Below are 115,343 nucleotides of genomic sequence, written 5' to 3'. Positions count from 1 at the left end.
ATCCATTGCGATGATTGATGCAATTCGAAAATCATCAGAAGAAAATAGAGTGATAAAAATGGAGGTATGAACGAATGAAAAAAGGAAAAATTGGCGTTCAAATGATGATGCTAAAAGGCAAGGTTGAGGAGTTAGGCGTTTATGAAACGATGAGAAAAATTAAGGAACTTGGCTACCAGGCAGTCGAAGTTTCACAAATACCGATGACTGAGGAAAATGTTGCAGAATTAAGAAGAGCTAGTCAAGATTTTGATATTAAAATTGCTGCCCTATCTGCTCCATTAGAACCAATGTTACCTGATGCACCAGGGGAAACGTTAACAAAGGATTTTGAAAAAATTGCAAGCGATTGCAAAGTGTTAGATTGTAACTTTTTGCGTATGGGCATGATGCCATTACACATCATGGGTGATAAAGATCAAATTATGGAGTTTATTAGTAAAGCTGAAGTTATGGCGGAGAGATTAGCTGACCTTGGAATTGAATTATATTACCATACCCACCATCTTGAATTCCAAAAATTTGATGGTGAATACTTATTAGATTTGATGAAAAATAATACTTCTAAACTAGGTTTTGAATTAGATGTTCACTGGATTCAAAGAGCGGGTGTGAACCCAGTAGAGTTTATTAAAAAATATGCAGGTCGTATTTCTTTATTGCATTTAAAAGATTATCGTATCGGACCAATGGATTTAAGTGAAGTAGATTTTAAGGATATGGGTAAATTCATGCGTATTTTTACAAATACAATTGAGTTTGCAGAAGTTGGTGATGGAAATTTGGATATGAAAGCCATTATTGAAGCTGGCCTTGAGAGTGGGGCACAGTATTTCTTAGTAGAGCAAGATGATGTGTACGGGCGGGACCCATTTGACTGTCTCGAAACATCTGCTGAAAATTTAAGGAAGCTTGGATATGCAGAATGGTTTTAAAAGGCTGATAACTTAGCACAAAAAAAACCTACAGAAGCTTAAGCATACAAAACATTGAAAAGACCGGGCAAATGCTGCCCGGCCTTTACTTTCACTTTAAGAAATTTTAACTTTTTTAGAGGAATAAAGTATAAGAAAAGACATCGATTTTCGCCATCACTGGTGATAAGTCGTGTTTTTCTAATCTGCGTTGTTTTAAAAAGGTTTAAAACTATAAGCTATGAATTCACCAATGTATAGGTTGCGTTACTAAAAATAGAACTTATCTTAAAAAGATTTCTCAGGTAGCGTTAATAATAGTTCTGGAACTTCAAGAAAACGTTGAATGGCAAGAGCACAAGCCCCCATTACACAGGCTTTATTCCCGAGTTCCGATAAAACGATTTCACAATATTGACTTACTGAAGATTTCAAATGACGCTCTATTTTTTTTACGGCATTTGGATAAATTTTTAAGACATCAGAATTTAGAACGAGTGTTTCAGGGTTATAAAAATTGATGACATTATTTAATCCGATGGATATATTTTTAATGAACTCTTCCATTAAGTTGATCGTTTTTTCATCCTCTTCTGTAATTAAACTTTTTAAATCTGCAATTGTTACAGCTGGCTTGTCCAGTGATTCCGCTAATTGTTTAAAGAGAACTGGCTCAGAGGCATAGAGCTCCCAGCAACCATGGTTTCCACATTTACACGGTTTTCCGTCCTGGGAAACGATCATATGGCCCATTTCACCGGCATACCCATGGAAGCCTTTTTGAATTTGACCATCAATCATAATTCCAGCACCAATACCTGATGTTAAAATAATACTCAATAAGTTCTCACTCGTATGGTATTCGTATACTTTTTCAGCATAAGACGATAAATTAGCATTATTTTCAATTGAAATTTCCAAGTCTAATTTTTTCATGAGATCAGCTTTTAACTCTTTGTTATGCCATTGGTATTTAGGAACGAAATAAATATTTTCATTTTTATTAACCGTTCCGTGGATTCCGATCGTACAGCTGACTAATCCATAACGGCTGTCTGCAAATTTCTTTTGGAATTTTTTTATATCTTTAATTAGTAAAGCCACTATTTCGTCATATTGATCTGTCTTAAGTGATACTATTTGGTTATAAACAGGAATACCTTGAAGATTAGAAACCGTATAATGGATGTTTTTATAATCAAGGTCTACCCCAAGAACATAGCCGACTTCACTATTAATAGAGATCATAATTGGACGTCTGCCAACTGCATTATGCTCTTGTTGAGTTTCACGGATTAATTCTTCTTCTAATAAATCAGCAACCTGAACAGATATGGTTGCTTTATTTAATCCTGTAATTTTTGATAGATCAGCTCTTGAAATGAATCTATGCTCAATTATTTTCTCTAAAATAATACTACGATTTATTTTTTTAATGTAAGAACCATCCCCTGTAACCACAGCAAATCCTCCCAAATCTTTTTAATTGTAATAGGTATCTATAGTTGTATTATAACAAATTTTGGCGAAAGAACTTTAATAAGTTTAGTAATATTCCATGATGAAGGAATAATTTCCCTTGTAAGTAGGTGCTACAGGTTAAATGTTACGAATTCGAGACCCACTTAATTAATAGTATTTTTTTCATAAAGTTTGGCTATTTTCGTAAACTTTGTTGCTTTTGGACCGTTTTTTGAAAACCTTCACGCTATGCGTGAAGAGCCAAGCATCCGCTTGGCTTACGGTCCAAAAGCTAAAAGCAACAATCTTTGAGAAAAGAGCCTAAAGTTTAAAAAAAACCTTGTTATTTAAAGCGTTTTCACTTATCATTTAAGTCGTACATTTAGTTTGTTTAACAAACAAATAATTAGAGGTGTTTGGAGAATAGTTACAGCGATGAAAGCGGTTTATTATGTTATTATAATGTTGAGGGGGAATACTGATGGCAACAGTTACAGTAGACAAAGGAGAGAAGTACCACATAGCGAAATTATGGCAAATTGGTTGTTTTGCCTTAAACAATACAGCAACAAATATTTATATGTTTGTTATGTTTTTTGTGTCTTATTATGCGACAGGGGTTGCTGGATTAACAGTTGTAGTCGTTAGTACGATCTTAACATTAATGCGTTTTTTTGATGGGATTACCGACCCTATAATTGGGTTTATCATCGATAAAACGGAATCAAAATTCGGTAAATTTGCTCCTTTAATGCTTTTAGGTAATATAATTTTAGCTGTAACTACTTTTGTTACGTTTACATTTACACACTTGATGCCCGATTCACTCCAATTTCTCTTTTTTATAGTTATTCATGCTATTTATATTATTGGATATACATTCCAAGCAGCTTGTACGAGAGCTGCACAAACGGTTTTAACTAACGATCCGAAACAGCGTCCACTTTTTTCCATTTTTGATGCAACGTATAATGCGATTTTGTTTACCGGTGGGCAAATGTTTATTGCTATGTATCTTGTTTCAAAGCATGGTGGCTTTTCTTTAGGACTATTTACAGAATTAAAATATTATGCAATCGCTCTTAGTGCTATTGGTACAGTTTTAGCTGTAATCGCTATCAAAGGAAAAGACCGAAAAGAGTTTTACGGGTTGGCAGAGCAAAATGTTAAAACGAGTTTCCGTGATTACTGGCCAGTTTTAAAAGGAAACTGTGCTTTGCAAATGTTAATAGTGGCTGCTTCTACAGATAAATTAGCGATGTTACTACCCAGACAAGCTGCTGTTGGTGTTATGTTCTTCGGAATTCTACTAGGGGATTATGCATTAAGTGGTACCGTTGGATTAATTACGTTAGCTCCAATACTTCTAATTACATTATTAGGGATCGGTAAAGCACGAAAAGTCGGTATGAAGCGTGCCTTTGTTATGGGTACTTGGATCGCTTTTATCTTATTTGCTGTAACTGCGGTTTTCTTACTAATGATTGACTCTACAACTATTTCCTTAAACAATATGGGATTAGTGACGATTGTATTTTTAGTATTGTTCAGTTTAGCACAGGGGTTTCAAAGTTTAACTGGAAACATGGTTATTCCGATGATTGCCGATGTATCTGACTATGAAACGTATAGAACGAGTCGTTATGTTCCAGGGATGATTTCTACCATTTTCTCGTTTGTTGATAAGTTTATATCATCACTAGCACCAGCAGTTGTTGGTTTCGCCGTAGCTCTTATCGGATACCAGGATGCATTCCCAGAAGTAGGTGAAGCATTAACGCCTGCATTACTCCTTATGACTTTGTTTTTAATGTTCGGTATTCCAATGTTCGGTTATATTTGTTCACTAATTGCCATGAAATTCTATCCGCTTGATGATCGGAAAATGGAAGAAATTCAAACTGCCATTGCAGAAGTAAAAGAAGCTTCAAAAAAAGAAGCTGTGTAATGAATTAGATAAGTAGAAGGAAGGCTTACAGTGTTATCTAAATTATGGTATAATTCCACATTATATGTATATGTGAAATTATACCTTTTTTCTAATTATAAAAATGTTAGCATCTCGAGAGAAAGTTTTTAAATAAAAGTAGGGATTGATAATTTTAAGTTAAAGGGAGTTAAGTATGAAAGCTAATCCTACAACTACTAAGGAAAGAATAGTAACGGTTGATATTATCCGTGGTATTGCATTAATGGCTATTTTACTTGCCAATATGGTTGCGTTTAAGACACCGGTTTTCCAAGAATCTTCTTTTGTTTTGCAAGGGAATTTATTATTTGAAGGAACACTCAATCAAATAGCAGAAGTTCTATTAAATTTTTTTATTAATGGAAAGTTTTATCCAATGTTTTCGTTATTGTTCGGATTAGGCTTTTATATCTTTTATGAACGGTTGTCTGAAAAAGGATTAAACGGGAAGCGATATTTTATAAGGCGATCTATATTTCTTCTAGTTGTTGGACTTCTTCACTTAACATTTATATGGTCTGGTGATATTTTACATACTTATGCTATAGCAGGATTATTTCTTATTTTATTTATCCAACGAAGCCCAAAAGTCATTTTAATTTGGGCTATAGTCTTATTAATTAGTTCCGCGGTAATGATGTCGATTTTACTAATCAGTTACGGAGCTATTAGTCTATTAGATCCGGAATTTCAAGGTACACAACAACAACTATTTGAACAGGCAATGGTTGTTTTTTCAACAGGAACGTATACTGAGGTATTAGAATTTCGTATATTTAATGAAGTCCTTTATATGATATTCAATCTAGTATTTGCGATACCAAACGTACTTGGCTTGTTTCTCATCGGTCTTTATCTTGGTAAAAAAGGAATGTTTCATAATATTAGCGGCTCAATAGCAAGCTGGAAAAAAGTCCGAATCCATACCTTTTGGAGTGGTGGCTTATTAACATTTCTCTTTGGTTTTTTACTTTATGGAGGTCTTAATACACCATATTGGTTGTCCTATGCTCTGGCTCATACTGTTAATACGGTCGCAGGGCCGTTACTAATGTTATTTTATGTCTCTTCGATTGTCGTAGCTTTACAAAAGAATGACCGTGTCGAGAGGTTTCTTCCAATTGCTTCTTTTGGAAGAATGGCATTAACGAATTATATTGCACAGTCTTTGATTTGTGCCTGTTTATTTTATGGATTTGGTTTTGGGTTGTTTGGAAAGGTAGGGGCTGGAACTGGAATCGGGATTGCGTTTATTATCATTATTTTTCAAATTATAATAAGTCACTATTGGTTAAAAAAATATACACAAGGACCACTAGAAGCGTTATGGAGAAGATGGACTTATTCTAAGTAGTGCTAGTATATCCAATAACTTGTTAACATAAAAAGATGTTTTTTAGAACAAAACAAAGCCGGACTTATTAGTATAGTCCTGGCTTCTTTTCATTTGAAAAGGCCGAGCTAAAAGTCGATCCGCCTCTAAATAAATGTATACCCCAGATGCTAATGCTACTAGCGAAAATAGGTAGTCCATGCTGCGAATTATGAAAAATTTGATTTTTATCCTTAACGAAATACAATAAATGTTATTAGTGGTGGAACAGGTAGTTGTAAAACGAGTTTACTTAATATCATATTTTGAATTATTTTTTATTTTGTAGAAAAAAAGGGCGATAACCTATCTAATATCATCTGCATATACTACATTGAAATATTTACAATAGCATTTTCTGAAAGGGCGTTTTTGTATGTATAGACAGATGAACTATCCTGGTCCATTATCTGTAAATCCACCTTCGTGGATTGAGCAAAAGGCTATAGGGCTAATTGGTCAACCAGTAGGTATTTCATTAAAGAATGGCCAAGGTGTATCTGGTGTTCTTTGTAGTGTACAATCAGGTGAGGTATTTGTAATGCAATATTTATACGCGACTCAATTTGCGACGTTCCATTATAGCTTTAATAATATAAAGGATATTCATGCTTTTCCTTCATGTAATATAGGTTCACTTTATTAACTGAGTTAGGCTTATAGTAACGATTGAAAGCTAAATTTACGAAAACAGTCATTGTTAAAAAAAGGAGCTTCCATATTGTAAAGCTCCTTTTCATCTATAGGCATAAAATATGGTTGGGGAAGCGAGAAGGACAAGATAAGTTTATAATTCTAACTTTTACCTGACGGCTCTTCCAGCAGCGAGCTCAATTTGTCTTTGCATCGACTCCTGAATTTTTCCATCACTATGTCTTTGACTGTTAAGGAAGTGGATACAGAAGTGTCCATTATAATTGTTATCGTGAATGACTTGATCTCCATGAGGCATTGAATGCATAGCAGCTGCCAATTTTCTTCCATCTACCTCTACTATAATAGCACGCGGTGTCCACGAATAGCCCCCTCCCCAAATTTCCTTCATAATTTGGGCATCTCTTGCCATTAGTGGTTCACTATCTGCATGATTTCCTCCCATTGTATGTTTAACTTGAAACTGCTTTCCTGTTTGAAAGTCGGTAATCGTTGCCACTTTTCCTGTAGAAAAAACGTATCTCGCTTCGGTCCACCAATCTAATACTTCTCCATGCTTTGCAGAGACAACAGGCCTAACGGGGACATTATATTGAGGGATTTGTATCACTTGCCCAATTCGTAGTGTACTTTGTGTTGTCATATTATTATGTCTGAGCAGATCATTGTAAGGAACACCGTATTGATTACTTAAGTTCCATATATTATCTCCTGAACGAATCGTGTGTTCAATATAGCTAACGGTAACAGGCTCTGTTGATCCGTCCTGAGCAGGAGCTGTCTGTTTCGGAGTCGTTAAATTTGTATTTACGGTAGGAATGACTAACCTTTGTCCAATTTGCAGGACATCAGTATTTAAATTATTTGCTGTACGAAGAGCATCTACTGTTGTTCCGAATTTTTTAGCGATCACAGATAAACTGTCACCAGAGACCACTGTGTAGACCGAATCGATGATTTGTATTTTAGGTGCAGAAGTTTCATTGTTGGATGGTATCGTTAACGTTTGACCAACACGAATAACATCTGAAGTTAAATTGTTTGTATTTCGTATAGCATCAACCGTTGTTGAAAACCTTTTTGCAATCACAGATAAACTGTCTCCAGATACTACTGTATATTGACTGTTCTGTGCTGTTGGTTGCATATCAGGAGCTAGTTGTGGTGTAGGTTGTACAGTGTCAGTCGATGGTTTCCCACTGATGATTACTGGTATTATTAGGGTTTGCCCTAAGCGGACGTTATCACTTGTTAAGTTGTTTGCTTCTCGTATAGCTGAAACCGCCGTCATGTAATCTTTAGCAAGGACGGATAAATAATCTCCAGTTTTTACAGTATGAATAGCTTTTGGAATAATTAACCTTTGGTTAGGTTGTAACGTATCTGACTTTAAATTATTCCCTCTTTTAATGTTATCTACAGTTGTATTAAATGTTCTAGAAATCATCCAAAGTGTATCACCTTGTGAGACGTGATAATAAATTAATGAATTTTGAGCGGACTGTGTTGTTGGTGTTTGAGCTGACGCCGTTTGTGTGTTTGTTAAAAGAGGAAGCGAGCTAACGAGCATTCCGCCTACCATCACTTTTACCACAGTAACTTTAATTCCAAGATATTTGCCTTTAATTAACTGTAGGGCAGTTCTCCTTAAATTTTCTTTCGAGCGAGGTATTGTTCCTAATTCATTAGCAAATTCGGTCAAGTGATCATCCAGATGTATAACTAACGCGTACTCATCTTGGTCCTTATTAAGTTTGTGCAATTCGTAGCGTTGAATGTTCATGCTGTTCACCCCTAAAAAAGTACATACTTTCTTTAATCTTTAGTTAATACATTTCTTTATATTGTAGGCAAACTAAACCAAAATCATTAATGGAGTGATCATAAAAGGAGTATTTTTAATATTATTAAATTTTTTATTGAATGAGGTGATTCTAAAATGAGCAACATAAAAAAATCTAAGGAGAATAATTTATTTTGGTATTTTATTTTACTTGTATCTTTCTTTCAAAATTAACAATTATTCTTACATAAGCATGAAAGGTTCTAAAAAGTAATGAAAAAAAAGATATACAAGAAGCATACTATCGCTCTACGTATTACAACTTTATATGTTTTAGTAAGTTTTTTGTGGATTCTTGTCACGGATTTGGTGAATGAAGTTTGGTTGGGATCATGGGATTTTTTTGGAATTAATTGGATGCCTGTTGTAAAAGGATGGGCTTTTGTTCTAGTAACAAGTGCTTTTTTTTATCAAATTTTAAAGCAAAATATTAAGTCGATTGAGGAAAGTGAAGAGCGTTATCGCAGGTTGGTGGAAAGATCTCCGGAAACCATCCTCGTACATATTATGGGGAAAATTGTTTATATAAATAATGCTGGAGTTCGTCTTCTTGGAGCAAGGGATTTAAATGGAATTATTGGAAAGCACATTCTAGATTTTATTCCTCAAAAAGATCGTGAAGAAACGAAAAAAAGAATTATTAATGTACAAGAAAGAGTAGAGAGAGAGTTAGTAGAGCAAAAAATTTTATTACCTAATGGACAAACAGTTTTTGTAGAGATCATCGCTTTTAAAACGAATTATCATGGAAAAGAAGCTGTACAAGTTATTGTCAGAGATATTTCCGAGCGAAAGAAAGCTGAAGCGAGTGCACATTATTTAGCTTATTATGATACCATAACGGGGTTAGCGAACCGAAATCTGTTAAATAAACACATAAATAAAATGTTGGCTCAAGCAAAACGAAATAACCAAAAAATGGCTGTTATGTTTTTAGATTTAGATCGATTTAAAATCATTAACGATACACTTGGACACGCGATTGGAGATTCTTTGTTAAAAGAGGTATCCAAAAGGCTAAAAAGGTGTTTACCTGATGATGATATTATTGCTCGCTATGGTGGTGATGAGTTTATCATTTTACGGCAAAATACTACTTATAAAGATGTATCAAATATAGCACAAGGGATTGTGAGAGAACTATCTAGTCCGCTCATGTTAAATGGGAACCAACTTTTTATTTCGCCGAGTATTGGTATTAGCATTTATCCGAATCATGGTGACAGTGTAGATGCACTAATAAAAAATGCGGATATGGCAATGTATATGGCTAAAGAGAACGGTGGGAATAATTACTGCTTTTATGATTCTGCACTTTCTGATAAAAATAAGCAACTAATGAAGATCGAAACGGGCTTGAGAAAAGCATTGGAGAACGATGAATTTCAACTTCTGTATCAGCCTCAAGTAGATTTAGAAACTGGGAAATTAGTAGGGGCAGAAGCTTTAATACGGTGGGAAAGTTCAGAGTATGAAATGATTCCACCAATGGAATTTATACCTGTTGCAGAAAAAATAGGGCTTATAATTCCAATTGGTGAATGGGTGCTTGAAACTGCTTGTAAACAGAATAAAAGATGGCAAGAAGAAGGGTGTCTACCTATACGAATAGCAGTAAATGTTTCCGTACGCCAGCTTCAGCAAAGCAGCTTCATTGAAACTGTGAAATATGTTTTAGAAAAAACTGAACTAGACCCAGCATATCTAGAATTAGAAATCACGGAAAGTGTTGTACAAAATATAGAGGAAGCAGCTTCAATTTTGGATAAATTAAAATCACTGGGAATTCATATATCGTTGGATGACTTTGGAACAGGGTACTCTTCGTTAAGTTATATAAGACATTTACCAATTGATAAGCTAAAAATTGATAAGTCATTTGTTGATGATATCACGGATTATTCGAGTGGTAGAGCGATAGTAAAGACGATCATCGATATGGGGAATAATTTGAACTTCAAAGTAATTGCTGAAGGAATAGAAACCGAACAGCAATTTTCATTTTTAAAACAAAATAACTGTCATTATGGTCAAGGCTATTTTTTTAGTAAACCAGTTTCTGCAGAAGAAATGACAAACGTTATCGTGAATCTAAAAGAAGGTAGTATTAAGAATGAACATACAAAAAATTATGATCTTTCTTAACGACAAAAAGCAGATGAATTGGTTATGAATTCATCTGCTTTTTTTGCTAATGCAATCTGTTGTAGTTAGGAGATTACGCTGTAAAGTTCCCGTCGTAACTTAACATAATTGCTGACTTTACACCCTCTAAGTTTGAAATATGATTAATAAAGCTCATGTCTGTTTCTTTAACGCGTATTTCATAGGTAACTTCATATTCATTCCCTGGCATAACCGACTTTGATTTAAGGGAATGCTTTTTTACATTTCTTGAAATGATATGTTCTAGTGGATTTTCTATTGTATTTTCATTATATTTAACAACTAATAAATAAGGGTTTTCAACCGTATTGAATTATTAACAGCCGTAACCCCACCAGCTGGTAGACCACCAAATATTAGAGGAGAGGTTAAAAAAGTAAATGAAGGGACGGTAGAATTGTTGCTGAGTGGTGGCCCGAATCGTATAGGAATTTACTGATAGAAATAGATAATATTTCCCTGCTACTTTTCTCTTTATAAACAAACACACATTCGCTACAATAAGGATAGAGGTGAATGAGATGTTCGGGAAAAAATCTTTAGGAGACGTTTTAGATCTTTTAAGAACGGATGAAGAACTATCGAAAAATATTACATATTGGCATGAAATTGCTCCAGAGGAGGGATCGTACGTTCCATTTCCCAACCAATTAGATGATCGCATTAAAAGTGCCTTATCTAATCGTGGAATCAAATCGTTATATAGTCATCAAGGCCAAGCGTTTTCAGCGGCTGTTGCTAAGAAAAGTTTTGTTGCCGTTACGCCGACAGCTTCTGGAAAAAGTCTTTGTTATCACTTACCCGTTTTACAGCAAATTCTAGAAAATGAGGAAAGTAGGGCATTGTATCTTTTTCCTACAAAGGCGCTTGCTCAAGATCAAAAAAGTGAAGTGAATGAACTCATTGAAGATATTGGCGTGAATGTGAAATGTTATACGTATGACGGTGATACAGCTCCAAATATTCGCCAAGCGGTGCGGAAAGCGGGGCATATCGTTATTACGAATCCAGATATGTTACACTCTGCTATTTTACCTCATCATACGAAATGGGTTGCATTCTTTGAGAATTTAAAATATATCATTATCGATGAACTACATACTTATCGAGGGGTCTTCGGTAGTCATGTGGCCAATGTCATTCGGCGTTTAAAGCGGATCGCTAATTTTTACGGCAGTGATCCAATGTTTATATGTACGTCTGCGACGATCGCGAATCCGAAAGAATTAGCAGAGAAATTAACAGGAAAGAAGATGGAGTTAATAGATAAAAATGGTGCTCCGCGAGGAAGAAAGCATTTTCTTTTTTACAATCCTCCCATAGTCAATGAGCCATTAAACATTCGCAGGAGTGCCACAGTTGATGTGAATAAACTAGCGAAGACATTTTTAAAAGAAAAAATTCAAACAATCGTATTTGCAAGAAGTCGGGTTCGTGTGGAAGTCATTTTAAGTCATCTCCAAGAGCTTGTAAAAAAGGAGCTCGGTCCCGCTTCAATCCGAGGGTATCGTGGGGGCTATTTACCGAAACAGCGACGTGAAATTGAACAAGGCTTAAGAAAAGGAGATATTATTGGCGTCGTTAGTACGAATGCGCTAGAGTTAGGAGTTGATATTGGTCAGCTTCAAGTATGCATTATGACAGGGTATCCTGGTTCGGTGGCAAGTTCATGGCAGCAAGCGGGGAGGGCGGGACGCAGGCAGGAGGAGTCGCTCATTATTATGGTGGCTAGTTCAACGCCGATGGATCAGTACGTGATTCAACACCCGGAGTACTTTTTCGAACGTAACCCTGAATCAGCTCGGATCAATCCGAACAATTTAATTATTTTAGTGGATCATTTAAAGTGTGCAGCCTATGAACTTCCTTTTAAACAAGGGGAAACCTTTGACGGTGAAGAGATTGAAGAAGTGTTAGAATTTTTAGCTGAAGAGCAAGTTCTTCACCATAAAGGCTCAAAGTGGTACTGGATGAACGATGGTTTCCCTGCACATGGGATTAGCTTACGTTCGGCTTCGCAAGAAAATGTTGTTATCATTGACCAAACGAATATGGGAAATGTAAAAGTAATTGGCGAAATGGATACATTTAGTGCGATGACCTTACTTCATGACGAAGCGATCTACCTTCATCAAGGTGTACAATATCAAGTGGAACTACTGGATTGGGATGAGAAAAAAGCATGGGTTCGGGAAGTTGAGGTCGAGTATTTTACGGATGCTAATCTAGCTGTTGAATTAAAAGTACTCGAAGAAGATCTACAAAAACCAATGAAAAAAGCGAAATTATCATATGGTGACGTGATGGTTAATGCAAAAGCAACCATTTTTAAAAAGATTAAACTATCAACCTTTGAAAACATCGGTTCAGGGCCAATTCATTTACCTGAAGCAGAACTTCATACGAGTGCGATGTGGATGAGTTTTTCAAAAGAAGTGCTTGATGAATTTGGAAAAGAACCACTCGAACAAGCATTGACTGGAATTGCTCATTTATTCCAACATGTTGCGCCAGTGTTTGTCATGTGTGATCGGAATGATTTACATGTCATCCCACAAATCAAAGCTGTTCACTCAGAAGAACCGACGATTTATTTTTATGACCGCTATCCAGGTGGGGTAGGTCTAAGTGAACAAATATACAAGAACTTTCAAGACGTCTTAAAGGAAGTTATGAAAATGGTCAGCAACTGCCCTTGTGAAAGTGGCTGTCCATCCTGTGTAGGAACTGCAAATGAAACAGGTGAAAAAGGTAAAAGTTTAGTAAGTCGACTAATCACTAAATTAGTAAAGGATGATCGACATGTCCATTAAAGGTAAGCTATCACGAATGAAACAACATTTGTCAATTGAAACAAAGCAAGAGGAACAGGTAATAGCACCTGCTAGCAAAGTGATATCAAGTGAAATACCCTTTTATGATAAATGGAAAAACCTTAATGCAAAGGCTCTTCACTTCGAGGAACAATATACGATTCTGCGTGAACAATATTATGATCTAAGCACCTGGCACGGAAAGTATTCCTTTGCAGAAGTGGTCGATATTATTGAGCGGTGGCAAGAAACGAGCCTTAAACACCCGTTGTCAGCCGCTGGTCGCTCACCTGAAGACTTACTGTTTTTTGATACAGAAACAACCGGTTTATCGAGTGGCGCAGGAAGTACGATTTTCTTACTTGGATATAGTCAAGTAAGTCGAGATGGGGTAAAAGTAAGGCAATACTTTCTGCCTGGTCCTGAACATGAGGTTGCCCTTTATTACCACTTTTTAAACGATGTGAAAAACTTAAGTAATCTCGTGACTTATAATGGCAAGGCGTTTGACTGGCCGCAAGTAAAAACGAGGCATACGTTTGTAAGAAATGAAGTTCCGAAACTACCAGCCTTTGGCCATTTTGATTTGCTACACGGGGCTAGGAGGCTGTGGAAGGAAGCGTTACCTTCTTGTAAATTATCAGTTATTGAAGGTGAAATATTAAAGTTTGAACGTGGTGAAGATACACCAGGTTATATGGCCCCAATGTTATACTTTGATTTTTTACATGAACCTGATCCAGGGTATATCAAAGGTATATTAACGCATAATGAGTGGGATGTTTTGTCACTTATCTCGCTATATGTACATATATCTAGATGTTTATTAGAGTATGAAAACAAAGCACTGACGACTAATGAGAAGTTCCAAATTGGAAAATGGCTTGAACTTGTAGGAGAAAAAGAACGGGCGCTTGTTTGCCTCGAGCAATTAGTAAAGGAAGACGCCGCTAACGTGTCGGAAGATGGCTTTTTACTGCTGACGAAATTATATAAACAAGCCGACCGATCAGCTGAGGCGATTTCGCTTTTAGAAAAGGCTTTAAGTTTTCGCTCATTACCTTCAAGTGAAATGGCTACGGAGCTTTCCAAGTTATATGAACATCATGTCAAAGATTATGAAAAAGCTTTGGACTATGCAGTGAATGGGTTGACCTGGATAAAGGAAACGGCGAAGTTAACTGGGAAATCAAAAACAAAACAAACAGCAGAGCTTGTTAAACGAATAGAGCGACTAGAACAGAAAATAATAAAAGCGTCTGACTCTTAAGTATCCCTTTGCACCATATTTTATAAAGATGCTTGGCACCTCCATGGAGTCAGACGCTCCCCCTTTAATCTTCGTCTGGTCTTGGCCCAGCGTCTAGTCCTGAATCACTTACAGTCATCATCGGCTTTACTGTAGTGTCACCTTTAACAAATACTTGACAGGATAAACGGTAATTATCTTTGATGCCTTTAGCTGAAAAGGCGGTTTTTTCAATGTCTGTTAACTCTCCAAACTCTCCATCGACCACTTCGACACGACAGGTCGTGCACTTTGCTTTTCCACCACAACGATGCAGAATATCAATCCCATTGTCCTCTAAAGCTAATACTAGCTTTGTTCCTTCGGTTACATCAAATGTACCATGTCCAGGTACTGTTAATTTTGCCATGATAATTCCTCCTTTTCCATTTATTATATTACCCATATTTCCAAGATACAAAACATTCGTATTTCCCGAGGAAGCGCATAATTAGAGGTGTTTCGTCAATTTTGGCGTCGGGATTGTATGATTTTGACGAAATTTTCTGAATTGTTATAGTGCCTGAAATAGTACTGTTATTACAAAAGTTTGGACAAGCAAATGTAGTAAAACCTAGGCAAACTCGTAATTTATATAGGAAAATAGGTCAAACAACTAGTACATCTCTCATGGTTTTTACATAGGTTAATATTGAATAACAATAAAGGAGGAAAATTAACATGTGGAATAGACCTTGCACAAAAGTAATGCCTGCTGTTGTTCACCCGACAAAATGCAATGTTACTCATCAATGTTGCGAATATATTGTACCTGAAATTCATCCGAGTCACACAACGAATGTTACTCATCATAACTACAAGTATATTCACAGCTTCCCTCATACAGCTTCACAGCAACAACAAATTACGCATCAGCACTTTGTTGCGCCAGCTGGAATGGGACCTGGAATGATGCCAAGCCAAATGGCGCCAGGAATGGCACCAGGAATGCCACCAAACAATCAAATGGCGCCTACGGGAATGGGTCCAAACAACCAAGTATCTCCAGCAGGAATGGGACCGGGAATGGGACCAAACCAAACGTCACCGTATGGAATGGGGCCAATGGGTAACCCTCATCACAAAAAATCTTGTGGTAGATAATAGGGACTAATAAAGGAGAGTAACTATACTCTCCTTTTCAAATAACATAACTTGTATTAGGATATGTTATGAAGCAAAGGGTCATGGTGAAATGAAACTGGAAATGTTAGGAGAATATATGTGGTAAAAGTTTGTGTCGTTTCTGGTTACAAAGCGCAGGAGTTAGGAATTTTTGATCAGAAACATAAAGGGATACATTACATAAAAAAGACGATTGAAAAAAAGCTGCGAAATCTTATTGATGAAGGATTAGAATGGGTTCTTATTAGTGGACAACTAGGTGTTGAACTTTGGACAGGTGAAGTCGTTGCTGAATTAAAGCAAGAATATCCTCAATTGAAGCTGGCAGTAATGACACCTTTTTTACAGCAAGAAAAAAATTGGAGTGATACAAATCAAGAGTACTATCGTCATGTTTTAGGACTTGCTGATTTTGTTGATAGTATTTCCAAACGAGAGTACGAGAGTCCAGCTCAGTTACGAGTGAAAAATCAATATTTGATTGAAAAAAGTGATGGACTCGTCATTTTATATGATGAGTGGAAGGAAGGTTCACCAAATTATTACTTAGAACCTGCATTGAAACGGTTTGACCGAGAGGGATATCCTATTTTTTACATAACCCCCGATGACATCAATTCGACGGTTCAAGAAGAACTGGAAGAGTATTGAAAAAGAAGAAAGTCGAAAAGAACAAATTGACAATTGTTCTTAATTCTGAAAAAATAGTAAAAGTAGTAGTCTACAGTTTAGAACTGGGGTGGATTTTAATATGAGTCAAATTCGTTTTACAGCAAAAGATATTTTAGAGAAAGAATTTAAAACAAGTCTTAAAGGATATAATCAAGATGACGTCGATAAATTTCTAGATGCGATTATCCAAGATTATGAAAAGTTTCATGAAACCGTTGAACGATTAGAGCAAGAAAATCAACAACTACGTCGTGAAGTAAAAAGAGCATCTGAACAAAAACAGAAAGTTCCTACAACGACATCACCTGTTGGTAGTACTAACTATGATATTCTACAACGTCTATCAAACTTGGAAAAAGAAGTATTTGGTAGAAAACTATACGAATAATTGATTGTAGAATGTACGAAAATATAGATAAAATTAAATAACTACGATGAAATAAAGGAGAGACTTTATTGATCGAAGTATATATTGATGGTGCAAGTGCTGGAAATCCGGGTCCTTCTGGTGCGGGAGTTTATATTAACTATAAAGATGGCAATGAAGATCGCTATGCTATTCCACTTGGTGAATTAACAAATCATGAAGCAGAATATATGGCTCTTATAAAAGCACTAGAACTCTGTAAAAGTAAAGGGCTGACGGCCGTTTCATTTCGAACGGATTCGCAACTGATTGATCAAGCAGTCGAAAAGCGTTATGTCAAAAAAGAAAAATATCAAAAGTTGTTAGATGAAGCATTATCGTACATTGATGAATTCGATTTATTCTTTATGAAATGGATTCCGAGTAACAAAAATAAAAATGCCGATGAACTGTCTAGACAAGCAGTAAGGAAAAATTAGCATCATTTTCAAAGTAGTACCAGTTGACCTTAGAGTGTGTCTCGTACTATAATAATACTTGTCGTTAAGACAGAACAGCTTTTAGCGTTCAGGTAATTGCTATATCACTTGATGATATAGAGGAAAGTCCATGCTCGCACGACCTGAGATGGTCGTAGTGTTCGTGCCTAGCGAAGTCATAAGCTAGGGTAGTCTGGTCTTGACTGGGCTAACGGCGAGGTAAGCACCTACGTCCTTATGGATATGGTGTGATGCTTCTGAAAGTGCCACAGTGACGTAGTCCGCTTGGAAACAAGTGGAGTGGAACGGGTAAACCCCTCGAGCGAGAAACCCAAACAATGGTAGGGGCACCCTCTTGAAGGAATTCAACGGAGAGAGGGACAGGTGAGACTTCACCTGTAGATAGATGATTACCCCCTGAGTACGAGGTTCATCACCGTCTGCAGTACAACGGGACAAAACATGGCTTATCGAACGCTAAATAGATGACTGTTAAGCCCACAGTATAAGGGCTTTTTTATTTGCTCTTTTTTATTGGAAAATATTAGAGAAATATCCTTATTTGTGATTTAGAGTGAACATGTCTATAATGGGGAAAGAATAGAATGTAGGTGATTTGAATGGATAAAGTAACATTAATCGCAACGGCTACAATGGGCCTTGAAGCACTTGTTGCTAAAGAAGTAAAAGATTTAGGATATAAGGATGTAACTGTTGAAAATGGACGAATTATATATACAGCCGATCCGATGGCGATTTGCCGCTCGAATCTATGGCTAAGAACTGCTGATCGGATCAAGGTAAAAGTAGGAGAATTTAAAGCACTTAGCTTTGAAGAGTTATTTGAAAAAACAAAAGCACTTCCATGGGCGAATTTTATACCTATCAATGCAGAATTTCCTGTCATTGGGAAATCTGTGAAGTCAAAGCTTTTTAGTGTTTCTGACTGTCAAGGAATCGTAAAAAAAGCCGTCGTAGAAAGCTTAAAGAAAAAGTATCGTACTGATTGGTTTAAGGAAGATGGACCGCTTTACCGCATTGAAGTTGCCCTACATAAGGATGTCGCAACGTTAACAATCGATGCAAGTGGAGACGGCTTACATAAAAGGGGTTATCGATACCGTTCAAATCAAGCTCCATTAAAAGAAACGTTAGCATCAGCTCTTATTATGTTGACCAATTGGAGACCAGACAAACCTTTGATGGATCCGTTTTGTGGTTCAGGTACTTTACCGATTGAAGCAGCGATGATCGGACAAAATATTGCTCCTGGGTTTATGAGGGAATTTGCTTCAGAACAATGGGGGTGGATCGGGAAAGAAAAGTGGGATCAAGCGAGAATGGAAGTTGAGGATTTAGCAAAATATGATCAGGAGTTAGATATTCTTGGTACCGATATTGACCATCGTATGATTGAGTTATCCGAACATAATGCAGTTGAGGCTGGGTTTACGGATATTATTCGCTTTAAGCAAATGCAAGTGACTGACTTAAGAGCAAAACGAGAATATGGCTGCTTAATTGCGAATCCACCATACGGCGAGCGCCTTGGCGAGAAAGAACAAGTTGCTCAGTTGTATAAAGAAATGGGTAAAATCTTTCAAGAGCATATTCCAACGTGGTCGATTTACGTACTTACATCCAATGAACAATTTGAAGAGCTGTATGGTAAAAAGGCGACCAAAAAACGGAAGCTTTACAATGGTAAAATTCGAACCGATCTCTATCAATATTGGGGACCTAGGCCTCCAAAACCAGTAGACGTACAAAAAAAATGATGGTTATAAAAACAAAGCCACAACGCTTAGTAACGGAGAGATTGTGGCTTTTTTGTTTGAACTCTATTCTAACAGTTAGTTGCTATTCGTTTTTTGATCTATACAGATGAGTTTAATTAACCATAATGATATTATGTTAACTTATTGTGAATATTTTCTTTTTTAAAGGCATATAATAGCACTATATGAACGAAAGGTGGAATATTGTATGTCAGAGCCGTATAACGATTTAAAGCAAGTAGAGATGGCAATCAAAGCAGCAGAACGTATGGTAGGACAAGCAACGATGAGTATGGACCCAGACCAACTGCAAGCGGCAACAGATGCAGTACAACAAGCAAAAAAGAAATACTATTCTGCGGCTTCACATCAAACAGGAGTGGACGAGCGTTTTTTTGAAATTTCATCTGAGTTGATTGAACGTATTGACCATCAATTAGAAGAAGCAAAGAAATAAGGAGCAATTTATCGAGTCCTTTATATAGTAGAAATCGAAGAAGAGGCTGACTCTCAGTTTCTGTACTCCTCATAATTTCTTGTGAACTGAGGTGTGTAGAATAGAGTCAGCCGCTTTCTATTGTTCAGGGTGGTAAATATCCTCAAATTGTGGATTAGTAAATACCATCATATTTAAATCTTCATTGTAGTCGATGGTCATACCGTTAAAATACCAAGCGTCATCTTCGTAAATAAAAAACACAACGCCTTCTTTTTTTAAATGATAACAATTACGTGTAGGTTCTTCTGCGCTGACACCAACGGAAAAACCACCTGAACCTACTCCTCCAACGCGAACAAAGAGTCGTAAGGACTGATTTTTTCCTGAAAGAACTTCTTGCTTGTAAAAGCGAGCGGCTTCAGAACTGATCATTACATTCATTGACGTTCCCCCTTTATTCATATTAAGCCATCATACCAAATTTCTTTCTCAAGTAAAAATAGTTAACTTTTGCTAAAAGAATATTTATAATGAAATTGTATTTCATTATTCGAAATATTGGTAATTAAAGAGAGGGTGCATAAGAGATGTCAAAAGAGACGAAAAAAATGGAAAATGATTTTTTAGAGTATGTTAAGAAAATGGAAAACTTTAGCGAAGCTCGTTCCTTAATGGTCTGGGATTTACGAACAGGGGCACCTAAAAAAGGGATAGAGCAACGTTCTGAAGTCATTGGTACGCTTTCTACTGAAATCTTTAATATGTCGACGTCTGATCAGATGAAAGATTACATAGATGCATTAAGTCAGAGCTCAGACATTTCTGAAATTACAAGGAAAACGGTGGAGGAATGTCAAAAAAATTATGATCGAAATAAAAAGATTCCAGAAAGAGAATATAAAGAATATGTCATTCTTGAATCAAAATCTGAAGCTGTTTGGGAGCAAGCAAAGGATAAATCAGATTTTACGATGTTCCAGCCATATTTAGAAAAAATCGTCGAAACGAAAAAACGCTTTTTAGAGTATTGGGGCTATGAAGGTCATAAATACAATACGTTACTCGATGATTATGAGCCAGGAATAACTGTCGAAACTCTTGATGATGTATTTGGAAATCTTCGCAATGAATTAGTACCATTAGTACAAGCGGTGAAAGAATCAAGTCATCAACCGAAAACAGGCTTTTTATTTGAAACGTTCTCAAAGGAGAAGCAACGTCAATTAAGCTTAGAAATATTAAAAAATCTAGGGTATGACTTTGAATCTGGTCGTTTAGATGAAACGGTCCATCCATTTGCAATCAGTTTAAATCCGAATGACGTTCGTGTTACTACGAAGTACGATGAAAAAGATTTTCGTACGGCGATATTTGGTACAATTCATGAATGTGGTCATGCGGTTTACGAGCAAAACATTTCAAAGGATTTAGTTGGGACACCGCTTTGTGATGGAACTTCAATGGGGATTCACGAGTCACAATCATTGTTTTTCGAGAATATGATTGGTCGTCACCCTTCTTTCTGGGAAGTGAATTATCCTTTACTTCAAAAGTATTCTAGTGGCCAATTTGACAATGTGTCATTAGAAGATTTCTATCGTGCAATTAACGTAGCAGGTCCATCACTCATTCGGATTGAGGCCGATGAAATGACGTATGTACTCCATGTGATTGTTCGTTATGAAATTGAAAAAGGGTTATTCAGTGATGACATCGAAGTTAAAGATCTCCCGCAAATTTGGAATGATAAGATGGATGAGTATCTCGGTGTACGGCCTTCGAATGATGCTGAGGGTGTTCTTCAAGATGTTCACTGGTCTGGGGGAGCTTTTGGCTATTTCCCTTCCTATGCGCTTGGATATATTTATTCGGCACAAATGAAAGCGGCGATGGATAGGGAAATGCCTAACTACAGTGAACTTTTAGCTGGCAATAACATTCAACCGATCAAAGAATGGTTAACGAAGAATGTTCATCAATACGGAAAGATGAAAAAGCCAGTAGAAATTTTAAAGGATATTACTGGGGAAGGCATCAATTCGAAATATCTTGTTAATTACTTACGTAAAAAATACGGTGAGATTTATCAATTTTAAAGAAAAGAATATAAGAACTACTTCCCAAAATATTGGGGAGGTGTATTCCTTTTTATCCGATATCGATTACTAATTAGGAGTTGAAATAAATGAATCCAACAATTGGAACGATTTTAAGTCATAAATCCATCCGAAAGTTTGAAGATCGGTCTTTAACAAATGAACAGATTGAAACGATTGTCAAAAGTGCTCAGGCAGCATCAACGTCAAGCTTTATTCAAGCGTATTCCATAATCGGTATAAAAGATCAACAGAAAAAAGAAAAATTAGCAGAACTAGCTGGAAACCAAACGTATGTTGAAAAAAATGGACATTTTTTTGTGTTTTGTGCAGACCTACACCGTCATGAGCTAATTAGTGATATGGAAGAAATGGATTTATCAGAGGGGTTGGAAAGTACAGAGAAGTTTATGGTTGCACTGATTGACACAGCATTAGCCGCTCAAAATGCAACGATAGCTGCAGAAGCCTTAGGACTTGGGGTTTGTTATATAGGAGGGATCCGCAATAATTTAGAGGAAGTTTGCCAATTATTAAATATACCTGAAAAAGTAATTCCACTATTTGGACTTGCGGTAGGTTATCCTGCTCAATCACCAGATGTTAAACCACGGCTACCATTTAATCACATTTATCATGAAGATGGCTATACCGAGAATAAGGAAGTATTAAAGAAACAGCTAGAAGAATATAATGAAATAATTTCCGCATACTATGAAAAGCGAACAAATGGTAAAAGAAAAGATACATGGACAGAACAAATGGCACAAATGCTATCAAATCCTAGACGAAAATATATGAAATCTTTTATCGAGAGTAAAGGTTTTTCAATTCGATAGGATTTAGTTAATTTTAGCTTCTGATTAGGGGCTTTACTACTTGATCGGAAGCTTTATTTTTTGTTATTAATAAAGCATTTGTTCCACACTTTTTAAAATTTCGACAAAAAATTTAAAAAAGATGTTAACAAATTAAAAACTTTCTGTTACAATTTATGTACAGAAGAAAAAAGTATGTATACGTATTCACAAAAAGAATTAAGGGAAATAGAGGGATACAATGATTTCATCGAAAGAAGTTGCCAAATTAGCAGGGGTGTCCCAAGCAACAGTATCACGCGTGTTAAATGGCTCTACGAATGTTCGGAAAGAAACGAAAGAAAAAGTAGAGAAAGCCATTGCTGAACTACATTACCGTCCGAATATGATTGCGAGAAGTCTTGTAATGAAAAAAACGAAGACGATTGCACTAATCTCAGGTGATTTAGAAAACCCATTCTATTCCGAGATTACTACGGCAATTATCAATTTAGCAACTAAAAAAGGATATAATACAATGGTCTATTTTGATAATCAACCGAATCGTGAAGAAATTTATGAACATATTGTAAGTAATAATGTTGCTGGTATCATCCAGTCATCGATTAATTTAGATGAACCAATGTATGATTTCTTTTCTGATAACAGTACACCTTACATTCAAATTAACCGTAAGCATAAAAAAGCAGGGAATTATGTCATTTTAAATAATGTAAAAGCAGGAAAGCTGGCCATGGGGCATCTTCTCCAACTGGGTCATGAACATATTGGAATGATTATGGGTCCAACGAATGTTTCGACATTCCTTGAAAGACAAGAAGGATGTTACGAAGCTCTTCGCGAAAAAGGAATAGAGATGGATAGACAGCTCTTAAAAGTTGTAGATACAACTTCAAAGGAAACTGAAATGGCCATGTACGATCTGATTAGTACACAGCCACAACTTACCGCAGTATTATGTGCAACCGACCAAATTGCTTTAACTGCAATGGATGTTATATTAAAAATGGGAAGAAAGATACCTGAAGATATTAGTCTAATTGGTTTTGATGATATTGCACTTGCGAGTCATCAGGTAATCCAATTAACAAGTGTTGCTCATAATATTCAACAAATGGGTGAAATTGCGGTTAACAGTCTTATTCATATTATTGAAGGGAATATAGAGCAAGGGAACTATCAACAAATAAAACTAGAGCCACATTTAGCGGTGCGAAAAACAACAAGCAAACCAAATTAAAATTTTTTAATTTAATATGAATACGTATACACACTATGAACAATATATAATCGACATTATTCTATGTTTTTTAGTAGTTTATGAATACGTATTCAAAAAAAGGGAAATTTTATATTTCTTTTAGGAGGTGATTCAAACTCATAACTTCTTTCACTTTTAGAGATAATAATTTATGAAAACGCAATCAAGGTAATCTAAAAATATTATTAATGGGGGAAAAGATCATGAAAAAACAACTTTTATTACTCGTTACAGCAGCACTTATATTAGTAGCACTAGCTGGATGTGGAACTGCAGGAGGAGGCGCTGGCGGAAATGATAATGTAGAAATCGTCCTTTCACATACAGCGGCACCAGGAACTCCGATTTATTTAACATATGAAAAATTTAAAGAAGAAGTTGAAGAGCGTTCTGAAGGAGCAGTAACAGTTCGTATTCACCACAGTGCAACATTAGCTGGTGATACTCAAGGAATCGAAATGTTGAAAAACAATACACTAGATATTGCTTCAGCAGCTACAAACAACATGGCACCATTTACAGACTTATTCTTACCATTTGACTTACCATACCTTTTTGAAGATGTATATGCCACACATAAAGTTTTATCTGGTGAGATTGGACAAGAATATAAAGACATGACAAGAGAAGATTTAGACTTAGAGTTACTATTTTACTTAGACCCTGGTACACAGCGTCACGTCATGAACACTGAGCGTCAAGTAAAAGTTCCTGAAGATTTAAATGGTTTACGCTTCCGTTCAGCAGAGAGCCCAATTGAAATGGCTTACGTTGAGTCTTTAGGAGCAACTGCAACACCAATTACATGGGTTGAAGTATATTCTGCGCTAGAGCAAGGTGTTGTTGATGGATTAGTGCAGCAACCTCACTGGGCAGTTACTGCTAACTTACATGAAGTTATTCGTTACGTAACAGAAACAGGTGGAATTCATGCCCTTCATATTGCATTTATGAACAAGGAAACATTTGATGGTTTAACTGAAGAACAACAACAAATCGTATTAGATGCAGCAAGTGCAGCACAAGAATATAACTTTGAGCAAGCACCAGAGTTTGCAGATGAATTAAAACAAGAAATGATTGACGAAGGTGTTGAATTCTACACACCTACAGAAGAAGAGCAGCAATTATGGGTTGAAACTTCTGTTAAGATCTGGGATCAATTTGCAGAAGAAGTAGATCAAGATTTAATTGAGCGTATTCAAGCAGCTCAACAATAAAGCAAGTAGAGGCTTAAAGCATTAAAACGACCGTTTTAAGCCTCTTTCTTTTTAAAAGGAGTTGAATGTCTTGCTAGAGCAACTAGATAAAAACTTAGAGAAAATAAGTAATACTCTTAATTATTATTCTAAGATTGCCCTTGGTATTATTGTTGGTTCGATGTTTTCAGCAGTTATTCTTCAAGTAGTATTAAGATATCTTTTTAATACTGGCTTGAATTGGCCAGAAGAAGTTACGACGTTCTTAATGGGATGGATGACGTTTTTAGGCTCAGCAATTGCTGTAAAACAGTTAGAGCATATTAATATCGATATATTTGTGGAAAAACTTTCGATTAGAGGGCAGGAAATACTTCGTTTTATTACAAAACTAATTCTGCTTGGATTTATCATTTTACTTACGTATATAGGATTAAATTTTGCAATAAATAGCATGGGTTTCACATCGAATGCACTTGATATCCCGCTTTTTTGGCCAAGATTAAGTATTGCTTTTGCTGGATTAGTTATGATCACCCATATGCTACACTTCATCGTTCGAGACATTAAGGAGGTGATCGTAAAATGATTTTTTGGCTTATTGTTCCATTTTTACTTGCATTAATTGTTGGAATACCGATTTCCTTCAGTTTAGGGGTAGCCATTGTCATTTTTATGATTGCTACTGCTCAGTTACCGTTTGATGTCTTTGTTCAAACACTTTATAACCCGACGATATCATTTCCAATGATGGCGATTCCATTTTTTATTTTAGCGGGTGAGTTGATGAGTCGTTCTGGTATAACAGACCGGTTGATCAATTTTGCTAAGTTTTTCATGGGACGCTTCCGTGGTGGGTTAGCACATGTTGCGGTTGTTTCAGGAGCTGGCTTTGCAGGACTATCAGGTTCAGCTGTTGCTGAAACAGCAGCTCTAGGTAAAACACTCGGACCTTCGATGGAAAAAGAAGGCTATAAAAAGAGCTTTACAGCTGCATTAATTGCAAGTGCAGGGGTTATGGCACCAGTAATACCTCCGAGTGTTATTATGATCCTATACGGAGCGCAGATGAACGTTTCCATTGGTGCGATGTTTATGGCAGGTATCGTTCCGGGGATTGTTATTGCGGCATTATTAATGATTGTATCTTATGTTGTTGCAGTAAAAAATAACTATCCGACATCAAAGATGCCATTTACTTGGAAAGGTTTATTTGATGTAACATTAGCTGCTTCATTAGCATTTGTGATGCCGATCATTATCATCATCGGTATTCGCGGTGGAATCTTCACCCCGACAGAAGGTGGTGCAGTTGCCGCAGCCTATGCATTTTTAGTCGGTGCATTGGTATATCGTAGTTTAACTTGGAATGACATTTTTGACAGTTTAATTCGTACAGGAACAATCTCTGCCGTTATTCTTTTAGTTGTTGCGATGTCCGCCCCTTTCGGCTGGGTTATGGCTTACTTTGGAATTCCACAAGCATTTGCCGATTCGATCTTGTCGATTACTGAAAATCCAGTCATAGTTTTATTATTAATTCTCTTATTATTGATGTTTATCGGTATGTTCTTAGAAGGTGCTGCGATCGTAATGCTACTTGGACCAGTTCTTGCTCCAGTTGCAGCTGCGATTGGTATGGATCCAGTCCACTTTGCGATTGTCATGGTAGTAGCGATTGCAATTGGTATGGCGACACCGCCAGTTGGGGTTAACTTATTCGTTACCGTCCCAATACTCGGTACTTCGATGGAAAAAGCGAGTAAAGCGGTTTTGCCGTTTATCATTACATTATTTATTGCGTTACTGATTATCGCCTTTGTGCCAGAGATCGTTTTATGGCTTCCGAACATGTTTAGATGATGACTGTTATATTGTTTGAACGTATACAGCTTTAATTGAAAAACAAAGTTCACATCAAGGGGGATTCTTCCCCTTTTGATAGAAGCTTTACTTTTTTAGGAGGAGATTCAATATGGTAAGTACACCGTTACATTTTGGTTCATTAATTAATGGTGAAGAATTGAAGGGTTCAGGAAGAAAAAGCTTAGAAGTGAAAAGTCCTTTTGATGGAAATGTTGTCGGCTCGATCGACTTAGCTACAGATAAAGATATCGAGCTAGCGTTAGCGACAGCCCACAGCGTTTTTCGTAATACGATGAAAAAGCTTCCTGCTCATCAGCGTGCTGATATTTTAAGAAAAACAGGAGATCTTCTTATTGAAAGAACAGAAGAGTTCGCTCAAGTTCTTGCACTAGAAGCAGGTAAACCAATCCGTGACGCACGCGGTGAAGTAGGGCGTGCCGTTCAAGTTCTAAAATTTGCTGCTGACGAAGCGAAGAAAATCGAAGGTGAACTTGTTCAAATGGATGGTGCCGTTGGTGGAGAAAACCGTATCGGTATGGTTCGTCGCAATCCAATTGGCGTTGTTGTAGCAATTACACCATTCAACTTCCCGTTAAACTTGGCGTTACACAAACTAGGGCCGGCTTTTGCTGCGGGGAATACTGTTGTATTAAAACCTGCAGAAAAAACACCTTTTACATCATTTATGTTAGCACAATTATTTGAAGAAGCTGGACTTCCGAAAGGTGCATTAAACTTAGTAATGGGAATTGGATCTGAAATGGGTGAAAAGCTAGTAACGGATGATCGTGTAAGTAAAATTACGTTTACTGGTAGCCCGACAGTTGGAAAAATCATTAAACAGCAAGCTGGGCTTAAAAAAGTAACGTTAGAGTTAGGTTCTAACTCTCCTAATATTATTTTTAATGATGGTGATATTCAAACAGCTGCTACAAGTTTAGTTAAAGGTGCGTTTGCTTTTGCAGGTCAAGTTTGTATTTCAGCACAACGTATTTACGTTCAAAAGGATGTATATCAACTATTTGTAGACACATTTGTACCACAAGTCAAAGCGTTGAAAATTGGAAATCCTACAGACGAAACAACAGATATCGGTCCAATGATTACAGAAGAAGCGGCTAAACGTGCTGAAGAGTGGGTAGATGAAGCACAAGTTCAAGGTGCTACGCTTTTAACAGGTGGAAAGCGGACAGGTAATTTGTTTGAGCCAACAGTTCTAGTTAACGTTGAGCCACAAATGAAAGTTGTTTGCCAGGAAGTTTTTGCGCCAATCGTTTCTATCATTCCTTTTGAAACGGAAGAAGAAGTGATCGGCTATGCGAATGACTCTGACTTCGGTCTTCAAGCAGGTGTATTTACTAAAGATATTAATCGTGCGATGCGTTTAGCAGATGAGCTCGAAACAGGCGGCGTCTGGATTAACGAAATGTCTACGTACCGTCAAGACAACTATCCATACGGCGGCGTGAAGCTAAGTGGCGTTGGTAAAGAGGGCGTAAAATATGCTGTTGAAGATATGACCGAAATTAAGTTTGTTGGTATTAAATTAGGCTAGATAAGCAGATAATCTAATTGTAAGTAGAGAAATAAAAATAGGCTAGGATAGGAGATGTAGGAGAGATGAACGTTTCAATTTTTCAAACAGCAGGTCAATTGATCACAGGAAGTGGTTCAGTAGCAAAAGTTGGCGAAGAAGTTGCTAAACTAGGCGGAAAAAAAGTACTTATTATTACCGATAAGATCATTAGAGAAACAGGACTTGTAAATAAAGTGGTCGCCCCACTTCAAGGACAAGCTCTTGAAGTAGATATTATTGATGATGTTATTCCTGAACCTCCTTTTGAAATTTTAGAAGAAATGGCTGCGAAAATTAGTAATAAAGGCTACGATGTTTTTGTTGGTGTCGGTGGGGGAAGTGCACTTGATGTCACAAAGCTATTAGCGGTAATGATGACAAATACAGATAACGTTCGTGATATGGTTGGAATCGACAATATTAAAAATCCAGGCTTACCATTTATCTTAATTCCAACGACTTCAGGAACAGGGTCTGAAGTAACATATAATGCGATTTTCACAGATAATCGCGATAAAGTGAAAAAAGGGATCGTTAGTACTTACTTATTACCAAACATCGCTATTGTTGATGCAGAGTTAACGTTAACTGTACCACCGGCTGTAACTGCAGCAACTGGTATGGACGCTCTTGTCCATGCAGTTGAGTCGTATACGGCTATTCGTTCAAATGAACTAACAGACGGTATCGCACTTCAAGCGATCAAATTAATATCACGTTCATTGCGCACTGCTGTTCATAATGGTAAAGACTTAAAAGCACGTGAAGATATGGCGATGGGAAGCTTACTTGCTGGAATTTCTTTAGGAAATGCTGGAGTTGGTGCCGTTCATGCTTTAGCTTATCCATTAGGTGGAAAGTTTAAAGTACCACACGGTGTAGCAAACTCATTATTATTACCTTACGTGATGAAATACAATGTAGTGGCAAACTTAGAGAAATTTGCAGAAGTAGCGAAAGCAATGGGGGAAAACGTAGAAGGATTATCTACAAGAGATGCTGCCGAACAAGCTGTTCACGCGATGGCAACTTTATCTAAAGATGTTGGTATTCCTGCATCAATTAAAGATGTCGGCGTATCAGTCGAAGATATTCCAGCACTAGCTGAAGAAGCAAGTAAAATTGACCGTCTATTGAACAATAATCCTCGTACCTTAAATGTAAAAGATATCGAAAAAATTTACATGGAAGCATATGGCGATACAAAAGTCGCCTTAGAGGTTTAATACTCAAGGAAAACCGCAATGAGCCCGTAAAAAGGATTCAATTGCGGTTTTTTCTTATTTGTAGGAAATTATAAAAGCCATATAAGGGTGAGACTATGAAATGACATCTTTAATTCAAAAAGAGCTTTGAAAAATCGTCAAGCTCTTTTTGTTCATGTATGATTTGAGTTTGATTGCAATTGTAATCATGCTTTGAAGAGGGATTTTTATATCACCATTTGATGGTGTATAATACGCAATCTAGTCATATACATTAGAGGAGTGTCTTCACCTTTTTAAACTTAACTCCACAATTGCATAATGTACTATGTTTTAACTGTTTGACTTCGGATTGACATTTTGGACAAACTGTTTTTTTATGCATAATAGACCCCACCTTTTCTTAGATATCATGTATTGATTACTCGTGTAATTGCTAGGTGAAAATGGTAAGATTAGCATTGCAAATATGATAATCTTTTTAAATGGCTCTTCACGCATAGCGTGAAGGTTTTGAAAATAAAATAGCCGTTCTTTTAAATAATACTGATTATATATATAATATCAGCTTTTAAAAAATAATCAATACTTATTTATAGTAATTATAAATAGAAGGAGAGGTAGATGTTGGAATATTATAAGCACGGTTTTTCTTCAATTTATTGGGGTTATTAATAATCTTTTTATGATCTTATTGTTGTTAGGTGTTATCGCATTTATTAGAATATTAATGACAGCCTATTGGATCAAAAAATTATCCTGAGAACAATGAATTTATGATTTGAATAACGGAAGCTTCAATAGATTTAATGAATGTAACCGTCGCTTTGGTCATCTTCATTATTTGTATCGCCAACCCCTTCTTGGGCAACTTTTAAACGGAATCTTTCATATACATACAAACCAAACATTTCAAAACGTTCTTCGTCAGATAATTCTTTGATTAATTTTTCAATATCACCAATATTAAATTCCTGGAGGATACCGCTTATAATAATGAAGGCATCTTCCTCATCTCCTGTTAAATGATTTTTATACATGGCAAATAGATCGTCAATGAATTTCATAAAAGGGACCTCCATGGTTCAAAAGTTCATAGCATCTTTTTAGTTTTACATCCGTTCCGGAAAATATACGTAGGATCAATGTAGTAGGGCATAATATAAGGTAAGTTGTATAATTTCTTAAATGATAAAAACATTAGCTATTGGTATTTGTAGAGTTTGATGTGACAGTGATGTTCGATATAGCAGCAACCATAGCGGCTTGCTGAGCTTGAATTAGAGCTTCGAATGTCGTGAAAATACCAGTTTCTAATACCATTGATTCCTCCATTTTATCTGTCATTAAAAAATTGACAACCATCATGAAATTCATATCTTTATACCATTTAAAGACCTTTTCTTTATTTAGGTCTTTTTCTAGCTGCAAGACTATCTCGATTTCATTTACTCCATCATCAAAAAACGTAAGTAAGCCAATTTCTGGGTAATGTATTGGTTTTAATCTTTTACGTCTCCGTTTTAATGTTTCGAAAATGGTTACAGATCGTGTGATAAGAATGTTAGGATCAATACCGTGCTGAAGAGATAAAATGTGACTAAGAAACTGAAGTTCATTTCCTTTACTAAAACCATTTTTCGAAAGACGATCATAATACAGCTTTGTGAGCTCAAGTAGCTTTTCAAAGTTTGCGTCCACTCTTGCTAATAAGACAGCTAACGGGTAGTCGGTCGTTGAAGTAAGAAAATAATGCTGAGCCTTCATGACTTTGTAGATGGATAATGCTCGTTCAATACTCACTTTATGATCGCTTTTATCAGGATCATTTGTTAATAAAACCATTGCTGCAAGATATGTAAATGCTCCTCGACTAAAGCCCCTCTGAATAAGCTCATCATATAAGTTAATGAATTCATGAAACTTTTCTTCAGCGTTATCGAAGTGAACATCAAGCAAAGCTGCAATTGTAAAGCGTTGATAGGATTTTAAAGTAGATAGCATGTTTACTTGATTTTTGATATAGTCGCTCAGTTTGATGAAGTGTGAAATGTTCAATCGTTTATTATGAACAACATAAATGGAGGAAACCATCATAAGATTTCGATCAGACACTCTCCATTTTAGTTCTTTCTTTAATTGTTTATAACCATCTATATATTGTTCCATTTTTGGTTGGAAAGGATCGAGTAACATCGTATCACTTCTTTCATTAGACTAAACTTATGTACGATAATTAGAGTACTGAGGTTACACCCTTTTTAGTTTATCCTAATTTGCTTTGAAACATAGGCAGATTTTTGGGGGCAATAAAAAGTATGCTGAAAATCAGAATCATTACTGTTTTCGTTACTGTGAGTGTTTAGAAAAGTGTTGTTCATGAGGAATTTTTTGGATAGTATTTTTATTAAAAAAGGCTCTTTTCTAAAAGATTGTTGCTTTTAGCTATTGGACCGTTAACCAAGCGAAAGCTTGGTTCTTCACGCTTTGGCGTGAAGCCTTTGAAAATAAAATAAAGTTTACGAAAACAGCTATTAAAAAAGAAGAAGCTAACCTTCTTGATATGATCAGCCTCTTGTCACGATAAGTTTTTTAAACGGAACAATATTCGTAAATTGCTGAAAATCTCGTAACTCATTTTCAATTTTGATTAATTTCAAGATGTCCGAGTAGGTTTCTACACTTTGGATCACTTCAAAAAACTGTTCTGTGAAAGAATGATTGTCAAGAGATGCCCGCAGATGAGCATTCAGTATTAACCAATCAAAGCTTTGCGTCTGATATTCCTTTGAACGATTCCATAAAATATACTGATACCCGATCGGAGTGAGTGTATAGTCATCTTGAGACTTGAAAAATTCATTACACCAATTAACAGCAAGAGCTTTTTCTTCAATCATACACAACAGTCCTTATCTACTAATTGTCTCCTACTATTATAGTAAATCGATGAATGAGAAACTACTTGATAAGTTTGGAAGAATAGGGAACACTAAAACAAAACTTGATGGAGAGTGAATGTAAAAATGTCTTATGTAAATGGTCATATCATTTCAGGAGACGCTGTTACTATTTAAACCAGTTGTTGACAATAAAAAGCGTGGCATTCCTCCTTTGTAATCCAACCATTAGAAAGTATTAAACAGTCCTTTTTACTTATTTCTTTTTGAAATTTCTTCAGTAACGATATATGCAAGATCATCATTTCCAAAAAGTGATAAAACTCCGAGTACTGTTTGATCGGAAATTGGACCTGCCTCCTCTTTTGAAACTGTTAAACTTAATGCGTGTTGTAAAGCGGAATTACTTTTTTGTTTAGGGTAGGCGCGTGTATATAGTTCCTCTGGGTTTAGGTCGTGATTAACACACCATTGGGCAAAGATGAGAATCATCATTTGTTCGTCTTGTTGAAAGTTTTGGATAATTTGTTCTTCTAATTGCTTCTTACTCATTGAAAAATCTCCTTTTTAACAGTATGGTTAATATATTATAACAAAACAACTTCTCGATGTATTTTACAAACAACATAAACAAATAAAAAAGGTGAAAACTAAACAGAGAAAGATTAAATTAGAAATGAAATATATAGTGTTCTCTTTAAAATAGGAAGGGGTGCTTATCATGAGCAAGTTATCCGCTCTTTACCCTCAAGCGATAGAACATACGAAAATAAAAATTTACGAGGATCTTGATCGTTATTTGGAAACAAAAGAGATCATGCCTACGTATGAACAATATATCATTGACCGTCGGCATTATATTGAACAAATTTGGATCAATGTTTGGCTAACTAAAGTTACGAATGATGTACCAAAGCGGGAGAAAAAAGCTTATTTAAGTGACAGTGATTATGAAGTCGAAGGAGTCGACAGAAAGCTGATCAACCGTTTATTTCGTAATGAAATGCGAACATACCAACCGTTTGATACTCTTTCATGGGTTGAAGAAACGTTTTCTCAAAATGAGACAGAGTGGGAAGAGCGTTATCAAAGAGTTCGAAATGAATTCCTTAAAAGAAAGGAGGAGGAGCTACAGGCTGAGAAAAGAAGCAACATCCGTGAAAGTATTGAAGCTTTTGCGCAACATTTGATTGAAGAAGAGTATGACAATTTTTACCTTTATGTTAGATATCATGTTGCCAAACAATTAGCAAACGACTTTGAAAATAATCAAAAGTACCCAGCTATTCCACCATATAAAATTGAAGAAAAATTAGTCGAAGAAGGACCGTTTGACCCAGTCAATTATTCGACGTTAGCTTCCTTTTTTGACGAGTTGACAGGAGCGGTTCACCGAAAATTTCATTGGGAGTATGAAACATACTTTTATGCGTATGAGAAACTAATAAATGATTATATTCCAAATCTTGTTGCGAGAACGCTTATAAAGCAGTTGTCTCCATCACTCATTGACCAGTATACGATTGAGTTTAATAAAGAATTGTCACAACGAGCGTTAAGAAAAATGCTTACCATTTATGTGAATACACTAGAAAGTGACTATTTTAAAAGAATCCAAGAAGAATATATCTCTGACCTGCTCGAACTCGCAAGCGTACCTTTTGACTTAGACCGTCATGAAAAAATTTATGAGGAAGATCTTGAAGATCGTGAACGAAAGAAAGCTGAAGAGTTAGCTGAAATTGAACGAAAAAAAGCATTCGAAGAACGAATGCTCGAAGATATCTTTGGAAGAGAGTATCGACCATCAATTGGTCGAAATATTCAATATGTATTACATATCGGTGAGACAAATACTGGAAAAACACACCAAGCCCTTGAGCGGATGAAGGAAGCAAATAGTGGCTTATATTTAGCACCTCTTCGATTATTAGCACTTGAAGTGTTCGATAAATTAAACCATGAAGGCATACCATGCGGACTTAAAACTGGTGAAGAAGAAAAAGATGTGGAAGGTGCCAACCATATTTCTTGCACGGTTGAAATGTTCCATGAAAAAGAGTATTACGATATTGTCGTTATTGATGAAGCGCAAATGATTGCTGATAATGATCGTGGCTTTTCATGGTTCAAGGCTATTACGAAAGCGAATGCAAAAGAAGTCCATATCATCGCTAGCCATAATGCAGAAACAATGATTGTTGAGTTATTGGGCGATTCTAATATTGAAATTTATAAATATTATCGAGATATTCCACTTGAAGTTGAAGGAAAAGAGTTCAGTATGAAACATACGAGAAAAGGGGATGCTCTTGTTTGTTTTTCGAGAAGGCGTGTATTAGAAACCGCTTCAAGACTTCAAAATAATGGTCATTCAGTAAGTATGATTTACGGGAGTATGCCGCCTGAAACAAGAAAGAAACAAATGCAGCGGTTTATTGATGGGGAGACTACTGTGATTGTTGCTACTGATGCGATTGGAATGGGCTTAAACCTTCCTATTCGTCGGATTGTCTTTTTAGAAAATGAAAAATTTGATGGAACGAGAAGGCGTCGGTTGACGTCTCAAGAAGTGAAGCAAATTGCTGGACGTGCAGGCCGTAAAGGAATTTATGATGTAGGAAAGGTTGCTTTTACGAAAGACATCAAAAGGATGAAACGTTTATTATACCAAGATGATGAACTTGTATCGACATTTGCGATCGCTCCTACAAATTCTGTTTTTGAACGTTTTCAAAAGTATCATCGCGACCTTGGAACATTTTTTGAACTATGGAATAAGTTTGAAAGTCCTAAAGGAACGAAAAAGGCAACATTATCTGAGGAAAGAGAATTATATACGATGGTTCGAGGCACCCAAATTGAAGCACGTTTATCGATGATGGATCTATATGGTTTTTTACATTTGCCTTTTTCAACAAATGAACCGTTACTGACGAAACAGTGGCGTCGTGCAATGGCTGCGATTATTAAAGGAAATGAATTACCTGAACCGATTATTAAAAAAGGTAGTCTTGAAGAAGTTGAGTTGTCTTATAAAGCGGTAGGCTTACATCTGTTATTTTTGTATCGGTTAGATCGTCGTACCGAAGCACTTTACTGGGAGAGAGTTCGTGAAGAAATTAGTGATGATGTGCATGAACGTTTAAAGACGGACGTTCGTAATATGAGTAAAAAATGCCGCACATGTGGCACGAAGCTTGAATTGGATTTTACGTTTGCAATTTGTAATGATTGCTATGCTTCTAAATACAAAAGAAATGACCACTATTACGAGTGTTAAAATAGTAAATATTTGGAAGGTAAACGTCGATGGGGAAAAAGAAAAAAACAAATAGAAAGTCAATGAGAGGACGGTTAATATTTGTATTTGCCGTTCTCCTTCTTGTGATGGTGTTACATTATCAAAAGGAACTAAAAAGAGGTTTGATCGAGTTTTCGTTTAGGGACAACTCAATCCCGAGTTGTTATATCCCGATTTATCAAGAAGCTGCTGAAACATACTCTATTCCATGGAAATTATTAGCAGCCATTCATCGGGTTGAAACGAGATTTTCAACGATAGATCCCATGGTAAGTTCGGTCGGTGCTGTCGGCCACTTTCAGTTTATGCCGAGAACATGGGTAGGTTGGGGATATCCAGGAACAGAACTAGGAGATATTATAGATAATGTTGATATTACTGATGTCGCTCTTATATCTGAGTATGGTGGATATGGATTGGATGCCTCTGGCAATGGGAAAGCCGATCCATTTAATGTCGTCGATGCAACCAACTCAGCAGCAAAATATTTAGCCGATCATGGTGCGGCCAATGCAGATATTGCAAAAGCAGTATTTGCCTATAATCATAGTCAAAAATACGTAGATAAAGTGATCCATTATTATGATCTTTACAACGAAGGGTATAAAGCGGAAAAGCCGTCTGGGTATTGTTATAAGTAGAAATAGTGAGATTTGGTGAAACTTCTCTAATGTTTTGGTATTCTAATCGAGGATCCTATAATATACTGGTTATATAAAGTTCTAATCATTAGTAGAAATAAAGCAATTGCTAATATGTAAAGGTAGACTTCCTTTAATTTCAGGTTTAGAGACTTTATGGAGGAATACATATGAAGTATTTAATTGTTTTTAGTTCTTTACATGGAACAACTGAAAAAGCAGCACATCATATTTGTGAATATTTCAAAAATGATGTTGAGCTAGTTGATTTGTATAATGAAGCCCCACTAAGAGAATTAGAAATCTACGATGTAATTATCATCGGAGTCTCTATTCATCTAAGTTCGATTCAAAGGCAAGTGAAACAATTTTTAAAAACCAACCTTGATATATTACTTACAAAAAAAGTAGGGTTATTTCTTTGCTGTATGAACGAAGGAGAATTGGCAAAAGAACAGTTTAATAAGGCATTTCCTTCTGAATTAAGAGAACATTCGATAGCAAATGGTTTATTTGGTGGGGAACTATTGTTTTCACAAATGAACTTTTTAGAACAGCAAATTATCCAAAAAGTAAAGGGAATTAGTAGTGATATCACGAACCTTAATGAAAATTCGATAAAAGCCTTTGCGACAAAATTTCTATGAAATTAGAAAATATAATGATAGTATTATTTAAGAAAGATAAAAAGATATACATTTTTTAAAAAAGGTGTACCACTTTTGGTATACCTTTTTTGTCATAATAGAAGTAGTGAATGAATTGAAGTTTCATATTAGAAAAGGATGGTGCTCTTAAATGAAATTTATCCATACCGCTGACTGGCATCTCGGAAAATTAGTACAAGGTGTTTATATGACAGAAGATCAAAAACATGTACTAGAGCAATTTATTAAGGAAGTAAAAACAGAACAACCAGATGCAGTCATTATTGCCGGAGATTTATATGACCGTTCAATTCCACCGACTGAGGCTGTTGATCTACTAGATGAAGTGTTAGAAACGATTGTTCTTAAACTAAAAATTCCAGTACTTGCAATTGGTGGAAATCATGATGGCCCAGAACGCCTCGACTTTGGTAGAAAAATTATGAAAACGAATGGATTTCATATTGTAGGCCAATTTACGGATGCCTTTGAACCTGTCGTTCTTCACGATGAATATGGTGAGGTTCATTTTCACTTAGTCCCTTATGCAGAGCCGAGTAAAGTTCGCTATGAAATGCAAATCGATGATGTACGATCACACGATCAAGCGATGCGAGCTATTGTTAATAAAATCAGTGAAACGATGGATGAAAATGCTCGGCACGTTTTGGTTGGACATGCTTTTGTTACACCGTACGGGGAAGAAAAACCGAATACAAGCGATTCGGAACGGCCATTAGCGATCGGAGGAGCTGAACACGTAAATGCGAGCCATTTTGATTGTTTTCATTACACGGCGCTTGGTCATTTACACCAAGCTCATCATGTCGGGAATGAAAAAATTCGTTATTCTGGATCGCCATTAAAATACTCCATATCTGAAGAGCATCATAAAAAAGGGTTTTATGTGGTTGATTTGGGTGATGATGGTGAAATTACTGTTGAAAAGCGGTTGCTTGAACCGAGGAGAAACATTCGTACAGTCGAGGGAAAAATGGACGATATTGAAAAGCACGAACGAAATGAAGACTATGTATTTGTTAAGCTATTAGATGAAAGTCCTATTTTGTCACCAATGGAGCGGATTCGCTCCGTTTATCCAAATGCGTTGCATGTGGAAAGAGTGATCTCTTTATTAATTACAAATGAGCATCATCCAGAAGCTATTTCGCGATCGAAAATGGACAAACTGTCTCTTTTTAAAGCGTTTTATAAAGAAGTAAAAGGTACTGACATTACTGAAGAAACCGAACAATTATTCTCGGAAGTTTTACAAGAAACGATCAGTTTGGATGGTGAACGAAAATGAGACCGATAAAAATTACATTATCCGCTTTTGGGCCTTATAAACAAAAGGAAGTCATTGATTTTACAGAGCTAGACGATCACCGACTGTTCGTAATCTCAGGAAATACTGGATCTGGCAAAACGAGTATCTTTGATGCAATTTGCTTTGCTCTATATGGAGAAGCAAGTGGAGAAGACCGTAGTGATCCAAGAATGTTGCGTAGTCACTTTGCCGCTGATGAGGATCATACATCCGTCGATTTTGAATTCGAGCTCCGCAGTAGAACGTACCGAGTGTTCCGCCAGCTTGCTCATGTGAAAGGTACAAATAAAACGGCGACCGGTGATAAATATGAACTGTATGAAATAACAGAAGGGGAAGAAGTATTATTAGTTGACCGCTTAACTGTAAGCCAAGTCAACGAGAAGCTTCAGCAAATTATCGGCCTAACGAAAGAGCAGTTCAGTCAAATCGTTATGCTTCCACAAGGAGAATTTCGAAAGTTACTAACCTCTGAAACAGAAGACAAAGAAGAAATCCTACGAAAGATTTTTAAAACTGGGCTGTTTAAGCACGTAACGGAGCGTTTAAATGAAAAAAGAATTTCATCACAACAAGTATATGAAGAGCAAAGACAAGAGCGTGATCTTCATATTAAAAACATTAACAAAAGTCTTCCGAACCGCCAAGAGTCGATGCTAACGAAAGTATTTGAACAAGAAAATTATAATGCTCATCAAGCACTTGAAGCTTTAGCTGATGAGATGACATATTACCAACAAGAAACAGGAAAACAGAAACAACATTTTAATGCACTAAAAAAACACTTTCAAGAAAAAACAACTTATTATCATGACGCAAAAACACTGAATGAACGGTTTGATCACCTGGAAATGAAACAAAAGCAAAATGAGCTACTTCATAAGAAGCTTCCTGAAATCGAAGGAAAAGAAATTCAGCTCAAACTAGCTGAAAAAGCAAGCCAGTTAGACGTTTATGAAGAGCAATATAAAGAACTTGTTCAAGAGCTCAATGGAGGAAAAAATGAACTTGAACATGCTAAACATGAACTTGGCTTAGCAGAAACACAAATGAATGTTGTCATGAATGCTTATAAAGTAGAAGAAGAAAAACATGAGCAGCGTGAACAAGCTGCCATTCATGTCAATAAACTTAGTGAATTTATCCCAAAAGTTGCTCATCTTGATGAAAAGCGGAAATTGTTAATTGGTTTGAAGGCTGAAGTGGAAAGGTTAAAACAACAAACTAATAAACTGACTGTACAAATGACAGAACAAAAACGAAAAAAAGCAGAACTGGTCTTAGAAATCAAACGACTTGAAACGAATAGTCAAGAGTACACGACGAAGGTGGAGCAACTTCAGGCTACAAAGACACAAATAAAAACTGGATATGAATATTTACAGTTGATAGAGACACAAACAAAGCTTTCTACTGAATTGCTTCATCAAGAAACAAAGTTTGTAACAGTGAAAAATGACTATGATAAGTTAGAAGTTCGTTGGATTGAAGGACAAGCTAGCTTATTAGCCGAGCACCTTCATGACGACGAGCCATGTCCGGTGTGTGGTAGTCGAGAACATCCAGGTCGACCTAGTCGTAAAGAAGAAATTCCAACAAAAGAATTACTCGAGCAAAAAAGGCAAGAAAAAGAAACAGCAGAAGCTAACTACAGGAAACTACAGGCGGATTTAAGTTCTATCAATTCTCAACTAGATACGAAACAACAAGAAATTACTGAGTTTAACCTACCAATCGATGGACTGAGTGATAAAGTTTACAAATTAACAGAAAGAGAAAATCGTCTTCAAGATGAAATCGGTCAGCTGAAATTAGAGCAAAAAGTAATGGAGCAACAAAAAAGTGAATATGACAAATTAGAAAAATGGATTGAACAAACAGAGCAACAAAAAATTCAAGCTGAAAACCAATATAACGAAATCGTTTTATCGTTTGAAAAAGAAACGACCTCTTACGACCAGCTTGTAACAGATATTCCGTCGCATTTACAATCTTTAGATCAGCTTCAAAACGAACTCAAACAACAACAAGAAGAAAAACAAAGGTTAGAGCGACAGTGGAAGGTTGTACAAGAACAGCTTAATAAGGCAAATGAACGATATTTTACTGCAAAAACAAATATTGAAAATATAAAAAAACAATTAGAGCTGATTAGCGATAAAAAAGAAAAAGCCTATCAGAAGTTTCACCATGAGCTCGTTTCCTCAGGTTTTACAACAGAAGAAGAGTATCATCAAGCAAAACGTTCAAAAATAGAACGTGAGACGATGAAAAAAGAGATTGTGACATTCAGGGCAGATGTAGCCTCTATTCAACAGCAAATTATAGACCTTAAAAACGAGCTCGAAGGAAAAGAAAGATATGATCTTGTTGCTTTAGATAATGAACTTCAACAGTTAGGAGAAGCGCTTGAAACCGTGAGATTATCCTTTATCCAAATGGAAAACTATACGAATCTTATTGATAAAGCAATAAAGGATATTGAGGCGGCGAATGAAAAAGTGAAAGAATCCGAACAACTTTACTATATCCATAAAGATCTATATGATATTGTTCGTGGTGATAATGCGAAAAAGATTTCGTTTGAAAGGTATTTACTTATAGAATTTTTAGAGCAAATTGTCCAAGTAGCAAATCAACGGCTTAATCGCCTCTCAAATGGCCAGTTTTACCTCGTTCGTAGCGATCGCCTTGAAAAAAGAGGGAAGCAGAGTGGACTAAGCTTAGATGTGTATGATAATTATACCGGTCAAAAACGTGATGTAAAAACGTTATCGGGTGGAGAAAAGTTCAATGCGTCGCTTAGTTTAGCACTTGGTATGGCGGATATTATTCAGTCTCATCAAGGAGGAATATCGATTGAGACAATGTTCATTGATGAAGGTTTTGGATCATTGGATGAAGAGTCACTAAGTAAAGCAATCGATACGCTTATTGAACTCCAACAATCAGGGCGATTGATCGGCGTCATTTCCCACGTTCAAGAGCTCAAGCAATCAATACCTGCTATTTTGGACGTGAGAAAAACGAAAGAAGGCCATAGCCAAACCTCGTTCGTCATTAAATAACCTACTACATTTCAACAAATGGCTTTCTATGTTAGAGTTGATGAGTAATATTAAGAGTAAAAAATCGAAGAAATGATGCATTTTTCAAAATAAAAGATAATTGAGATGTTAGCCCTGTAGGTAATGGCATGGACCTATAGGGCTATTTTTTTCAGTCAATTCCTTGATAAATTAGAACAAAACTTTGAATTATCTAATATTCTGAAAATAAACTATCGACAACATACTGACCGGTAGGTATAATTGGATTATGTGGATTAATTAATATTAAAATTAGACTGGGGGAAATTTTAATGCATTTACGTTTGACGGAAGAACAACGAATGGTTCAAAAAACGATTCGTAAATTTGTGGAAAATGAATTAAAACCTTTGGAGAATGAAGTATTAAGAAATGAAAGAGAAGGTAGACCGAGTCTTTCAAACGAACAAATGAAAGCGCTTCAGTTAAAGGCGAAGGAATTTGGCTTTTGGGGTATTAACACTCCGGCTGAATATGGTGGTGCTGATCTAGGGCAAATGATGATGGCTATTGTCATGATGGAAGTTTCAAAGACGTTTGTACCTTTTAGTTTCGGTGGATCAGCTGATAACATTCTTTACTATGCTAACGAAGAACAAAAGGAGAAGTACTTAATACCAACGATTAATGGTGAGAAGAAATCATGCTTTGCGATGACAGAACCAGATGCAGGCTCAGATACAAGAAATATAAAAATGACTGCTGTCAAAGACGGAAATGACTGGGTGTTAAATGGTGAAAAAACATTTATTACCGGTGGAAATGAAGCAGATTTTGTTATGGTTATTGCTATTACAGATAAAGAAAAACATAAAGCAACCGGTAGAGAAGGTGTAACTTGTTTTATCGTCGACCGTGAGATGGGGTGGAAATCGGAATATATTGATACGATGGGAGAATGGGGACCGGCAGCTCTTGTGTTTGACAATGTTCGTGTTCCAGAAGAAAACATTTTAGGTGAAGTACACGGAGGCTATAAATTAGGTCTAGAGTGGATCGGTTTTGCACGTTGGGTAGTTGGAGCACGAGCTGTTGGAGCAGCAGAACGATTGTTGCAAATGGCGATCGACTACTCAAAAGAACGAGAAACATTTGGAAAGCCTATCGCTGAAAGGCAGGCTATTCAGTGGCAAATTGCTGATTCAGCAGTTGAAATTGAAGCAGCAAGATGGCTTGTCCTTAATGCAGCATTTACACTTGATCAAGGAGAGGACAACCGTCATTTAGCGTCAATGGCAAAACTATACGGTGCTATCATGGGCAATAATGTTGTTGATCGTGTCCTCCAAATTCATGGTGGAATGGGCTATACAAGAGAATTACCGATTGAACGGTGGTACCGAGAAGCAAGACTTTGGAGAATTTACGATGGAACAGATGAAATCCAGCGCTTAATTATTTCTCGTAATCTATTAAAAGGACATGTCAAGGTAGGACAGAATATATAATATAAGGAAAAGTGCTTTTCAAGGAGGTTGAATGATGAGTAAACGTTTTGCAGGAAGAGTAGCATTTATTACAGGAGGAAGTCGTGGAATAGGAAAAGGGGTTGCTCTTCAGCTCGCTGAAGAAGGCGCAAAAACTGCCATCGTAGATGTCAACGAAGAAGCGTTAAGCGAAACGACAAGTGAGTTTAAAGAAAAAGGGTTTGATGTTATTTCAAAAGTTGTTAATGTTGTTGATGCTAGGCAAGTTGAAGATGCAGTTGATGAAGTAGTTCAAGCATTTGGCTCCATTGATATTCTCGTTAATAACGCTGGGGTAATCCGTGATAATTTATTATTTAAAATGACAGATTCAGATTGGCAAACGGTCATGGATGTTCATTTAAAAGGATCGTTTAATGCTGCTCGAGCAGTACAAAAATACATGGTTGAAAAAAATTATGGGAGAATTATTAACATTTCATCTACTTCAGCACTAGGTAACCGTGGCCAAGCTAATTACGCAGCAGCAAAAGCAGGATTACAAGGCTTCACGAAAACGCTTGCGATTGAACTAGGAAAATACGGGATTACGTCTAATGCTGTTGCGCCAGGGTTTATTGAAACAGAGATGACGAAAGAAACAGCGGGAAGAATTGGCATTTCTTTTGAAGATTTCATCAACCATGCTGTTAAGGAAATTCCTGTTGGAAGAAGCGGAAAACCTAGTGATATTGCGAATGCGGTTGCTTTTTTCGCGGATGAGCGGTCTTTATTTGTAAACGGGCAAGTGATTTATGTAGCTGGTGGACCAAAAGATTAATGAGGTGAGATAATGCTAAAAAATTGTATTGGGAAGCGTTCTAATAAAGTTAAAAATACCGTTGAAAGAGGTGCTGTGAAAAAGTTTGCTGAAGCAATAGCTGATCAACACGCAATATATCTAGATGAAGAAGTCGGAAGGCAATCTAGGTATGGGACAAATATTGCGCCTCCAACTTTTCCGAGAGTGTTTGAATATGGCGATATTGACGGCTTAAATCTTCCTAACGTTGGACTGATTCACGGAGAACAAAAATATCATTATGAAAGACCTCTTTTAGTAGGTGAAGATATTTATTGTTTTGCAGAAGTTACAAATTATGTTGAAAAATCAGGCAGAACTGGAACTATGGGCTTTATAACGTTTAAGCGATATGGTGAAGATTTAGAAGGTAATACGATTTTTACAGAAGAAATGGTCGTAATTATCACAGAAACTGTAAGAAAGGGGTTAGGAGTGTGAAAAGTTTAGCTGAATTAAAAATTGGAGAAGCGCTGGAAGAAGTTCAACTTCCTCCAGTTTCCAGAATGGATTTAATCAAATACTCTGGTGCCTCAGGAGATTTTAACCCGATTCATACGATAGATGAGGAGGCAACAAAAGCAGGTCTTCCTGGTATTATCGCTCATGGGATGTGGACGATGGGTAATTTAGCAAAGCTATTTACTGCACATTTTGAAGAAGGGTTTATTCAAGATTACCAAATCCGTTTCAAAGGAATGGTTTTTTTAAATGATGTCGTTACCCTTAAAGCAAAGTTAAAAGAAACAAGAGATAGTACGCTTGATTTTGATGTAAGTGCAGTTAATCAAAATGGTGCTGAAGTGATAAAAGGAAATATCGCATTCTCTCGGTATTAATAAAAAAGATAGCTTTGGTTTTGTAATATAGTTATTTTATTGTTCAAAAACAATCAATATTTAAAAGAGGTTGGCACTCACGTGTCAGCCTTTTTTGACGAATAAGAAATTCGAGGATGTCTAGCTACAGCGCCCAGCGACTAGTGAGACTTCCCTCACCGCCGTACTATAAGTCAACATCAATTCACTAACGTTCATTGTGTTTCCTTTATCTCCTGCGGCTCAGTCCAGTCCATATGCCGCTGAACGGGTGCTTGCGCTTTTATGTACCTGGTAGGAAGGTTTTACTCTATTAGTACGAGATCTTACTGTCAAAAAATGCAGTAAATTAAAAGCTGATTTTCAGGTTTTCAGATGTTTAATACTGGAATCTATAATCAAATTACTAGATTAATACTGGAAATACGAATGATTATCAAAGTGAAATACATAAGTGAATAAATTTTAACTTGATAATATTTTAATATAATAGTATAGTAATAAACGTGAAAGCACCGTAAGTATGTTAGTAAAACAAATAAATGTTATTATTGCGCTTGCATATTAATTGATTAACTGAAATGCTGTAAGCGTTATCATAATCAAGGGGGAGATATTATGTTTAACGATTTAATCGATTGGGGTAATACCCTTCTCTGGTCTTATGTATTGATTGCTTTATTGATCGGGTTAGGTATTTACTTCACTTTTACAACAAATTTTGTACAGATTAAAAACGTAATAGAAATGTTCCGTTTAATTAAAGAAAGCCCTTCGAGTACAAAAGGTAACAAACGTGTTTCATCATTCGGAGCTTTTTGTATTAGTGCGGCGACAAGAATTGGTACAGGTAACCTTGCAGGTGTTGCTATTGCGATCACTTTAGGTGGTCCTGGAGCTATCTTTTGGATGTGGATTGTTGCTATTTTTGGAGCGGCATTAAGTTTCATTGAAAGTACGTTAGCGCAAGTATATAAAATTAAAGATGGTAAAGGTGGATTTAAAGGTGGTCCAGCCTACTATATGGAAAAGGCGATTGGAAAACGTTGGATGGGGGTTTTGTTTGCTGTTCTCATTACATTCTGTTTTGGACTAGCTTTTACATCAGTACAAGCAAATACGATTACTGCTGCATTTGAAGAAGCTTTCGGAATTAATCGCTTATTATTAGGTATTGTGTTAGCAGTGATCGTGGCATTTGTTGTCTTTGGCGGAGTTAGACGGATTGCTAAAGTTTCTCAGATTGTTGTACCGGTGATGGCAATATTTTATATTTTATTAGCAACTTATGTAGCAGTCATTAACATTGGGGAACTTCCCGGGGTAATTGGATTGATTGTTTCTAGTGCCTTTGGTTTAGAACAAGCCATCGGTGGTGGTATTGGTGCTGCGATTATGAATGGTGTAAAACGTGGTTTATTCTCAAATGAAGCAGGTATGGGTAGTGCACCTGTTGCAGCAGCTACAGCTGATGTTAGCCACCCTGCTAAACAAGGCTTTATCCAAACTTTAGGTGTTTTTGTCGATACACTCGTTATTTGTACTGCAACTGCATTTATTATTTTATTAGCTGGAGTTCCTGGTGATGGAATGGGAGGAATTCAGTTAACTCAAGCGGCTCTAAGTAGTCATGTCGGTCCTTGGGCAAGTATTTTTATCGCAGTAGCGATTCTATTGTTCTGTTTTAGTTCTATTATTGGGAACTACTATTATGGTGAATCAAATATCGAGTTTATTAAGGAGAATAAATTAGCAATCTTTGTGTTCCGATTAGCTGTACTTGGCATGATTGTCTTTGGTTCAGTTGCTTCATTAGATATGGTTTGGAACTTAGCTGATTTATTTATGGGTCTTATGGCAGTTACGAACTTAATCGCATTAGCATTGATCGGTAAAATCGCAATTGCTGTATTAAAAGACTACTTGAAACAGAAAAACGCAGGAAAAGACCCAGTGTTCTATGCAAGCAACATTGAAGGTCTTCAAAATACAGAGTGTTGGGAAGATGAACAAAAAGAGTTACGAAAAGATGCATAGAATATCATAATGGTAGGTGCCTCAAAAACGCTACTTTTGAGGCACCTATTTTGATTTGCATAATAAGATAAGAGAGGAAATCGTAAGTGTAGGCACTTCGTTTTTTCACCGATTTGGGTTTAAAGTTGAATGTTTCTATTTGATAATGGAGTTTCCTGAAACTAATTTAAAATGCTCTCTTCATTTATTTCAACTATTACTTGCACACACCTTTATGACCCCAAGATGTACCAATTATGATTAATAGGATGAACAAAACCACAATTAATGTAAATCCACCACCATAACCAGGTTTATATCCTGTCGGTGAAATATAAGAAGGACCGTAACCAAAATTAGGAGCAGTCCCACCACACCCCGGAAGAACAGGGCTTACTGGATAGGCTTCACATCCGTAACCAAACATAAAAACACCACCTTTCACATCAGGTAGTACATTGTATGAATATTTGTTACAAATAGTTAATAATAATGGTAATTGAAGAGAAATTGTTGAAACGTTAAGACCTTGAATAACGTCAAATGAATGAGGTGAATAAAATGGCTGAATATGCTAGAAATTTTTTTATTGCAATATTTTTAGGTTGTTTGTTGTTGGGCTTATTTATTGTTGGAACAAGTTCAACAAACGCCAAAGAAACGATTTTATTATCGGAGAAGTTTTTTATTCCCGCATCTATTAAAGAGGCTGACCCTATATCCAAATAGAGTCGGCTACTTTTTTTATATGGAGAAATTTTATAAACCTCAATTGTGAGGGAGAGATTTTTTGTGTTTTTCCATAATATAGTTAAAATGAAAATACATCTTGTTTAAGTTACTGTTCAAGCTCATCAAGAGGCTCTTCGGTATCAAACACTCGAAACTTTGAATATTGATATGTAGTAGTATTATTATACTTCATATGGTACACTATCTAGCATTGATATTATTGTCGAAAAGGTGTAGTACGTGAAAATATATAAAATCTTAAATAATAATGCTGTTGTAGTAAAAGAAAATGATGAAGAGAAAATTGTCATGGGATCTGGCATTGCTTTTCAGAAAAAGAAAAATGACGTGATTAATCGTCAAAAAATCGAAAAGATTTTTATTATGAATGAAGGAAATGAAAAATTTCAAGAATTATTAAAAACGCTGCCTGAAGCTCATATACAAATCGCTGAGGATATTATTAGTTATGCCGAAGGATATTTGAAAGTACCACTTAGTAATCATATTCATATTTCATTAACAGACCATCTTTCATTTGCAATTGAACGACATCAACAAGGTTTCCAAATTCAAAATAAATTATTAAATGAAATTAAAAATTTATATAAGAAGGAATTTGAAGTCGGAAAATGGTCTCTTGATTATATTTTAGAAAAACTAAACCTTCAACTTCCTCTTGATGAAGCAGGTCATATTGCACTTCATATCCATACGGCCAAATTAGGTACAGGAGACATGGCTAGTACCCTTCAGCAAACAACGATCATAAGTGAGGTGATTGAGGTTATTCATTCTGAATTAGGAATGACACTTGACGAGGACTCAATCTCGTACCAACGATTGTTAACACATCTACGTTTTGCCTTAACACGAATTGAAAATAAAGAACCATTTCAAGCGATGGACCGAGATATGTTAAATATTATCCAAACGAAATATAAAAAGGCTTATGACATTGCGTTAAAAGCAGCAGCTTTTATTAAAAAAGAGTATAAAATAAACTTACCGGAATCTGAAATTGGTTATATCTCGCTTCATATTCAACGATTAATTCCATAATTTTTTAGTGACGATACTCGGTAAAAATGAAAGTCGAAAAATGATGGAAAACCTTATTTATTTATATTTTAGTGTTGACGAATTAAAAATATCCGATTACAATGAAAGCGTATAAATTTAATATCGTAGGATTGTTACTGGTTAAGCAGGCAAGACCTAAAATGCTAAAAGGATTTCTCCTTTACTATGAGGTGGATTCTATGCATTTTAGGTCTTTTTTCTTTTGTCTAAAGCCTTGATAACCTTTTTAACCAGAAATCTATATTAATTATAGGAGTGATAATAAAATGAACCACAAAGAAGTAGCTTTACAGCTCATTCCTCTATTAGGTGGGCGAGATAACATTGTAAGTGCAACTCATTGTGCGACTCGTCTGCGCATTGTGTTGCAAGACGACTCAAAAGCACAAAAAGCTGAAATTGAAGAATTAGAAGGTGTAAAGGGAGCGTTTTTAAGCTCAGGCCAATTCCAAATCATTTTTGGTACAGGTGTTGTTAACAAGGTGTATGCACCTTTTGCAGAAGAAGTGGGGTTAAAAGAAAAGGAAACGGTTAATCATCAAGAAGCCATTAAAAAGAAAATGAACCCGATTGCAAGGTTTGCTCGGACTTTATCTAACATCTTTGTACCGATTATTCCAGCGATCGTTGCAGCTGGTCTTTTAATGGGGTTACTTGGAATGCTTCGTACATTCGAATGGGTAGCTCCAGATAGTGCACTAATTGTTTTACTTGATATGTTCTCTAGTGCTGCTTTTATTATCCTTCCTATTCTTATCGGTGTTAGTGCAGCGAAGGAATTTGGCGGAAATCCTTATTTAGGAGCAGTTATCGGCGGAATTATGACCCATCCTGCTCTTTTAAATCCATGGATCTTAGGAAACGCAGAGCCGGAGATGTTACCATTTCTAGGTTTTGAGATCGCACTAATCGGATATCAAGGGACAGTTATACCTGTTTTACTAGCTGTTTATTTTATGAGTAAAATTGAAAAGGGACTTAGAAAAGTTGTTCCGAACTCTGTAGATTTACTTGTCATTCCGTTTGTTACAATCATGGCAACTGGTTTTATTTCTATAATGCTCATTGGTCCGCTTGGAACATTTGTCGGTGATGGGATTACAACGATCCTTAATTTTGTTTATAATAATGTTGGGTTTGTTGCTGGGTTATTGTTCGGTGGGACTTACTCTCTCATTGTTCTTACAGGTGTTCATCATAGTTTCCATGCGATTGAGGCTGGTTTAATTGCTAGTATCGGAATTAACTATTTACTTCCAATCTGGTCGATGGCGAATATTGCACAAGGTGGCGCTGGACTAGCTGTATTTTTTAAGTCAAAACGAGCAAAGACAAAAGAAGTTGCACTTCCATCAGCTTTTTCAGCATTCTTAGGAATTACAGAACCTGTCATCTTTGGGGTAAACTTAAGATATAGAAGGCCGTTTATCGGTGCGATGATTGGTGGAGCTTTAGCAGGGGCATATGTCGTCTTTACTAACGTAGCAGCAACAGCGTATGGCTTAACAGGGATCCCGATGATAGCGATCGTCTGGCCACTTGGAACAATTAACCTGATGAATTATCTAATTGGCTTTGCAATTGCGCTAGTTAGTTCGTTTGTGGCAACATGGATTCTTGGCTTTAAAGAAGAAGAAAAGTAACAGTTGAATAACCTGAACAGGCATGGCATAGATTGCCTGTTCTTTTCTCATTTTAGAATGGAGGAATATAGTATGAGACATGGCGTCATTTCTTTAGGAGAAGCACTAATCGATTTTATCCCTTTAGATAAAGAGAATATTTCGTATCAAAAAAGTCCTGGAGGTGCCCCAGCAAATGTTGCTGTAGGCTTAGCGCGCTTAGGTGCAAAATCAATGTTTTTAGGTAAAGTCGGCGACGATGTGTTAGGTCACTTTTTGAAAAATACATTAAAGGAATACGGAGTACATACGGACTATATGTATTTGGATGAGAAGACGCGAACGGGTGTCGTATTTGTTACTCTCGCCTCTAATGGTGAGCGAAGCTTTGATTTTTATATTAATCCGAGTGCAGATCAGATGCTTATGGTAAATGAAATTCCAATGGAGCAATTTGAACAAAATAAAATTCTTCACTTTGGATCCATTAGTTTAATTAATGATCCAGTGAGAACCGCAACAAAAAAAGCAGTGGCTCTTGCGAAAGAAAAAGGGATGCTTATTTCATATGATCCTAATTTACGTTTGAATTTATGGCCAAGCGAAATGGCGGCTAGAACTGGAATTATGTCTATGCTCGACCAAGCGGATGTGTTAAAAATTTCTGAAGAAGAGCTAGAATTTATTACAGGGAAAAAAGATCTATCCAAAGGCTTAGAAGCATTAGGTATCTATCAAATTCCACTTATTATTATTACGTTAGGAGCAGATGGCTGTATCGTTTATTTAAAAGGTGAACGACAATCTGTTCCTGCAATGAAAGTTAATGCAATTGATACTACTGGCGCGGGCGATGCTTTCGTTTCAGGAATTTTATACCAACTTAACGAGACAGAACAGGAAATAGATTCACTAACGATTGATGAAGTTGTGAGTATGGCACAATTTGCTAGTGTATCAGGTGGTTTAGCGGCTTCTACAAAAGGTGCGATGACGGCTTTGCCAACATTAGAAAAGGTTCAAGAAAAGCTTCATGGTAAGTAATAAGGAAGGCGGGATTACCATAGATCGTAATAGTGAACTAATTTTTCAAGCAGAACAATCCGTTTCAAAATATAAAGAGGTTGTAAACCAAGATCCGTATCGATTACACTTTCATCTCATGCCGCCTGTCGGATTACTAAATGATCCGAATGGATTTATTCAATGGCAGGGGAGATACCACTTATTTTATCAATGGAACCCTTTTAAAACAGCACATGGAGCTAAGTTTTGGGGACATTATAGTTCTAGTAATTTAGTCGATTGGCAGGAAGAGAAAATTGCACTTGCCCCGAGTGAATGGTTTGAGAAAAATGGTTGCTATTCAGGTAGTGCGATAGATGATAAAGGTATATTAAAACTGTTTTACACCGGTAATGTAAAAGTCGAAAAAGGAAATCGGGAGACGTATCAATGCTTAGCTGAATCGATGAATGGGATTGATTTTCTTAAAAAAGGAGTCGTTTTGAATTTACCTGAAGGCTATACTGCACATTTTCGTGATCCAAAAGTATGGAAGCATAAAGATAAGTGGTATATGGTAATCGGGGCACAATCGAAACAACTAGAAGGTAGAGCGGTATTATTTTCATCTGAAACGCTTGAGGATTGGTTGTTGATTGGTGATGTAGCTGGAACGAACATAAACGGTTTAGAAAATTTCGGCTATATGTGGGAGTGTCCTGATCTTTTTCATTTAAAGGGGAAAGAAGTATTACTCGTTTCACCGCAAGGCCTACAACCTGAAGGTATGTTATATCATAACGTTTATAACACGGGTTATTTTATTGGAACATTGAACTATGAGACGGGAGGACTAGAACATGGGGATTTCGAAGAGCTCGATCGTGGATTTGAGTTTTACGCTCCACAAACAACTGAAGATGATCAAGGCCGGCGGTTGTTATTTGGTTGGATGGGTGTTCCTGAACAAGATGAAGATAAACATCCGACTATTCCTTACCACTGGGTTCACTGTATGACCATTCCACGAGAATTAAAGCTTGTTAACGGACGTTTATATCAACAACCTGTTGAAGAATTACAAGCGCTTCGAAAAAATCAGGTGAGCCTAGAAAATGTGCTAATACAAGATGATCAGCCGTTTACTAATCTTGATGGAATAGCTTATGAACTTCAAATGGATACCCATGAAATCAAAGCGGATATACTAGAGATTACAATTAAAGATTGTGTTCACCTTGCGTATAATAAAAAAGAACAAATTTTTACACTTGAACGTAAAAGTTTAGCTACTGGTGAACCTGAAATTCGCCAATGTAAACTTAATCACTTGGATAAAGTTCGATTCTTTGTCGACACATCATCGATAGAAATTTTTCTTAATGATGGTCAAGAGGTATTTACGGCCCGAATGTTTCCAATCGTAGAGAACAACGCCATTTCCTTCAAAGTGCGGAATGGTAAAGTAACAAGCTCCATTCAAAAGTGGGATCTCGATCAGCAATAATCGAAGGTTTCTATACTTATAATCATATTTCACATTACATTATGATGTAGTTGTATTCAGTTTCGTACAACTACATCTCATCGTAAAGTTTCACCTTATTGAGGAAGTAATGTTTTTACAAATAGGGCCATTCTTAATCGAAGCGTCTCGTCTGAGTTTTTAATATCTCTTCCAAGGATTTCCTCACACTTCTTCAGTCGGTAAATTACTGTATTTCGGTGAATATACATACTTTTAGCTGTTTCTGATATTTGACAATTATGGTTTAGGAAAAATTCTAACGTTTGGACTAGATCTATTTTTTCCTTTTCTGATGAAAAGGCAAGGTCTTTTAATGTGGATTTATAAAATTCTTTTAGTTTTTGGGTTGGAATCGACTTTAACAGTTCAGTAAGATCTTTGGTACGGTACGTCTTAATAAACCTTTCTTTATTTTCTCGATATCCAAGACGAAGGGCGTCGACAGCTTCTTGAAAAGTGGTGGGAATATCCTTTACATTTTCAACATAATTACTAATGCCAAATGATAATGAGATATCAGAGGCTATGTGAACATCTAATTGAGTTTGTAAAATTGAATCATATACTTCTTTTTCAACGCTATCATTATAAAAGTCAAAGCCAATGAGGATCGCAAAAACATCACCTTTCGTAAAAACGACACTTTGCTCAAACTTTTTCGCCAAAACAACTTCTAGTACATCATAGATATGATCTCTTTTATTGTTCATATCTTTTTCAGCTTGTAATGGATGATGGTCTAAATAATAGTCGGAAGCACCATCAATTTTGCAGGTCAGACAGATGTATTGTCGAGATTTATCAAGTGAATAAATTTTACCTCTATTAATTATTTCTTGCTCAGAAGCAATGGTCCCCTCAACTAAATCGGTAAAAAACTCATTTTTTACCCTTCTTGCTTGTTGTTCAACAGCGTGCATTTTCATAAATTCAAAGGATAAAACATTTGCAGCCTGTTCAACGGCAAGTTGAAAAGAGGTTTGTTCGTTTAAAGCGCTACCTAAAATAACGACATAGCCTTTTTGTTGATTTGTTGTGTAGATTGGATAAATTGAGAATTGCTCGTAGTCTATTGTTGTTCCTTCAAGAGGTATGGTTAGTACTTTGTAATTATCGAATTGTTCATTACTAATCAGCTCGTATATATTCCAATAGACATCAAAAAACTCCTCTTTATCGATCGGGTGAGAAGAAGACATAATTTCAAGTCGATAGTTTAATAGAAGTATGGATGTATTTAATATGGAGCCCAGGCTTTTGATCACTTGGGAAAAACCACCACCTGACATAATGATATTAGTAAATTCTCGATGAATATTTAACGCATAGTTCAGTTCCTCGGTTCGTTCCTTTAAGATATAACTTAATCCTTCATTTAACATTTCACCTAGTGAGTGATGTAATGGTAATTCAATGATTGGAAAGTTAAACTTATTTGCTACCTCAATTAAGTTCTCAGGGATTTCATCAATATAACGCTTCGTTTTTAACCCAAGTCCAGCACAGTCTTGTTTTGCCATTTGCTTAACTAATTCATTAAGAGCATTTGGGTTATTTCTTACTGAATAAGCAGTTGTCAGAAGTAATTGATCTCGCTTTAAATAGTGAATAATGTCTGGAGCATCCATGAGATTAATGGATTGAACACTCTTATTTAATCCTTCATGACCCGCAACGACTTTTGCCTCTTTAAATGTAGGAAGTGCTAATATTTCTTTTAATTGCAATCATTTCCACTCCTTCCACCTCACATTTCATTGTATTAAATGTACAAAAAAATATATGAAACTGAAACTTTTATGTCATGTTTATTGACAATTTTTATCGCACATTTAGTTAATTCATCCAAAATAGAGATATCATCCCAATATAATTCCATAACTGAGGAGGGAGACGGATTGAAGCAATTAATAATTAAAAACGGCTTAGTTTATAGAAACAGGACGTTTCAACAAGTTGACCTTATTGTGCAAAATAACAAAATTGAATCCATTGTGCAATCTAATGTAAATTCAAATGATCAAATAGCTTTGCAAGTCATCAATGCAACGGGTTGCTATGTTCTTCCTGGCTTTATCGATGCTCACGTTCATTTTAATGATCCAGGAAGAGAGACGTGGGAGGGATTTCTAACTGGAAGTAAAGCAGCAGCTGCAGGTGGAATTACGACTGTATTTGATATGCCGTTAAATAGTAGTCCGTCTGTCATTAGCTCTTTGATCCTAAAAAATAAAAAGGAGCATGTTTGCTCCCGTACATTTATTGATTTCGGGTTATGGGGAGGAATCACGGCTGAAAATATTAGTAACGAATTTGAATTAATGCGAATGAAAGAAGCAGGAATAGTTGGGTTTAAAGCTTTTTTATCTGAAAGTGGTATTAGTGATTTTCTCTTTTTATCGAAGGATCAATTAAAGGAAGCGATGATCGTCTGTAAAAAACTAAACAGCCTATTAGCCTTGCATGCTGAAGATCAAAGTTTAATTGAGCATTATACATCTCAATTGCAAAAAGATCAAAGACGGGATCACCAAGCATTTCTCAATAGTCGGCCTTTAAGTGCAGAATTGTCAGCAATCCATCATGCGTTGTCTCTCGTAGAAGAAACCGGTGCCTCAGTTCATTTTGTCCATGTTAGCTCACCAGAAGCTATTGAGTTAATATCTTATTACAAAGAAAAAGGGTGCAACGTAACGGTAGAAGTGTGTCCCCATTATTTACTTTTTAGTGATCATGATTTCCTCCGGACTGGACCAATATTAAAATGCGCACCACCGTTACGTGATTTGGATACGATCGAAAAATTGTGGAAATGCATTGAAAATGGATGGGTAGATACGATAGGAACCGATCACTCTCCTTGTCCGATATCGATGAGAGAAGTAGGCAATGATAATATTTGGCTGTCTTGGGGTGGTATACAAGGTGTACAGTTTGGTTTTCCTTTCTTCATTGGAGAAGCGGTTCGAAGAGGTATACCTTTAGAAAAGGTTGTTCCACTTATGACCTCAAATGTAGCAAACCGCTTTGACCTTCGCCAGACGAAGGGAAGTATTGAAATAGACAACGATGCAGATTTTACAATTTTTGATCCAAACCATTCTTATGTTGTTAAATCATCGGATATCTTATTTAAAAATCAATATTCACCATATATAGATAAAGAAACAAGAGGAAGAGTCGTTTTGACTATCGTACGAGGTTCAATTGTTTATGATCAGAGACGTCAACTGAAAGATACGCTTTTGGGTAAAGCGGTTTGTTTTGATTAATCTTGCCTACTGTTTTTCGTAAATTTTTAGATGTTATTAAATTGAATGGTTATTTAGATTTTCTGATTAGCGTACCTATACAATATATTCATCTATTTTTAGTCAGGATAAACAATGACTCACAATGCGCGAAATCATATGATGTGTGTAGTAAATCATTAACACCAAATATTACAAACCTCAGGAAAATGAAAGGATGATCCTGATGATCTCAATGAAAACGATTAATAAAATGCAAGCGAAGGAGTACATTAAAACATTTGGATCTATATTTGAAAACTCTCCGTGGATTGCTGAAAAAGCTTGGGGATATCGTCCATTCGCTAACTTAAGTGAAATGTATAATATCATGGTAACCATTGTGTTTGATGCACGGCTTTCCTCAAAATTAGCTTTGTTAAAAGCACACCCAGATTTAGGGACGAGACTTGAAATCTCCTCAACTTCGCAGCAAGAACAATTACAAGCAGGTTTGAATCAATTATCAGAAGATGAATATACTGAATTTTCTAAACTGAATAAACAGTACACGGAGAAATTTGGGTTTCCTTTTATTTTGGCAGTTCGTGGGAAAACAAAAGAAGTGATAAAAGAAAATATGAAAAAAAGAGTGCATTATCGTTATGAGCAAGAAATCGAAACAGCTCTTAATGAAGTATGTAAGATTGCTAAGTTTCGATTACTAGATATAGTTTCAGATCGAATTGAAGTGAAGTAAATGGTTTAGCAGATTTTATTAGTCACGATAATCAAAAGAATGGTGCGGTGAAGTGTTCCTAAATAAACATGAAATTTTAAATTTGTAACTTGAAAGCTAGGAAAAAGTAAATAAGGGAGATATAAAATGAGTGGAAAAATAACTACACATGTACTCGATATTAGTTTAGGTGTTCCAGCTGGTGGGGTTTATCTTGAGTTATATAAGATCTATTCTTCTGGAAAAAAGGAACTAATGATTAGTAATAGGACGAATGAGGATGGAAGGCTGAACGAACCTTTACTAAGAGGTAATCAAATGACTAAAGGGTCCTATGAATTACTATTTTTTGTGGGTGACTATTTTTCTAAACGACTTAAAAACGGGCAAGAAATTCAATTCTTAGATCAAATCCCGATTCGCTTCGGTATAGCAAATGTAGAGGAGCATTACCATGTACCTCTTCTCCTTGCTCCAGGAGGATATAGTACGTATCGCGGAAGTTAAATGAATTTCGAAACAGAAAGGAGTCGTAGATGGTTGGCCATTTTATTTGGTTGGTCTTCCTTTTTCTTTTTCTGTAGTACTCTAATTTTATTTGAGAGAGAGGAGTGGATGGTTTGATCATCACATGTCCTATAAATAAACAACGATTATGGAATACACTCATGGAACTTGGGAATATTGGGTTAACAAGTTCAAATAAAGCGGAAGGGTTAACAAGGTTATCACTTAGTAAAGAGGATCTTGCTGCTAGAAGTTATCTAATCAAGCTAATGGAAGAAGCAGGGCTAGAAGTTCGCGTTGATCCTATTGGAAACATATTTGGAAAACTAAACGGGTCAAAAAAAACAGCACCCGTTGTATTATCAGGTTCACATATAGATACCGTCCATCAAGGTGGGATGTTTGATGGGGCACTAGGCGTCCTTGGGGCGATAGAAGCAGTCCGGACGATAAAAGAAGCAGGAATTAACTTAACCCACACAATCGAAGTGGTTTCATTTACCGATGAAGAGGGGACGCGATTCGGAACAGGTTATATCGGAAGTAAGGCGATGGCTGGTGTGTTAGAAGAGAAAATATTTACTTTAGAAGATGATGACGGAATAACGTATCGAGAAGCCATTCTAAATGCAGGTCTAGACCCATTAAGTTATAAAGAAGCTACAAGAAAAAAAGAAGAAGTGAAAGCATATATTGAAATGCATATTGAACAAGGAAAGGTCCTTGAAGAACATAATATGTCCGTCGGAATTGTCACGGATATTCAAGGTCCTATATGGCTAGAGGTTACATTAATAGGTAACCCAGATCATGCCGGTGCGACACCAATGCATATGAGAAAGGACGCGGCTTTAGCGATGGCAGAAGTTTTATTGGAAATTGAAACCATAGCTACAACATATAAAGGAGTCGGTACAGTAGGTAAGATAAAAGTCGAACCAGGAGGAGTCAATATTATTCCAGGTAAAGTATCATTTTCAGTAGATCTTCGCCATGTCAACAAGGAATTAAGAACTGAAATGGTGAATAAAGTATTCGAATCTTTAGATCGTGTGAGTAATAGGAGAAGGATTCATGCTCATATTGATGTAAAAAAGGATGTGGATCCGGCTTCTTGTTCTAAAGAAATTGTTCAGCTTCTTGAAGAAGTATGTTCTGAGTTGAGTATTCCTACGAAGAAAATTCAATGTGGAGCAGGCCATGATTCGTTAATCATGGCGAATTATACAAAAATGGGGATGATTTTCGTTCGTTCCAAAGATGGAATAAGTCATAATCCAAAAGAATGGACAGACTTAGAAGATTGCGCAGTAGGTACTCAAGTTCTCTTTGAAACATTAGTAAAACTAGCTAAATAAAATAGATGGTGGTGAAAAGAAGTGTACGATACAAGACCATTTCAAGTACCAAAACGAACCATAATGACTCCAGGACCAGTTGAAGTAGATCCTCGTGTTCTACAAGCGATGTCTTCTTCAATTTTAGGACAGTTTGATCCGAAGTTTACTTCTTTAATGAACGATACGATGGAATTATTACGACACCTCCTACAAACAAATAATCAGTGGGCTTTTCCGATCGACGGCACGTCAAGGGCTGGAATTGAAGCGATGATATGCAGTGTGATTGAAGAAGGAGATACTGTACTCGTACCATCATTTGGTCGTTTTGGTTCCTTGCTTATTGAAATTTGTGAACGGTGTGGTGCTAACGTTTATTCGATCGAATGTGAATGGGGACAAGTATTTGATCCAGAAATCATCATCAATAAAATAAAAAAATTACGACCAAAAGTGGTAGCGATGGTTCATGGGGATACATCGACAGGCAGAATGCAGCCGTTGAAGGAGATTGGTTATGCCTGTAGAGAAAACGATTCTCTACTGATTGTAGACGCTGTTGCAACCGTTGCTGGAACAGATGTAAAAACTGATGAATGGTATATTGATGGATTGATTACAGGAACGCAAAAATGTTTATCGGTACCTTCAGGAATGGCACCCATTACGTATAACGAGCGGATTGAAGCCATTTTAAGTAAACGGAAGTCAATTGAAAAAGGACTCGTTACCGATATTAACAGTACAAGAGATGTTAGTAGACGGATTCGCAGTAATTATTTTGATTTAAGTCAGCTTCAGGATTATTGGAGCCCGGCACGGCTAAATCATCATACAGAAGCAACGTCGATGCTTTATGGCCTTTATGAAGGTGTGCGTCTTATTTTAGAGGAAGGACTGGAGAAACGGTTTGAAAGACACCGATTGAACGAGCGGGCCTTAGTTGCTGGGATTGAAGCGATGGGACTTTCGTTATTTGGAGACAACAGTTGTAAATTACCTACTGTAACTTGTATAAACATTCCTGAAGGGATTGATGGCGATTCAGTCCGAAGTATGCTTTTAGATGATTTTAGTATTGAAATTGCGAGCTCGTTTGGACCTCTTCATGGTAAAATTTGGCGCATTGGAACGATGGGTTATAGTTGTCAAAAATCGAATGTCCTTCATACACTCGCATGTCTTGAAGCCGTATTACTTCGACATGGTGCAAAGCTAAATGTCGGTGAAGGATGTCAGGCAGCATTAGATGTCTATAAAAATTTGGAAAAAACACAAATTTCTACTTAAAAATCACTTGAAAAATTTTCTAACAATTTTATAGTTTAGTTGGATAATTTTCTATATTATTAATAAAAACAAGCTGTAAATGAATATTATAATTTCGTATAACCTCAAAAATATGGTTTGAGGGTTTCTACTTGGTACCGTAAAAGACCTGGCTACGAAAAATACCGTAATGAACGGCTATTTTTTATGGTCAGGTCTTATTTCTTATTGCAAGGTGGGGATGAGTGTTGACAAATCTATTAATCAAAAATGCTGAAATTGTAACGATGAATGCAAATGATGAAATATTTAATGGAGATATTTACATTGAAAATGATCGGATAAAAGCAATAGGAAAAAATCTAGTTGTTACTTGTGCCGATAAAATTATTGATGCTAGTGGTCGTACCGTTATTCCAGGTTTTGTACAAACGCATATTCATTTGTGCCAAACTTTATTCAGAGGAAGAGCTGACGATCTAGAATTGATGGACTGGTTAAAGCAAAAAATATGGCCGTTAGAAGCTGCACATGATGAGGAGTCTATTTATTATTCAGCATTACTCGGAATTGGCGAATTAATTCAAAGTGGAACAACAACGATTGTGGATATGGAAACGGTGCATCATACAGAGTTCGCTTTTCAAGCAATTGCTGCTAGTGGAATACGAGCATTATCAGGGAAAGTCATGATGGATAAAGGGAATGAAGTACCTAAACGATTACAAGAGAAAACGAGTGAGTCAATCCAAAAGAGTGTTGATCTATTGGAACAGTGGAATGAGTTTGATGGGGGAAGAATTAAATATGCGTTTTCACCTCGTTTTGTTGTTTCTTGTACAGAAGAATTATTAAAAGAAGTGAGTAGTCTTTCGAAACATTACAACGTTTATGTTCATACACATGCTTCCGAAAATCGCGGTGAAATTGAAATTGTAGAAAGAGAAACAGGAATGCGTAACATTACGTATTTAGATCATCTCGGTCTTGCCAATGAACGGTTAATTTTAGCCCATTGTATATGGTTAGATGAAACTGAAAAGATCATTATTAAAGAAAAAGGCGTAAAAGTAAGCCACTGTCCGGGCTCAAATTTAAAGCTCGCTTCTGGTATCGCTGAAATCCCTCATCTATTACAGCAAAACATTTCGGTGAGTTTAGGTGCAGATGGTGCTCCTTGTAATAATAATTTAGATATGTTGAATGAAATGAGGCTTGCTGCACTTATTCAAAAACCAACCTTTGGTCCTACTGTGATGGATGCGAAAACGGTTTTTAAAATGGCAACGATTGGAGGAGCAAAGGCGATTGGGATGGAGAATGAAATTGGTAGTTTAGAAGTCGGAAAAAAAGCAGATCTCGCCATTTTAAATTTAAACGACTTTCATACGTACCCATCATTTGGTGTAGATCCAATATCAAGGATCGTATATTCAGCTACTCATGCAGATGTTGAAACAACTATTATAAATGGAAAAATAGTGATGGAAAATCGTTGGCTAAAAACAATCGATAAAAACATTGTCTTACAGGAAGCAAACCAATCGATACGTAGACTAATGAAAAAAGTCCCTAATCTATTAAATAGCTTATAAAATTTTCAAATATCTTTAAGCTGCAAAATATCCTTTGAAAAATGATCTTACATTATATGGTTTCGATAGGTATGAACATGTTTAATGTGAAAGTTAAGATACATTAATGAGAACGAATAAAGTTATAGGTGCATTTAATAAATAAAACATAATCGCTTATGGTTTTTATATACAATCTTTCATTCGATTTTTAGTTATTTTAACCAATGACTCTAAGATTATTGCCCATTACGATTGACTTAAAATTAATGTATAGAAATGGAGGGGATAAAGAATGGCAACAAAGCGGAAAGTTTGGAAACCGAGAACTTTAAAAGAAGTGAGGGAAGTACAAACTCTCATCGGTACTTCAAATTATTGCTTTGTTTCTGGGGGAACATGGCTTCGTACCCAATGGGAAGCGAAGTTAAAAGAAATGCCTCTTCATCTAATTAGCTTAGAAGACATTCTTGAAATGAAAAAAATTCGAGAAGTGCCAAGTTCTAACGGCATTATGATAAAGATTGGTGCACTGTCAACCTTATCTGATTGTATAGAAAACCAATTCATAAAAAAATACGTTCAAACTTTATTTCATGCTTGTAAACGAATTGCAGCTCCTTCGATCCGTCACCAAGGAACGATAGGTGGAAATATTATGACAGCCGTTGGCGATACGATCCCTGCACTTTTAATCTATCAAACAAAATTAAACTGGTTTGATGGTGAAAAAGTTGAAGCCGAGCCTTTGGAAAAATGGCTGACTGACTTTCAGATAAACCCACATTCAAAAAATCGAATTCTAATTGATATAGAAATACTAGTTGAAAAGGAATTTGAGAAAGAGAACTTTTCGTTTTTTACAAAGATTGGAAGGAGAGAGACGTTTACTCCAGCTATTATATCAGTAGCAGGTAAAGGAAAAATTCAGCCTACAGGGCAACTCCAAAATGTAGCGCTAGCAGTTGGCGGCGGTACGGTTTTACCGAGGCGATTGTACCGAACTGAACTAGAATTAGAAACGAAAAAGTTTTCTGTAGCTCTCATTCAAAAAGTTCATAAGATTATTAAAGAAGAGTACGAGACAAATGGTGATACGTTTCATTCGATTTCTTATAAAAAAACTGTAGCAGCAAATTTAATTACATGTGAACTCATTGAGTTGATTGAACGCTTTGAAGAGGGAGGTGAAATCTATGCGTCTGAAATGTAATCAAAATGGGAAAGGATGGAAGTTGCGACCTGATGGTGAAGAGAAAGTAACTGGAAAGCTTCGCTATTTAACAGATATTACATTTCCTAACATGCTTTACGGAAAAGTATTGCGTAGTGCTCATCCACATGCCCGAATTAAATCCATTAATATTACACAAGCAAAATCATTGGATGGTGTTTCGACGGTTATCACCCATCGAGATATACCTGGTCTGAACGGCTTTGGGATTGCTAACCCTGATCAACCCGTTTTTTGCAATACCGTCGTTCGTTATGAAGGTGATGCGATTGCAGCGGTTGCGGCAATCAGTGACGAAGTCGTTGAAAAAGCACTTCAACTTATTCAAGTTGAGTATGAAGAATTACCTGTACTCGACAGTCCTGAGGCAGCGTTAGCGCCTACAGCACCTCAACTTCATGAGGATGGTAATATTCTTCATACTACTCATTATTCGCGAGGACAAGTAGAAGAAGCTTTTCAAAAATGTGCTTACGTTGTAGAAGAAACGTATTTTACACCTAGGCAGATGCACACGTATATGGAAACGGAAGGCGGCATTTTTGTACCGGAAAACGGAAAGCTAAACGTTTACGCACCGACTCAACATGGTTACAAAGATAGGATGCAGCTTGCTCGAATATTGGCAATTCCTGAGGAGCAAATTCGTGTCATCTCAAGTCCAATTGGTGGTTCATTCGGTGGTAAAGATGAATTAAATATTCAGCCTTATGGTGCATTATTAGCTATATATAGTGGCCAGACAGTCAAAATGCATAATTCCAGGTGGGAATCGGTAACAGCAGGATTAAAAAGACACCCAATGAAAGTAACGATGAAAACGGGTATGGATGCTAATGGCAAGCTCATTGCACATCAAGTGGATATACTTTCTGATACAGGAGCGTATTCAACACTCGGTGCTCCCGTTTTAAATTTTGCGACCGAACATGCCATTGGTCCATACAAAATTCCACATGTTGAAGTAAATGGGAAAGCAGTTTTCACCAATAACGGAGTTTCTGGTGAGTTTCGGGGGTTTGGCGGTAATCAAGTTATTTTTGCTCTTGAAGGACAAATCGATCGATTAGCTGAAAAAATAAAGCTCGATCCGTGGGAGCTTAGAAAAATTAACTTACGAAGTCAAGATGATCTCGGACCAATGGGGCAAAGAATTGTACCGACAAATGGAGTAGCAGACGTTTGGAAAAGTGTACAGGAATCATCTCTTTGGAATAAACGAAAGGAAACAAAACCGTACAGTAAGCCGTGGATTAGCCGAGGAATTGGAGCTGCATTAGCGATGCACGGATCTGGACTAGGGTATGGATTACCAGATCATGCAGGAGGAACAATTCGTTTAAATGATGCTGGAAAAATTGAAGTTGCCTTTGGACACGAAGAAATGGGGCAAGGACTACTAGCAACGCTGGAAATTTTACTATTAGATCATTTTCATTGTGATAAAGAAGACATTGAAATCGTCATCGGCGATACTGATCGTGTTCCGGTTTGTGGATCATCTACGGCTTCAAGGACAACGAGTATGGTATGGCATTCATTAAATCGCTTAAAGCCAGCTTTTTTAAAAGCTATATTTCTAGCAACTTCAAAATGTACGGGTATTTCAACTGATAATCTAAGGACTGGACCTGGTGGAATTTGGTCTACGATCGCTGGTGAGAAAAAATGTGTGGTAACCTATGCAGAGTTAGTGACTGAAAGTGAAACTAACTTCGAATGGACAACTGAGTTTGATTTTCCAGTTACACCAGACCCAATTATAGGGGCTCACTTTCTTTATACGTGTACTTCTGTGATTTGTGAAGTGGAAGTAAATCGATTAACGGGAATGGTGACCGTTAAGCAAATAGATCATTTCGTCGCTGCTGGTCCTGTCATCAATCCAATGGGATATGTAGGACAAATTGAAGGTGGGGGCGTGATGGCACTCGGTTTTACGTTAACAGAAGATGCTGTAATGCAAGCAGGTAGATATGTGACAAAAAACTTAGATACGTATATGATTCCTACAATTTTGGATGTCCCTGTAAATCACAACGTTGATGCAATTGAAACGCTGCCCCAGGATGACCCATTTGGTCCTCGAGGTGTAGGTGAAGTTGGTTCAGTCGCTCTTGCCCCGGCCATAGTATCAGCGATTCACGATGCAACAGGTATTGAAATAACGAAACTACCAATTTCACCAGAGCTGCTCCTGAAATCCTCGCCATTTTTAGAAGAGATATAAAGTAATCTATTTACTACAGACCTAATGAGTTGTGATTAGACCGATATATCAGAAATTAGACCGATAAATTTGAAATTAGACTGGTATATCTGGAGTTAAACCGGTGTTCCCATTATTAGTGAAAAAAGGTGGTGCACATATGAGTTTATCTAAAGATTCCTTAGAAAATATAGAGGAAGTCGATTCAACCGTTTCCTTTGTTTTAAACGGTGAAGTAATGACTCTTAACGTCGACCCTTCAAAGCGGTTAATCGAAATAATAAGAGATGATCTTAACTTAACAGGGACGAAGATTTCATGTGAAATTGGGAGATGTGGTGCATGTATGGTTCTCATCAACGGGAAGCCGCAAAACTCCTGTCTAACGATGGCTTATCAATGTGAAGGGAAAAGCGTAGTGACAATTGAGGGACTTAGCAAAGAAAAGCTCGATCCTGTCCAACAAATCCTCCTTGAAGAAGGCGGATTACAATGTGGATACTGCACTTCCGGCATGGTAGTATCTGTAAAAGGAATATTAAAACAATGTCCAAATGCCTCCTTTGAAGATTTGAGAGAAGGATTGTCTGGGAACTTATGTCGCTGTACAGGTTATGGTGGAATTCTTCGCTCGTTAGAACGAATAAGTAAGGAATGTACAGTAAAAAAACAAGAATAATACTAGGATTGGAAAAGCGACTTCTTATAATTTACATTAAATTTTTACGTAAATTGTTAAAAAGTAGCCCGCTTCATAGTATATATAATGTTGAATTTTATAACTTTGAATTGAAAGAAGAATCGAGTGAGGGGATGTTTATGAAGGAATGGTTGAAGTACTTAGAAATCATGAAAAAAAATCCAATTACTCGGTTTGCCATGGCGACTGTTATCCGTGTAGAAGGATCATCCTATCGTCATGAAGGAGCAAAAATGTTGTTAGGGAAAGATGGAAAGCAGTACGGTACAATCAGTGCGGGCTGTCTTGAAGAAGATTTAGGCTATTATGCAAAAGAAGTTATCGATTTAAATGAGCCGATCACAAAAACGTATGATCTTCGTTCGGAAGACGATTTAGATTGGGGATTAAGTGCAGGGTGTAACGGAAAGGTTGTCGTTTTTCTTGAACCTATACAGTTCGACGAGGACACTTATAACATATATAAAAGATTAGATGAAGGCCAATCGATTGCCATCGCTCGTGGTGCAAGTGCGGATGTGTATGGTCTCAAGCTATGTCTAGCGAATTCAGGTCAACTTTTTGGGAATATAGACGATCCAACCTTAAAGGAAATATTACATTTCCAATTGACTGAATTTTTGGAAACCAGCCATCACTTTGACTATCGCACACTCGTCTCGATGCAAACGAAATTCATTTTTGAAATCATTGAACCAAAAGATGTCCTATATATTTTTGGCGCAGGTCCTGATGTTGAACCTTTAGTAAAAAGCGCATATGACCTTGACTTTCACACCATTATTATTGATCCAAGAAGTAGTCGTTGTAACCAGTATCATTTCCCTCAAGCAGGAGAACTAGTCGTTAAACATCCTGAAGCTTTTTTCATCGACACAAACATAGACCTCAATAGTTTTGTGCTTATCATGACACATAGTTTTACGAGAGATAAAAAAATACTAGAATTCTTTTTAGAAATTCAACCGAAATATCTTGGAGTATTAGGCCCAAAGCGAAGAACGGAAAGGCTTTTATATCCTAAATGCGTCCCTGATTGGGTTTATTCTCCAATTGGTTTAAATATTAATGCAGAAGCGCCAGAAGAAATAAGTATTAGCATTCTTTCGGAATTAATCAAAGTTCGAAATGAACAACGAGCAAAACTTAAAAAACAAAAAAAGCAAAATCGAGCTTTACATTTAGTTAATGGGATGTGATGAAATGAAGATGACATATCCTATTTGTGCTGTTATTTTAGCGGCAGGATGTTCTACTCGAATGGGTTCTCCAAAGCAACTAGTATCTATCGATGATAAGTATATGTTGGAACATGTCATTGAAAGGGTCGCTTGGCATCCGTTCGAGAAAATCCGAGTTGTCATCGGTCATCATGCAAAGACAATACAGCAGTCAATACAATTAACAGATCCGAGAATAGAATGGACTGTTAATCAGGAGTACAAAAAGGGGCAAAGTACTTCGTTTCAATTGGCATTTGTTAATCTTCCATCATCTATTTCATCCGTGATGATATTTCTTGGAGATCAACCTTTTATTAAAAATAATACGATCTCCTATATTATGAAAGTTGGGTCTAACCATAGGCAAAGAAAGTCATCTCCAGTAGTTATAAGACCAACGTATAAAAATCAGGTTGGTCACCCTGTGTTTTTTAAACATTATGAGAAGTTAGATCTTTCAAGTGTTATCGGTGACTCAGGGGGACAAAAGCTAATGAAATCGATTAAAGAAAAAATATATCTTCCTGTTTCAGATGCATTTATTACTTTCGATGTCGATACACCAGCAGACTACGGAAGAGCATTATCCATTGTAGCAAGTGGATCTAAAAAACGTCATGTTAAAGACAGTAATTACTAGGAAGGTAAGGAGAAGATTAAGTACAATGGTAAATCGACTTCCCATCCATGTATTATTATCATTCTTCTTTCATATGCATTACTTAGGCCTGTTTCTTTGCAAAAAGCAGAAAATTAGTGAAGAAAAGCGAAAAAAGGTCAAACGAAAGGAGGAGACATCTTTTTGTCTTTATCGTACTGGAAAAATAGTTTTCAAAATGATATGGTCGCTGGTGTCATCGTAGCGATCTTAATTATACCACAAGCCATTGCCTACGCAATTTTAGCAGGTGTTCCTCCAGTTGTAGGGTTGTATTCTGCGACAGTGCCGGTATTAATTTATCTAATATTTGGAACTTCACCACATTTATCGGTCGGGCCAGTTGCCATCGTTTCACTACTTATTTTTTCAGGTGTTTCATCAATTGCGGTGCCTGGCACCGCAGAATATTTTAGCATCGTTATCACGGTAACTTTACTCGTAGGGCTTTTGCAAATGTTCTTTGCTTTCATTCATCTTGGAACAATGATTGAATGGGTACCTTTTAGTGTTATTAAAGGCTTTACATCGGCATGTGCGATCTTAATTGCAATTAGTCAATTAGAAAATTTAATTGGTTTTTCATTAGGACATACTACTTCGATCATTCATACAGTCTTTGTACTATTTACGAATCTGCATAACATACATATGGCAACTTTTTTCATAGGACTGATCAGTATTCTACTAATTTTAACATTAAATTCAATTAGTAGAAAATTGCCGACACCTTTGTTTGTTGTTATCATTTGTACGACTAGTGTATCATTTTTCCAATTAGATCACTTAGGTGTGCCGATTATTGGTCAATTACCACAAGGGTTTCCCATGTTTACGTTACCTATGTTTAATGGGGTAGTAATGACTACCATATTATCTACTGCTGTCATTATTGCATTTATTGGTTATATCGAATCAATTGCGGTTGCTAAAGTGATTGCTGAAAAAGAAAATTACAATGTTGGGGTTAATAAAGAGCTTACAAGCTTAGGGCTAGCAAATGTAGTAGGATCATTTTTTAGCAGTATGCCTGTAGCTGGTGGAATATCACGTTCAGCTGTTAATTATGATTCAGGTGCGAAAACAAAAGTAGCCAGTTTGATCACCACAATATGTATTTTCTTAACGCTTCTCTTTTTCACGCCCTTATTCTACTATTTACCGAAACCAACATTAGCTGCTATCATAATCGTTGCAATAATTAAATTGATAAACATAAAAGGATTATGGTCAACTTGTAAGTCGAATAAGAAAGATGGAGTTTTATTAGTTGTTACATTACTAGTGACGTTATTATATGGACCTGAGTGGGGAATTTTAACGGGCTGTATTATCGGAATTATTTTACAGTTGGTTCATACTAGGTTGATCTATATTCGATAACATGAAGGGAAATTCGAACATATGGCGGTGAAATCATGTGGAGGTATACTATGCTAGATAAATTTAATACGTTTATAAACAAAGATTTAGTTATTGAGCCAAAACATTTTGGTACATTAAATGGACTCTTATTTGCAGTTAAAGATGTATTTGATATTGAAGGAAATACATCGAGTGCAGGAAATCCTGATTGGTTACGCACACATCAGCGAGCTGAAACAAATGCTTCTGTCATTGATCAGTTGTTACATGAAGGAGCGAAGTTAACTGGGACGACCATTACGGATGAACTGATGTATAGTTTACATGGAGAAAACGTACATTACGGTACACCCATCAATCCAAATGCTCCACAGTCTATTCCAGGAGGATCCTCTAGTGGATCTGCAGTTGCGGTAGCTGCAGGTTTAGTAGATTTTGCTATTGGTACAGATACGGGTGGTTCGGTTCGTGTTCCTTCTGCCTACTGTGGAAACTTTGGTATTCGACCAACGCATAATACTGTATCCATTGATGGGGTAATTCCTTTAGCATCAAGCTTTGATACCGTTGGGTGGATGACGCGTGACACTGAGACATTACTTCGAGTAGGTCAAGTCCTATTAAAAAAATTGAAATCACATACATCTAAACGGTTTAAAGGTTTTTTATTTGCTGAAGATGCTTGGAGTTTAGCGGATAAAGATTCAAAAAAAATACTTCATAATTTCATTTTCAAATTAGAAAATCAAGTAGATGCAAGTCATTGGCTTCATATTTCAGAAGAAGGGTTAAGCAAATGGGTCAATACATTTCGAGTGTTGCAAGGCTATGAGATTTGGAAGGCTCATGGGGAATGGGTACAAAATGAAAAACCAGCATTTGGCCCTGGTATTGCTGAACGTTTTCAAATGGCGAGTATGATAACAGAAGAGGAAAATACACAACAGTTACTTGTAAGAAATAAAATACGCCAATACATGGAAGAGCTCCTTGGTGAAGACAAATTATTGATTATTCCTACAGTTCCTGGAAGGGCTCCTTACCTTCAACTACCGAGTGATATAGTCAATCAGATTCGAGCGGACACATTAAAGCTCTCATGTATTGCTGGATTAGCAGGATTACCACAAGTTACTATTCCTTTAAAAGATGAAAAAGAAAAACCGATTGGATTATCATTTATCGCTGGACGCAATCAAGATTTAAGACTTCTGAAATGGGTAAGTGAATTAAATACTCTCTAAATCTAAAGTATTTATCATAATTAACAGATGTAAATGGACATGCTGTAGCAATTATGGTTAATGAACATACAACGTTAAATTAAGTGGAACGGTTCTAGAGAAAGACGACTGCGCTTGGTTATTAAAAAAATAAGAAAAGAGACTAACTCTTAATTATGAGTTAATCTCTTTTCTTTATTTTAGAAAAATTTTCTTCTTAAGATATTATAGCTTCATTTAGATAATAAATGTTTTTTTTCATATAACTTCAGTAATGCCAAATAGAATGGCGTTTTCCATTTGTTTAAGTAGGATTATGCTCGCTTTCTTCATAAGCTATGAGAATGACCTCTTTATTTGTTTGAGATTGAAGGTCTTTTTCTAATGCAATCACGCGGTCTAATAAGTCCTGGCTAAGCTGTGCAGCTGTGTATCGATCAAATTCGGTAGGTTGACTTTGTTCTGTTGTCATATGAATCCTCCTTAATGAATCATTAGAATAGTGGTATTATGTATATAACTTTCTCAGCAGCACCTGTTATTATTCAATAATATAGGTATTTGATTCTCTTTAAAATAATCAAGTTTCACTTTATGGTAAAATGTCATAGTGGTCAATGATTGTACATGTGGAAAAAAACGTTACCTTAATGCTTAAGCTAGTACATATTTAGTTTAAAAATAAAGGAGTATCTCAATTGAATGATAATTTAACAAATAAAAAGCACATACCGTCAAATCAAAATAATAATAAGGGAAAAATCCTTATTATTACTTCAGTTGAAGCTGAAAAAGAAGCTATCTTACGAGGACTGCAACGTGTGAACCCTTTTGATGTTGTGGTTTCAGGAGTTGGCATAGCAGCTGCAGCAGCAAAGACAGCAATACAATTAGCAAATCAAAAGTACGAGTTAGTCATAAATGCTGGGATAGCTGGTGGTTTTGTTGGGCTCGCTGAGGTTGGTTCTATCGTCGTTGCAACTGAAGTGATTGCAGCTGACTTTGGGACAGAAACGTTAGACGGATTTTCTAGTATCGATGAACTCGGGTTTGGCACTAATCGTTATAATGTTGATAATAATTTAGTATTAAATGTAGCAAAAGCACTTTCGAATGCAGGACAAGAGGTAACAACAGGTCCAATCTTATCAGTTTCAACAGTAACAGGTACAGCAGAAACGACGTTAGAACTTATAAGAAGAGTACCTGGAGCTACAGCTGAAGCAATGGAAGGGTTTGGGGTAGCTACTGCCGCAAAACAATTCGTCGTACCAATGCTTGAAATTCGTACGATTTCAAACGTTGTCGGACCACGAGATCGTAATTCTTGGCGAATGAAGGAAGCCTTACAAAAGTTACAAGAAGTTAGCTCGATTTTACAGGAGGTTTTATCATGAAAATCGCTTTTTCTCCTTGCCCTAATGATACTTTTGTTTTTCATGCATGGGTACACGGTCTTATTCAAAGTGCACCAAAACTTGATGTCACCTATGCAGATATTGATATTACGAATAAGCTAGCAACACAACCAAATAATTTAGACGTACTTAAAATTTCATATGCAGCTATACCTTGGGTTTTATCTGAATATACACTCCTTCCATGTGGTGGGGCGTTAGGTAGAGGCTGTGGTCCGTTAGTTCTGACAAAAGATCATTCAGCAGATCCTACAATATTATCAGGCCGTCGAGTCGCTGTTCCGAGTGAGCGTTCAACAGCGTATTTACTATTCCGACTTTGGGCTGCACAAAATGTCCCTGGAGGAGTAGGAGAAATCGTAGTTATGCCGTTTCATGAAATCATGCCAGCTGTTCGCGACGGTAAATTGGATGCAGGACTTGTCATTCATGAGGCGCGTTTTACATATGAAAACTATCAATTAAACTTATTACAAGATTTGGGTAATTGGTGGGAAAAAGACACGAACTTACCGATCCCGTTAGGAGCAATTATTGCCCATCGATCACTTGACATTGCCAAAATTACAAACTGGATCCGCTCTTCGGTAGAGTACGCATGGTCTAACCCGAAAGCCTCCCAAGAGTATATTTTAAAACACGCCCAGGAGATGTCGATTGATGTGGCTCAAGCTCATATCAATCTATATGTAAATGAATTCACAAGAAACTTAGGCGACGAAGGGTATGAAGCCGTTTTCTCACTTCTCGGTCGAGCGGCAAATGAAGGTTTAGTACCAGCATTTGATTTAAATACATTACGAATTTAGGATAGTCATAATAAATGTTTTAATCTATGGTTTTATAAATGTTTCTGAAGAGAAAACTCGAATGATAACTGAACCACCATACGTTCTTGCTTGGATGAGAATAGGTTGATTAAAATTATTTTTAAATTTGAAATCAGGACCATACCAGCTTACAGTGGCATCACGGCCAGGTGGGACGTAACGAACACGTCGACTATGGGAGTAGCGTTGAACGATTTCTAATCCTACTTGATCGACAGCATTAAAAAGAGTTGAAGAAACTTGACAAATCCCACCTCCAATCCCATCTGTTAATTCACCTCTGACGATAATAGGTGCAGGTAAATAACCTTTTTCAATTGTCCGGTTTCCAACGACATTATTGAAAGAAAATGTCTCGCCAGGAAAGACGACATGATTATTAATGGCATCAACCGCTAGAGAAATATTATGTGATCGTTGTTTATTGAATTTGTTAAAATAGGTAATGTATTGTCCGACTTGTTTGGTACGTATATTTAATAGCAATTCACTATCAACTTTAGGGTATGTAATTATTCTTGGCACTTCGATTTCAGCAGGAGCATCGTCAAAAAAATATGAATAGAAAGCTTCTATAAAGCTTTTTCGGTTTAACGTATAACCGAATTGCTCAGGAACCAACCTTCCATGAAGGTCTATTGTCGCATTTATTGGCTCTTTATTTACTTGCTGTTCGATCTTATCAACAAATGCATTAAATTTTTCTTCGTCCACAACTAATCCTTCAAATACGGTCGCTGTAAAATCAGAGCGCTTTACAGTTGCAATGGTTTGTCCATCTAGCGTTATGGATAAGTTATTATGTATATTAATCATTTGCATAAATACGAAAAAAAGTGTTAAAAAATGGTATCTCATAGCTAGACTCCCTCCTACATCTAGTATGAGTTAGATAATATTTTTTCATGTTCGTCAAAAAATGGGAGGTATATTGTTGATATTACTAAAAAAACACCAATGACTTGTTGATAAAAACAAATCATTGGTGTTTTTTTGAAAGGTTCTCATTATTAATAAAAATCTTATTCATCTTCAGCTGGGTTGGCCTCAACGGCAACTTCGTACGCACTTAATATCGCATCTCGTTCTTCAGGGTCTGAAATACCTACTAAATGCTGTTCTCCTTCATGATCCTCGACACGCATAAGGATCGTATCATCATCTGATGATAATAAAGCATAGGAATGATCTGCCATATCAAACAATGATTCAACAGAAAAATCCATTTCATTACCATGCTTGTCTTCTACAGTAATATGGTCTCTTAATTCATTTGGTTCCACATCATCACCTCATTTTTGTTTTCAGACGTAATATACCCATTAGCCTTTGTATTTATATTTAACTTTTTACATGAATTAATGGATATATGAAAAAATACAAATAATTGTCATTTTCCAGGAGGTAGATAGATGAAATATTATAATCAATTTTTGGTTATTTTGATTAGTATACTTATAATAACTGCTCAATTTTTCTTACATATAGACGATCAAGTCTTGGCTGCCACCCGTAGTTATTCAACATTAGCTTCCGAATTAGATCAGCTCTTATCTCATCATCCAAGCTTAGACGGAGCAACGGCAAGTATAAGTATCCGTTTAGCAACAACAGGAGAAATCATTTATGATTTCAATGGTAATCACCGTTTGAAGCCAGCATCTAATTTGAAAATACTTACTTCAGTTGCAGCGCTTACAACCTTAGGCAAAGCTTATCGCTTTGAGACTGAACTTTTAGCTGACGGTAATATAAAATGGGGCTTTCTAAACGGAAATTTATATGTTAAAGGAAAAGGGGATCCAACACTTTTAAAAACAAATATCGATGATATGGTTAGAAAATTAAAAAATCAAGGAGTAAAAGTCATTCGGGGAGACTTAATTGGTGACGATACGTGGTATGACGATGTTCGGTATTCGATCGATTTGCCATGGAGTGATGAAACGATGGGTTATGGTACGCCAATATCTGCATTGTCGGTGTCATCAAATGAAGAATACGACATGAGTACCGTTACACTTGAAATTGTCCCTGGGACTAAATTAGATAGCCGAGCACATATAACATTACACCCTCAAAATAATTACGTTGAGATCAGAAACGAGACAATTACAATACCAGAAGATGAAAAAGGTGATATCAAGGTTGAGCGTACTCACGGGACGAATCGAATAGTAATACAAGGGACGGTGCCGATCAATGGAAAAAAAATAATAGATACTGTCTCTATATGGGAGCCGACCAATTTTGCACTACATTTATTTAAACGATCGTTAAATGAGAACGGAATAAAATTATTAGGAAATATTTATAGAGGTGTAACCCCTAAGGACGCAAAGGTTCTGGTGTCACATTTTTCCAGACCATTATCTGATTTACTTCATCCTTTTATGAAGTTAAGTAAAAATGGGTACGGTGAAATATTTGTTAAAGAAATGGGAATGGTCAAAAAAGGGGAAGGATCTTGGGAAAAAGGTCTTGATGTAATGGAAACAGTACTCAGCCATTATGGACTGAATATCGAGACTATTCTTTTAAGAGATGGGTCTGGTATTTCACATGTAAATTTAATTCCCGCACATGAACTAACGAAGCTTTTATATTCAATTCAAAAAGAGAAATGGTATTCTACATTTTTTCAATCTCTTCCTGTAGCTGGTGTTGCTGATAAAATGATTGGTGGTACGCTTCAAAAACGGATGACAAACTCATCAGAACATATAAGAGCAAAGACTGGTACGTTAACGACCGTAAGCTCCATATCTGGTTATGTTGAAACCAAGAGTGGAGAGACAATCATCTTTTCGATACTACTTAATAATATGATTGATAACCGAAAAGGAAAGGAGCTTGAAGATCAAATCGTGATGATTTTAGCGAACTCTTAAATATACTGAGCATATCTTACCATCTAATAAAATAATGTGTGATATTCTTAAAGTAAAGGAAAAAAAGAGGTGTAATGATGAAAATCGAAATATGGTCAGATTATGTTTGTCCATTTTGTTATATTGGGAAAAGACGTCTAGAGAGTGCTCTAGAAAAATTTGCTCACAGTGATGATGTAGAAGTGAAATTCAAAAGTTTTGAGTTAGATCCTAATGCTAGTAGGGATACAAATGAATCTGTGTATGAAATTTTAGCAAAGAAGTATAGTATGTCGATAGAAGAAGCAAAAAAGATGACTGAAGAAGTTGTGGCTCAAGCAAGGACGGTTGGATTGAATTTTGATTTTAATACAATGCTCAGAACGAATACACTAGATGCACATCGCCTTGCAAAGTTAGCTGAAACTAAAGGAAAAGACAAGGAAGTTGCCGAGCGGTTATTAAGTGCGTATTTTATTGAAGCTAAGCATATTGGTGATCATGCAACATTAACAAGTCTTGCAGTAGCTACGGGTTTAGATCTTCAAGAAGTAAAAGATGTTTTAAATGGGAATGACTTTGAAGAAGAGGTTAGATTTGATCAAAATAAAGCAAAGGACATTGGAGTACAAGGGGTACCGTTTTTCGTAATAAACGATAAATATGCCATTTCTGGTGCACAGGCAACTGAGACTTTCTTGAATGCATTAGAAAAAGTTTGGGACGAAGAAAATAAACAGAAGCCATTACAGACACTTTCAACGAGTAACAAAGGTTCCATTTGTAATGACGAAAGTTGTCAATAATATTTATTTAAAACCTAATTCATAATGAGTTGGGTTTTATTTTATTTTAAGTTTATTTTATGTAATGGATAAAAAATTAAGAAAAAGACATATAAAAGCAAGAAAAATCGACAAAGTTATTTATATTTCAACACTTTTTGCTATAATAAATATCGGGATGTTAAGGATACATCTCCCATATTGTAAAAGTGATTAATATAGTGTGTCATCAACGATATCTAACAATCGGGAGGGTACGGATAGTTAGAAATAATAAATATTTGTATCTAATTGGAGTGATTTTTTGAATAAAGTAAGTAAGCCCTTAAAAATATATATTCTTCTTTATATGGTTACATTTCTTATTATCCATTCCTTTTTTTCTATACCGTTTGATATCTTCCTGTCTGTTTTGTTGCTCATCCCAATCCTTTGGTTTTGTAGGCAAATCGATTTCATTCAAAACGAAAAGGACAAGCTCAAAGTCGAAAGTGAAAAGTTACAAATAGATAGTCATACCCTCGAAAAACAGAATGTACGATTATACGAGCTATTAAATGGTTTTGATGAAAATTTTTTTTCGTATGATGTAAAGGATAATCACTTTTTTATTACTAAAGGTATTGAAAAAATTTTTCCTTTTGCCCATGAAGATTATTGTAAAAATGTTAAATTATTAGAAAATGTTTTAAGGTCATCGGAAGAACAAAATTCACAAAATTCGTTATTCAGAAATCAATTATTTGCTAATAGGAAAGTAAAAAATCAACTACTTGTAATGGACAAAAATAACTGTAAACGATGGATCGAAGTAACAACAAATCCACAATTTAACAGTTCAAACAATATAACTAGAGTTGACGGTATGATCATTGATATTACAGAACGGAAACAGTTAGAAGAACATTTAAAACAAATGGCATATTACGATGAGTTAACTGATTTACCAAATCGTAAATTAATTTTTAAGCATTTAAGAAAAGCTTTAGCGAGGTCTAAACGTCATAACCATAGTCTAATCATTATGTTTATAGATTTGGATGGTTTTAAAAGCGTGAATGATACGTTAGGACATGATGGTGGAGATATTTTACTTAAAGAAGTAGCGAGTAGACTTAATAGCTGTGTCAGAGAAGAAGATTTAACAGGGCGCCTTGGCGGAGATGAATTCATTATTGTTTTTGAAGAGACAACCGAAGAAGAGATTATCGGTATTTCTGAAAGAATATTAGAGGTCGTTTCCAAGCCTTATTCTATTCAAGCGAATGATGCTAAAGTTACTCCAAGTATCGGTATAAGTATTTTTCCAAGAGATGGTGATGAAATTGAAACACTTGTTCAAAATGCGGACAAGGCAATGTACTTTGCGAAAGAAAAAGGAAAAGGTAACTATCAATTTTATACTTCAGAGCTTAAAACCTATCAATCTAAAAAAACAGGAATTTTCGAGAAAATCATTGAGTCCGTATCAAAAATTAAAGAAACGTATAATAAACGATAAATAATTGAAAAAAGTACCCGCGTGGATGCATTTTTAATATACATCTTAGGTTATTTAATTATATTTGTAACTTAAAGAAAGTAAAGACAGAGAATATTCTCTCTGTCTTAATTTAAAGAATAAGGAAGTTTAAATTTCGAGGATGTCTAGCTGCAGGTGTCATCGGCTCGAGGTCGCTTCGGTCTATCAAACGTGTCTAAAAGTCAAGACACTAATTGCTAGCCCTCCAGCGCTTGTCGCCGATAAGCAGACACCTTCCGCATTTCTTGTCTAGCTTCAGCGCCCAGCGTCTAGTGGACTTCGCTTCTCCTCCTTACGATAAGTCAACATCGCCTCGTTAGCACTCGCCGTGTTTCCTTTATCTCATACGGTGGGGCTCCAGTCCATACACCGCTAAGCGGGCGCTTGCGCTTTTCTTGATACACTTAGCGATAAAAAACTTCATTTTCTTCCCAAGATTCAACAATCTGATGAGCAGTCCTTGGGTCATATCCTCTTCCCATTAAGTAACTTATGGCTGCAACTTCCCTCATAGCGTGTAGGTGAGAGGTGAATTGGGCTTCATTAAGACCGTATTGAACAATAGGTTCTACTGTTGACAAGGTGTGATGTTTTAATTGTTGGGTTTGAGGGTCAGAATATTTCAATTGATTGTGATAAGGATTATGAACTTGATTTGAATAGTGAGGGTTAGGTGGCCAGTGAGAAAAATTATTATTCATAATTCAGCTCCTTCTTATTAATAACCAATTCACAATAGCCTATGTTCTTTTTAACTAAGGAGTGTGCCTAATTTAATTCAATTTGGAAGTAAGCGGTATGATTTTACTGGAAAATAAAAAGCCCACTCAAAGAGAGGACAAAAAAATAGTTGAAATTATTTGACTTTTGAAATATATTTTTATAAAGGAGTGAGAAATTTGTCAACTAAACAGGAATTGTATAAATTAGTCGCTTATTTTGAAAGTAAATTAAATAGAACTTTATTAGAAAAAGAAATAGAATTTTTAAAGTGGCTTCAAGAAAAAATAGCTGGTTCTAAATAATCACTTTGTTTCCCTTGGTTTTTTTGTTTCCCTTCTTTCTAACTCTAGTTTTAATAGTTGAATAAAATCTTTAGGTAAATTGTATTTAATCGCCTCTTTATATGCTTCCAACAAACCTTCATCGCTTAACTTAACTAACATGATATCCTCCCTTGAATACGTATCCAAGAAATAATAATAAACGGTCAGAAGATTTAATGCAATACTTATCTGAACATTCGCTCGATTGTAATTGATTTGTAATATTATAATACACTTATATCAGTTCAGTGGAAATTTTCTCCATGAATATAACTTTGGAAAAGTTTAAAAATAATTAGTGTTTGAAGGGACATTTAACTCTTTAAACATATAAAAGGGGGGACTCCATCACATCATGGGAAATTGGTTAACCTATATGTTTCGTAGTGGCAGAAGGACACAACAAGTAATGGACATGTTCGGTATTAGACGAGACAATAATCGAAATGGGTTAATGTTGTCATTGGTAGGACTAGGACTAGGTGCTGTAGCATACGGCTTCCTTAGAGGACGTAACGGTGATAATATGAACCTTAATGGTTTGCAGGTAGTACCTAGGTTATTTGGTCAAGTACGGAATCCCGTTAGCTAATGAGAATATAAATAAAAAAAAATGATGATTGAGGAGCTCATTGAACAACTTATCGATGGTAAGTTGTTCCCTTTTCTAAAAATTGGGTTAAAACGGTTGGTGCAAAAAGCCAACCGCTTTACATATTCGGATGACAAGGTGGATAGATTAGTGAAGTTTATATTTAAGGAGAGTGAAAAAATAAAAGTGTGTATTTGTATTTTTACTTGAAAAGAAGAGGTAAGGTATAACGGATTATCTGTTTTTTAATTTATAAATTTCCCTTTCATTTATTGCTGTTTTTTGATAAGTGAAATCTAGATCATTTCTAATATTTTGCAGCTCTTTGACTATCTCGTTGCGAGTTAAATCGATTTTTTCATCAAGGTGAGTTAACTCCCCATGAATTTGATGAACGTCTGAAGCTAGATTTTCAAGGTTAGCATCAGTTTCTTCTTGACGGTCTCGAATCGCTTTTACAATTGCTGAATTCTCATCCAGTTGTGACTTCATACTTTGCATGTCTGATTTCATGGTACCGATATCCGCTTTCATTTCGTGCTGATCATTTTTGAGAAGTTGGATATCCGCTTTCATTTCTTGCTGATCATTTTTGAGAAGTTGGATATCTGTTTTCATTTCTTGTTGTCCCGAATTAAGTCCCTTAAGTTCCTGTAAGATCTGTTGAAGAATTTGATCATTCATTAGTTTCACCTCCTTAAGTATTTTATTTATGATCCCTTTTTCTCATTGCTTGTCCTCGTTAATATTATAGCAAAATTTGTAGATCTTAAAGTAAAAATTAAATGAAAGAAATGTAATATTAGAGTTAATTGCTTTTACAATTAAATTATATAAAGGAGTATGGGATTATTAAATCTAGTTTTTGGAAATCAAAAAGCGGCAGGATGTTTCATTTTTTATCCTACCGCCTTATAATTTTTTTGAAATGTTGTTTATTAATCAGTTATGCAACTTTAGAATTTTCCTTTACTGTTCGGATAGTGTTTTTTCTAATTTGTAAAACAAACCAGATCGCGACAACTACCATTAGTACAACTCCTATTCCGACAGAATGTGGATAAGGGAGACTAAATCCTTCTGGCGCATAGAAGATGTAAGTTCCTACTACTCCGGTCATAAATAACGCAGGGATTGAACATATCCAGTGAAACTTTTTAGTTTGTAATAGATAGATGGCAGCAGTCCAAAGCATAACTGTCGCAACGACTTGATTTGTCCAGCCTACATATCTCCATAAGAAAGAATAATCCATTTGTGTTAAAGCAAATGTTGAAATGATTACGGGTATCGCCAGTAACGACTGTTTCCATTTTTCTTCTAATTTCCAGAAGGTACTCAATAAATCGACAAGCATCATTCTAGAAGAACGCAGCGCAGTGTCTCCGGTTGTAACAGGAAGTATAATAACACCTATAATTGCAAGGATACCACCTAGAGTACCGAGCATCGATTTAGATATGAAGTCTACCACTCCAGCAGGACCACCATTAGCTAGTGCATCTTGTAATCCGTCTGTTCCACCAAAAAAAGTCATAGCTGCAGCTGCCCAAATCATTGCAATAATTGCTTCTGCAATCATCGCACCGTAAAATACTTTTCGACCATCACTTTCTTTTTTCATCGTTCGCGCAATGATTGGACTTTGAGTTGAGTGGAAGCCTGAGATTGCTCCACACGAAATCGTAATCATAATGAGAGGCCAAATAGGTAATTCTTGTGGATGTAAATTTTCAATTGTTAAGTTAGGAATAGGTTGGTCTTGAAATAATAAACCAATACCAATCGCTAATGCCATAAAAATTAAAATCGCTCCAAATATAGGGTAAATTCGTCCAATTATTTTATTAATAGGTAACAATGCCGCGATTAAGAAATAACTAAAAATTATGAAAATAGACACCGTAAAGCTAAGGGGAGTTACTGATGCAAGTAATTGTGCTGGTCCGGCAGTAAATGCAGCAGCAACTAAAATCATTAATATTATTGAAACAATATTAATGATTGTTTTTGTTGTTCCTCCTAAATAACGACCTACGATTGAAGGATATTGTTCTCCTCCATGGCGTACCGACATCATTCCCGCAAAGTAATCGTGAACAGCACCTGCAAAAATGGCTCCAACAACAATCCAGATAAATGCAACAGGTCCATAAAGGGCTCCCATAATTGCTCCAAAAATGGGACCAAGTCCAGCAATGTTTAATAGTTGAATTAAACTTCCTTTCGCCCAACTCATTGGCATAAAATCAAGTCCATCTTGTTTTACATAAGCTGGGGTAGTACGTTGATCGTCGATACTAAATACCCTTTCAACGATTTTGGAATAAAAGAAATAACCTAAAATGAGTAATGTGATAGCGGCTATAAACGTGATCATAAGTGTAATCTCCTTTAATTACTTACTATTCAAGTATAATTTATTCCGTTATTTTACTAAAGTATTTGAGAAGTGTAAATAATTTTTTGAAAAATTTTATTGTTATGTAAATACAAAATATGAATGAAATAGTACATCATTACCGGAAGAAGGAGAAGACACGTCAAACCCAGAGGAAGGAGAAGAGCCTACTGCACCGGTTGACGGAGAAGACCAAGAAGCTCCGGAAGATGGAGAATACCCAGCAACTTCAGAAGAGGAAGAAGCCCCAATTAACTCTGAAGAAAAGAATGAGTCTAGAACTACAAATGAGGATCAAACATTACCAAACACCTTTAGTGGAGTTTATAATTTTATCACTATTGGGTTATTATTTATGATGCTTGGTATTGTCTTGTCTGTAATGGCGTAAGAAGAAGCAAAATGTTTAATTAATCGTAAAGGAAAAGCTTTGAAGTAAAAAACCTATCAAATAAAAGTAAACGGTTAAGTTTCGAAGTTAAATTCAATGGAAATCCAAAGGGTATTAAAGTTATAACAAGTAATAACCTGAATGTACAAGCTGGAAAATCACAACAAGTTAACTATAATGTTCAAGTCGATACTTCTAGTTTAGAGCCAGGTTACTAGAAACAATTAATTAAGGAAAAGTAAGTAGGGGGAAGTGAAAAGCGCTAAGTGCCTGGCGCTTCAACATCATAATATTAGGCTGTTTTCGTAAACTTTGTTGCTTTGGACCGTTTTTTTGAAAATGAAATAGCCTTTTCAAGACAAATTCATTTGTCTGAACGGCTATTTCATTTTCAAAACCTTCACGCTATGCGTGAAGAGCCAAGCATTCGCTTGGCTTACGGTTCAAAAGCAAAAAGCAACAATCTATGAGAAAAGAGCCTAATATTAAATAATAAAACGCTTTAGTTAATAACAATTAAGCCATACGAAAGCAACCGCTCCTTTAGAATTAAAGGTACGGTTGCTTTCAGTTAATGAAAACTTTTTGATTTTTCAAGTGTGTTTAACAGTTTATCTAGTTCTTGGCTACTTTTAATCGTTTTTTCAGAGGAGAGTCCGTATTTTATTGCGAAGCTCACCAATTCTGACCTTTTTTGTTCTATTGTTTGCATTAAACTTGTAGGCATTTCTATGTAGTCCCACTCAGTCATTTTAATCCATCCTTCTTTCCTTAAATAATTAAATACTTCGACATATAGGTACTTAAATCCTATATAATGAAGAAAAAATAATTCACCAAAATTCTCCATCATATGACCTAGTTCATCTGTTTATCTAAAGGTAAAGCTTCTTTGTACGACAAATTGACACCGAAGATTTAAAAACTTGAAACCATACCGAAAGTGTTTCGTAAATAAAAGTGGTGGTAAGTGTAGAGAATGAGAACAACAATACTTCCAAATGCCTGACCAAATGATAGATACGTGTAAACGAGGGATATGTTCCTCTCGTTTGTTCTTTTAAAAAGGAAGGAGGGACAACATTGCATTTCTTTCTAAAAATTAGTCTTAATTTAATCAAAATGAAAAATGTAACGTTGTTATTAACAACACTAATCTTTATTTTAATGTGCACGATCATCATGTACCTTTTAGAACCTAATACATTTGAAAGTGTACTTAACACGTTTTATTTCGTTATGACAACATTTTCTACAGTTGGATATGGTGATTATTCTCCTGTCACATTGGCTGGAAAATTGTTTGCTATTTTTATGTATTTATTTGGGATTGGATTACTTGGGGTTGTGATAGGAAAAATCGTTGATGCATTTACGATTTTTAGAAGAAAAAGGGAGGAAGGTAAGTTGAGTTATACAAATGAAAATCACGTAATCATCATTGGTTGGGGAAAGAAAACAGATTTTGCGGTAAAAGAAATTCTCGATTCTGATCCAGCAATAGAAGTGATTATTATTGATACATTACAGCAAGCACCGATGGATGTTTCAAATAACCGAATTCACTATATACAAGGGGATCCTACGGAAGAAGAGACGTTTGAAAAAGCTAATATTGAAAAAGCTCGGGCTGTGATCGTTTTTTCAGATGACACAATTCAAAATGGATCTCTAAAAGATGCGAAGACGTTATTAGTGGCAATCACAGTTGAGCGATTAGCTCCTAGTGTACATACAACAGTAGAAGTAATGACCGAAAAGCACATTTTAAATTTTTCACATGTAAAAGTCGATGAGTTTATTTTATCTCAAGAAACAATCTCTAGCTTAGCCGTTCGTTCGGCGATGTATCAAGGCGTAAGTAAAGTTTATTCTCAGCTCATCAGCAGACAGCACGGTGAAGATTTATACAAAGTTACTAAAAAGGCAAACTGGGTTACTTATAACGATGCATTCCAGGAGTTGCTATCAAATGGGGCAACTCTGATTGCTGATCGTGATCAATTAAATATCAATCGAAGGTTACATGAGTCGATTCCAGACGATGCGGTATTATATATCATTTGTAATAAAGAAACATATCAGTCATTGCAGGAAAGATAATGAGTTAAGGAAAAATTATTTAAGATGATTGGATGAAAGTAAATAAATTGAAGTAAAAAACGAAAAGCTCCCTAGCTTTTCAATTATAATTGTTTGGCTAGGAAGCTTTTATATTCGCTCTATCTTATCTTTTGTTAAAAGTGTATTATAATCGTTTACTATTGATTAACCTTCGATGTCTTCTTCAACTTGGTCATTTTCTTCAGATTCAAATTCTAAAGATTCTTCTCCTTCATCACCCATATCTAAATCCGAATTAATGTCATCAGATTCCTCTTCAGTTGCAGGAAGCTCACCTTCTGTACCTTCCTCGATCGCAGGTTCTTCTTCAAAATTACCCGTATTGCCTTCTGTTTCTGTTCCAAAGTCGGGTTCTTTATTTAATGTAGGATCTTCTATATTTTGGTCCCCACATGCTGCTAGAACTCCTATGGCAAGAATAGTTGATGCTGCTGTTAATAATAGCTTTTTCATTTTGAAAAAACCTCCTTGTGAAATTTGTAATGCTGATACAGTTGCCATCTTACGCAGTTTGATCTCATTTGTATAGTCAATCCATAACTTTAACACTTTCATTGGATACTTTTACAACTTTTGCGATGTTACTTGATTAGTTTTTATAAGTCTTTGTTATTTTTGAAGTTTCTCTTGGTTTGCGGTTTTTTTACATAGATTGACGTCAAATTGAAATAAAATTGAAACCTTTGTAAAATGAACATTTGTTACTATTTATGGAAGGTACTTATTGAATATTGTTGAAGTAGAGAAGAGAGTGACGAGCTCTTTCTACTAAAAACTCATTCTTAGGGGGTAAGATATGACATTAGAAATGCAGCTTATTCAAAAGAAATATTTTGAAAGTTTAATTATAGATAGAGCGAACCAAGCTCCTGTACAATTTCTTGGTCACTTATACATGGATGAACAAAGAAGTAAAGAAACAGATCTTTCTTATATCCGTTTTTCGCAAGGAGAAGTTTATTTCCATAATAAAGATTATGAAGCGGCTATTTTTAAATGGGAGAAAATACATAACGAGCTAGAGCTTTGGGCAAAGAAAAATATGGCCGATGCATATTATGAGCTTGGTCTATTATCAACAGCAGTGGATTTATACAAATCGATAAGTAGTGAAAGCTTAACATTGGATACTGAAGTTGCACTGCAATTATTTTCGATATATAACGAACAAGCAGATCTTGATTTTGCAGCTGAAGTTATTAAGAGAGCTGTTTACTTAAACCCTGATTATCCTAATGTAACAAAAATAGCAAGAGCATTTTTTGAAAACTACCGTGATTGGAGTAGTGCAATTGAACTCGCAGTTAATGAGGCGATTCGTACTGAATATCTAGAATGGTTTGACATTCTTATAAACTATGTGGACGAAGGGTTTACCCAACAAATTCCACCTGATTATTTTTCTGAGCTTTTAGAAGTATTATATCGTGTCAATCCAGTTCGTTTTGAACAACTTGTTGTATCTTTTTGGAATAGCTATGAAGGAACTGAATTCTATTTTTCATGGATTAGTGAAATTGATCGTTTATTCTTAAGTCTTGAGTTGGATCCTTCGGCAACATGGCCAAATGTATCAGCCAAATATCAGGAAACATATTTTGAATTAGTTAGTGGAAAGTATTATATAAATGAAATATCTGATATCATACCGAACTTACTTACCAACTGGTTAATTTTATCCGATCCTGTGCATTCATTATTTGCAGCTACATCTGTACTAGCATGGAATGATATTTTTGAAGAATCATTTAATGCTACGATTACAGAAAAAGCTGAACAGGTCCTATACGATTCAAAAAAGGATATCGCGAATATTGAGCGAAGCTTGGCACTGTTTGAGGAAATTGTAAAATGGGCAAGAGACAATGAGATAGAGGTTGATGAACGCCTTAAGTGGGTCGTAGAAAAGCTTTCAAATCCACAAAAAATCCGACTTTTAGTTGCCGGAATGACAGGGAATGGAAAGTCTACTTTTATCAATTCGTTACTAGGTGGCAATATTGTAGCTGCACCATCTTCAACAGTTGTCTTATATAGTAATGGTGAAGAAATTCAAATTGATGAAATAACTGAGACTACTACTCGAGAAGTACCGAGTTTGATTGATTTTGCCGAATGGAAGGAAGAAGAAACGAATAACCAACAAACATCACTCATTCACTTTAAATTACCAAGTAAATTTTTAATAGAAAACCAGTTGACACTTATGGATATTCCTGATTTTGATCGAAGTTCGTATGAAGCAATCAAAAATAATAAAAATGAGGAGCTTAAATTTGTTCATTTAGTAGATGGTTTGTTATTTGTATTAACAGCTACAACCCTATTCACTGACAGAGAACGTGATCTATTATTAAAAATTCAAGAGCTTGTTCCGAACTTACCGATCCATTTCCTATTAAAAACAGATGCGATCTACCATGAACAAGAAGTAACGCAAATGGTCGAAGAAATACGTGTAAGGATTTCTGATCAATTCCCTAAAGCAAAGATTTTTCCGTACTCAAAGCACAATAAAAGTAGTAAGCAAGTTAAGGATTTATCGGAGTTTATTCGCGTGGCTCTTAACCAAAATGTGCGACCTGAGAAAAGAAATCAGAAATTGTTATTTTATATTAGAGAGGCCCTCACGTATCTATTGAAAAGACGAGTTGAAGTAGAAAACGAAATAGTAGAAGAGATAATCTGGAAAGAAGACATCGTCTCTAAATTAAATGGGGCTAACCTACAGTTAAGTGATTTAGAAAAAGAAAAAATAAAAGTAATTCAAAATACTTACCATACAATAAAAGAGGATATTAAGCATGATCTTAAAACGACGATCCCTAAATTATTAAGGGATTGTTCGGCACTCATCAAAGAAAATAGTGATTTTCGGAAAATTCATATTGAGCTCAATCATGAGATGAACGAAAGAGTTCAGAACTATATCCAGCACACGATATTACCAAGATTTTCAAAAGCCATTCAAGGCTGGATTGATATGGCAAATGAAGAATTTTACCAAAGTCAAGATTATTTAGAGGAAATGAGTGAGAGCTTTAATAAGATGTATGGGGAGCAGCGGTTGAAGTTGAATTGTGACTTTAAAGTTCTTGAAGATTGGGGCCGTGATGCCAGTCGTTTAGCTAATGGAGTACAATTAGAGAATATGAATATTTTAAACCGCCAAACCCCATCACAATTAGTTCTTAAAAGTGCTGGAAAACTGTTTGGAACACTTCGTCCAAATAAGACGATGTTATGTAATATGTACAAAAAGTTTATCGAAAACGGGGAGTATGAAAAGATAGCGGCAACGATCTCGAAACAATTTATTCTCCAATTTGAATTGTTTGAAAAAGGTTTAGAACGTGATATCACAATGTTCTATAGCGAGCCTTTCAATGTTCTACAAGAAGTTGTAGAAGAAGAACAACAAGATATTCAAGATAAAAAAGATGCGTTACAACAGCTTAAAGCTAACCCTGAAAAATATCTTGATCCGATTACATTATTCAATGTGAGGTTACGACAATACGAATGGATACAAAAGGAAACAACTCATAATCCTTCATTTGCTTAAGAAGTGGGTATCAATGAATAATGTTTATGTAAATTTTATGAGCGATGACCTAGTACAAATTCCTTTCATCCTTAAATGCAATAATTAGTTATAGAGTATATAATATTAGTAATAAATAATTGTCAAAGAAATTGGCGATAACTAAAAATGGCCCGCTTATTTTAACTGCACAGAATGACACTGTGTATTGACAATTTCTTTTATTACGTCTACTATTAACAACAAGTACATATTGTTAATAGTTTATAAACTTCATAATGTAGAGAATAGGTGCTAGATAAAAGCTTGCTTTGCTTTTATCAGCTTAAAAGGGAAGTTCGGTTCAAAGCCGACACGGACCCGCCACTGTATAGGGTTTCAGTACATCCACTGAAACTTTCAGAAAATCCACTGGGAAATACCGGGAAGGACTGAAAGCTAAGCCCTAAGTCAGGAGACCTGCCTATTTTAACATCACTGTTTGACCTACGGGATTGATAGGGAAGTGGTTAGTATGCGGATAACTATGATTTACCTGAGCATTTCTGACCTCTTTATTGAAGTCAGGAATGCTTTTTTAATTTTTGCTGTGTTAAAGTACATCGTTGAAATTCGGTTGCTATTGTGCTGATCGATGGTGCATTTTTGAGTCTCGTCTGCCATTCAGTATAACGGATTGGTTGAAAATCGACTGTACTTTTTAACAGCGCATGATTATTAAAAAATGGGGGAATGGGAATGGCGACATGGGATTTATCGGAAACAAAACATCATCTATTAATTTGTAATGGAAGCAGTTGTAATAAAGCTGGAGCTGAGGAACTTACACAAGCAGTAAGGAAGGAAATATCTGACCGAGAACTTGATGACATTATCCATACGACAAGAACAAAATGTAATGGCCGGTGTCAAGATAAATGTGTGCTAATAGCCTACCCAAAGGGTGTATGGTATAAAGATTTAAATCCAGAAGATGCCCCTCAACTCATTGAATCTTTAATGATGAATGCAGAATTTAATAACAAAATAAGTCATTGTTTTGATGGGGATGGCTTTAAAAGACAGGCAGATGTACCAGTTGGTGACTTTAAAGATCGTGAACGAGTAAAGAAAGTTTCAAAATTATTATGATGATAAATAGGTACTAAACTAATTACGGAGTAGGGATACTTAAATTTCGCATCAAAGGCTATGATGATTAGGATGACTATAATTCAAATAATGCGCTTTAAAAAATACTACTTTCAATAGAAGTAGTCTTTTTTAATGTCGAAGCAATTAATAAAGTTTCTCGTGTTCAAATCATTAATAGCAAACGAGTACGAAGCTGTTTTATATAGAAAAGATTGGGTATGATAAGACTAATCAGTTTAACATCATCTTGATACGGGGAAAGAGTAAATAGAAATCATGAGATAAATATTTAAGTATAATTATCGAGAAGGGGGAAGGCTTAATGACACTAACTCCAGAGCAACGTATACAACTACATGGATTTAATAATTTAACAAAATCATTAAGTTTTAATATGTACGATATTTGTTATACAAAAACGAAGGAAGAACGAAAGGCCTATATCGATTACATTGATGAACAATATAATGCAGATCGTTTAACAAATATATTAAAAAATGTTGCGGATATTATTGGTGCCCATGTATTAAATGTTGCTAAACAAGACTATGTACCTCAAGGTGCTAGTGTAACTATTTTAGTATCTGAAGGTCCAGTAGTCGAAGTTCCGACTGAGTCTTCTTTTGATGAATCACCTGGACCACTACCGGAGGCAGTTGTTATGGGCTTGGATAAAAGTCATATCACAGTTCATACGTACCCAGAATTTCATCCAACGGAAGGTATCAGTACTTTTAGAGCCGATATTGATGTTTCAACTTGCGGTGAAATTTCACCTCTTAAAGCACTAAACTATCTAATTCATTCGTTAGAAACGGATATTATGACGATGGATTACCGGGTTCGTGGATTTACACGAGACATAGATGGAAATAAGTTATTTATTGATCACGATATTAACTCTATACAAAATTACATACCCGATGAAGTGAAAAGCTTGTATGACATGATTGACGTTAATGTATACCAAGAAAATATTTTCCATACAAAATGTCGTTTAAAAGAATTTGATATAAACAATTATTTATTTGGTTACAAAAAGGAAAAGTTAGAAGCAAGAGAAGTTGTTGAGATAACAGAAAAATTAAAACAAGAAATGGATGAAATTTTTTACGGAAAAAATATTCAGGTGGGATATAATACCGCGACCAATGAAAACTATTGAGAGACAATAAAAATAATGATTTGATTTTCATCAAATAAAGTTTTTGGAAAATTTTATGTATAGTAATTGAAATTTACGGAATGCTAACAGGGAGAATTTAAAAAAGGAGATCTCCCGGATGAATATTGAATTAGGAACTGAATATGAAATTTCTGAAGATAGAAAAGGTCATTTTAATTCAGCAGATACACTAACTGTTATTCGTCAAAATCGAAACATTGTTCAATTTATATTAGGAAATAACAAAGGCCATGGTTCGATGCCAGTCGAGCACCTGTTATATCTCTTGAAAAAGCAAGATGTTATTCCAGTGGAAAATAAACGAATTATTTTAGATACCGGTGATAACGAAGAAAAAATCGGCTAATTTAGAAATAAGAGACTTACATTTCAATTAAACTCAAATAACATTTAGCTTACAAAACGCTTGGAAATGAACTGCACCCCAATTGTTGGACACTATCTAACAATTGGAGGTGCAGTTTTTCTATGGCTAAATATACCCTTGAGGAAAAAATAATTACTATTGAATAGATAATAAGGTGATAAAAGAAAGTAGAAACCTTTAAAAATCTTACGTCAAAATTCGATGTAAATTTTAATGATTTATGTATCAGTTTTTTAAGATGAGCATGGGGTATATAAGGCATTAATACTACTAATAATAAATCTTCAATCGACAAGATACTACAAAATAAAGAAGCTTTTGTCGAAAATCTATTATTTACAAAACGGCTAATAGAATTAATAATCTAAATTATAGAACTATTTTGATAAATATTAGTTGGTATTTTGTGAATATTACTAACTGAACGGTTAGTATGTAGACAAGTACCTCACCTAAGGAGGAGTAATAGACAATGTACAGTGAAAAACCGTGGTTAAAACATTATGATGAAAAAATTGGTGAAAGCACAAAAATTGGCGAGATCTCACTTACTGATTTGCTGTTAAATTCAGTAAAAGAATATGGGCCGAAAACTGCCATTACTTTTTATAATAAAACTTTTAGTTTTAATGAAGTATATGGCATTTCAGAAAAGTATGCGGCTTCATTACATAGTATTGGTTTTAAACAAGGAGATCGTTTAGCAATTATGCTGCCAAATACACCTCATTATATTTTTTCACTTTTTAGTGCTTCTCGTCTTGGTGGAATAGGTGTTCAAGTCAATCCTATGTATGTTGAAAGAGAGATTGAACATGTGTTAAAAGATTCTGGAGCTGAATATATGGTGGTATTAGACCTCATATACCCGCGAGTAAAACAAATACAAGCCAAAACAAACCTTAAACATATTATTGTTGTAGGTCTCCAACAACAAAAGATACCACTAACAGAAGGTGATTTTTACTTTGATGACTTTATACAAATTCAAGCGGAAGCACCTCCGCGAGTTGAATTAAACCCAGCTGAAGATATTGCAATGCTTCAATATACTGGTGGTACTACTGGGGTATCTAAAGGGGTAATGCTTACACATCGGAACCTAATAGCTAACATTGAACAAATTTATGATTTTATGTTCAGAGCAATAGAATTTCCAGATAATCCAAAAATAATGAGTGTACTCCCTATGTTTCATATTTATGGATTAACATGTAACGTATTTCTAGGTTTTAAGGCAGGATGCAATCAAATTGTATTACCACGTTTTGATGTACAGGAAGTTGTTGAAAAGGTGAAACGAGAACAACCATTCCAATTCTCTGGAGTTCCTACGATGTATGTTGCATTAAATAGTCATCCGAATTTAGAAGATTACGGATTTGATAAAGTTTCATATTTTAATAGTGGCGGAGCAGCAATGCCAATCGAGCAGCTTCACTTATTTGAAAAACGGACAGGTTGTAACTTATGCGAAGGATATGGATTGTCAGAGGCTTCACCAACGACACATTTTAACCCACCCTTCCGTGAAAGAAATGTTGGAAGTATCGGAATTCCTCTTCCTAGTTTAGAAGCTAAGATCATTAAGGAAACAGAAAACGGGGTTGTAGAAGTTCCAGTGGGAGATGTTGGTGAATTAGTAGTTAAAGGACCGCAAGTGATGAAAGGGTATTGGAACCGACCTGAAGCAACAGAAGAAGTACTTAAAGATGGATGGTTACACACAGGAGATATGGCCCGTATGGATGAAGATGGCTATTTTTACATTGTAGATCGCAAAAAAGATATGATTATTGCAAGCGGTTACAATGTATACCCACGTGAAATTGAAGAAGTTTTATACCAACATGAAGCTATTCAAGAAGTAATCGTTGTTGGGGTACCAGATACGTACCGTGGTGAAACGGTAAAAGCATTTGTAACTTTAAAAGCTGGAAAAACAGCAACAGAAGAAGAGATTATCCTATTTACAAAACCATTGTTAGCTCCTTATAAAGTGCCAAAGTTTGTAGAAATTCGAGATGAGCTACCAAAAACAGCAGTTGGTAAATTATTAAGACGCGCATTGCGTGATGAGGAAGTAGCTAGGTCTCATTAAAAGATAAGATGGCAGGAAGTAAGCCCCAAAAATCTTTCAGTATTATCAACCCTATGGGGGCTTCCTCAAAGCCTAGAAAAAGTTGTGAAATATCAGATACCTGTACTAATGGGAGGAATAAATAATGGACATTAAAGAATTATTTAATCTAGCAAATAAAACAGCAATTATTACTGGTGGTGGGAGAGGCTTAGGAGAACAAATTGCCAATGCCTTAGCTGAAGCAGGTGCCAATATTGTTGTTTGTTCTCGTAAGCTTGAAGCGTGTCAGCAAGTAAGTGAACGCTTAAAAGAAAAAGGAGTTAAAGCTCTTGCTTTACATTGTGATGTAACGAAACCAAATGAAATTGATGCTGTTATTCAAACAACTCTTAAAGAATTTGGTTCAATTGATATATTAGTTAATAATAGTGGTGCCTCTTGGGGATCACCTGCACTTGAAATGCCAGAGGAAGCTTGGGATAAAGTAATGGATGTAAATGTAAAAGCTATCTTTTTATTCTCACAAAAAGTTGGAAAAGTGATGGCTGATCAAGGCTATGGAAAAATAATTAACATCGCTTCTATTGCAGGTTACGGTGGGCAAGATCCAGAAGTTATGGATGCGATTGGTTATGCAACAAGTAAGGGTGCTGTCATTACTTTTACTAAAGACCTCGCAGTCAAACTAGCTCGTCATAATATTCATGTAAATGCTATTGCACCAGGCTTTTTTCCAACTAAAATGGCAAAAGGTGTCCTTGATTATGCTGGCGAAAAGTTATTAGCTCATACTCCTGCAGGCCGTTTTGGTTCAGATTATGATATGAAAGGCGCAGCGCTATTCTTGGCGTCAAGAGCATCTGATTATGTTTACGGTCATGTACTAGTTGTAGATGGTGGAGCAAGTGCTGCTGTGATCTAAAAATAATTAAAAGTGCCTAAGAAATGTTCTTGGCACTTTTTGGCAACTTTTGTAAGTAGGACATGCGTTAAATGAAGGAATCTGAGACTATTTTTGGGCAGATAAAAAATTGAGCACCTTACGATTGACAAGGTCAGTAGCTTCTGAAACATAAAGATGTCCTGCTCCTGGAACCGTTAAAAACTGGGCGTTTTTTATTTTATTTGCTAGATTTACACCGTTTTCATAGGGTACTAGAACATCAGCATTACCATGAATTACAAGTGTTGGCACGTTAATGTTACTTAGTTCTTCGTCTGTATTGTGAGCGAGGCAAGCTTGGAGCTGTAACATGTATCCATTTGGTGGAGTAGGGATTTCAATTCGTTTTTTGATGTCTTCTGCAATCACTACCCGGTTCGCTTCGATAAAAGACGAACTATAAAGAATAGGAGCACTATCCCAAGCAAGTTCTTCTGGAGATGCTGGTGAATTAGCTCGTGCCATCATTTGCATTGATACTTCCATAGATGGTTGAACATGATTCGGTCCACCAGCAGTAGTACATCCTAAGATGAGTGATTTTACACGATCAGGATATTGCAATGTTAACCGTTGAGCGATCATACCGCCCATTGATATTCCGTAAACGTGTGCAGCTTCCACTTCAGCAGCATCTAGGACAGAGCGAGCATCATCAGCCATAAGTTCGATCGAATAGGGAGTATTAGGCTTATCGCTTTTACCACAGCCACGGTTATCAAAAATGATCACCTTATAATGTTTGGCTAACTCTGGTAATGTCCGGAACCAAGATAATGAGTTATGGGAGAGTCCCATAATCAGTAATAATGGTTCACCTTGTCCGTGTACTTCGTAGTAAATTTCACAACCGTTTGAATGAGTAGTTGGCATTTTAATAACCTCCTTATTTTGGAAAATCAGGAACTTGTCCTAAATATTATATGATTAGAGAATAAATGCAAGAACTTTTCGACTTGAAAAGCTTTACTAAAATTATAATTTTTGTATTAAGGTTTATTTTTTAGAAAATTAAGAATTGATATTTTTATAAATTAAGTATATGATATTAGTAAAATACTAACCGGTTAGTATAGATTTAAATGAGGCACAAGAGATGAAAGATATGATAGTAGAAGCATTTGAACAATTTAAACAACTAGAACAAGAGTGGAACGAACATCTCATTTTAACCTTTAACTGTCCGAAAAATATCATTAAGTGTGGGAAATCTTTAGACCTGCATCTTGATCAAGTATTAGAAACAAGAAAACTAGCAGAAAGTTGGCTTAAGGCAATAGACGCTCCAACCAAAAATGATGTTGCGATGATAGCAAATCAATTTAAAAGGATGGAGCAAAAAACAGATTCTTTAGATGAGGAACTGTTCAGTCTGTTACAAATAGAGAAACATTATAAGAAAGTTTTAAAGCAATTCAATCATGTATTAAAAGATCATACAACTACACTTGATAGGGGAGCGAAATTCCTAAGGCCAAAATCAGAACTAGAGCAATTAAACGAAGAATTGAAAGATTTAACGGCAAGCACATGATGATTGAATGTAATTTCTAAAAAAATGGGAAGTAACGACTGAAGGAGGATTAAAAAATGAGTCAAGAAAAAGACTTAGAAGTAATCGAAGAAAGTGTGACAAGTTTAGATTTATTTTGGAAACAGTCATTGCAAGAATTGGATGCATGGAGTGAACGTGCAAGTTTACGTGAAGCAGCTTTACTTCGATCAGTTAAGGATTTAGTAGAGAACATCAAGAGAAATCAAAATAATGCAAAGGAACTTCTTGAACAGTTTGTTAAAGAACAGCGCGAATGGGAAAGAGTCGCTCGTGAAGAATTGTTAGTCTCTACTACAAGCTTGCAATATTTGTTTCCGGTAAAGTCTTATGAAGAAATCAATCGAATGGTTGATAATTTCCAGTTAAGAGCAGTAGAACTTTCAAAGGTTCCACTTAGAGCATACAGCAGCGGAGAATATTTTGAAAGATATATTCAGTCTGTTGAACATTACGTTGAATTCAGGAAGCAAAGTCGAATTCAATTCCTTGAAAATGTAAAAGCAACAATAAACATCATTCATGAAAATCAAAGAGGTATGATTAATATATTTACGAAGCAAGTGAAAAATGTCTTATTTCCTTTTAATAAGTACATTGAACGTTCTAGTGAATTAAAAGCATAAAAACTATAAAAAAAACGAAGGGTATGAGAGAAAAAATGGCAGAGAATAGATCGTATGACCCATATGATACGTTTAAAAAGTTTAGTGAAAGATGGGAAAAACAAGTTAACGATATGATTCACCTATGGACGAATAACACAGAGTTTGTTCGATTTTCAAAAGTTAACTCTGATGCACAGTCTAGATATTTAGAAATTTTACGAAAAAATCAAGACTTCTTTGCAACTCAACTAAATATTCCTACTAAAACAGATTTATCAAATGTATCTAAACTAGCACTTCAAACAGAGGAAAAAATAGATTTATTAGAGGAGCAAATTTGGGATTTATCTGATTCAATTAATGACACAAATAAAGAAATTGATGGAATTATAAAAATTTCTGAAGATATTGTTAAAATTACCAAGCAATTTAAAACGGAGCTTACAAAAACAAAAAAAGAGCTATCGGAAAATAATTCATTGAAAGCTGAATTGCAAGAAGTAAAAGAGGAGCTCACACAGTTAAATGAGATTAAGGAAGAATTAGCTGCTCTAAAAGAAATGTTGGCCACACCGCACTTAAATAATGAAGAACAAAACGAAGAACAGTTAAAGCCAGTACTTGTAGGTGAAAATGAGAAGTAACTATTGAAATGGAGGAGCTTTAGTGACTACAAAGACAATGGAAACGAACGTAACACCCTTTTCAGTTTTGGACTATACAAAAGAATGGAAACGCTGGAATCGATTTTTTAATATTATGAACGAATTAGAAGCTGAACCTTCTGTTGGGCATACACTAAGACAACTCGTATGGAAGAAAAATAAATCTACTTTATGGTATTACCCTGCGGTTGAAAAGAAATATGATGTACCACTATTTTTTGTTTATTCTTTATTTAATAAGCCGTTTATTTTGGACTTGAATCCTGGCTCTAGCATTATCGAGGGCCTGACTAAACGAGGATATGACGTTTATTTACTCGATTGGGGTACACCAGGCTATGAAGATAAAGGGACGAGTCTTGATGATTATATCGTGGATTATCTTCAAAAAAGTGTAAGAAGAGCACTCCGTCATTCGGGGGCAGAGGAAATTTCTGTTATCGGATATTGCCTTGGTGGTACGATTGCATCGATCTATGCTGCGATTGATGATGAGCCAATTAAAAATTTAATAGTAGCAACTGTTCCAATCGACTTTAGTGTCCAATCTGCACCTGACAAATGGGTTGAAGCAATAAAGAATGGAGATTACAATATTGACCGACTAGTTGAGGTATATGGCAATATGCCACCAGCGTTTGTTAATGCAATGTTTCGTTCCATATCAGCACCTGTATATTTAACCCCTTATGTTCAACTATTAACAAAAGCTTACGATGATAAGTTTGTTGAAAGGTGGCGTCGTTTCAATAAATGGACGAAGGAGCATGTTCCATTTACAGGTGAAGCCTTTAAACAACTTTCCAATGATTTAGGCAGAGATAATAAACTCGTTAAAGGCGAACTAACCATTCGTGGAAAGAAAGTGGATTTAGCGAAAATTAAAGCTGATTTACTTGTCGTTTCTTCCAAGTATGACCATTTAATTCCAGAAGAACAAAGCTTACCGATTATGGATCTAGTTGCAAGTAAAGATAAGACTTATCAGCTAGTTGAAGCTGGCCACGTTTCATTAGCATTATCAGGAAAGTTTCCTGTTTTACTTGATGAATGGTTAACAAAACGTTCGAATTCAATATCGAAATAATAGTAATAATTGCCTTACTACTTTAATAGAATAAATTGTGGGACGGACAATAGCCCCTCCCACAAAATAGTTTCACGTTATCTCACCTGTTCCTCACTATGTTTGCCTAAAAAGCTTCGAAGGGTACGATTAAATTTTTCTGTGTCTTCAAGCTTTGCAATATGTCCGACATTTTTAAAGATCACTAATTCTGAATGTGGTATACTTTCATGCATCATAATTTGGATCCACAGAGGAACAACTGTATCGTATTGACAGCCAATAATTAGTGTAGGAACTTTAATGGTTGGTAAAAGCTTACGGTTATCGATTCCAAGACAAGCTTCCATAGACTTCCGGTAGCTATTCGGTTTTGGATTGTAAAATTGAAAGAATTTATTGGCTTTTTCACTATCCCAATCGTATAGACAGGTGCGAGCCGCTACCTCCCTTTGCATTTTAGGTGTTAAAAGTTTGCCACGTAACTTTTTAAACTTTAAGAAATACCTTCCAAGGGTTTTTGGTGCATAGTGAAAAGTACTAACAAGAATGAGTGAACGGCAACGTCCAGGAGCTTGCCTGTAAATTTCTTGTGCAACGGTTCCACCCATGGACAAGCCACAAATGTGAGCGTTTTCAATTCTGAGCTCATCAAGTAGTCCGATAACATCATGGGCGAAGTTTTTTATAGATATGCCTTCATAAGTCTCACTTTCACCATGGCCACGTAAATCTGGAATGATGAGGTCATATTCATTGGCTAATTCATGTTGGTCGACCCATCCTTCTTTGATTTCTCCTAAGCCATGAATTAAAACGAGGGGTGTGCCGTTCCCTAAACGTTGGTAGTGAACAGTTACGTTATTAACATTTACTTTGTACATGATCAATAACCTCCCAGGTTAGATATAAAGTTTCATTGGTTTTTAAACAGAATTTTGTAAATGTTATCCAATTTGTCACAGTTTATACATCTAATTATATGCAATATTTCCCAATTATAACCTCTATATGTAAAATACACCTATAAGATTTTTAAAACATAAAAAAATAGAAATCAAAATAATTAATCGCAAGCTCATTTATCTTCTTATTTTAAATGGAGGAATGAGATAAAAAATGTAAATCAAATGAGGAGGAATAAACATGAGTGAGAAGGCGAAGCAAAATAATGAAGTAAATCATGTATCAGAAATACTAGTAGAAACATTATGGGATCAATACGAGGGAGCTATAGCACGCTATCGTCAACAAACCGATGAAAGATTTAATGCTTTTCTAAATGCAATAAAGCAAGCTAATCAATTAAAAGGAAGCTATCGAAAGTCGATTAGAGGTTTTTACAAAGAGGCTAGAAATACAAATCAAGATCTCGTTAAAGGTCTAACTTCCAATATTGCTGATCGATTGTCAAATGATCCTTCAGAAAAATCAAAAGAACTACAAAATCAATGGCAAGATGTATCAAATAAACTTGAAGAGATTACATTCACTCCAGTGAAACAAATGTTTGATATGATGGACCGGATCGAAAACCGGATAGAGCAAAATACGGAAGAATATATTAAATATAGACAAAAACGTCGTAAAGCATGGGCAACTCTAACGGACGAGTACATGAGATATACAAAAGCACAAAATATTAATATGGCTCGTCGAATTGAAGGAAGTTTCAGATCTTTAGCTAAGACAGGAATTTGATAAACCAAATATTTTGATACATCTAGGAAGAGAGCTTTATGCTCTCTTCTTTTGATTTAAAAAATGATAGTATTTTACGGAATTTTTAACACTAAATTCAATTTTTTACCCATAATGGATTGATTATTCAGACAAATCGTTATATTCTTAAACTTAATAGAGAAGTAAGGAAAAGTATGTGGGGAAATTTTTATATGAATAGAAAACATACCGACCAAGTTCAGCAATATAAACAGCAAGAGGATGAATGGAATAAATATATTCTTTCTACGTTTAACTCCCATCATTTTGTTTATCAAACTGGAAAATGGATCAATGCCCATATCGACGAGGTCATAGAAAAAAGAAAGATCGCTGAATTGTGGTTAGAGATACTTTATGTTCCAACTAAAAATGATATCGCCAACCTAGCAAATAAAGTAATCAAGCATGAAGATCGAGTTGATTTTTTAGAAGACCAACTGTTCAGTCTGAATAAGGAGAGGCGTAAAACCATTGAGGTTTTAAAAAGAACCAATTCCGAAATCACTCTTCTTAAAAATTTTTTAGAAAGTGAAGTTAAGCAGGAAAATCCTAAAACAGAACTAGCACTTTTAAAAGAAGAATTAGTAGGATTAATAGTAGGCTTATAAGAGTTTATAAGTTTGCCTTAATTCATAAATAAAAAGCACCATAAGGAGGAATAAAAATGAGTCAAGAAAATGAAAAAGATACTGAAATTGTTTCAGAAATTAAAAATGATGTTAAAGCAAATGATGATCATTTTACTAGCTTAGATCTCCTATGGAAACAATCGTTACAAGAATTAGATGCGTGGAGTGAGCGTGCATCTTCTCGTGAAGAAGCATTGCTGCGTTACACAAAAAAAATTGTCGCAAATTCGAAAAGAAATCAAGAGAATATTAAAGAGCTAATTGAACAGTTTGTTAAAGAGCAGCGTGATTGGGAAAAAGTTGCTCGTGAAGAACTACTTACTTCGACATCTCATTTACAATATTTATTTCCAATTCAATCTTTCGAAGAGATCAATCGAATCCTCGATAATTTCCAGAATAAAGCTACTGAACTTTCGAAAATTCCTATGTATTCATTGAATAACGCAGAAGTACTTGATAGGTTTGTAGAGTCTGTTGAAAGATTTGTTGCGTTCCGAAAAAACAGCAGGCTTCAGTTTGTTAACAATTTAAAAGGAACACTTAAGATTATCCATGAAAACCAAAGAGGTATGGTTGAATTATTTACAAAACAAGTTAAAAATGTCCTTTTTCCATTTAATATGTATATAGAACGATCAGAAAAAATGACAAATTCATAAAAACCAATATATTCGTATCACTTAAAGAGAAAGGTAGGCGAGGGAAATGTCTGATAACAAAACTTATGATCCGTACGAAGCCTTTAAAAATTATAGTGTCCAATGGGAGAAACAACTGAATGATATGTTTTATCTATGGACAAATAATCCAGAGTTTGTTCGATTTACAAAAATGAATTCGGATGCAAATGCAAATTTTCTTGAATTCATTCGTAAAAATCAGGAATTCTTTGCGAACCAACTTAATATTCCAACCAAAAATGATTTAGCCAATGTTTCTAAAATTGCGATTCAAACGGAAGAAAAGTTAGATCTATTAGAAGAGCAAATTTGGAGCTTGTCCGATTCGTTTGCTGAAACGAATAAAGAGATTGAAAGTATAGTAGACGTGTCAAGAGAAGTGATCAAAGTAACAAAGCAATTAAAAACAGAATTAACGAAAACGAAAAAAGAACTTGTAAGCACAAAGAAATTAAATGAAGAGCTTCAAGAAGTAAAAGAAGAATTAGCGTCTTTAAATGGATTAAAAGAAGAGCTTGCCTCTCTTAAAGATCTAATGGGTACGACGAAAGAAACGGTTTTGGTTGGTGAAGGTGATAAATAATAACGGTAATTGAATGGGGGAATGTTTGTGTCCACGAAAGAGAAAGAAAAGTATTCTATTCCTTTTCAAAGTCTAGACCCAAAAAAAGAGTGGGAGAGATGGGGGAGCTTTTTCAATATTATGAGTGGAAAAAATGCTGAACCAGAGGTGGATCATACACCAAGGCATGCGGTTTGGAAAAAAAATAAAGCCACTTTATGGTATTATCCTGCTCCAGAAAAAAAGTATGATGTTCCGTTATTTATCGTATATTCCTTAATAAACAAGCCTTTTATTTTAGATTTAAATCCAGGTTCAGGTTCGATTGGAGCGCTTATAAACCGTGGTTATGATGTCTTTTTGTTAGATTGGGGTATCGCAGGCTACGAGGATAGCCAAATCGGTTTGGATGATTATGTTATAGAATACATACAGAAAGGTGTAAAGCGTGCGTTACGCCATTCGGGTGCTGAAGAAGTTTCAATCATTGGTTATTGTTTAGGAGGGACGTTAGCTGCAATGTATGCTGCTATTGCTGAAGAACCAATCAAAAACTTGATTGTAGCAACAGCGCCGATTGATTACAGTATTTCGTCCTCTCCAACCAAATGGGATGAAGGACTAAAAAATGGGGACCTAGATATTGAACGAATGATAGATGTTTATGGAAATATGCCACCTTATTTTGTTCAATCGATGATGAGATCGATTACAGCACCTGTTAACTTCACTCCATATGTTATGCTACTGTCCCGTGCAGGTGATGAAAAGTACGTGGAAAAATGGAGTCGTTTTAATAAGTGGATGACAGAACATGTACCATTTACAGGTAAAGCATTTAAACAATTAGTTTTTGATTTGGGTAGAGATAATAAATTAGTTAAAGGCGAACTAATGATAAGGGATAAGAAAGTAGAGTTATCCAATATTAAAGCAAACCTGTATGTTATTAATTCAAAATTTGACCAATTGATCCTCGAAGAACAAAGCTTACCTATTTTAGATCTAGTTTCAAGTGAAGATAAAACGTACAAGCTCGTGGATTCAGGTCACGTTTCATTAGCTGTAACAGGAAAGTTGGCTGTTCTGCTAGACGAATGGTTAGAGAGTCGTTCACAAGTTGTTCAATCAGATAGTTAGTACTATTTAGGACAATACCAAAATAATATAATAATATAGGAGGGCGAAGTCGCCCCATGTAAATTTCAAAGAATAAGAAATTTCGAGGATGTCTAGCTGCAGGTGTCATCGGCTCGAGGTCGCTTCGGTCCATCAAACGTGTCTAAAAGTCAAGACACTAATTGCTGGCCCTCCAGCGTTTGTCGCCGATAAGCAGACACCTTCCGCTTTTCTTGTCTAGCTGCAGCGCCCAGCGTCTAGTGGACTTCGCTCTCCTCCTTACGATAAGTTAACATCAGATCGCTTACGCTCTCTGTGTTGCCTTTATCTCATACGGAGGGCTCCAGTCCATACGCCGCTGAACGGGCGCTTGCGCTTTTCTTATAAAATTTTACATTGCTTTTTCTAGCTTATTTTTATTTAAGAAGGCTCGGAGGACCTTATTAAATTGTTCTGGGGCTTCTAGTTTGGCTATATGCCCTACCCTTCTAAAAATAAATAAGTCTGAATTGGGAATTCGTTTATGCATGAGAATCTGCGCCCATAAAGGAACAATTGCATCATATTGACAGCCGATGATTAACGTCGGTACTTTAATTTCGGAAAGTAATTTTCGGTAATCGACTTTGAGGCAAGCTTCAACTGATTTCAGGTAAGCTGTAGGCTTTGGCCTATGATAATTAGAGAAATGTTCAAACATATTTGAATTCCAGGAATAAAAACACGAACGAGCTGAGATTTGTTTTTGTAGAGCTATAGGTAATTTCTGCATTCGGTATTTTCGAATGTTCATGATGGATTTCCCTAGGTGATCAGGGACATAGTGCAAAGTACTAGCAAGGATTAAAGATCGACAACGATCAGGTGCTTGCCGATATAATTCTTGTGCCACAATACCACCCATAGACAAACCACAGATGTGAGCGCTTTCGATTTTTAGGAAATCAAGTAAAAGAAGAATATCCTTAGCAAAATTTTCTATGGAAATGCCTTCAGTTGTTTCACTTTCGCCATGACCACGTAAATCGGGGATGACCAATTCATATTCATTAGCTAGTTCATGTTGATAAAACCAACCTTCTTTTATTTCACCTAACCCATGGATCAGTACGAGGGGCTCACCTGTTCCAAGATGTTGATAATACATGGTGATGTCACCAATTTTTGTTTTATACATAGTAGGAATCCTCCTAAACAAATAAGTGGTTGTTCTCTCTAATGATCCAACTCACTATTAGTTAACCGAAATTTCAAAAAAGTTTTTTGTATTTCATGTATATGCATACTTGACTGATTATGCACCCTATGTGTAAAATACACTTATAAGAAATTGTTACCGAGGTGTTAGATATGGCAAATGAAAATAAAGATACTTCCATAAGTCCTTCAAAGAATTTTGTGTTGCCATTTATTTTATTAATTTTAAGTAGAATGTCCCTTCATGGTTATGAGTTAAATCAAAAGTTACAATCTTTTGGTTTTCACACTGTGGACCAGGGAAATTTGTATCGATTGTTACGTAAGCTAGAAAAAGAAAACCTTGTTAAATCCGAATGGGATACCACAGGAACTGGACCAGCTAAACGACTTTATTCGATTACGGATGTAGGTAAAAACTTTTTACAAGGCTATGCTAAAAAGCTGGAGCTTTATCAATCCATGCTTGATCAATTTTTTAATATGTATTCGAGTTTTCTTGATCTCTACATCCCTTCTTTTAAAAAGGAGGATAAGATAGAGCAAAATAAAGATCAAAAGAGGAGGAACCAAGATGAGCCAAAAAGCGAAGCAGAAGAATGATGTGAATGTAACAGAAACATTTGTAGAAACGTTCTGGGATCAATTAGAGGAATCCTTGTCCCGTTTAAGTAAGGAAAATGATGAAAGATCAGAGGCTTACTTAAATGCAATTAAACAAATGAATAAATTTAATGGAGATTATCGTAATACGATTAGAGGGCTTTATGAAGAATCTAAAAGTACTAATGAAGAGCTATTAAAAGGGTTTTCCTCAAGTATTTCAGAAAGGCTTGAAAAAGAACCATCCCAGAATTCTCAAGAATTTGTCCAGCAATGGCGAGATCTTGCATCTAGATTTGAAGAAATGGCTCTAACACCAGTTAATCAAACGTTTAATATGATTGAACGTATCGAAAAGCGAGTGGAACAAAACACCGAAGAATACATTAAGTATAGTCGTAATCGTCGTGCAGCATGGACTTCTGTTACAAATGAATATATCAAAATATTAAGAGAGCAAAATAAAGCATTTGCAGGACGTATGGAGGAGAGTTTCCGTACATTAGTACAAACAGGAACGAATTAATTTTTTCTACATTTGAAAACAACTTTTTGTATAATTAAATGATGATTACGCTTAGGATCATACACCGAACAAGTATTAATTTAAAACCTTGCTTAATAAAGGGGGATAGCTTAGCGCTGTTCCCTTTTATTTTTTTCTACTTTGGAAAGAATAAAGACGAATAAATCAATACTTTAGGAGAAAAATATGAAAATGTTGTGCATTGATGGCGGGGGTATTCGTGGTGTGTTTGCTCTTGCCATATTAAAAGCATTAGAAGAGGAATGTGATTGTCAGATTGGTGACCTGTTTGATTGTATTGCTGGGACCAGTACAGGGGCGGTCATTGCTGCATCTATTTCTATAAAAAAGGATATGAAGGAAGTCCTTAAAAATTATGAGACATATGGAAAAAAAATCTTTGTTCGTCAGACAAAGGTTGGTTTATTTAAAAGTGTATATAGCGATCACTATTTAAGACATTTTCTTCAAGAGGCTTTTGGAGATTTGACATTGGCAGATATTGAAAAGCCGCTGCTTATTCCAGCAGTCGATTTAACCCATGGTAAACCATTTGTTCATCGTTCTAACTTTGGCCATCCTGAAAATGATGATCTCTCTGTTAAGCTTTGGGATGCCGTCCTTTCTTCATGCTCAGCACCCGTTTATTTTCCTCCTAATCAAGTGAAAAATAAGTACTTATCGATCGATGGCGGGTTATGGGCGAATAACCCATCTTTAGTTTGCGTTACAGAAGCTATGGAATTTTTCAATCGATCATTAAAAGAAATTAATATTTTGTCGCTTGGTACAGGGCAGCAAAATATTGATTTTACAGTTGATGATAATATGGATTGGGGTGTAAAAAAATGGTTGCCATTTCAATTTCCATCGATGAAAGTAACACCTAAATTACTAGATTTAGCCCTTCATTTATCGTCAGAGTCAGTTTCCTACCACTGTCAACATCTTCTTGGCGAGAACTATTTACGATTAAATGAGCAATTAGGCAAAGAAATGCCGTTTGATGAAACAAAGTATATAAATGAACTCATTCAATTAGGGAGTAAGGTGTTCAATGACAAAAAAGCAGAAGTGTTGGAGTTTTTCAATGCTTGAGAGTGGATAGAACGAAATTGAATAGTACAAATGATAAATAGAAACTGACACCATTTAACATGGTGCCAGGCACCTTTACTTCACTAAAGTGAAAATGATACCTGTTTTTTCTAACATAAAGTTAGCGGATGTGTTAGAAAATAGTGTTGAAGGAGGGATGAAGATGCCACATAAAAAACATAGGGGTCAACCATTAGACCTGGCATTAAGTGAAAATGAAGTTAGTCAAGAATTTGCAGAGGAGCTAGCGGACGGTGGTGAAAGAAATATCGCTGTGGAAAAGCAAAAAAATAGAAATATAAATAAGTCATTAAAAAAGGCAAACGGTGGAACGAAAAGAACAGATTAGAAATATTGAATTATTGCTTTAAAATATTATAAGTGTCAAACCACCAGTCATTTTCCTGTGGAAAGCAGAAAAAAGGCTGGTTTTGTTATTTTTATTTGTTAATAAATAAATACAGAAGCAATATAAGCTTCTAATCTTTTTAACATAGTTTAGAAGAGAACGGATTAACACCTATAAGAGGAAAAATGCTTGTAACCGGTGTTACTGGAGAAGTAGGGAGTCTTGTCGTTGCAAGATTATAGAAACGAGGTTATGATGTAGTTGCAAGAAAATGCAAGGAAGCGGAGCACGATTTTTTACATACTCTTGGCGCTAATGAAGTAATCTCACGTGAAGATGTTGTACCCGAGAAAAATCGCTCGTGTGATAAGCAATTTTGGGCTAGGGCTGTTGGATCCTGTAGGCGGTAAGACATTAGCAGCTCACCTATAAGAAAAGGGTTCATAACAAGAAGATGAACCCTTTTCGTTTTACACAACTAAACCGTTATAAGTATTTTTTTATTTAGTTTAAGTAAGACATGTTTTGGTCTATTTTTAACTGAGAACGGGATAGGATTTATTTCATTTTCTAGAAAGGAATACTTAAGCTGAATACCTTGACGGCTAACGGTTTCTTTTAATAAACTTTCAAGGTATCGATCAATATAAATATCCGACTCAATGATTTTTATTAATAGTGTTTCCTTATCTACTTTTGAAATTCGACTAATTTGTTCTTTAAATGTTTGTAAAAAGCGGCTAAAGCACCTCAGTTTATCAAAAGTTAACCGTTTGGGGTGATCATCCTGAAGGACGGCTAAGTGATATAATTTTTCTTTCAGATCAGGGTCTAAATCAAGTGTTTCAATTTTATTCAGGATAAGAAGGCGTTTTGAATAATCTAATCTACGAAACTTCAGAGGAATGTTGGGGTGAAATAGGTAATTCAACACTTCACGACATGGGTAACCTGTTTCTTTTGCGATTACTTCAAGTGGAATATGCTTTCTAAGTTGTACAAATAGTACGTGTTTATCTAATGGATCAAGTCGGGAGTATTGAAGTAAGTATCGTAAAATAATTAACAGTCGTTCTTTTCTACTTATTGATGTATTAATGGTTATACAAGGCAGAAGAACATTTTCTGCAGTTTCACTAAAAGTCTCTTTAAAAGCAAAATAATCTTGATAGCTACCTATAAGTAAATATTTTCCGTTTGGTTGCTTTTCAACAAACAGCGGAATAAATAGTACCGATTTAAAATTCATATTTTGTTTAATGGTGTTTACCTCACTCTTACACTTTTTTATTTCAAAAGCAGGAGTTATCTTTGAAAGTGGAATTTTCATCATTTCCATACACTTCACCCCTTAAGAAGAGAGTATGAAGCGTAATTTTTGTCTTATTCCTCTTCTTTTAGGGATTTAAAAATAACGAGTGGTTCGTATGATGAAGAAATTACTACTTTGTTTGCTTAATTAAGAATAAAGTTCGTAAAAGGTTGTGCTCATCGTGAAAAAATATCAAGTTTGGATTATGTTAATTTTAGCAACTTTGTTTTGGGCCGGAAATTTTGTTTTTGGAAGTTTCGTAGTAACTGAAATCGATCCAGTTTGGATGACATTTTCTAGATGGTTTTTTGCATTATTCTTATTGTTTCCGATTGCTCACTTCCTAGAAAAGCCGAATTGGAAACTAATTAAAAAGGATTGGCCTTACTTAATTTTGGTCGGAGTTCTTGGAATTATCGGTTACAACTTGATTCTATATTCCGCATTAGAATACACGACTTCTATAAACGCTTCGTTAGTTGCAGCTATGAACCCAGGCGTCATTGTGGTCGCTTCTGTTATATTATTAAAAGAAAAATTATCGAAAGCACAGATTCTAGGATTTTGCATTTCTTTAGCTGGAGCAATCATTATTTTAACGCAAGGCGAGTTTAGTCGTATTTTTCAATTTGACTTTAATAAAGGCGACCTTTTGATGGTTGGTGCAATTGTTGTCTGGACTTTTTATTCAATTATTGGAAAACGTCTAACGTTACCACCGATCACTGCTACAGCAGTATCAACGTTATTTGCGATACTACTTCTAGCTCCATTTGTTTTATCACAAGGATTAACTTTTTATTCAGATTTGAGTCCGCTTGCACTTACTGGTATTGTTTATTTCGTTATTTTTCCATCGGTTTGCTCATTTATTTTTTGGAATGTGGCTGTTCGTGAAATTGGTGCTAGTCAGTCTGGCATTTTTTTAAACCTGATCCCTGTTTTCACAGCGATTATCAGTGTGTTATTAGGTAACATGATCACACTTGTCCAAATATTAGGTGGACTATTCGTTTTTATTGGTGTTTATTTGACGACAGGATTAATGGATCAAAAATTATCCTCTCGTTGGAAAAAAGCTGCTTTACGAAAGTCCAGTTAAGTTGAAATAATGACTAAAGGAAAATAATAGGATTCGATCCTCCTTTTTAGAGCCTGACTCTCCTTTTCAATTAGGGATCTTAATTGTATATAGCCATCTAATCGAAAAATGGATATCATAACCCCTTACTTTTTATCCTTTTTAAAGAATGTAAGGGAGACTCTTCACAAAATTGAAAGATTTATACACCAAAGTATTGCTTATTCTTTGTTATACTTAAAGGTGATTTAAATGCTGACAGCTCGGAAAGGGGCAACGAGATGAATATTTTCTTAACAGGAGGTACTGGTTTTCTAGGTACTCAACTGATATTACAATTAATAGAGTCAAAACATAAAGTATTTGTGTTGGCTCGTTCAAAAAAGAAGAGTCATGTTTTATTAGATAAAATTCCTCTACATCAACAATCTCAAATTGAAATTATTGAGGGTGACCTTTCCAATTCTGAACTATCGATTTCTAAAGATGATCAAATTAGATTAGAAAATAATATTGATGTATTTTATCATATTGCTGCTCTTTTATCGTTCGATATGAAAAAAAAAGAAGAGTTAAATAAAATTAACTATCATGGTACTCAAAACACATTAGAGTTCGCAAAAAATATCGGTGTTAAATCTTATTATTATGTTAGTACAGCTTATACTTTAGGAAAGAAAGTTCAAGCGAGTGAAACTTTACATGATCTTAACGGAGAATTTAATAATGCATACGAAGAAACGAAATGTAAGGCGGAGCATTTAGTGATGAATTTCAGCAAGACGATGAAGATTTCTATTTTTAGACCAGCGATTATCGTAGGCGATTCTAAAACAGGTAAAACAGAATCAATGTTTGGCTTGTATGGATTTTTAAAAGGGCTTGAAATTTTTAAAAAGAGAATTTCTAGAGTTAGTGATTATAAAGAAAAGATGTTTAATATAATTGGAAATCCTTTAGGCACGCAAAATTTTGTGCCTATTGATTTCGTTTGTCGAGTTCTTATCGCTGGATTAGAAAATGCTCAACACGAAAAAATCTATCACATTACTAATCCTAATCCACCAGTAAATAATACGGGATTAAAAGTCATCCAGAAATTACTGGATTTACCTCCTATCCAATTTAGTCGAAAAGAAACTGTGACATTAACAAAAGAAGAAGCAGTTTTAAACGAGTTTATCTCAAGTTTTTCGGTATATTTTAATCGAGATATTGAATTTGATATCTCTAACACGAAGGAACTCCTGAAAGCAACAAATAATAGAGTGTTAATGATGGATGATGACATGTTTAAGACAATTATTCTGGGCTATAAAAAAGAAAAAGAACCAGTGTTATCTTAAAAAGGAAGCTTATAGTAAAGAAAGTAAGTTAAGATTATACCAAATTTGGAGAGCTGACTCATATTTCTGGAGTCAGCTCCTTTTATTTATATCATAATTCAATTAAAATAACAGAAAATTTTACAAAATTAACCTAATATTTATCTTTTCATAATATATTAAAAACTTTTCGGTAGAACTATAGAAATAGTACTAATAGCTTAGTTGTGATCATTTTAGAACCACAATATGACATTTACTCATACATTGATCCTTCTTTTCGAAAATCTTTTACACATTCCTACATGAATTTACATATAAGATAAGGCAATAGAAGCTGTTTGATCTTAATAGAATATTGTTAAAATGGTCAAATAGTAAAGAATATAAAAAGTTGGTGGAAAGTATGTTTTCAAATTTTGAATTAGGTATTGATTTAGGAACAGCTAATACTCTTGTATATAGTAGAGATAAAGGAATAATAATGAACGACCCGTCCGTAGTTGCAATAAATAAACAAACACAGGAAGTTGTAGCTGTAGGAATGGACGCTAAACAAATGGTCGGTAAGACTCCTGAGAATATTAGAGTGGTTAGTCCGCTAAAAAATGGTGTCATTGCTGATTTTGATGTAACTGCTATGCTGCTTAAGCATGTGATGAATGTTTCAGCTAAAAAACTGGGATTGTCGTTTAGAAAACCGAGCGTCATCATTTGTGCCCCGTCTGGATCTACTTCGGTAGAACAACGAGCGATCATAGACGCCGTTAGAAGCTGCGGTGCAAAGCAGGTAGAACTGATTGAGGGACCTGTTGCAGCAGCGATTGGCGCCGGTTTACCAGTGGATGAACCGATTGCGAATGTTGTTGTAGATATTGGCGGAGGAACTACTGAAGTAGCGATTATTTCTTTTGGTGGCGTTGTAACCTGTCATTCTATTCGGATTGGCGGACATAAATTCGATGAAGACATCATTCAATATATCCGTAAAAAGTATAATCTCCTAATTGGTGAAAGAACAGCAGAACAAATAAAAATGGATATCGGCTATGCTCCTTGCGAACATGAAAAGGAGTCGATTGAAATTAGAGGTAGAGACCTTGTTACAGGTTTACCTCAAAATATTACGATTCATTCGACAGAAATTCAATATTCTATAAAGGAGGATCTGCTTCACATTTTAGAAGCAATACGAGCCACTTTAGAAGAATGTCCACCAGAGTTAAGTGGAGATATCGTTGAACGGGGCGTGATTTTGACTGGTGGTGGTGCTTTATTAAATGGGATCGAGAACTGGTTGAGTGAAGAGATCTTCGTTCCTGTAATGATTGCACCAAGTCCATTAGAATCGGTTGCTATCGGAACTGGTAAATCTCTTAAAATGTTATCAAAATTTAAAAAACGAGTTGTCTAATCGATAGTTATTATTGTTGAAAAGCGCCTTTTTGCCATTAGAGCTAAAGGCGCTTTTCTATTAGGAATTTCATTTTAGTTTTAGAAGTATAAACCTATTGTGAGTGGCTATTCTAGTCATACAAAGGTAATATTTCTACTCACAAAAATATAGTATTGATTAAGTCATTAGGCCAGTTGAAAGAAGGAATGATCGTGTATACATCCAATCATGTTGATGTTGTAATTATCGGAGCTGGCTTGTCAGGATTAGCTGCAGCTCATGAACTAAAAAAAGCAGATTTATCATTCGGTGTATTGGAAGCACGTGAACGCTCTGGAGGTCGACTATTTAGTTTAACTGAAGTAGGTTTCGGACTTGATTTAGGGGCACAATGGGTAAGTTCTTCTCATCTGAGAGTTATACAATTAATTGATGAATATGGCTTGAAGTTAATTTCAACATATCAAAAGGGAAAAACGATATACGAACAAAGTGGTAGTATAAAAAAAGTTCATGGTTCTTTTCCCCAAATGTCGAGGTTGGCAATTATTGACCTTTTTAAAATGAAACGAAATATCAATCATATAATTAAACAACTTCCTGAAAAACCGTGGAAATCAGATTTAGGACAGAGCCTTGATAAAATTACGATGCAAAATTTTGTTGATAAACATATGTTTTCTGATGAGGGGAAAAAGGTTTTTGCTTTATTAGCTGAAGAAGAAATGAATGAGAAATTACATAATGTATCTGCACTCGATGTCCTTTGGTTTATAAAATCAGCAGGTAATGTGAATAAATTATTGGCAGCTGAACAATTTTGGATCGAACCTGGCGCAACAGCGTTGGTTAAGCGAATGATTGAGCATTTACAAGGGAGGGTTTTTTTCGGAAAACCGGTAAGCAAAATTGAGTATGGTAGTGAAAATGTGGTTATTAGCTCAAATGGTGAAAGATGGGAAGCGACAAAAGTGATTATTACTGCCCCACCGAATATCGTTCGGCACATTACGTTTGATCCAAGGCTGCCAAAGGATCGGGAGGAGCTACAATCATTAGCAACTTTTCCATTTGTGATTAAAATGGTCTTAATTTATGATCGGCCATTTTGGCGCGAGGAAGAATTGAATGGCTCGTTATATTCAGACAAAGGGCCAATTAGTTTTACGATGGATAGTACACCAGAAGACGAGATTTTCGGAGTGCTAACGGTATTAATAGGTGGAGAAAATGCAAAAATCTTTAGTAAGATGGGTAAGGATTATAGAAAACAAGAAACGTTAAAGTCATTAGTCCGCTTTTATGGTAAGAAGGCTGCTACCCCTATCCGTTTTTTGGAAAAAGATTGGTCAGAAGAAAAATGGACAGGTGGTGGTTATGGTAGTCACTTTCCACCAGGAGTTCTAACGAAATACGGCTCAGCACTAAGCGAACCGATTGGTCCAATTCATTGGGCAGGAACAGAAACTGCTAATGAATGGCGTATATATATGGAAGGAGCAATTCAATCAGGACAAAGGGCAGCAGAGGAAGTAATTAAGAGTATTAAAATGAAGTAGTTGCCATCGCAGGGTGACTTATAAGTGTTTACGCTCCTCAGATTTATCGAAATTTGGTTTAAGAGTGTCTAACACCTGTCTCTTAGTTACCCTCTTTTTAAATTATCCTCTTCAAAGCTCTTCATATTGTTGTTTTTTTAATTGACCTCCGCACTGACTTCGCTTTTAATTTGGCTTTGATCTGTACTTTTTACTTTAAATGTTAAAAATAAACCAATCAATAAACAGAAGGAACAAAAGAGAAAGGCCGCTTTAAAACCACCCCAATCATCGATTAGCCAACCAGCAATAGTAGGACCAATAAATTGACCGATTGCAAAGTATAAAGTGACATAACTAAAAGCTAGTGGCATGTCAGCTGGTTTTACTTGATCCATACTTGCAGCTTGAACTAATGTAAATAAACCGATTAAAGTACAGCTTAAAACGACAATATGAATGATGAAACCTACAATTGTTGGGTATAAAATTGGCAAAAGCATTGAAGTTAAGGTAAGGCCCATTGTTAAAATTAATGATTTTCTCCTTCCTAAGTTATCTGAAATTATCCCCCAAATAGGACCACTAAAAATGGACAAAATACCATTTAGAGCGATTAACTGTCCCGCTAATGTAGCGTCGATTCCGTATTCGATCATAAAACTCATAATAAACAACATTTGGATAATGTAGGCGATCCCAATAATACCGTAAATCAATCCGACATTAATGACTGTACGATTTTTATAAATATCTCTAGGTCGGGTATGTTGTTGATTTTGATCAAAGGTTGCGGTAAAAGGTGGGTTTTTAATGAATAGTATTGTTAAGACAACTACGATAAAACTAAAGATAGCAAACAACCCCCAAGACATTCTCCAACCGAGAACAGGATAAATGCTATTTAAGTAAGGAACAATGATACCAGTCAATAGCATTCCAACACCAACGCCACTTGCTGTCAGTCCGATGACGAATCCTTTATGTTGTGGGAACCAAGCAACGAGCAAAGAAATTAACGGAGTGTACGTAAATGCTGTACCTATCCCTAATAAGAGCATAAAAATTATGATCACTCCATAAAAAGAACTGAATGAAAGTCCAAGAAAACCGATTGTAACTATAGAGATACCAAGTAAAATCGTTTTTTTACCACCCCATTTAGCAGCAAGTATTCCAGCATACATGACCATACTTACATAACCTAATGAAGTGATGGTACCGAGCAGCCCAGCTTCTTTGTATGTAATATTTAAACCACCTCTCATAAAAGGGAGTACAACTCCATAGGAAAGTCTTGCGAAAGCTAGTACGACTATCGTTGTTAACATTCCTATCGCCCCATACATCCATATTCTCTTATTTTTATTTATTTGCATAAAGAACTTCCTTTCTGATTAAGTTAAATAATTTTCTTTGTACACTCTATATAAATATTGAGTTAGTTTTTAATTAGTAGGTTAATATTCTGATAATTAATTTTACATTGTTTTTGTCAAAAATGAAAATAATTTACTCTTATGAATTCAGAACACTTTGTGCAAATAGGTTGAAAGATTTCTAAAAGAGGAGTAAGGTATATTAATGTTATGAATGTAGGGAGACGAAATATTAGTTTGTTCATTAAAACAAAGGGGAAATCATATGTGTAGATGGATCAATGATAATTTATATTGGATGTACTCCTCAATCTTGTTCCTGTTTATTATAAATACTTTTATTGAAAATATTGTAGTAACTTATATTGTTGGCATTTTAGCAATACCAATGTTAGGCATTTCTTTTCTGGGAGCAACTAGGTTGTTTCGCATTATGGGTACTATTTTTTTAGGGATTGGGGTAGTGTTATATATTTATTCAGGACTACCAATCTACCAAATCCCACTTTATACAACTTCAACAATGCCATTATTAGCTTTTTTGACCGTACTTCCATGGATGCATAATGTTGTGCGATCGGGCCGTTTTGATCGCAGAATTAATGAAATAATGAAAGCTAATGTAGCTGATCTAGGGAAGCTGTATGTGAGAAGTTCATTTACGACATACATTTTATGTACGTTTATCAATTTATCTGCCCTTCCATTAACACAAGATGTTCTTAAACATAACATGGAAAAAATGAAGAAGAACATTTCTGATTCCTTTATTAGTCGAACAACCTTAAGAGCATTTGCTCTTGCATTAGCTTGGAGTCCGATGGAAATCATGGTTGCCATTACGGTCGATGCGACGGGGATAAGCTACCTATCATACTTACCTTGGTTGTTTTTGTGTTCGATGATTATCTTCACTTTAGATAGTCTTTGGAGTCAAAAGAGATTTCAATCAATACCATACCAACCCTTAGGAAACGAATTGGTTAAGAAGCTTCAACCAAAAAAAATTATTTTTCAAATTGTTCAATTAATAATCGCGCTGACAACTTTTTTAGTCATAGTTGTAGCAGTTGGAAATTACTTCATGCTAAACTTTATCTTATCTGTTACATTAGTTATTTTACCCTTTTCGATTGGGTGGGCTATTATATTGAAAAGATGGCATAGCTTCTGTTCTATTGGTTGGAAAACTTGGAAAGTAAGAACGAATAACATGCAAAATTTTGTCGTTCTTTTTTTATCTTTAGCGTTCTTTTCAAGTAGTTTGAATGAAACTCCATTTCTTCAAGCGATTCAACAGCCATTTTTAGGGGCATCCGATCAGCCGGTAATTATATTATTTCTCATTCAAATGACATATCTCGCCATGAGTATGATCGGTGTTCATCCAATAGCTACGATTGGTGTATTAATCGAAGTGTTACCACCATTGTATACGATCGTAAACCCAGTAAGTATTGGCTTGGTGCTTATTACCGGAGCGTTAGCGACGGCGACAGTCGGGACCTACGGGGTTACCGTAACTATGACATCAATGAATACACATCAAAACCCATACCGGATTACCGTTCGCAATATGCCCTTTGCACTTTTTTACGGAGCAATTGGTGTCTTGGTTGGCTTTTTATTACTGTAAAAGCTTTCTCAGTTTGATAAGTAATTCCAATACCGTGGATAAAAGGTAAAATAGATTGTAAAAAAGTATTGAAAATCACAACAGAAAAAGCAAAAGAAATCACAATACATTTAGCTTATAAAACGCTTGGATTTGAAGTGACCCCAAAAAGTTAGACAGATAATTTTATTAAGCTGCTTGTTGGGCAAGTGTTCGGTATTGTATCGGACTCTTGCCTTTTAATTTTGACTTTATACGTTTGTTATTATAATAAAACATGTATTCCTCAAGTTCTTGTTTAAAATGTTCAATGCTTTCAAATTCATTTAGATAAAGAAATTCAGACTTCATAATTCCAAAGAAATTCTCTATAACGGCGTTGTCATAACAGTTTCCTTTACGTGACATGCTTTGTGTTATTCCATGTTCTTTTAAGGCATGACGATACTGTTTCATTTGGTAAT

107 protein-coding genes, 1 other RNA gene, 1 pseudogene and 2 riboswitches (1 of these 111 running past the window's edge) are annotated in these 115,343 nt (G+C 35.7%); of the genes and pseudogenes, 84 read left to right on the top strand and 25 right to left on the bottom strand.

From position 1 onward, the window contains the following. Positions 1–70, top strand: the 3' end of a protein-coding gene (locus J0N78_RS14420; protein ID WP_209123810.1) for a Gfo/Idh/MocA family protein. It extends 932 nt beyond the left edge of the window; the window shows 70 of its 1,002 coding nt (coding positions 933–1,002); its start codon lies beyond the left edge, outside the window; it ends in the stop codon at positions 68–70. Positions 71–74: 4 nt separating this feature from the next. Continuing rightward, complete coding sequence (locus tag J0N78_RS14415) at positions 75–935, top strand: sugar phosphate isomerase/epimerase family protein (RefSeq protein ID WP_209123809.1); 861 nt, start codon at positions 75–77, stop codon at positions 933–935. A 267-nt stretch (positions 936–1,202) separates the two neighbouring features. Here the strand turns inward: J0N78_RS14415 and J0N78_RS14410 are convergent, their stop codons facing one another. Continuing rightward, positions 1,203–2,375: an ROK family transcriptional regulator gene (locus J0N78_RS14410; protein ID WP_209123808.1), complete on the bottom strand. Its 1,173-nt coding sequence runs from the start codon at positions 2,373–2,375 to the stop codon at positions 1,203–1,205. 481 nt (positions 2,376–2,856) lie between these two features. On the opposite strand from J0N78_RS14410, the gene J0N78_RS14405 reads away from it, so the two are divergent. The 3 genes from J0N78_RS14405 (at position 2,857) to J0N78_RS14395 (ending at position 6,362) form a co-directional block, all read left to right on the top strand. Then, positions 2,857–4,323, top strand: a complete 1,467-nt coding sequence (locus J0N78_RS14405) for an MFS transporter (protein ID WP_209123807.1) — start codon at positions 2,857–2,859, stop codon at positions 4,321–4,323. A 175-nt stretch (positions 4,324–4,498) separates the two neighbouring features. Further along, positions 4,499–5,698: a DUF418 domain-containing protein gene (locus tag J0N78_RS14400; RefSeq protein ID WP_209123806.1), complete on the top strand. Its 1,200-nt coding sequence runs from the start codon at positions 4,499–4,501 to the stop codon at positions 5,696–5,698. 394 nt (positions 5,699–6,092) lie between these two features. Further along, the gene (locus J0N78_RS14395) at positions 6,093–6,362 is read left to right on the top strand and encodes a hypothetical protein (RefSeq protein WP_307794944.1); all 270 of its coding nucleotides are present in this window, start codon (positions 6,093–6,095) and stop codon (positions 6,360–6,362) included. Between the two features lie 156 nt (positions 6,363–6,518). Here the strand turns inward: J0N78_RS14395 and J0N78_RS14390 are convergent, their stop codons facing one another. Further along, positions 6,519–8,153, bottom strand: coding sequence for a LysM peptidoglycan-binding domain-containing protein (locus J0N78_RS14390; protein ID WP_209123805.1), 1,635 nt, complete (start codon positions 8,151–8,153; stop codon positions 6,519–6,521). Positions 8,154–8,570: 417 nt separating this feature from the next. Between J0N78_RS14390 and J0N78_RS14385 the strand changes: the two genes are divergently transcribed. From J0N78_RS14385 to J0N78_RS14375, 3 genes are all read left to right on the top strand, one after another. Continuing rightward, positions 8,571–10,358 (top strand): putative bifunctional diguanylate cyclase/phosphodiesterase, encoded by a 1,788-nt coding sequence (locus tag J0N78_RS14385; protein WP_209123804.1) that lies wholly within the window; start codon positions 8,571–8,573, stop codon positions 10,356–10,358. Between the two features lie 542 nt (positions 10,359–10,900). After that, positions 10,901–13,192, top strand: a complete 2,292-nt coding sequence (locus J0N78_RS14380) for a DEAD/DEAH box helicase (RefSeq protein ID WP_209123803.1) — start codon at positions 10,901–10,903, stop codon at positions 13,190–13,192. Then, positions 13,182–14,462: a ribonuclease H-like domain-containing protein gene (locus J0N78_RS14375; protein ID WP_209123802.1), complete on the top strand. Its 1,281-nt coding sequence runs from the start codon at positions 13,182–13,184 to the stop codon at positions 14,460–14,462. Before J0N78_RS14380 ends, J0N78_RS14375 begins: the two co-directional genes overlap by 11 nt. Positions 14,463–14,526: 64 nt before the next feature. On the opposite strand, the gene J0N78_RS14370 is transcribed toward J0N78_RS14375, so the two are convergent. Next, positions 14,527–14,850: a 2Fe-2S iron-sulfur cluster-binding protein gene (locus J0N78_RS14370; RefSeq protein WP_209123801.1), complete on the bottom strand. Its 324-nt coding sequence runs from the start codon at positions 14,848–14,850 to the stop codon at positions 14,527–14,529. Between the two features lie 311 nt (positions 14,851–15,161). Between J0N78_RS14370 and J0N78_RS14365 the strand changes: the two genes are divergently transcribed. From J0N78_RS14365 to J0N78_RS14335, 7 genes are all read left to right on the top strand, one after another. Then, positions 15,162–15,584: a spore coat protein gene (locus J0N78_RS14365; protein WP_209123800.1), complete on the top strand. Its 423-nt coding sequence runs from the start codon at positions 15,162–15,164 to the stop codon at positions 15,582–15,584. Positions 15,585–15,704: 120 nt separating this feature from the next. After that, positions 15,705–16,256 carry an SLOG family protein gene (locus J0N78_RS14360; protein WP_307794943.1) on the top strand — a complete coding sequence of 184 codons (552 nt, stop codon included), beginning with the start codon at positions 15,705–15,707 and terminating at the stop codon, positions 16,254–16,256. Positions 16,257–16,356: 100 nt separating this feature from the next. Beyond that, positions 16,357–16,665, top strand: a complete 309-nt coding sequence (gpsB, locus tag J0N78_RS14355) for a cell division regulator GpsB (RefSeq protein WP_209123799.1) — start codon at positions 16,357–16,359, stop codon at positions 16,663–16,665. Positions 16,666–16,733: 68 nt separating this feature from the next. Beyond that, complete coding sequence (locus J0N78_RS14350) at positions 16,734–17,123, top strand: reverse transcriptase-like protein (protein ID WP_209123798.1); 390 nt, start codon at positions 16,734–16,736, stop codon at positions 17,121–17,123. Positions 17,124–17,207: 84 nt separating this feature from the next. Then, an RNA gene (gene rnpB / locus J0N78_RS14345) (RNase P RNA component class B) lies at positions 17,208–17,598 on the top strand. 145 nt (positions 17,599–17,743) lie between these two features. Further along, positions 17,744–18,901: a THUMP domain-containing class I SAM-dependent RNA methyltransferase gene (locus tag J0N78_RS14340; protein ID WP_209123797.1), complete on the top strand. Its 1,158-nt coding sequence runs from the start codon at positions 17,744–17,746 to the stop codon at positions 18,899–18,901. A gap of 208 nt (positions 18,902–19,109) precedes the next feature. Further along, positions 19,110–19,358 (top strand): DUF2564 family protein, encoded by a 249-nt coding sequence (locus J0N78_RS14335; RefSeq protein WP_209123796.1) that lies wholly within the window; start codon positions 19,110–19,112, stop codon positions 19,356–19,358. A gap of 117 nt (positions 19,359–19,475) precedes the next feature. Here J0N78_RS14335 and J0N78_RS14330 read toward each other — a convergent pair whose 3' ends face one another. Beyond that, positions 19,476–19,781 (bottom strand): iron-sulfur cluster biosynthesis family protein, encoded by a 306-nt coding sequence (locus J0N78_RS14330; RefSeq protein ID WP_209123795.1) that lies wholly within the window; start codon positions 19,779–19,781, stop codon positions 19,476–19,478. Positions 19,782–19,927: 146 nt separating this feature from the next. On the opposite strand from J0N78_RS14330, the gene J0N78_RS14325 reads away from it, so the two are divergent. The 8 genes from J0N78_RS14325 to J0N78_RS14290 all read left to right on the top strand — a co-directional run bounded on the left by J0N78_RS14325 (position 19,928) and on the right by J0N78_RS14290 (position 29,382). Next, positions 19,928–21,436 (top strand): carboxypeptidase M32, encoded by a 1,509-nt coding sequence (locus J0N78_RS14325; protein ID WP_209123794.1) that lies wholly within the window; start codon positions 19,928–19,930, stop codon positions 21,434–21,436. Positions 21,437–21,525: 89 nt separating this feature from the next. Beyond that, entirely contained in the window at positions 21,526–22,275 is a 750-nt protein-coding gene (nfsA, locus tag J0N78_RS14320; RefSeq protein WP_209123793.1) for an oxygen-insensitive NADPH nitroreductase, read from the top strand. A gap of 220 nt (positions 22,276–22,495) precedes the next feature. Beyond that, positions 22,496–23,494, top strand: a complete 999-nt coding sequence (locus J0N78_RS14315) for a LacI family DNA-binding transcriptional regulator (RefSeq protein ID WP_209123792.1) — start codon at positions 22,496–22,498, stop codon at positions 23,492–23,494. A 224-nt stretch (positions 23,495–23,718) separates the two neighbouring features. Continuing rightward, the gene (locus tag J0N78_RS14310; protein WP_247747320.1) at positions 23,719–24,735 is read left to right on the top strand and encodes a TRAP transporter substrate-binding protein; all 1,017 of its coding nucleotides are present in this window, start codon (positions 23,719–23,721) and stop codon (positions 24,733–24,735) included. 70 nt (positions 24,736–24,805) lie between these two features. After that, a complete protein-coding gene (locus J0N78_RS14305) occupies positions 24,806–25,303 on the top strand; it encodes a TRAP transporter small permease (protein ID WP_209123791.1) in 498 nt (165 codons plus the stop codon). Next, positions 25,300–26,577 carry a TRAP transporter large permease gene (locus tag J0N78_RS14300; RefSeq protein WP_209123790.1) on the top strand — a complete coding sequence of 426 codons (1,278 nt, stop codon included), beginning with the start codon at positions 25,300–25,302 and terminating at the stop codon, positions 26,575–26,577. Before J0N78_RS14305 ends, J0N78_RS14300 begins: the two co-directional genes overlap by 4 nt. A 112-nt stretch (positions 26,578–26,689) precedes the next feature. Further along, a complete protein-coding gene (locus tag J0N78_RS14295; RefSeq protein ID WP_209123789.1) occupies positions 26,690–28,135 on the top strand; it encodes an aldehyde dehydrogenase family protein in 1,446 nt (481 codons plus the stop codon). A gap of 65 nt (positions 28,136–28,200) precedes the next feature. Further along, the gene (locus J0N78_RS14290; protein WP_209123788.1) at positions 28,201–29,382 is read left to right on the top strand and encodes an iron-containing alcohol dehydrogenase; all 1,182 of its coding nucleotides are present in this window, start codon (positions 28,201–28,203) and stop codon (positions 29,380–29,382) included. Between the two features lie 785 nt (positions 29,383–30,167). Here J0N78_RS14290 and J0N78_RS14285 read toward each other — a convergent pair. The 4 genes from J0N78_RS14285 to J0N78_RS14270 all read right to left on the bottom strand — a co-directional run bounded on the left by J0N78_RS14285 (position 30,168) and on the right by J0N78_RS14270 (position 32,813). After that, the gene (locus tag J0N78_RS14285) at positions 30,168–30,428 is read right to left on the bottom strand and encodes a DUF6154 family protein (RefSeq protein ID WP_209123787.1); all 261 of its coding nucleotides are present in this window, start codon (positions 30,426–30,428) and stop codon (positions 30,168–30,170) included. A 133-nt stretch (positions 30,429–30,561) separates the two neighbouring features. Continuing rightward, the gene (locus J0N78_RS14280) at positions 30,562–31,557 is read right to left on the bottom strand and encodes a DUF4003 family protein (RefSeq protein WP_209123786.1); all 996 of its coding nucleotides are present in this window, start codon (positions 31,555–31,557) and stop codon (positions 30,562–30,564) included. A gap of 371 nt (positions 31,558–31,928) precedes the next feature. Continuing rightward, a complete protein-coding gene (locus J0N78_RS14275; RefSeq protein WP_209123785.1) occupies positions 31,929–32,261 on the bottom strand; it encodes a hypothetical protein in 333 nt (110 codons plus the stop codon). 252 nt (positions 32,262–32,513) lie between these two features. Continuing rightward, positions 32,514–32,813 (bottom strand): hypothetical protein, encoded by a 300-nt coding sequence (locus J0N78_RS14270; protein ID WP_209123784.1) that lies wholly within the window; start codon positions 32,811–32,813, stop codon positions 32,514–32,516. A gap of 169 nt (positions 32,814–32,982) precedes the next feature. Here J0N78_RS14270 and J0N78_RS14265 point away from each other — a divergent pair, with 169 nt between their 5' ends. The 10 genes from J0N78_RS14265 to J0N78_RS14220 all read left to right on the top strand — a co-directional run bounded on the left by J0N78_RS14265 (position 32,983) and on the right by J0N78_RS14220 (position 46,395). Further along, positions 32,983–35,544: a DEAD/DEAH box helicase gene (locus J0N78_RS14265; protein ID WP_209123783.1), complete on the top strand. Its 2,562-nt coding sequence runs from the start codon at positions 32,983–32,985 to the stop codon at positions 35,542–35,544. Between the two features lie 29 nt (positions 35,545–35,573). Beyond that, positions 35,574–36,206 carry a lytic transglycosylase domain-containing protein gene (locus tag J0N78_RS14260; RefSeq protein WP_247747319.1) on the top strand — a complete coding sequence of 211 codons (633 nt, stop codon included), beginning with the start codon at positions 35,574–35,576 and terminating at the stop codon, positions 36,204–36,206. Positions 36,207–36,376: 170 nt separating this feature from the next. Next, the gene (locus tag J0N78_RS14255) at positions 36,377–36,853 is read left to right on the top strand and encodes a flavodoxin domain-containing protein (RefSeq protein ID WP_209123782.1); all 477 of its coding nucleotides are present in this window, start codon (positions 36,377–36,379) and stop codon (positions 36,851–36,853) included. A 151-nt stretch (positions 36,854–37,004) separates the two neighbouring features. Then, positions 37,005–38,162 (top strand): exonuclease SbcCD subunit D, encoded by a 1,158-nt coding sequence (locus J0N78_RS14250; protein ID WP_209123781.1) that lies wholly within the window; start codon positions 37,005–37,007, stop codon positions 38,160–38,162. Next, the gene (locus J0N78_RS14245) at positions 38,159–41,251 is read left to right on the top strand and encodes an AAA family ATPase (protein WP_209123780.1); all 3,093 of its coding nucleotides are present in this window, start codon (positions 38,159–38,161) and stop codon (positions 41,249–41,251) included. The genes J0N78_RS14250 and J0N78_RS14245 overlap by 4 nt, the downstream gene beginning before the upstream one ends. A gap of 293 nt (positions 41,252–41,544) precedes the next feature. Next, positions 41,545–42,720, top strand: coding sequence for an acyl-CoA dehydrogenase family protein (locus tag J0N78_RS14240; protein ID WP_209123779.1), 1,176 nt, complete (start codon positions 41,545–41,547; stop codon positions 42,718–42,720). Positions 42,721–42,754: 34 nt separating this feature from the next. Next, positions 42,755–43,519 (top strand): 3-oxoacyl-ACP reductase FabG, encoded by a 765-nt coding sequence (gene fabG / locus J0N78_RS14235; RefSeq protein WP_209123778.1) that lies wholly within the window; start codon positions 42,755–42,757, stop codon positions 43,517–43,519. Positions 43,520–43,531: 12 nt separating this feature from the next. After that, positions 43,532–43,981, top strand: a complete 450-nt coding sequence (locus J0N78_RS14230) for a MaoC family dehydratase N-terminal domain-containing protein (protein WP_209123777.1) — start codon at positions 43,532–43,534, stop codon at positions 43,979–43,981. Beyond that, entirely contained in the window at positions 43,978–44,379 is a 402-nt protein-coding gene (locus J0N78_RS14225) for a MaoC/PaaZ C-terminal domain-containing protein (protein WP_209123776.1), read from the top strand. The genes J0N78_RS14230 and J0N78_RS14225 overlap by 4 nt, the downstream gene beginning before the upstream one ends. Positions 44,380–44,976: 597 nt before the next feature. After that, positions 44,977–46,395, top strand: a complete 1,419-nt coding sequence (locus J0N78_RS14220; protein ID WP_209123775.1) for an alanine/glycine:cation symporter family protein — start codon at positions 44,977–44,979, stop codon at positions 46,393–46,395. A gap of 196 nt (positions 46,396–46,591) precedes the next feature. Here J0N78_RS14220 and J0N78_RS26200 read toward each other — a convergent pair whose 3' ends face one another. After that, complete coding sequence (locus J0N78_RS26200; RefSeq protein ID WP_209123774.1) at positions 46,592–46,801, bottom strand: YjcZ family sporulation protein; 210 nt, start codon at positions 46,799–46,801, stop codon at positions 46,592–46,594. A gap of 134 nt (positions 46,802–46,935) precedes the next feature. Between J0N78_RS26200 and J0N78_RS14210 the strand changes: the two genes are divergently transcribed. The 5 genes from J0N78_RS14210 to J0N78_RS14190 all read left to right on the top strand — a co-directional run bounded on the left by J0N78_RS14210 (position 46,936) and on the right by J0N78_RS14190 (position 52,323). Beyond that, the gene (locus tag J0N78_RS14210) at positions 46,936–47,103 is read left to right on the top strand and encodes a hypothetical protein (protein WP_209123773.1); all 168 of its coding nucleotides are present in this window, start codon (positions 46,936–46,938) and stop codon (positions 47,101–47,103) included. A 243-nt stretch (positions 47,104–47,346) separates the two neighbouring features. Next, complete coding sequence (locus tag J0N78_RS14205) at positions 47,347–48,168, top strand: PRD domain-containing protein (RefSeq protein ID WP_209123772.1); 822 nt, start codon at positions 47,347–47,349, stop codon at positions 48,166–48,168. A gap of 287 nt (positions 48,169–48,455) precedes the next feature. After that, positions 48,456–49,832, top strand: coding sequence for a sucrose-specific PTS transporter subunit IIBC (locus tag J0N78_RS14200; protein WP_209123771.1), 1,377 nt, complete (start codon positions 48,456–48,458; stop codon positions 49,830–49,832). A 72-nt stretch (positions 49,833–49,904) separates the two neighbouring features. Next, complete coding sequence (locus J0N78_RS14195; RefSeq protein WP_209123770.1) at positions 49,905–50,855, top strand: aminoimidazole riboside kinase; 951 nt, start codon at positions 49,905–49,907, stop codon at positions 50,853–50,855. Next, a complete protein-coding gene (locus J0N78_RS14190; protein ID WP_209123769.1) occupies positions 50,845–52,323 on the top strand; it encodes a glycoside hydrolase family 32 protein in 1,479 nt (492 codons plus the stop codon). The genes J0N78_RS14195 and J0N78_RS14190 overlap by 11 nt, the downstream gene beginning before the upstream one ends. Before the next feature lie 95 nt (positions 52,324–52,418). Here J0N78_RS14190 and J0N78_RS14185 read toward each other — a convergent pair whose 3' ends face one another. Beyond that, positions 52,419–54,071: a PucR family transcriptional regulator gene (locus J0N78_RS14185; RefSeq protein ID WP_209123768.1), complete on the bottom strand. Its 1,653-nt coding sequence runs from the start codon at positions 54,069–54,071 to the stop codon at positions 52,419–52,421. Between the two features lie 171 nt (positions 54,072–54,242). Here J0N78_RS14185 and allB point away from each other — a divergent pair, with 171 nt between their 5' ends. The 13 genes from allB (at position 54,243) to J0N78_RS14120 (ending at position 69,636) form a co-directional block, all read left to right on the top strand. Further along, on the top strand, positions 54,243–55,616 hold the full coding sequence (gene allB, locus J0N78_RS14180; RefSeq protein WP_209123767.1) for an allantoinase AllB: 1,374 nt from the start codon (positions 54,243–54,245) through the stop codon (positions 55,614–55,616). A gap of 205 nt (positions 55,617–55,821) precedes the next feature. After that, positions 55,822–56,334, top strand: a complete 513-nt coding sequence (gene uraD / locus J0N78_RS14175; RefSeq protein ID WP_209123766.1) for a 2-oxo-4-hydroxy-4-carboxy-5-ureidoimidazoline decarboxylase — start codon at positions 55,822–55,824, stop codon at positions 56,332–56,334. Positions 56,335–56,460: 126 nt separating this feature from the next. Beyond that, positions 56,461–56,820: a hydroxyisourate hydrolase gene (gene uraH / locus J0N78_RS14170; RefSeq protein WP_209123765.1), complete on the top strand. Its 360-nt coding sequence runs from the start codon at positions 56,461–56,463 to the stop codon at positions 56,818–56,820. Positions 56,821–56,933: 113 nt separating this feature from the next. Further along, on the top strand, positions 56,934–58,178 hold the full coding sequence (locus tag J0N78_RS14165) for a Zn-dependent hydrolase (RefSeq protein ID WP_209123764.1): 1,245 nt from the start codon (positions 56,934–56,936) through the stop codon (positions 58,176–58,178). Positions 58,179–58,241: 63 nt separating this feature from the next. After that, on the top strand, positions 58,242–59,450 hold the full coding sequence (locus J0N78_RS14160) for a pyridoxal-phosphate-dependent aminotransferase family protein (protein WP_209123877.1): 1,209 nt from the start codon (positions 58,242–58,244) through the stop codon (positions 59,448–59,450). 74 nt (positions 59,451–59,524) lie between these two features. Further along, positions 59,525–59,625: riboswitch (purine riboswitch) on the top strand. Positions 59,626–59,677: 52 nt separating this feature from the next. After that, positions 59,678–61,024: a 5'-deoxyadenosine deaminase gene (locus tag J0N78_RS14155; RefSeq protein WP_209123763.1), complete on the top strand. Its 1,347-nt coding sequence runs from the start codon at positions 59,678–59,680 to the stop codon at positions 61,022–61,024. Positions 61,025–61,298: 274 nt separating this feature from the next. Continuing rightward, positions 61,299–62,216, top strand: coding sequence for an FAD binding domain-containing protein (locus J0N78_RS14150; protein ID WP_209123762.1), 918 nt, complete (start codon positions 61,299–61,301; stop codon positions 62,214–62,216). After that, positions 62,200–64,467, top strand: a complete 2,268-nt coding sequence (gene pucD, locus J0N78_RS14145; RefSeq protein WP_209123761.1) for a xanthine dehydrogenase subunit D — start codon at positions 62,200–62,202, stop codon at positions 64,465–64,467. Before J0N78_RS14150 ends, pucD begins: the two co-directional genes overlap by 17 nt. 103 nt (positions 64,468–64,570) lie before the next feature. Continuing rightward, the gene (locus J0N78_RS14140) at positions 64,571–65,125 is read left to right on the top strand and encodes a (2Fe-2S)-binding protein (protein WP_307794942.1); all 555 of its coding nucleotides are present in this window, start codon (positions 64,571–64,573) and stop codon (positions 65,123–65,125) included. A 140-nt stretch (positions 65,126–65,265) separates the two neighbouring features. Then, positions 65,266–66,345 (top strand): XdhC family protein, encoded by a 1,080-nt coding sequence (locus J0N78_RS14135; protein WP_209123760.1) that lies wholly within the window; start codon positions 65,266–65,268, stop codon positions 66,343–66,345. Positions 66,346–66,349: 4 nt separating this feature from the next. Next, positions 66,350–67,009 (top strand): nucleotidyltransferase family protein, encoded by a 660-nt coding sequence (locus J0N78_RS14130; protein ID WP_209123759.1) that lies wholly within the window; start codon positions 66,350–66,352, stop codon positions 67,007–67,009. Positions 67,010–67,171: 162 nt separating this feature from the next. Further along, the gene (locus J0N78_RS14125) at positions 67,172–68,410 is read left to right on the top strand and encodes a SulP family inorganic anion transporter (protein WP_209123758.1); all 1,239 of its coding nucleotides are present in this window, start codon (positions 67,172–67,174) and stop codon (positions 68,408–68,410) included. 50 nt (positions 68,411–68,460) lie between these two features. Then, positions 68,461–69,636 carry an amidase gene (locus J0N78_RS14120; protein ID WP_209123757.1) on the top strand — a complete coding sequence of 392 codons (1,176 nt, stop codon included), beginning with the start codon at positions 68,461–68,463 and terminating at the stop codon, positions 69,634–69,636. Positions 69,637–69,919: 283 nt separating this feature from the next. Here J0N78_RS14120 and J0N78_RS14115 read toward each other — a convergent pair whose 3' ends face one another. Then, positions 69,920–70,087 (bottom strand): hypothetical protein, encoded by a 168-nt coding sequence (locus J0N78_RS14115; RefSeq protein WP_209123756.1) that lies wholly within the window; start codon positions 70,085–70,087, stop codon positions 69,920–69,922. 226 nt (positions 70,088–70,313) lie between these two features. On the opposite strand from J0N78_RS14115, the gene J0N78_RS14110 reads away from it, so the two are divergent. Together J0N78_RS14110 and J0N78_RS14105 are read left to right on the top strand one after the other, a co-directional pair. Next, positions 70,314–71,012: a futalosine hydrolase gene (locus J0N78_RS14110; RefSeq protein ID WP_209123755.1), complete on the top strand. Its 699-nt coding sequence runs from the start codon at positions 70,314–70,316 to the stop codon at positions 71,010–71,012. Further along, positions 71,009–71,842 (top strand): 1,4-dihydroxy-6-naphtoate synthase, encoded by an 834-nt coding sequence (locus J0N78_RS14105; RefSeq protein ID WP_209123754.1) that lies wholly within the window; start codon positions 71,009–71,011, stop codon positions 71,840–71,842. Before J0N78_RS14110 ends, J0N78_RS14105 begins: the two co-directional genes overlap by 4 nt. A 24-nt stretch (positions 71,843–71,866) precedes the next feature. Here the strand turns inward: J0N78_RS14105 and J0N78_RS14100 are convergent, their stop codons facing one another. Both J0N78_RS14100 and J0N78_RS14095 read right to left on the bottom strand, forming a co-directional pair. Beyond that, positions 71,867–72,721: a VanW family protein gene (locus J0N78_RS14100; RefSeq protein WP_209123753.1), complete on the bottom strand. Its 855-nt coding sequence runs from the start codon at positions 72,719–72,721 to the stop codon at positions 71,867–71,869. 164 nt (positions 72,722–72,885) lie between these two features. Further along, complete coding sequence (locus tag J0N78_RS14095) at positions 72,886–73,146, bottom strand: DUF1292 domain-containing protein (protein WP_307794941.1); 261 nt, start codon at positions 73,144–73,146, stop codon at positions 72,886–72,888. A gap of 129 nt (positions 73,147–73,275) precedes the next feature. On the opposite strand from J0N78_RS14095, the gene dacB reads away from it, so the two are divergent. From dacB to J0N78_RS14080, 3 genes are all read left to right on the top strand, one after another. Next, positions 73,276–74,754, top strand: coding sequence for a D-alanyl-D-alanine carboxypeptidase/D-alanyl-D-alanine endopeptidase (dacB, locus tag J0N78_RS14090; protein ID WP_209123752.1), 1,479 nt, complete (start codon positions 73,276–73,278; stop codon positions 74,752–74,754). A gap of 77 nt (positions 74,755–74,831) precedes the next feature. Then, complete coding sequence (locus tag J0N78_RS14085; RefSeq protein WP_209123751.1) at positions 74,832–75,539, top strand: DsbA family oxidoreductase; 708 nt, start codon at positions 74,832–74,834, stop codon at positions 75,537–75,539. Positions 75,540–75,822: 283 nt separating this feature from the next. Next, complete coding sequence (locus J0N78_RS14080) at positions 75,823–77,019, top strand: GGDEF domain-containing protein (protein WP_209123750.1); 1,197 nt, start codon at positions 75,823–75,825, stop codon at positions 77,017–77,019. A 425-nt stretch (positions 77,020–77,444) separates the two neighbouring features. Here J0N78_RS14080 and J0N78_RS14075 read toward each other — a convergent pair whose 3' ends face one another. Then, complete coding sequence (locus tag J0N78_RS14075; RefSeq protein WP_247747318.1) at positions 77,445–77,741, bottom strand: hypothetical protein; 297 nt, start codon at positions 77,739–77,741, stop codon at positions 77,445–77,447. 198 nt (positions 77,742–77,939) lie between these two features. Between J0N78_RS14075 and J0N78_RS26195 the strand changes: the two genes are divergently transcribed. Next, a complete protein-coding gene (locus J0N78_RS26195; protein WP_280637227.1) occupies positions 77,940–78,065 on the top strand; it encodes a hypothetical protein in 126 nt (41 codons plus the stop codon). Here the strand turns inward: J0N78_RS26195 and sda are convergent, their stop codons facing one another. Then, the gene (gene sda / locus J0N78_RS14070; RefSeq protein ID WP_209123749.1) at positions 78,066–78,206 is read right to left on the bottom strand and encodes a sporulation histidine kinase inhibitor Sda; all 141 of its coding nucleotides are present in this window, start codon (positions 78,204–78,206) and stop codon (positions 78,066–78,068) included. 235 nt (positions 78,207–78,441) lie between these two features. Between sda and J0N78_RS14065 the strand changes: the two genes are divergently transcribed. Next, positions 78,442–78,678: a hypothetical protein gene (locus J0N78_RS14065; RefSeq protein ID WP_209123748.1), complete on the top strand. Its 237-nt coding sequence runs from the start codon at positions 78,442–78,444 to the stop codon at positions 78,676–78,678. Positions 78,679–78,912: 234 nt separating this feature from the next. On the opposite strand, the gene J0N78_RS14060 is transcribed toward J0N78_RS14065, so the two are convergent. From J0N78_RS14060 to J0N78_RS14050, 3 genes are all read right to left on the bottom strand, one after another. Then, a complete protein-coding gene (locus J0N78_RS14060; protein WP_209123747.1) occupies positions 78,913–79,362 on the bottom strand; it encodes a hypothetical protein in 450 nt (149 codons plus the stop codon). A 262-nt stretch (positions 79,363–79,624) separates the two neighbouring features. Beyond that, positions 79,625–81,058 carry a carbon starvation CstA family protein gene (locus J0N78_RS14055; RefSeq protein WP_209123746.1) on the bottom strand — a complete coding sequence of 478 codons (1,434 nt, stop codon included), beginning with the start codon at positions 81,056–81,058 and terminating at the stop codon, positions 79,625–79,627. Positions 81,059–82,041: 983 nt separating this feature from the next. Continuing rightward, complete coding sequence (locus J0N78_RS14050; RefSeq protein ID WP_247747317.1) at positions 82,042–82,221, bottom strand: aspartyl-phosphate phosphatase Spo0E family protein; 180 nt, start codon at positions 82,219–82,221, stop codon at positions 82,042–82,044. A 332-nt stretch (positions 82,222–82,553) separates the two neighbouring features. On the opposite strand from J0N78_RS14050, the gene J0N78_RS14045 reads away from it, so the two are divergent. Then, positions 82,554–83,573: a potassium channel family protein gene (locus J0N78_RS14045; protein WP_209123745.1), complete on the top strand. Its 1,020-nt coding sequence runs from the start codon at positions 82,554–82,556 to the stop codon at positions 83,571–83,573. A 165-nt stretch (positions 83,574–83,738) separates the two neighbouring features. Here J0N78_RS14045 and J0N78_RS14040 read toward each other — a convergent pair whose 3' ends face one another. Beyond that, positions 83,739–84,047, bottom strand: a complete 309-nt coding sequence (locus J0N78_RS14040) for a hypothetical protein (RefSeq protein WP_209123744.1) — start codon at positions 84,045–84,047, stop codon at positions 83,739–83,741. Positions 84,048–84,390: 343 nt separating this feature from the next. Between J0N78_RS14040 and J0N78_RS14035 the strand changes: the two genes are divergently transcribed. The 6 genes from J0N78_RS14035 to J0N78_RS14010 all read left to right on the top strand — a co-directional run bounded on the left by J0N78_RS14035 (position 84,391) and on the right by J0N78_RS14010 (position 92,830). Further along, complete coding sequence (locus tag J0N78_RS14035; RefSeq protein WP_209123743.1) at positions 84,391–87,159, top strand: P-loop NTPase family protein; 2,769 nt, start codon at positions 84,391–84,393, stop codon at positions 87,157–87,159. Between the two features lie 251 nt (positions 87,160–87,410). Continuing rightward, positions 87,411–87,619: riboswitch (cobalamin riboswitch) on the top strand. Between the two features lie 257 nt (positions 87,620–87,876). Next, positions 87,877–88,269, top strand: coding sequence for a (2Fe-2S) ferredoxin domain-containing protein (locus tag J0N78_RS14030; RefSeq protein ID WP_209123742.1), 393 nt, complete (start codon positions 87,877–87,879; stop codon positions 88,267–88,269). A 325-nt stretch (positions 88,270–88,594) separates the two neighbouring features. Then, on the top strand, positions 88,595–89,437 hold the full coding sequence (speD, locus tag J0N78_RS14025; protein WP_209123741.1) for an adenosylmethionine decarboxylase: 843 nt from the start codon (positions 88,595–88,597) through the stop codon (positions 89,435–89,437). 118 nt (positions 89,438–89,555) lie between these two features. Next, complete coding sequence (locus J0N78_RS14020) at positions 89,556–89,804, top strand: hypothetical protein (RefSeq protein WP_209123740.1); 249 nt, start codon at positions 89,556–89,558, stop codon at positions 89,802–89,804. Between the two features lie 493 nt (positions 89,805–90,297). Beyond that, on the top strand, positions 90,298–91,926 hold the full coding sequence (locus J0N78_RS14015) for a long-chain-fatty-acid--CoA ligase (RefSeq protein WP_209123739.1): 1,629 nt from the start codon (positions 90,298–90,300) through the stop codon (positions 91,924–91,926). Positions 91,927–92,050: 124 nt separating this feature from the next. Continuing rightward, positions 92,051–92,830 (top strand): SDR family oxidoreductase, encoded by a 780-nt coding sequence (locus J0N78_RS14010; protein WP_209123738.1) that lies wholly within the window; start codon positions 92,051–92,053, stop codon positions 92,828–92,830. An 87-nt stretch (positions 92,831–92,917) separates the two neighbouring features. On the opposite strand, the gene J0N78_RS14005 is transcribed toward J0N78_RS14010, so the two are convergent. After that, positions 92,918–93,724, bottom strand: a complete 807-nt coding sequence (locus J0N78_RS14005) for an alpha/beta fold hydrolase (protein WP_209123737.1) — start codon at positions 93,722–93,724, stop codon at positions 92,918–92,920. 223 nt (positions 93,725–93,947) lie between these two features. On the opposite strand from J0N78_RS14005, the gene J0N78_RS14000 reads away from it, so the two are divergent. From J0N78_RS14000 to J0N78_RS13985, 4 genes are read left to right on the top strand one after another with little or no spacing between them, the layout of a single operon-like run. Further along, positions 93,948–94,385, top strand: a complete 438-nt coding sequence (locus tag J0N78_RS14000; RefSeq protein ID WP_209123736.1) for a hypothetical protein — start codon at positions 93,948–93,950, stop codon at positions 94,383–94,385. A 56-nt stretch (positions 94,386–94,441) separates the two neighbouring features. Continuing rightward, positions 94,442–95,029, top strand: coding sequence for a hypothetical protein (locus J0N78_RS13995; protein WP_209123735.1), 588 nt, complete (start codon positions 94,442–94,444; stop codon positions 95,027–95,029). Between the two features lie 35 nt (positions 95,030–95,064). Beyond that, complete coding sequence (locus tag J0N78_RS13990) at positions 95,065–95,655, top strand: polyhydroxyalkanoate biosynthesis repressor PhaR (protein ID WP_209123734.1); 591 nt, start codon at positions 95,065–95,067, stop codon at positions 95,653–95,655. A gap of 22 nt (positions 95,656–95,677) precedes the next feature. After that, the gene (locus J0N78_RS13985; RefSeq protein ID WP_307794940.1) at positions 95,678–96,763 is read left to right on the top strand and encodes an alpha/beta fold hydrolase; all 1,086 of its coding nucleotides are present in this window, start codon (positions 95,678–95,680) and stop codon (positions 96,761–96,763) included. Between the two features lie 77 nt (positions 96,764–96,840). Here the strand turns inward: J0N78_RS13985 and J0N78_RS13980 are convergent, their stop codons facing one another. Further along, complete coding sequence (locus J0N78_RS13980; RefSeq protein WP_209123733.1) at positions 96,841–97,626, bottom strand: alpha/beta fold hydrolase; 786 nt, start codon at positions 97,624–97,626, stop codon at positions 96,841–96,843. A gap of 262 nt (positions 97,627–97,888) precedes the next feature. Between J0N78_RS13980 and J0N78_RS13975 the strand changes: the two genes are divergently transcribed. The 5 genes from J0N78_RS13975 to J0N78_RS13955 all read left to right on the top strand — a co-directional run bounded on the left by J0N78_RS13975 (position 97,889) and on the right by J0N78_RS13955 (position 101,481). Next, on the top strand, positions 97,889–98,443 hold the full coding sequence (locus tag J0N78_RS13975) for a hypothetical protein (protein WP_209123732.1): 555 nt from the start codon (positions 97,889–97,891) through the stop codon (positions 98,441–98,443). Positions 98,444–98,637: 194 nt separating this feature from the next. Next, positions 98,638–99,075: a hypothetical protein gene (locus tag J0N78_RS13970; protein WP_209123731.1), complete on the top strand. Its 438-nt coding sequence runs from the start codon at positions 98,638–98,640 to the stop codon at positions 99,073–99,075. 56 nt (positions 99,076–99,131) lie between these two features. Next, positions 99,132–99,758, top strand: a complete 627-nt coding sequence (locus J0N78_RS13965) for a hypothetical protein (RefSeq protein ID WP_209123730.1) — start codon at positions 99,132–99,134, stop codon at positions 99,756–99,758. Positions 99,759–99,804: 46 nt separating this feature from the next. Then, entirely contained in the window at positions 99,805–100,362 is a 558-nt protein-coding gene (locus tag J0N78_RS13960) for a polyhydroxyalkanoate biosynthesis repressor PhaR (protein ID WP_209123729.1), read from the top strand. Positions 100,363–100,389: 27 nt separating this feature from the next. After that, the gene (locus J0N78_RS13955) at positions 100,390–101,481 is read left to right on the top strand and encodes an alpha/beta fold hydrolase (RefSeq protein WP_307794939.1); all 1,092 of its coding nucleotides are present in this window, start codon (positions 100,390–100,392) and stop codon (positions 101,479–101,481) included. A gap of 370 nt (positions 101,482–101,851) precedes the next feature. Here the strand turns inward: J0N78_RS13955 and J0N78_RS13950 are convergent, their stop codons facing one another. Next, positions 101,852–102,637, bottom strand: a complete 786-nt coding sequence (locus tag J0N78_RS13950) for an alpha/beta fold hydrolase (RefSeq protein WP_209123727.1) — start codon at positions 102,635–102,637, stop codon at positions 101,852–101,854. A 173-nt stretch (positions 102,638–102,810) separates the two neighbouring features. Between J0N78_RS13950 and phaQ the strand changes: the two genes are divergently transcribed. The 5 genes and pseudogenes from phaQ to J0N78_RS25815 all read left to right on the top strand — a co-directional run. Further along, entirely contained in the window at positions 102,811–103,260 is a 450-nt protein-coding gene (gene phaQ / locus J0N78_RS13945; protein WP_209123726.1) for a poly-beta-hydroxybutyrate-responsive repressor, read from the top strand. Then, on the top strand, positions 103,232–103,786 hold the full coding sequence (locus tag J0N78_RS13940; RefSeq protein ID WP_209123725.1) for a hypothetical protein: 555 nt from the start codon (positions 103,232–103,234) through the stop codon (positions 103,784–103,786). Before phaQ ends, J0N78_RS13940 begins: the two co-directional genes overlap by 29 nt. A 186-nt stretch (positions 103,787–103,972) precedes the next feature. Then, positions 103,973–104,884 (top strand): CBASS cGAMP-activated phospholipase, encoded by a 912-nt coding sequence (locus tag J0N78_RS13935; RefSeq protein WP_209123724.1) that lies wholly within the window; start codon positions 103,973–103,975, stop codon positions 104,882–104,884. Positions 104,885–105,047: 163 nt separating this feature from the next. Beyond that, entirely contained in the window at positions 105,048–105,233 is a 186-nt protein-coding gene (locus J0N78_RS13930; protein WP_247747316.1) for a hypothetical protein, read from the top strand. A gap of 143 nt (positions 105,234–105,376) precedes the next feature. Beyond that, positions 105,377–105,662 (top strand): annotated as a pseudogene (locus tag J0N78_RS25815) (NAD-dependent epimerase/dehydratase family protein); the annotation flags it as partial. A gap of 49 nt (positions 105,663–105,711) precedes the next feature. Here J0N78_RS25815 and J0N78_RS13925 read toward each other — a convergent pair. Further along, the gene (locus J0N78_RS13925; RefSeq protein WP_209123722.1) at positions 105,712–106,572 is read right to left on the bottom strand and encodes a hypothetical protein; all 861 of its coding nucleotides are present in this window, start codon (positions 106,570–106,572) and stop codon (positions 105,712–105,714) included. A 154-nt stretch (positions 106,573–106,726) separates the two neighbouring features. On the opposite strand from J0N78_RS13925, the gene J0N78_RS13920 reads away from it, so the two are divergent. The 4 genes from J0N78_RS13920 to J0N78_RS13905 all read left to right on the top strand — a co-directional run bounded on the left by J0N78_RS13920 (position 106,727) and on the right by J0N78_RS13905 (position 111,906). Then, positions 106,727–107,647, top strand: coding sequence for a DMT family transporter (locus J0N78_RS13920; RefSeq protein ID WP_307794938.1), 921 nt, complete (start codon positions 106,727–106,729; stop codon positions 107,645–107,647). 260 nt (positions 107,648–107,907) lie between these two features. Next, complete coding sequence (locus tag J0N78_RS13915) at positions 107,908–108,972, top strand: SDR family oxidoreductase (protein ID WP_209123721.1); 1,065 nt, start codon at positions 107,908–107,910, stop codon at positions 108,970–108,972. 385 nt (positions 108,973–109,357) lie between these two features. Beyond that, a complete protein-coding gene (gene mreBH, locus J0N78_RS13910) occupies positions 109,358–110,365 on the top strand; it encodes a rod-share determining protein MreBH (protein ID WP_209123720.1) in 1,008 nt (335 codons plus the stop codon). 194 nt (positions 110,366–110,559) lie between these two features. Then, positions 110,560–111,906: a flavin monoamine oxidase family protein gene (locus tag J0N78_RS13905; RefSeq protein WP_209123719.1), complete on the top strand. Its 1,347-nt coding sequence runs from the start codon at positions 110,560–110,562 to the stop codon at positions 111,904–111,906. Positions 111,907–112,043: 137 nt separating this feature from the next. On the opposite strand, the gene J0N78_RS13900 is transcribed toward J0N78_RS13905, so the two are convergent. After that, positions 112,044–113,264 carry an MFS transporter gene (locus J0N78_RS13900; RefSeq protein WP_209123718.1) on the bottom strand — a complete coding sequence of 407 codons (1,221 nt, stop codon included), beginning with the start codon at positions 113,262–113,264 and terminating at the stop codon, positions 112,044–112,046. Between the two features lie 265 nt (positions 113,265–113,529). Between J0N78_RS13900 and J0N78_RS13895 the strand changes: the two genes are divergently transcribed. Further along, positions 113,530–114,900 (top strand): hypothetical protein, encoded by a 1,371-nt coding sequence (locus J0N78_RS13895; protein ID WP_209123717.1) that lies wholly within the window; start codon positions 113,530–113,532, stop codon positions 114,898–114,900. Between the two features lie 168 nt (positions 114,901–115,068). Here the strand turns inward: J0N78_RS13895 and J0N78_RS13890 are convergent. Beyond that, positions 115,069–115,343 (bottom strand): IS3 family transposase (locus J0N78_RS13890; RefSeq protein ID WP_209123716.1); only part of this gene is annotated, 275 nt, incomplete at its 5' end.

This window comes from Alkalihalobacillus sp. BA299 (assembly GCF_017745675.1).
Lineage (GTDB): Bacteria > Bacillota > Bacilli > Bacillales > Bacillaceae_F > Alkalihalobacterium.
Note: the sequence above shows the minus strand (reverse complement) of the source record. Positions and strands in the feature narration are given on the sequence as shown.

Bases quoted from the DNA above. Each gene is read 5' to 3' on its own strand.
- J0N78_RS14415 (WP_209123809.1), top strand. From the start codon at position 75: ATGAAAAAAGGAAAAATTGGCGTTCAAATGATGATGCTAAAAGGCAAG.
- J0N78_RS14405 (WP_209123807.1), top strand. From the start codon at position 2,857: ATGGCAACAGTTACAGTAGACAAAGGAGAGAAGTACCACATAGCGAAA.
- J0N78_RS14400 (WP_209123806.1), top strand. From the start codon at position 4,499: ATGAAAGCTAATCCTACAACTACTAAGGAAAGAATAGTAACGGTTGAT.
- J0N78_RS14395 (WP_307794944.1), top strand. From the start codon at position 6,093: ATGTATAGACAGATGAACTATCCTGGTCCATTATCTGTAAATCCACCT.
- J0N78_RS14390 (WP_209123805.1), bottom strand. From the start codon at position 8,153: ATGAACATTCAACGCTACGAATTGCACAAACTTAATAAGGACCAAGAT.
- J0N78_RS14385 (WP_209123804.1), top strand. From the start codon at position 8,571: ATGCCTGTTGTAAAAGGATGGGCTTTTGTTCTAGTAACAAGTGCTTTT.
- J0N78_RS14380 (WP_209123803.1), top strand. From the start codon at position 10,901: ATGTTCGGGAAAAAATCTTTAGGAGACGTTTTAGATCTTTTAAGAACG.
- J0N78_RS14375 (WP_209123802.1), top strand. From the start codon at position 13,182: ATGTCCATTAAAGGTAAGCTATCACGAATGAAACAACATTTGTCAATT.
- J0N78_RS14370 (WP_209123801.1), bottom strand. From the start codon at position 14,850: ATGGCAAAATTAACAGTACCTGGACATGGTACATTTGATGTAACCGAA.
- J0N78_RS14365 (WP_209123800.1), top strand. From the start codon at position 15,162: ATGTGGAATAGACCTTGCACAAAAGTAATGCCTGCTGTTGTTCACCCG.
- gpsB (WP_209123799.1), top strand. From the start codon at position 16,357: ATGAGTCAAATTCGTTTTACAGCAAAAGATATTTTAGAGAAAGAATTT.
- J0N78_RS14340 (WP_209123797.1), top strand. From the start codon at position 17,744: ATGGATAAAGTAACATTAATCGCAACGGCTACAATGGGCCTTGAAGCA.
- J0N78_RS14335 (WP_209123796.1), top strand. From the start codon at position 19,110: ATGTCAGAGCCGTATAACGATTTAAAGCAAGTAGAGATGGCAATCAAA.
- J0N78_RS14330 (WP_209123795.1), bottom strand. From the start codon at position 19,781: ATGAATGTAATGATCAGTTCTGAAGCCGCTCGCTTTTACAAGCAAGAA.
- J0N78_RS14325 (WP_209123794.1), top strand. From the start codon at position 19,928: ATGTCAAAAGAGACGAAAAAAATGGAAAATGATTTTTTAGAGTATGTT.
- nfsA (WP_209123793.1), top strand. From the start codon at position 21,526: ATGAATCCAACAATTGGAACGATTTTAAGTCATAAATCCATCCGAAAG.
- J0N78_RS14315 (WP_209123792.1), top strand. From the start codon at position 22,496: ATGATTTCATCGAAAGAAGTTGCCAAATTAGCAGGGGTGTCCCAAGCA.
- J0N78_RS14310 (WP_247747320.1), top strand. From the start codon at position 23,719: ATGAAAAAACAACTTTTATTACTCGTTACAGCAGCACTTATATTAGTA.
- J0N78_RS14300 (WP_209123790.1), top strand. From the start codon at position 25,300: ATGATTTTTTGGCTTATTGTTCCATTTTTACTTGCATTAATTGTTGGA.
- J0N78_RS14295 (WP_209123789.1), top strand. From the start codon at position 26,690: ATGGTAAGTACACCGTTACATTTTGGTTCATTAATTAATGGTGAAGAA.
- J0N78_RS14290 (WP_209123788.1), top strand. From the start codon at position 28,201: ATGAACGTTTCAATTTTTCAAACAGCAGGTCAATTGATCACAGGAAGT.
- J0N78_RS14285 (WP_209123787.1), bottom strand. From the start codon at position 30,428: ATGAAATTCATTGACGATCTATTTGCCATGTATAAAAATCATTTAACA.
- J0N78_RS14280 (WP_209123786.1), bottom strand. From the start codon at position 31,557: ATGTTACTCGATCCTTTCCAACCAAAAATGGAACAATATATAGATGGT.
- J0N78_RS14275 (WP_209123785.1), bottom strand. From the start codon at position 32,261: ATGATTGAAGAAAAAGCTCTTGCTGTTAATTGGTGTAATGAATTTTTC.
- J0N78_RS14270 (WP_209123784.1), bottom strand. From the start codon at position 32,813: ATGAGTAAGAAGCAATTAGAAGAACAAATTATCCAAAACTTTCAACAA.
- J0N78_RS14265 (WP_209123783.1), top strand. From the start codon at position 32,983: ATGAGCAAGTTATCCGCTCTTTACCCTCAAGCGATAGAACATACGAAA.
- J0N78_RS14260 (WP_247747319.1), top strand. From the start codon at position 35,574: ATGGGGAAAAAGAAAAAAACAAATAGAAAGTCAATGAGAGGACGGTTA.
- J0N78_RS14255 (WP_209123782.1), top strand. From the start codon at position 36,377: ATGAAGTATTTAATTGTTTTTAGTTCTTTACATGGAACAACTGAAAAA.
- J0N78_RS14250 (WP_209123781.1), top strand. From the start codon at position 37,005: ATGAAATTTATCCATACCGCTGACTGGCATCTCGGAAAATTAGTACAA.
- J0N78_RS14245 (WP_209123780.1), top strand. From the start codon at position 38,159: ATGAGACCGATAAAAATTACATTATCCGCTTTTGGGCCTTATAAACAA.
- J0N78_RS14240 (WP_209123779.1), top strand. From the start codon at position 41,545: ATGCATTTACGTTTGACGGAAGAACAACGAATGGTTCAAAAAACGATT.
- fabG (WP_209123778.1), top strand. From the start codon at position 42,755: ATGAGTAAACGTTTTGCAGGAAGAGTAGCATTTATTACAGGAGGAAGT.
- J0N78_RS14230 (WP_209123777.1), top strand. From the start codon at position 43,532: ATGCTAAAAAATTGTATTGGGAAGCGTTCTAATAAAGTTAAAAATACC.
- J0N78_RS14220 (WP_209123775.1), top strand. From the start codon at position 44,977: ATGTTTAACGATTTAATCGATTGGGGTAATACCCTTCTCTGGTCTTAT.
- J0N78_RS26200 (WP_209123774.1), bottom strand. From the start codon at position 46,801: ATGTTTGGTTACGGATGTGAAGCCTATCCAGTAAGCCCTGTTCTTCCG.
- J0N78_RS14210 (WP_209123773.1), top strand. From the start codon at position 46,936: ATGGCTGAATATGCTAGAAATTTTTTTATTGCAATATTTTTAGGTTGT.
- J0N78_RS14200 (WP_209123771.1), top strand. From the start codon at position 48,456: ATGAACCACAAAGAAGTAGCTTTACAGCTCATTCCTCTATTAGGTGGG.
- J0N78_RS14195 (WP_209123770.1), top strand. From the start codon at position 49,905: ATGAGACATGGCGTCATTTCTTTAGGAGAAGCACTAATCGATTTTATC.
- J0N78_RS14190 (WP_209123769.1), top strand. From the start codon at position 50,845: ATGGTAAGTAATAAGGAAGGCGGGATTACCATAGATCGTAATAGTGAA.
- uraD (WP_209123766.1), top strand. From the start codon at position 55,822: ATGATCTCAATGAAAACGATTAATAAAATGCAAGCGAAGGAGTACATT.
- uraH (WP_209123765.1), top strand. From the start codon at position 56,461: ATGAGTGGAAAAATAACTACACATGTACTCGATATTAGTTTAGGTGTT.
- J0N78_RS14160 (WP_209123877.1), top strand. From the start codon at position 58,242: ATGACTCCAGGACCAGTTGAAGTAGATCCTCGTGTTCTACAAGCGATG.
- J0N78_RS14150 (WP_209123762.1), top strand. From the start codon at position 61,299: ATGGCAACAAAGCGGAAAGTTTGGAAACCGAGAACTTTAAAAGAAGTG.
- pucD (WP_209123761.1), top strand. From the start codon at position 62,200: ATGCGTCTGAAATGTAATCAAAATGGGAAAGGATGGAAGTTGCGACCT.
- J0N78_RS14135 (WP_209123760.1), top strand. From the start codon at position 65,266: ATGAAGGAATGGTTGAAGTACTTAGAAATCATGAAAAAAAATCCAATT.
- J0N78_RS14130 (WP_209123759.1), top strand. From the start codon at position 66,350: ATGAAGATGACATATCCTATTTGTGCTGTTATTTTAGCGGCAGGATGT.
- J0N78_RS14120 (WP_209123757.1), top strand. From the start codon at position 68,461: ATGCTAGATAAATTTAATACGTTTATAAACAAAGATTTAGTTATTGAG.
- J0N78_RS14115 (WP_209123756.1), bottom strand. From the start codon at position 70,087: ATGACAACAGAACAAAGTCAACCTACCGAATTTGATCGATACACAGCT.
- J0N78_RS14105 (WP_209123754.1), top strand. From the start codon at position 71,009: ATGAAAATCGCTTTTTCTCCTTGCCCTAATGATACTTTTGTTTTTCAT.
- J0N78_RS14100 (WP_209123753.1), bottom strand. From the start codon at position 72,721: ATGAGATACCATTTTTTAACACTTTTTTTCGTATTTATGCAAATGATT.
- dacB (WP_209123752.1), top strand. From the start codon at position 73,276: ATGAAATATTATAATCAATTTTTGGTTATTTTGATTAGTATACTTATA.
- J0N78_RS14085 (WP_209123751.1), top strand. From the start codon at position 74,832: ATGAAAATCGAAATATGGTCAGATTATGTTTGTCCATTTTGTTATATT.
- J0N78_RS14075 (WP_247747318.1), bottom strand. From the start codon at position 77,741: ATGAATAATAATTTTTCTCACTGGCCACCTAACCCTCACTATTCAAAT.
- sda (WP_209123749.1), bottom strand. From the start codon at position 78,206: ATGTTAGTTAAGTTAAGCGATGAAGGTTTGTTGGAAGCATATAAAGAG.
- J0N78_RS14065 (WP_209123748.1), top strand. From the start codon at position 78,442: ATGGGAAATTGGTTAACCTATATGTTTCGTAGTGGCAGAAGGACACAA.
- J0N78_RS14060 (WP_209123747.1), bottom strand. From the start codon at position 79,362: ATGAATGATCAAATTCTTCAACAGATCTTACAGGAACTTAAGGGACTT.
- J0N78_RS14055 (WP_209123746.1), bottom strand. From the start codon at position 81,058: ATGATCACGTTTATAGCCGCTATCACATTACTCATTTTAGGTTATTTC.
- J0N78_RS14050 (WP_247747317.1), bottom strand. From the start codon at position 82,221: ATGACTGAGTGGGACTACATAGAAATGCCTACAAGTTTAATGCAAACA.
- J0N78_RS14040 (WP_209123744.1), bottom strand. From the start codon at position 84,047: ATGAAAAAGCTATTATTAACAGCAGCATCAACTATTCTTGCCATAGGA.
- J0N78_RS14035 (WP_209123743.1), top strand. From the start codon at position 84,391: ATGACATTAGAAATGCAGCTTATTCAAAAGAAATATTTTGAAAGTTTA.
- J0N78_RS14030 (WP_209123742.1), top strand. From the start codon at position 87,877: ATGGCGACATGGGATTTATCGGAAACAAAACATCATCTATTAATTTGT.
- speD (WP_209123741.1), top strand. From the start codon at position 88,595: ATGACACTAACTCCAGAGCAACGTATACAACTACATGGATTTAATAAT.
- J0N78_RS14020 (WP_209123740.1), top strand. From the start codon at position 89,556: ATGAATATTGAATTAGGAACTGAATATGAAATTTCTGAAGATAGAAAA.
- J0N78_RS14015 (WP_209123739.1), top strand. From the start codon at position 90,298: ATGTACAGTGAAAAACCGTGGTTAAAACATTATGATGAAAAAATTGGT.
- J0N78_RS14010 (WP_209123738.1), top strand. From the start codon at position 92,051: ATGGACATTAAAGAATTATTTAATCTAGCAAATAAAACAGCAATTATT.
- J0N78_RS14005 (WP_209123737.1), bottom strand. From the start codon at position 93,724: ATGCCAACTACTCATTCAAACGGTTGTGAAATTTACTACGAAGTACAC.
- J0N78_RS14000 (WP_209123736.1), top strand. From the start codon at position 93,948: ATGAAAGATATGATAGTAGAAGCATTTGAACAATTTAAACAACTAGAA.
- J0N78_RS13995 (WP_209123735.1), top strand. From the start codon at position 94,442: ATGAGTCAAGAAAAAGACTTAGAAGTAATCGAAGAAAGTGTGACAAGT.
- J0N78_RS13990 (WP_209123734.1), top strand. From the start codon at position 95,065: ATGGCAGAGAATAGATCGTATGACCCATATGATACGTTTAAAAAGTTT.
- J0N78_RS13980 (WP_209123733.1), bottom strand. From the start codon at position 97,626: ATGTACAAAGTAAATGTTAATAACGTAACTGTTCACTACCAACGTTTA.
- J0N78_RS13975 (WP_209123732.1), top strand. From the start codon at position 97,889: ATGAGTGAGAAGGCGAAGCAAAATAATGAAGTAAATCATGTATCAGAA.
- J0N78_RS13970 (WP_209123731.1), top strand. From the start codon at position 98,638: ATGAATAGAAAACATACCGACCAAGTTCAGCAATATAAACAGCAAGAG.
- J0N78_RS13965 (WP_209123730.1), top strand. From the start codon at position 99,132: ATGAGTCAAGAAAATGAAAAAGATACTGAAATTGTTTCAGAAATTAAA.
- J0N78_RS13960 (WP_209123729.1), top strand. From the start codon at position 99,805: ATGTCTGATAACAAAACTTATGATCCGTACGAAGCCTTTAAAAATTAT.
- J0N78_RS13950 (WP_209123727.1), bottom strand. From the start codon at position 102,637: ATGTATAAAACAAAAATTGGTGACATCACCATGTATTATCAACATCTT.
- phaQ (WP_209123726.1), top strand. From the start codon at position 102,811: ATGGCAAATGAAAATAAAGATACTTCCATAAGTCCTTCAAAGAATTTT.
- J0N78_RS13940 (WP_209123725.1), top strand. From the start codon at position 103,232: ATGAGCCAAAAAGCGAAGCAGAAGAATGATGTGAATGTAACAGAAACA.
- J0N78_RS13935 (WP_209123724.1), top strand. From the start codon at position 103,973: ATGAAAATGTTGTGCATTGATGGCGGGGGTATTCGTGGTGTGTTTGCT.
- J0N78_RS13930 (WP_247747316.1), top strand. From the start codon at position 105,048: ATGCCACATAAAAAACATAGGGGTCAACCATTAGACCTGGCATTAAGT.
- J0N78_RS13925 (WP_209123722.1), bottom strand. From the start codon at position 106,572: ATGGAAATGATGAAAATTCCACTTTCAAAGATAACTCCTGCTTTTGAA.
- J0N78_RS13915 (WP_209123721.1), top strand. From the start codon at position 107,908: ATGAATATTTTCTTAACAGGAGGTACTGGTTTTCTAGGTACTCAACTG.
- mreBH (WP_209123720.1), top strand. From the start codon at position 109,358: ATGTTTTCAAATTTTGAATTAGGTATTGATTTAGGAACAGCTAATACT.
- J0N78_RS13900 (WP_209123718.1), bottom strand. From the start codon at position 113,264: ATGCAAATAAATAAAAATAAGAGAATATGGATGTATGGGGCGATAGGA.
- J0N78_RS13895 (WP_209123717.1), top strand. From the start codon at position 113,530: ATGTGTAGATGGATCAATGATAATTTATATTGGATGTACTCCTCAATC.